This is a genomic window from Deltaproteobacteria bacterium (assembly GCA_029210625.1).
In the GTDB taxonomy this organism is placed as follows: domain Bacteria; phylum Myxococcota; class Myxococcia; order SLRQ01; family SLRQ01; genus JARGFU01.
Map to the genome: position 1 here is coordinate 57,113 of JARGFU010000009.1, position 115,343 is coordinate 172,455.

The 115,343-nt window shown below is 72.5% G+C and carries 93 protein-coding genes and 2 tRNA genes (2 of these 95 running past the window's edge); 58 read left to right on the plus strand and 37 right to left on the minus strand.

Translation table 11 applies throughout. The features are described 5' to 3' along the window. Together P1V51_10180 and P1V51_10185 are read left to right on the plus strand one after the other, a co-directional pair. Window positions 1-683, plus strand: the 3' portion of a protein-coding gene (locus P1V51_10180) for a hypothetical protein (protein MDF1563404.1). It extends 145 nt beyond the left edge of the window; the window shows 683 of its 828 coding nt (coding positions 146-828); its start codon lies beyond the left edge, outside the window; its stop codon occupies window positions 681-683. 19 nt (window positions 684-702) lie between these two features. Further along, window positions 703-1,140, plus strand: a complete 438-nt coding sequence (locus tag P1V51_10185) for a cyclic nucleotide-binding domain-containing protein (GenBank protein MDF1563405.1) — start codon at window positions 703-705, stop codon at window positions 1,138-1,140. Here P1V51_10185 and P1V51_10190 read toward each other — a convergent pair. Together P1V51_10190 and P1V51_10195 are read right to left on the minus strand one after the other, a co-directional pair. Next, window positions 1,085-3,967, minus strand: coding sequence for an Npt1/Npt2 family nucleotide transporter (locus P1V51_10190; GenBank protein MDF1563406.1), 2,883 nt, complete (start codon window positions 3,965-3,967; stop codon window positions 1,085-1,087). The two genes, P1V51_10185 and P1V51_10190, sit on opposite strands and share 56 nt — an antisense overlap. A gap of 31 nt (window positions 3,968-3,998) precedes the next feature. Then, complete coding sequence (locus P1V51_10195; protein ID MDF1563407.1) at window positions 3,999-7,055, minus strand: BamA/TamA family outer membrane protein; 3,057 nt, start codon at window positions 7,053-7,055, stop codon at window positions 3,999-4,001. A 94-nt stretch (window positions 7,056-7,149) separates the two neighbouring features. Between P1V51_10195 and mutS the strand changes: the two genes are divergently transcribed. The 8 genes from mutS to P1V51_10235 all read left to right on the plus strand — a co-directional run bounded on the left by mutS (window position 7,150) and on the right by P1V51_10235 (window position 19,216). Further along, window positions 7,150-9,897, plus strand: a complete 2,748-nt coding sequence (gene mutS / locus P1V51_10200) for a DNA mismatch repair protein MutS (protein ID MDF1563408.1) — start codon at window positions 7,150-7,152, stop codon at window positions 9,895-9,897. A gap of 95 nt (window positions 9,898-9,992) precedes the next feature. Next, a complete protein-coding gene (locus P1V51_10205) occupies window positions 9,993-10,595 on the plus strand; it encodes an L-threonylcarbamoyladenylate synthase (GenBank protein MDF1563409.1) in 603 nt (200 codons plus the stop codon). Further along, window positions 10,596-11,483: a site-specific tyrosine recombinase XerD gene (gene xerD, locus P1V51_10210; GenBank protein MDF1563410.1), complete on the plus strand. Its 888-nt coding sequence runs from the start codon at window positions 10,596-10,598 to the stop codon at window positions 11,481-11,483. A gap of 58 nt (window positions 11,484-11,541) precedes the next feature. After that, on the plus strand, window positions 11,542-12,420 hold the full coding sequence (locus P1V51_10215; GenBank protein MDF1563411.1) for a segregation/condensation protein A: 879 nt from the start codon (window positions 11,542-11,544) through the stop codon (window positions 12,418-12,420). Beyond that, on the plus strand, window positions 12,417-13,604 hold the full coding sequence (gene scpB, locus P1V51_10220) for an SMC-Scp complex subunit ScpB (GenBank protein ID MDF1563412.1): 1,188 nt from the start codon (window positions 12,417-12,419) through the stop codon (window positions 13,602-13,604). Before P1V51_10215 ends, scpB begins: the two co-directional genes overlap by 4 nt. Beyond that, window positions 13,605-16,877 carry a pseudouridine synthase gene (locus P1V51_10225; protein MDF1563413.1) on the plus strand — a complete coding sequence of 1,091 codons (3,273 nt, stop codon included), beginning with the start codon at window positions 13,605-13,607 and terminating at the stop codon, window positions 16,875-16,877. Beyond that, window positions 16,874-18,382 (plus strand): cyclic nucleotide-binding domain-containing protein, encoded by a 1,509-nt coding sequence (locus tag P1V51_10230; protein MDF1563414.1) that lies wholly within the window; start codon window positions 16,874-16,876, stop codon window positions 18,380-18,382. Before P1V51_10225 ends, P1V51_10230 begins: the two co-directional genes overlap by 4 nt. Before the next feature lie 78 nt (window positions 18,383-18,460). Then, window positions 18,461-19,216, plus strand: coding sequence for a general secretion pathway protein GspE (locus P1V51_10235; protein ID MDF1563415.1), 756 nt, complete (start codon window positions 18,461-18,463; stop codon window positions 19,214-19,216). 33 nt (window positions 19,217-19,249) lie between these two features. Here P1V51_10235 and P1V51_10240 read toward each other — a convergent pair whose 3' ends face one another. The 3 genes from P1V51_10240 to P1V51_10250 form a co-directional block, all read right to left on the minus strand. Next, the gene (locus P1V51_10240) at window positions 19,250-20,437 is read right to left on the minus strand and encodes a hypothetical protein (GenBank protein MDF1563416.1); all 1,188 of its coding nucleotides are present in this window, start codon (window positions 20,435-20,437) and stop codon (window positions 19,250-19,252) included. Window positions 20,438-20,568: 131 nt separating this feature from the next. Further along, window positions 20,569-22,194 (minus strand): ChaN family lipoprotein, encoded by a 1,626-nt coding sequence (locus P1V51_10245; GenBank protein MDF1563417.1) that lies wholly within the window; start codon window positions 22,192-22,194, stop codon window positions 20,569-20,571. After that, window positions 22,191-25,322 (minus strand): tetratricopeptide repeat protein, encoded by a 3,132-nt coding sequence (locus P1V51_10250; protein MDF1563418.1) that lies wholly within the window; start codon window positions 25,320-25,322, stop codon window positions 22,191-22,193. Before P1V51_10250 ends, P1V51_10245 begins: the two co-directional genes overlap by 4 nt. 144 nt (window positions 25,323-25,466) lie before the next feature. Here P1V51_10250 and P1V51_10255 point away from each other — a divergent pair, with 144 nt between their 5' ends. Together P1V51_10255 and P1V51_10260 are read left to right on the plus strand one after the other, a co-directional pair. After that, window positions 25,467-28,019, plus strand: coding sequence for a TonB-dependent receptor (locus tag P1V51_10255; protein MDF1563419.1), 2,553 nt, complete (start codon window positions 25,467-25,469; stop codon window positions 28,017-28,019). Continuing rightward, entirely contained in the window at window positions 28,019-28,945 is a 927-nt protein-coding gene (locus P1V51_10260; GenBank protein MDF1563420.1) for a 5'-nucleotidase, read from the plus strand. Before P1V51_10255 ends, P1V51_10260 begins: the two co-directional genes overlap by 1 nt. A gap of 92 nt (window positions 28,946-29,037) precedes the next feature. On the opposite strand, the gene P1V51_10265 is transcribed toward P1V51_10260, so the two are convergent. Next, the gene (locus P1V51_10265) at window positions 29,038-29,244 is read right to left on the minus strand and encodes a TIGR04563 family protein (GenBank protein MDF1563421.1); all 207 of its coding nucleotides are present in this window, start codon (window positions 29,242-29,244) and stop codon (window positions 29,038-29,040) included. A gap of 166 nt (window positions 29,245-29,410) precedes the next feature. Here P1V51_10265 and P1V51_10270 point away from each other — a divergent pair, with 166 nt between their 5' ends. Continuing rightward, a complete protein-coding gene (locus P1V51_10270; protein ID MDF1563422.1) occupies window positions 29,411-31,144 on the plus strand; it encodes a choice-of-anchor D domain-containing protein in 1,734 nt (577 codons plus the stop codon). Window positions 31,145-31,175: 31 nt separating this feature from the next. Here the strand turns inward: P1V51_10270 and P1V51_10275 are convergent, their stop codons facing one another. Continuing rightward, window positions 31,176-31,433 (minus strand): hypothetical protein, encoded by a 258-nt coding sequence (locus tag P1V51_10275; protein MDF1563423.1) that lies wholly within the window; start codon window positions 31,431-31,433, stop codon window positions 31,176-31,178. After that, window positions 31,433-31,615 (minus strand): TIGR04563 family protein, encoded by a 183-nt coding sequence (locus P1V51_10280; protein MDF1563424.1) that lies wholly within the window; start codon window positions 31,613-31,615, stop codon window positions 31,433-31,435. Before P1V51_10280 ends, P1V51_10275 begins: the two co-directional genes overlap by 1 nt. A gap of 201 nt (window positions 31,616-31,816) precedes the next feature. Between P1V51_10280 and P1V51_10285 the strand changes: the two genes are divergently transcribed. The 7 genes from P1V51_10285 to glmM all read left to right on the plus strand — a co-directional run bounded on the left by P1V51_10285 (window position 31,817) and on the right by glmM (window position 42,557). After that, window positions 31,817-34,015: a hypothetical protein gene (locus tag P1V51_10285; GenBank protein MDF1563425.1), complete on the plus strand. Its 2,199-nt coding sequence runs from the start codon at window positions 31,817-31,819 to the stop codon at window positions 34,013-34,015. Between the two features lie 34 nt (window positions 34,016-34,049). Then, entirely contained in the window at window positions 34,050-35,783 is a 1,734-nt protein-coding gene (locus P1V51_10290; GenBank protein ID MDF1563426.1) for a DNA polymerase, read from the plus strand. Further along, window positions 35,780-36,550 carry a hypothetical protein gene (locus P1V51_10295; protein MDF1563427.1) on the plus strand — a complete coding sequence of 257 codons (771 nt, stop codon included), beginning with the start codon at window positions 35,780-35,782 and terminating at the stop codon, window positions 36,548-36,550. Before P1V51_10290 ends, P1V51_10295 begins: the two co-directional genes overlap by 4 nt. Before the next feature lie 228 nt (window positions 36,551-36,778). Beyond that, complete coding sequence (tilS, locus tag P1V51_10300; protein ID MDF1563428.1) at window positions 36,779-37,819, plus strand: tRNA lysidine(34) synthetase TilS; 1,041 nt, start codon at window positions 36,779-36,781, stop codon at window positions 37,817-37,819. A 117-nt stretch (window positions 37,820-37,936) separates the two neighbouring features. After that, window positions 37,937-39,871, plus strand: coding sequence for an ATP-dependent zinc metalloprotease FtsH (ftsH, locus tag P1V51_10305; protein ID MDF1563429.1), 1,935 nt, complete (start codon window positions 37,937-37,939; stop codon window positions 39,869-39,871). 65 nt (window positions 39,872-39,936) lie between these two features. Then, window positions 39,937-41,184, plus strand: a complete 1,248-nt coding sequence (gene folP, locus P1V51_10310; protein ID MDF1563430.1) for a dihydropteroate synthase — start codon at window positions 39,937-39,939, stop codon at window positions 41,182-41,184. Continuing rightward, window positions 41,181-42,557 (plus strand): phosphoglucosamine mutase, encoded by a 1,377-nt coding sequence (gene glmM, locus P1V51_10315; GenBank protein ID MDF1563431.1) that lies wholly within the window; start codon window positions 41,181-41,183, stop codon window positions 42,555-42,557. The genes folP and glmM overlap by 4 nt, the downstream gene beginning before the upstream one ends. A 37-nt stretch (window positions 42,558-42,594) precedes the next feature. Here glmM and P1V51_10320 read toward each other — a convergent pair whose 3' ends face one another. Both P1V51_10320 and P1V51_10325 read right to left on the minus strand, forming a co-directional pair. Beyond that, complete coding sequence (locus tag P1V51_10320) at window positions 42,595-43,263, minus strand: zf-TFIIB domain-containing protein (GenBank protein MDF1563432.1); 669 nt, start codon at window positions 43,261-43,263, stop codon at window positions 42,595-42,597. Between the two features lie 3 nt (window positions 43,264-43,266). Then, window positions 43,267-43,749, minus strand: coding sequence for a hypothetical protein (locus P1V51_10325; GenBank protein MDF1563433.1), 483 nt, complete (start codon window positions 43,747-43,749; stop codon window positions 43,267-43,269). Between the two features lie 144 nt (window positions 43,750-43,893). On the opposite strand from P1V51_10325, the gene sppA reads away from it, so the two are divergent. Genes sppA through P1V51_10340 form a run of 3 tightly spaced genes read left to right on the plus strand, consistent with a single transcriptional unit; the run spans window position 43,894 to window position 47,449 of the window. Continuing rightward, window positions 43,894-45,621, plus strand: a complete 1,728-nt coding sequence (gene sppA, locus P1V51_10330) for a signal peptide peptidase SppA (GenBank protein ID MDF1563434.1) — start codon at window positions 43,894-43,896, stop codon at window positions 45,619-45,621. Continuing rightward, window positions 45,618-46,991, plus strand: coding sequence for an adenylate/guanylate cyclase domain-containing protein (locus tag P1V51_10335; protein MDF1563435.1), 1,374 nt, complete (start codon window positions 45,618-45,620; stop codon window positions 46,989-46,991). Before sppA ends, P1V51_10335 begins: the two co-directional genes overlap by 4 nt. 20 nt (window positions 46,992-47,011) lie before the next feature. Further along, window positions 47,012-47,449, plus strand: coding sequence for a hypothetical protein (locus P1V51_10340; protein ID MDF1563436.1), 438 nt, complete (start codon window positions 47,012-47,014; stop codon window positions 47,447-47,449). Here the strand turns inward: P1V51_10340 and P1V51_10345 are convergent, their stop codons facing one another. The 3 genes from P1V51_10345 to P1V51_10355 are packed head-to-tail and all read right to left on the minus strand — an operon-like array spanning window position 47,450 to window position 53,135. Beyond that, window positions 47,450-49,651, minus strand: coding sequence for an adenylate/guanylate cyclase domain-containing protein (locus P1V51_10345; GenBank protein ID MDF1563437.1), 2,202 nt, complete (start codon window positions 49,649-49,651; stop codon window positions 47,450-47,452). Beyond that, window positions 49,648-50,727 (minus strand): hypothetical protein, encoded by a 1,080-nt coding sequence (locus P1V51_10350; protein MDF1563438.1) that lies wholly within the window; start codon window positions 50,725-50,727, stop codon window positions 49,648-49,650. The genes P1V51_10345 and P1V51_10350 overlap by 4 nt, the downstream gene beginning before the upstream one ends. 50 nt (window positions 50,728-50,777) lie before the next feature. Beyond that, window positions 50,778-53,135, minus strand: coding sequence for a radical SAM protein (locus P1V51_10355; GenBank protein MDF1563439.1), 2,358 nt, complete (start codon window positions 53,133-53,135; stop codon window positions 50,778-50,780). 233 nt (window positions 53,136-53,368) lie between these two features. On the opposite strand from P1V51_10355, the gene apbC reads away from it, so the two are divergent. From apbC to P1V51_10425, 14 genes are all read left to right on the plus strand, one after another. Continuing rightward, the gene (apbC, locus tag P1V51_10360) at window positions 53,369-54,472 is read left to right on the plus strand and encodes an iron-sulfur cluster carrier protein ApbC (protein ID MDF1563440.1); all 1,104 of its coding nucleotides are present in this window, start codon (window positions 53,369-53,371) and stop codon (window positions 54,470-54,472) included. A 2-nt stretch (window positions 54,473-54,474) separates the two neighbouring features. Next, entirely contained in the window at window positions 54,475-54,915 is a 441-nt protein-coding gene (locus P1V51_10365; protein ID MDF1563441.1) for a hypothetical protein, read from the plus strand. 51 nt (window positions 54,916-54,966) lie between these two features. Beyond that, the gene (locus P1V51_10370) at window positions 54,967-55,401 is read left to right on the plus strand and encodes a hypothetical protein (protein ID MDF1563442.1); all 435 of its coding nucleotides are present in this window, start codon (window positions 54,967-54,969) and stop codon (window positions 55,399-55,401) included. A 262-nt stretch (window positions 55,402-55,663) separates the two neighbouring features. After that, a complete protein-coding gene (locus P1V51_10375) occupies window positions 55,664-56,518 on the plus strand; it encodes a 3-hydroxybutyryl-CoA dehydrogenase (GenBank protein ID MDF1563443.1) in 855 nt (284 codons plus the stop codon). Window positions 56,519-56,531: 13 nt separating this feature from the next. Further along, entirely contained in the window at window positions 56,532-57,314 is a 783-nt protein-coding gene (locus P1V51_10380) for an enoyl-CoA hydratase-related protein (GenBank protein MDF1563444.1), read from the plus strand. Between the two features lie 41 nt (window positions 57,315-57,355). Then, window positions 57,356-58,498: an acyl-CoA dehydrogenase gene (locus P1V51_10385; GenBank protein ID MDF1563445.1), complete on the plus strand. Its 1,143-nt coding sequence runs from the start codon at window positions 57,356-57,358 to the stop codon at window positions 58,496-58,498. Window positions 58,499-58,502: 4 nt separating this feature from the next. Then, complete coding sequence (locus P1V51_10390; GenBank protein ID MDF1563446.1) at window positions 58,503-59,639, plus strand: acyl-CoA dehydrogenase family protein; 1,137 nt, start codon at window positions 58,503-58,505, stop codon at window positions 59,637-59,639. A gap of 54 nt (window positions 59,640-59,693) precedes the next feature. Further along, window positions 59,694-61,370: a methylmalonyl-CoA mutase family protein gene (locus tag P1V51_10395; protein ID MDF1563447.1), complete on the plus strand. Its 1,677-nt coding sequence runs from the start codon at window positions 59,694-59,696 to the stop codon at window positions 61,368-61,370. 55 nt (window positions 61,371-61,425) lie between these two features. Further along, complete coding sequence (locus tag P1V51_10400) at window positions 61,426-62,112, plus strand: hypothetical protein (protein ID MDF1563448.1); 687 nt, start codon at window positions 61,426-61,428, stop codon at window positions 62,110-62,112. Then, window positions 62,109-63,365: an amidohydrolase family protein gene (locus P1V51_10405; GenBank protein MDF1563449.1), complete on the plus strand. Its 1,257-nt coding sequence runs from the start codon at window positions 62,109-62,111 to the stop codon at window positions 63,363-63,365. Before P1V51_10400 ends, P1V51_10405 begins: the two co-directional genes overlap by 4 nt. Further along, window positions 63,362-64,105 (plus strand): methyltransferase domain-containing protein, encoded by a 744-nt coding sequence (locus P1V51_10410; protein MDF1563450.1) that lies wholly within the window; start codon window positions 63,362-63,364, stop codon window positions 64,103-64,105. The genes P1V51_10405 and P1V51_10410 overlap by 4 nt, the downstream gene beginning before the upstream one ends. Before the next feature lie 30 nt (window positions 64,106-64,135). Beyond that, window positions 64,136-64,543, plus strand: coding sequence for a cobalamin B12-binding domain-containing protein (locus P1V51_10415; GenBank protein ID MDF1563451.1), 408 nt, complete (start codon window positions 64,136-64,138; stop codon window positions 64,541-64,543). A 37-nt stretch (window positions 64,544-64,580) separates the two neighbouring features. Continuing rightward, a complete protein-coding gene (locus tag P1V51_10420; protein ID MDF1563452.1) occupies window positions 64,581-65,486 on the plus strand; it encodes a hydroxymethylglutaryl-CoA lyase in 906 nt (301 codons plus the stop codon). A gap of 148 nt (window positions 65,487-65,634) precedes the next feature. Then, entirely contained in the window at window positions 65,635-72,828 is a 7,194-nt protein-coding gene (locus tag P1V51_10425) for a chitobiase/beta-hexosaminidase C-terminal domain-containing protein (protein ID MDF1563453.1), read from the plus strand. A gap of 3 nt (window positions 72,829-72,831) precedes the next feature. Here the strand turns inward: P1V51_10425 and P1V51_10430 are convergent, their stop codons facing one another. Together P1V51_10430 and P1V51_10435 are read right to left on the minus strand one after the other, a co-directional pair. After that, window positions 72,832-73,917 carry a radical SAM protein gene (locus tag P1V51_10430; protein MDF1563454.1) on the minus strand — a complete coding sequence of 362 codons (1,086 nt, stop codon included), beginning with the start codon at window positions 73,915-73,917 and terminating at the stop codon, window positions 72,832-72,834. Window positions 73,918-73,935: 18 nt separating this feature from the next. After that, window positions 73,936-74,688 carry a GntR family transcriptional regulator gene (locus P1V51_10435; GenBank protein ID MDF1563455.1) on the minus strand — a complete coding sequence of 251 codons (753 nt, stop codon included), beginning with the start codon at window positions 74,686-74,688 and terminating at the stop codon, window positions 73,936-73,938. Between the two features lie 136 nt (window positions 74,689-74,824). Here P1V51_10435 and P1V51_10440 point away from each other — a divergent pair, with 136 nt between their 5' ends. From P1V51_10440 to P1V51_10510, 15 genes are read left to right on the plus strand one after another with little or no spacing between them, the layout of a single operon-like run. Continuing rightward, entirely contained in the window at window positions 74,825-75,613 is a 789-nt protein-coding gene (locus P1V51_10440; protein MDF1563456.1) for an enoyl-CoA hydratase-related protein, read from the plus strand. Between the two features lie 15 nt (window positions 75,614-75,628). Continuing rightward, on the plus strand, window positions 75,629-77,167 hold the full coding sequence (locus P1V51_10445) for an acyl-CoA carboxylase subunit beta (protein ID MDF1563457.1): 1,539 nt from the start codon (window positions 75,629-75,631) through the stop codon (window positions 77,165-77,167). A 26-nt stretch (window positions 77,168-77,193) separates the two neighbouring features. Continuing rightward, a complete protein-coding gene (locus P1V51_10450) occupies window positions 77,194-78,336 on the plus strand; it encodes an acyl-CoA dehydrogenase family protein (GenBank protein MDF1563458.1) in 1,143 nt (380 codons plus the stop codon). 7 nt (window positions 78,337-78,343) lie between these two features. Continuing rightward, window positions 78,344-79,384, plus strand: coding sequence for a methylmalonyl Co-A mutase-associated GTPase MeaB (gene meaB, locus P1V51_10455; protein ID MDF1563459.1), 1,041 nt, complete (start codon window positions 78,344-78,346; stop codon window positions 79,382-79,384). Between the two features lie 29 nt (window positions 79,385-79,413). Further along, window positions 79,414-80,067, plus strand: coding sequence for a hypothetical protein (locus P1V51_10460; GenBank protein MDF1563460.1), 654 nt, complete (start codon window positions 79,414-79,416; stop codon window positions 80,065-80,067). A 9-nt stretch (window positions 80,068-80,076) separates the two neighbouring features. After that, on the plus strand, window positions 80,077-80,769 hold the full coding sequence (locus P1V51_10465; protein ID MDF1563461.1) for an HAD-IB family hydrolase: 693 nt from the start codon (window positions 80,077-80,079) through the stop codon (window positions 80,767-80,769). 46 nt (window positions 80,770-80,815) lie between these two features. Then, on the plus strand, window positions 80,816-81,445 hold the full coding sequence (locus tag P1V51_10470) for a hypothetical protein (protein MDF1563462.1): 630 nt from the start codon (window positions 80,816-80,818) through the stop codon (window positions 81,443-81,445). A gap of 18 nt (window positions 81,446-81,463) precedes the next feature. Further along, window positions 81,464-82,648: an acetyl-CoA C-acetyltransferase gene (locus P1V51_10475; protein MDF1563463.1), complete on the plus strand. Its 1,185-nt coding sequence runs from the start codon at window positions 81,464-81,466 to the stop codon at window positions 82,646-82,648. A gap of 11 nt (window positions 82,649-82,659) precedes the next feature. Next, window positions 82,660-83,193 (plus strand): hypothetical protein, encoded by a 534-nt coding sequence (locus P1V51_10480; GenBank protein MDF1563464.1) that lies wholly within the window; start codon window positions 82,660-82,662, stop codon window positions 83,191-83,193. Window positions 83,194-83,227: 34 nt separating this feature from the next. After that, window positions 83,228-83,722 carry a PilZ domain-containing protein gene (locus tag P1V51_10485; protein ID MDF1563465.1) on the plus strand — a complete coding sequence of 165 codons (495 nt, stop codon included), beginning with the start codon at window positions 83,228-83,230 and terminating at the stop codon, window positions 83,720-83,722. A gap of 11 nt (window positions 83,723-83,733) precedes the next feature. Then, entirely contained in the window at window positions 83,734-84,147 is a 414-nt protein-coding gene (locus P1V51_10490) for a TIGR02266 family protein (GenBank protein MDF1563466.1), read from the plus strand. After that, complete coding sequence (locus P1V51_10495) at window positions 84,144-85,532, plus strand: VWA domain-containing protein (GenBank protein MDF1563467.1); 1,389 nt, start codon at window positions 84,144-84,146, stop codon at window positions 85,530-85,532. Before P1V51_10490 ends, P1V51_10495 begins: the two co-directional genes overlap by 4 nt. A gap of 13 nt (window positions 85,533-85,545) precedes the next feature. Next, window positions 85,546-86,934 carry a tRNA (N6-isopentenyl adenosine(37)-C2)-methylthiotransferase MiaB gene (gene miaB / locus P1V51_10500; protein ID MDF1563468.1) on the plus strand — a complete coding sequence of 463 codons (1,389 nt, stop codon included), beginning with the start codon at window positions 85,546-85,548 and terminating at the stop codon, window positions 86,932-86,934. After that, on the plus strand, window positions 86,931-87,305 hold the full coding sequence (locus P1V51_10505) for a VanZ family protein (GenBank protein ID MDF1563469.1): 375 nt from the start codon (window positions 86,931-86,933) through the stop codon (window positions 87,303-87,305). The genes miaB and P1V51_10505 overlap by 4 nt, the downstream gene beginning before the upstream one ends. 8 nt (window positions 87,306-87,313) lie before the next feature. Beyond that, the gene (locus P1V51_10510; GenBank protein ID MDF1563470.1) at window positions 87,314-87,778 is read left to right on the plus strand and encodes a cyclic nucleotide-binding domain-containing protein; all 465 of its coding nucleotides are present in this window, start codon (window positions 87,314-87,316) and stop codon (window positions 87,776-87,778) included. Between the two features lie 26 nt (window positions 87,779-87,804). Here the strand turns inward: P1V51_10510 and P1V51_10515 are convergent, their stop codons facing one another. Then, window positions 87,805-90,183, minus strand: a complete 2,379-nt coding sequence (locus tag P1V51_10515; protein MDF1563471.1) for a TIGR02266 family protein — start codon at window positions 90,181-90,183, stop codon at window positions 87,805-87,807. Between the two features lie 95 nt (window positions 90,184-90,278). Between P1V51_10515 and P1V51_10520 the strand changes: the two genes are divergently transcribed. Continuing rightward, window positions 90,279-91,817 carry a hypothetical protein gene (locus P1V51_10520; protein ID MDF1563472.1) on the plus strand — a complete coding sequence of 513 codons (1,539 nt, stop codon included), beginning with the start codon at window positions 90,279-90,281 and terminating at the stop codon, window positions 91,815-91,817. Window positions 91,818-91,840: 23 nt separating this feature from the next. Next, window positions 91,841-93,307 carry an IMP dehydrogenase gene (gene guaB, locus P1V51_10525; protein MDF1563473.1) on the plus strand — a complete coding sequence of 489 codons (1,467 nt, stop codon included), beginning with the start codon at window positions 91,841-91,843 and terminating at the stop codon, window positions 93,305-93,307. On the opposite strand, the gene P1V51_10530 is transcribed toward guaB, so the two are convergent. Next, window positions 93,304-93,912, minus strand: a complete 609-nt coding sequence (locus P1V51_10530) for a hypothetical protein (protein ID MDF1563474.1) — start codon at window positions 93,910-93,912, stop codon at window positions 93,304-93,306. The two genes, guaB and P1V51_10530, sit on opposite strands and share 4 nt — an antisense overlap. Before the next feature lie 191 nt (window positions 93,913-94,103). Between P1V51_10530 and guaA the strand changes: the two genes are divergently transcribed. Both guaA and P1V51_10540 read left to right on the plus strand, forming a co-directional pair. After that, window positions 94,104-95,660 (plus strand): glutamine-hydrolyzing GMP synthase, encoded by a 1,557-nt coding sequence (guaA, locus tag P1V51_10535; protein ID MDF1563475.1) that lies wholly within the window; start codon window positions 94,104-94,106, stop codon window positions 95,658-95,660. Between the two features lie 122 nt (window positions 95,661-95,782). Continuing rightward, the gene (locus P1V51_10540) at window positions 95,783-96,544 is read left to right on the plus strand and encodes a hypothetical protein (protein ID MDF1563476.1); all 762 of its coding nucleotides are present in this window, start codon (window positions 95,783-95,785) and stop codon (window positions 96,542-96,544) included. A 28-nt stretch (window positions 96,545-96,572) separates the two neighbouring features. On the opposite strand, the gene P1V51_10545 is transcribed toward P1V51_10540, so the two are convergent. From P1V51_10545 to P1V51_10555, 3 genes are read right to left on the minus strand one after another with little or no spacing between them, the layout of a single operon-like run. Beyond that, entirely contained in the window at window positions 96,573-96,971 is a 399-nt protein-coding gene (locus tag P1V51_10545; GenBank protein ID MDF1563477.1) for a (deoxy)nucleoside triphosphate pyrophosphohydrolase, read from the minus strand. Window positions 96,972-96,978: 7 nt separating this feature from the next. Then, the gene (locus P1V51_10550; protein ID MDF1563478.1) at window positions 96,979-98,154 is read right to left on the minus strand and encodes a PQQ-binding-like beta-propeller repeat protein; all 1,176 of its coding nucleotides are present in this window, start codon (window positions 98,152-98,154) and stop codon (window positions 96,979-96,981) included. Between the two features lie 7 nt (window positions 98,155-98,161). Next, window positions 98,162-98,944: a tetratricopeptide repeat protein gene (locus tag P1V51_10555; GenBank protein ID MDF1563479.1), complete on the minus strand. Its 783-nt coding sequence runs from the start codon at window positions 98,942-98,944 to the stop codon at window positions 98,162-98,164. A gap of 178 nt (window positions 98,945-99,122) precedes the next feature. Between P1V51_10555 and P1V51_10560 the strand changes: the two genes are divergently transcribed. Then, entirely contained in the window at window positions 99,123-99,614 is a 492-nt protein-coding gene (locus P1V51_10560; GenBank protein ID MDF1563480.1) for a hypothetical protein, read from the plus strand. Here P1V51_10560 and der read toward each other — a convergent pair. The 6 genes from der to P1V51_10590 are packed head-to-tail and all read right to left on the minus strand — an operon-like array spanning window position 99,592 to window position 105,793. Beyond that, complete coding sequence (gene der / locus P1V51_10565; GenBank protein MDF1563481.1) at window positions 99,592-100,929, minus strand: ribosome biogenesis GTPase Der; 1,338 nt, start codon at window positions 100,927-100,929, stop codon at window positions 99,592-99,594. The two genes, P1V51_10560 and der, sit on opposite strands and share 23 nt — an antisense overlap. Continuing rightward, a complete protein-coding gene (gene era, locus P1V51_10570) occupies window positions 100,926-101,906 on the minus strand; it encodes a GTPase Era (GenBank protein ID MDF1563482.1) in 981 nt (326 codons plus the stop codon). The genes der and era overlap by 4 nt, the downstream gene beginning before the upstream one ends. Continuing rightward, window positions 101,903-102,703, minus strand: a complete 801-nt coding sequence (locus P1V51_10575; GenBank protein ID MDF1563483.1) for a peptidylprolyl isomerase — start codon at window positions 102,701-102,703, stop codon at window positions 101,903-101,905. Before P1V51_10575 ends, era begins: the two co-directional genes overlap by 4 nt. Continuing rightward, window positions 102,700-103,467, minus strand: a complete 768-nt coding sequence (gene rnc / locus P1V51_10580; protein ID MDF1563484.1) for a ribonuclease III — start codon at window positions 103,465-103,467, stop codon at window positions 102,700-102,702. Before rnc ends, P1V51_10575 begins: the two co-directional genes overlap by 4 nt. Continuing rightward, on the minus strand, window positions 103,464-104,537 hold the full coding sequence (gene mnmA / locus P1V51_10585) for a tRNA 2-thiouridine(34) synthase MnmA (GenBank protein ID MDF1563485.1): 1,074 nt from the start codon (window positions 104,535-104,537) through the stop codon (window positions 103,464-103,466). Before mnmA ends, rnc begins: the two co-directional genes overlap by 4 nt. A 35-nt stretch (window positions 104,538-104,572) precedes the next feature. Next, entirely contained in the window at window positions 104,573-105,793 is a 1,221-nt protein-coding gene (locus P1V51_10590; protein ID MDF1563486.1) for a hybrid sensor histidine kinase/response regulator, read from the minus strand. Between the two features lie 82 nt (window positions 105,794-105,875). On the opposite strand from P1V51_10590, the gene P1V51_10595 reads away from it, so the two are divergent. Then, window positions 105,876-107,447 carry a hypothetical protein gene (locus tag P1V51_10595; protein ID MDF1563487.1) on the plus strand — a complete coding sequence of 524 codons (1,572 nt, stop codon included), beginning with the start codon at window positions 105,876-105,878 and terminating at the stop codon, window positions 107,445-107,447. 93 nt (window positions 107,448-107,540) lie between these two features. Here the strand turns inward: P1V51_10595 and P1V51_10600 are convergent, their stop codons facing one another. The 11 genes from P1V51_10600 to pheS all read right to left on the minus strand — a co-directional run. After that, window positions 107,541-108,824, minus strand: coding sequence for a tRNA cytidylyltransferase (locus P1V51_10600; GenBank protein MDF1563488.1), 1,284 nt, complete (start codon window positions 108,822-108,824; stop codon window positions 107,541-107,543). 41 nt (window positions 108,825-108,865) lie between these two features. Next, a tRNA-Arg gene (locus P1V51_10605) sits at window positions 108,866-108,942 on the minus strand. Between the two features lie 47 nt (window positions 108,943-108,989). Then, the gene (locus P1V51_10610) at window positions 108,990-109,502 is read right to left on the minus strand and encodes an adenine phosphoribosyltransferase (protein ID MDF1563489.1); all 513 of its coding nucleotides are present in this window, start codon (window positions 109,500-109,502) and stop codon (window positions 108,990-108,992) included. Next, complete coding sequence (locus tag P1V51_10615) at window positions 109,499-110,215, minus strand: DedA family protein (GenBank protein MDF1563490.1); 717 nt, start codon at window positions 110,213-110,215, stop codon at window positions 109,499-109,501. Before P1V51_10615 ends, P1V51_10610 begins: the two co-directional genes overlap by 4 nt. A 68-nt stretch (window positions 110,216-110,283) precedes the next feature. Further along, window positions 110,284-110,360, minus strand: a tRNA-Pro gene (locus tag P1V51_10620). 49 nt (window positions 110,361-110,409) lie between these two features. After that, the gene (locus P1V51_10625; protein ID MDF1563491.1) at window positions 110,410-110,952 is read right to left on the minus strand and encodes a MerR family transcriptional regulator; all 543 of its coding nucleotides are present in this window, start codon (window positions 110,950-110,952) and stop codon (window positions 110,410-110,412) included. A 5-nt stretch (window positions 110,953-110,957) separates the two neighbouring features. After that, window positions 110,958-111,233, minus strand: coding sequence for an integration host factor subunit alpha (locus P1V51_10630; protein MDF1563492.1), 276 nt, complete (start codon window positions 111,231-111,233; stop codon window positions 110,958-110,960). Between the two features lie 87 nt (window positions 111,234-111,320). Continuing rightward, window positions 111,321-112,127, minus strand: coding sequence for a prolipoprotein diacylglyceryl transferase (locus P1V51_10635; protein ID MDF1563493.1), 807 nt, complete (start codon window positions 112,125-112,127; stop codon window positions 111,321-111,323). Between the two features lie 74 nt (window positions 112,128-112,201). Beyond that, window positions 112,202-112,690 carry a hypothetical protein gene (locus P1V51_10640; GenBank protein ID MDF1563494.1) on the minus strand — a complete coding sequence of 163 codons (489 nt, stop codon included), beginning with the start codon at window positions 112,688-112,690 and terminating at the stop codon, window positions 112,202-112,204. Window positions 112,691-112,900: 210 nt separating this feature from the next. After that, on the minus strand, window positions 112,901-115,330 hold the full coding sequence (gene pheT / locus P1V51_10645; protein MDF1563495.1) for a phenylalanine--tRNA ligase subunit beta: 2,430 nt from the start codon (window positions 115,328-115,330) through the stop codon (window positions 112,901-112,903). Then, window positions 115,327-115,343, minus strand: partial view of a phenylalanine--tRNA ligase subunit alpha gene (gene pheS / locus P1V51_10650; protein ID MDF1563496.1) — the 3' end only. 1,099 nt of this gene lie beyond the right edge of the window; 17 of the gene's 1,116 nt are visible here — the last part of the coding sequence; its start codon lies beyond the right edge, outside the window; it ends in the stop codon at window positions 115,327-115,329. Before pheS ends, pheT begins: the two co-directional genes overlap by 4 nt.

Here is a 115,343-nt window from a genome sequence, read left to right on the forward strand (position 1 = left end):
TCGAGCCCAAGCTGCGCGGCGTGCCCCAGGAGGTGCTGCCGGACGTCCTGCGGGTGCTCGAGGGCGTGGTGGCCCGCGAGGGCCAGCGCGCGGTCCGCGAGGGCGAGCACGAGGCGCTGCGGGACGTGGAGAGCCGGGCCGCCCTGCGGGGCGACGGCAGCCCCGCAGCCCTGGGCGAGATGGCCTCTCACCTGCGGATCGGGCGGATCATCGACGGCTGGGTCGGGCAGAACGCCGATCGCTTCGTCTGGGTGCTCTCGGTGGTGGATCACGAAGGCGTTCGCCAGGGCGTGATCGGCGGCTCGGCGGCCCTGGACGACGAGGGGCGCTGGGCCCTGATGGCCCGCAGCGCCCGGGAGGTGCTCTTCCCCGGCAAGGCCCCCCTCGAGCCGGGGGCGGCCTGGCTGACCGAGCGCCTCGAGCAGCGGCGCGACGCCTGGCTCTGCCTGGGCGAGCACCTCCTCACGGCGGTGGTGCCCAGCGGGCGGGCGACCCTCGAGATCCGGATCGAGGACGACGGCCGCGCCTCCCAGGTCTCGGTGCTGGAGAGCAGCCTGGGCGATCGCAGCCTGGAGATCTGCCTGGAGGAGGCGGGGCGGGCGATCCGCCTGACGGGCACCAGGCCGGCCAAGGCCGAGCGGGTGCGCATCCCCGTGGTGCTCTCGACGGGGACCGGTCCGTAGTAGGCTGCGGGCGAGCCCCATGCTGACCACCGTCGAGAAAGTCCTCTTCCTGAAGTCGATCGATCTCTTCGCCCGGATCCCGGGCGAGGATCTGGCGCAGATCAGCGTGATCACCGAGGAGGTCACCTTCGAGGACGGCGAGGCGATCTTCGAGGAGGGCGAGCTGGGCGACGCGCTCTTCCTGGTCGTCTCGGGGAAGGTGAAGGTGCACAAGGGCAGCCGGGAGGTCGCGCGCCTCGGGGCCGGCGAGTGCTTCGGCGAGATGGCCATCCTCGACAGCGCGCCGCGCTCGGCCTCGGTGAGCGCCATCGACGACGTCGACTGCCTGAAGATCGCCCGCGAGGACTTCTACGACATCCTCGGCGAGAAGCCGGAGATCGCCCAGGGCATCATCCGGGTCCTCACGGCCCGGCTGCGGCGAACCCTGGACGACGTGGCAGGCTCGCGAGCTTCCTGACCAGGGGGCTGGGATCCTCGGCCAGGCGGTCGAGGACCCGCCGCGCCTCGGGCTCCTCGAGGTGGTGGCCCGCGACCCAGCCGGCGGTCTCCCGCACCAGCGGATCCGCGGCGTCGAGGAAGGGGAGCGCGCGCTGGCCCACCGCGGGATCGGTGGTGGCGGCGCGGTCCGAGAGGTAGCGCAGGGCGCAGGCGCAGACCCAGGGGGAGGGGTCGGCCAGCAGCTGCTCCAGGGCGTCGCTGGCCGGCAGCACCTCGAGCTCGAAGAGCCCCCGGCCCACCTCCAGCGTCTCCTCGACGGGGGTGTCGTCCACCAGGGGCAGGACGATGCCCCGGTGCTCCTTGGTCAGGGTGTTGTCGAGGACCTCCAGGGCGTTGGCGCGGATGGCGGGCACCTCGGAGGAGAGGCCGGCGTGGACCACCTCGATGGTCTTGGTCGGGTAGATCACGCCCAGGAGCAGGAAGATCCGCTCCCGGGAGAGCCCCGCGGTCTCCTCCAGCGCGGCGGCGAGGAGGCCGCCCTCGGCGAGGGCCCGTCCCCGCAGCTCGAGATCCTCGAGGCGCTGGAGGGCCTCGAAGGCGACTCGCGCCTCGCGGGAGAGCGCGCGCTCGATGGCGCCGCGCGGGGTCGCGAGGCCGGGGTGGCGGTAGAGGATCCGGTTGAGCGCCCGGCAGACCCGCGAGCGCAGCAGGCCGTCCACCTCGTCGAGGTGCCGGGCCAGGAGGTTGGCGGCCTCGACGGTGGCCAGGCGCCCGAGCACCGGGGGGATGTTGCGGCGGATGGCGATCTCCTCGCCGGAGTTGGCCAGCACCTTGGAGAGGGTGCGCTCGACCCCCGCGCCGTAGAGGGCCAGCGCGGTGATGGCCGCCGGCGCGGTCTCCTTCGAGCCGAGCTTGTAGATCAGCGGCAGGACCAGCTCCGGGCTGCGCATCTGCCCCGCCGACTCGATGGCGGCCAGGCGCACCCGCAGATCGGGATCTCCCAGGAGGCGGAGCACCGGCTGGTAGAAGTTGCGCACCCGGATGGCGCCCAGCACCCGCGCGCCGTGCCGGCGCAGGACGGGGTCCTCGTTCTCCAGCATGGCCTTGAGGGACTCGGCGGCCGCCAGCACCCCGTCGAGGCCGCCGAAGCGGATCATCCCGACCATCGCGGCGGCGCGGATCTCCGGGCTCTCGTCCTCCAGGAAGGGCTGCACCGCCCGGATGGCCTTCTCCCGTCCGATGGCGCAGTAGGCGGTGATGGCCTCGGCTCGCACCGTCTGCTCCGGATCCTCGACCCGGCGGAAGACCTCGGCGCCGTACTCGAGGGAGCCCCGGTGGGCCAGGTGGGCCAGCGCCCGGGTGCGGACCTCGGGGCTCTCGTGATCGAGGAGGCCCACGACCACCGGATCCCAGTCGTGCCTCTCCACGTGGCGGATCAGCTCGAGGGCGTTCTTCACCTCGCTGACGTCGTCGCTGCCCAGGGAGCGCACCAGGGCCTGGATGGTGGCGTCGTCGCTGATCCGCAGGGGGCTCTGCTCGAGGTCCAGGCGCCGGCGGCGCAGGGTCTCCAGCAGGGTCTTCACGTACTCGGAGCGGGTGCCCAGCACCAGGCCGATCCAGGCCACGCAGAGCACCGCCGAGGGGAGGGCGAGCCAGTGCACGTTGGCCTTGAGGGTCTCGAAGCTGCCCATCAGGAGGGCCAGGGTCAGCCCGGTCCCTCCGTAGGCCACGGGCTTGAGGATGCCGTCGATGAAGGCCTTGGCCTTCAGCCGGCTCTGGGCGGGCACCGGCAGGTAGAGGAGCTGGGTGGTGGCGTCGTTGACCGTGTAGCGGAAGACCGCGTCGCCGCCCTTGGCCAGGGCCGCGACCATCGCGCTCGGGAAGAGGAAGACCGCGGCGCTGCCCAGGCCCAGGGAGAAGGGCAGCAGCGAGAGGGCCGCCACGATGCCGAAGCGCTCGAGGAGGCGGCCGGTGACGAAGAGCTGGATGAAGAAGGAGAGCAGCCCGGTGAAGCCGTAGAGCAGGGCGAAGAAGGCCGTCAGCTCGTTCTTGTCGTAGGTGGCCCGGGCCAGGATCTTGAACTGGTAGTCCACCAGGGTGGTGACCACGAAGGTGAGCATCACCATCCCGGCGATGATCCGCAGGTGCTTCGAGGCGAAGATCCGGGCGCTGCCGCCGGCGAGGGCCGACTTCTTCTTCGTCCCCCCGGCGCCCCGCACCTGCGCGGCGAGGAGCTGCTGCCGGCCGCTGCGGCCGAGGAGGACGACCATCGCCGCGACCATCACCAGCGCGAGGGCCATCACGAAGAGCAGGTTCTCGGTGCCGAGGGTGGCGACCAGGGCGGCGGAGCCGAAGCCGACGATGATGTTGGCCAGCACGCCGCCGGCGCCGATGACGCCGAAGAGGCGCTTCGCCTCGCGGGTGTTGTGGACCGTGTTGGCGAAGGACCAGAACTGGATGATGAGCAGGCTGCCCATCACCTCCACCAGCACGTAGAGGAGGGCGAGGACCCCCGGGAGCTCCACGCCGATCGCCACCCGGGCGCAGAGGATGGCGCCCAGGAGGATGAGGGTCGTGGCGAGGATCAGCCGGTCGAGGCGGGTGCCCGCGGTGAGGCGCGAGTAGATCCAGGAGGCGGCCGAGACCGCGGCCGCGCTGGCCACGTACATCCAGGGCAGGAGCGCGGGATCGTAGCGGGTGAGGAAGAGGGAGGACGCGACGGTCCGCCCGATGATGATCACCCCGACGACGTTCAGCAGGTAGAAGAAGTGGAGGGCGGTGGCGCGGAGCTCGTGCGAGCGGATCTTGAGAACCGCGTATAGGAATCCCGTTGCTGACGACGCCATCTGGAGGCCGAGCCTAGCGCAAGCGCCAGCCTCAGAACACGCCTCCGAGCCCGGCGAAGGGTTCGGTGACCCCCGCGCCGGTCAGGCCGCGGGCCAGCCCCAGGCGCAGCTGCAGGGGCAGGAGGTAGCCCACCGTCAGCTCCAGGCGCAGCTCGGCGCCCACCCCGACCCCCGGGGTGCCGCCCTGGAAGACCCCCGGGAGATCGTCGGCGGTGCCCACGTCGAGGAAGAGGGCGCCGGTGATCCGCCGCAGGAAGAGGGGGAGGAAGCCCTTGCCGCGATCGATCTCCCAGATCGGGAAGCGGTACTCGCTGCTGGTGGCCAGCAGGGCGTCGCCGGCGAAGGCCCCCGAGGGGTAGCCGCGCAGCACCGTCAGGGGCAGGGAGCCCCCGATCAGCGCGGCCTGGAAGGGGTCCTGGAGGCCCGGGCCGCCCAGGAGGTAGCGGCTGCGCCCGCTGCCGCCGCCGAGGGTGACGCTCGCCCGCCCCCGGAAGGCCAGGACGTGGCGGCGGGCGAAGGGCAGGGGCTGGAAGGCGAAGAGGTAGAGGGTCAGGTCGAGGGAGTCGCTGGCCGAGCCGAGCAGGCGGGAAGAGAGGCCCGCCTGCACGGTGAGGCGCACCCCCTCCTCGGCGGAGATGCTCTCGGCGAAGGCGTGGATCGTGGAGGCGGTCCAGCTGAAGGAGAGCTGGTTGAGCCAGATGCTCTCGGGCAGGAGGTAGGGGAGCTCGCCCGCCCAGGGGCCGGGGACCGCCTCCAGCACCGCGAGGCGGCGCAGGTCGAGGTTCAGGCCCAGGCCCTGGAAGCGATCGTAGTGGGCGTCCTCGAGGGAGAGGGAGAGGGAGAGCCCGCTGACCCGCTGCTGGAAGTAGAGGCGGCCGGCGGGGCGGGGCGTGCTCGCGGCGAGGCCGAGGTAGGAGTGGGAGGAGACCTCGAGGGAGGGCACCGAGCCGGCGTGGCGGTAGGCGAGGGAGTAGCCCGGCTCGAGGCTCGTGGTGCCCAGCCAGATCGAGGCGCCCCAGGCGTGCTTGCCGACGACGTCGGCGCCGCCGGTGACCACGCCGAGGGTGGCGCCGAGGGCGTCCCCGCCGAGGCTGGGGATCCAGTAGTGCGGGCGCAGGGTGGCCAGGGGCCGGTAGGGCCGCACGGGGTGGACCCGGGGCCGGGAGACGAAGCGGCTCGGCCGCGCCGGGGGGCCGGGGGCCGCCGGTGGCGCGTCCTCCTCGGGGGCGAGCGCGGCCAGGGCCTCGGCGTCGAGCGGGAGGCGGTAGATGTCGTAGCCCTCCCGGGTGTAGCCGATGTAGGCCAGGCTCTCGCCGTCCGGGAAGTAGCGGGGCTCGAAGGCGCCGGTGCGCACCCGGGTGAGGCGGCGGGGGACCGAGAGGGGCGCCTCGAGGGGGAGGGCGAAGAGGTCGAAGATGCCCTCCCGATCCGCGCTGTAGATCAGGAAGCGGTGGTCGGGGGAGAAGGCCGGGTGGATCTCGTCCTCGGGGCTCGCGGCGAGGAGCTGCAGGGCATCCTCGCCGACCGGCCCGGCGTCCGGCGCGGCGGACTCCCGGGCCTCGCCCTCGGCGTCGGGCGGGAGGGAGAGGAGGCCCACGTCCCAGCTGCCGCCGAGGGGGTGGAGGGCGAGGGCGAGGTGATCCCCCTCCGGACAGAAGACGATCCGGTCGAGGGGGGTCCCCGGGCGCGCGAAGATCCGGCGAGGGGGGCCGAGTCGAACCACCGGGGCGCTGCCCTCGGCCGCCGCCGGGGGCGGCAGGTGCAGGCTCGCCAGGTAGACCGCCATCTCGCCTCGCCGCTGGGCGATCCAGGCGACCCGGTCGCCCGCCGGCGAGACGGCCAGGTGCGTGGCCCTCATCCCGGCGGTGAGGCGGAGCCCCTCGGGCTGCAGCGCCGTGCCCTCCTCGCCGAGGGGGGCGACGAAGAGATCGGTGGTGAACTGGAAGGTCTGATGATCCTCCCGCGCCAGGTAGAGGAGGGTCTCGCCGTGGGGCGCGGGCGCGAGGTCCGAGAGCCCCGACTGCCGGCGCAGGCGGAGGGCCTCGCGGGTCCGGGGGCTCCAGCGGTAGACCCCCGGGAAGTCCTCGCCGTTCGAGGCCTGGAAGAGCACGCTGCCGTCCCCCATCGGGCGCGGCGAGCCCACGACCCGGCCCAGCCGGGTCAGGCGGCGGCCCTCCCGGCGCCCCCGGGCCTCGACCTCCGCGAGCCGCTCGAGGTGCCGCGCGGTCTCCTTGCGCCGCCAGGTCTCGTAGTGCTCCTCCATCCCGACCCCGGTGGTGGCCTCGGCCGAGAGGTTGTAGGCGAAGGGCAGCACCCGCCCGGCGTAGTCGGTGGTCATCCGTGCCGTGGCCGCCTCGCCGGACTCCTGGAGGATCGACTCCCAGACCCGGCCTCCGTAGATCCAGAGCAGGCCCGGCCCGGGCCACTCGGTGGGGCCGGCGTTCATCCGCCCGAGGGGCCAGAGCTCGCCTCGCCCGCGCTCCTCGTCGATGAGCTGGGTCCGCAGGAGCATGTCCACCCGGGCGCTGCGGTTGCGGCCCTTGCCCGAGAGCTGGCTCTCGTGGCGGGTGGCGACCCCCTCGACGATCCAGCCGGGCTGGTAGCCGTTGGGGGAGAAGAGGGGCCCGAAGATCCGGTTGCCCAGGGCCGGCAGCCCCTCGGTGTGATCGAGGTGGAGGACGTGCACGTACTCGTGCACCAGCAGCAGCCAGAGGTAGTCGTCGTAGTGGCCGAGGCTGCTGTCGGGGCCCGGCGGCGTGAGCCGGGCGTGGAGCTGGGGGAAGGGGAAGGAGGTCGCCATCCCGTTGGGGTCCTCGTGCTGATCGGTGAGGACCACCTCGGTGCGCCGCGCGGGGCGGTGGTTCAGGAGGGGGACCAGCTGGCGGTGCGCCTCCTCCAGCCGCTCGGCGGCCGCGACCGCCTGCGCGTAGGCGCCGTCGGGGAAGTGGATCAGGAAGTGCGGCGTCTCGAGGGTCCGCCAGACCAGCCGCGGATCCGGGGCGCCCTCGGCCGGGGTGCCCGGCAGCAGCAGCGCCGTGGCCAGCAGGAGGAGGAGGGCGCCGCGGCGCAGGTGGGCGAGGAGGGGCACGTCGATCTCGAAGACTACCAGCCACCGGGATCCCCCGGGGACCACCCGAAAGAGGTGCGCTGGCGGCGCGATTATGGGAATCTCCGCGGCTTCCATGGCCCGCAGCAGCACGCCCATCGAAGAGAAGCCCCGGGAGCCGGTGCCGGTCGATCGGACCCCCGAGGACCTGCAGCGGACGGGGAAGCTCACCCCGATGCTCCAGCAGTACCTGGAGCTGAAGGCGACCCACCAGGACTGCCTGCTCCTCTTCCGCCTGGGCGACTTCTACGAGTGCTTCTTCCAGGACGCGGTGCAGGCCTCCGAGATCCTGGACATCACCCTGACCGCCCGGGGCAAGGGGGAGGACCGCTTCCCCATGGCGGGCATCCCCCACCACGCCTCCCGGGGGTACATCGCCCGGCTGATCGAGGCCGGCCGCAAGGTCGCCATCGCCGACCAGGTCGAGGACGCCGCCGAGGCCAAGGGCCTGGTGAAGCGCGACGTGGTGCGGGTGATCACGCCGGGGGTGGTGCTCGACGAGGACGTCCTGGAGGGCAGCGACGAGCGGCTCCTGGGGACGGTCGTCCCGGCCGGCAGCGCCGGCGAGGGCTTCGCCCTGGCCCTGCTGGAGATCTCCACCGGCGCCCTGCGCGCCACCGAGCTGCCCGGCCGGCAGGCCCTCGCCGAGGAGCTCGCCCGCTGCGGCGCCCGCGAGCTCCTCCTGGCGCCGGAGCTCTGCGCCGGGTCCCGGGAGGAGGGGCCCTCGCCCCTCGAGCGCCTGGCCGCGGACGCCCTGCGGGAGGCCACCCTCGCCCCCGGCGCCGACGCCCACTTCGGTCCGAAGCGGGCCCGCAAGGAGCTCGAGGAGCACTTCGGGGTGGCCTCGCTGGAGGGCTTCGGCGTACCCGCGGGCAAGGCGGGGGAGCCCCTCTGCCGGGCGGTGGCCGCGGCCCTGCGCTACGTGGAGGCCACCCAGAAGCGAAAGGCCACCCACGTCGATCGCCTGACGGTCTACTCGCCCGAGGGCGGCCTCACCCTCGACGCCACCAGCCGGGCGAACCTGGAGGTGGTGCGCACCCTGCGGGACGGCAAGCGCAAGGGCTCCCTCCTGGGCCTGATCGATCGCACCGTGAGCGCGGTGGGGGGGCGGACCCTCACCGCCTGGCTGCTCCACCCCCTGGGAGAGATCCCGGCCATCGACGCCCGCCTCGACGCGGTCGCCCACCTCCACGCCTCCGGCGGGCTGCGGGAGGAGCTGCAGGCCCACCTCACCGGCCTGCCGGATCTCGAGCGGGTGCTCGCCCGCCTCTCCCTCGGCCAGGGCAGCGGGCGGGATCTGAAGGCCGTGGAGCGCGCCCTCGAGCGCCTGCCCGCCCTGGCGGCGGCCCTCGCCGGGGACGAGCTGCCCCTGGCCCTGCGGGAGTGCGGGGAAGAGCTGGGCGCCCTCGACGCGCTCCACGCCCACCTCGCCGCGGCGCTGGTGGACGAGATGCCGGCCACCCTCACCGAGGGCGGGATCTTCCGGAAGGGCTACAACCCCGATCTCGACGAGATCCTGGAGCTGGGCCGCAGCGGGAAGCAGTACCTCCTCGATCTGGAGACCCGCGAGCGGGAGCGCACCGGCATCGGCTCGCTGAAGGTCCGCTACAACCGGGTCTTCGGCTACTACATCGAGATCGGCCGGGCGAAGGCACAGGAGGTCCCCGCGGACTACGTGCGCCGCCAGACGATGAAGAACAACGAGCGCTTCATCACCGAGGAGCTGCAGCAGTACGAGGCGAAGGTCCTCTCGGCGGACGAGCGCCGCAAGGCCCTGGAGCGGGAGCTCTTCGAGGCGCTGCGCGAGGAGGTGGTGTCGCAGGGTGGGGTGATCGGCCGGATCGCCCGGCGCCTCGGCCGCCTCGACGCGCTCCTCTCCCTCGCCCGGGTCGCGGTCGAGCAGCGCTGGGTGCGCCCGGTGGTGGACACCTCCCGGGACCTGGTGGTCGAGGGGGGGCGGCACCCGGTCATCGAGGACGCCCTGCGGCAGATGGGGGGCGAGGCCTACGTCCCCGGCGATCTGCGCCTCGACGACGAGCACACCCTCCTGGTGATCACGGGCCCCAACATGGCGGGCAAGTCGACCGTCATGCGCAAGGCGGCCATCCTCACCCTCCTGGCGCAGGCGGGCTCCTTCGTCCCGGCGCGCTCCGCCCGGGTGGGGCTGACCGACCGGATCTTCACCCGGGTGGGGGCGAGCGACGATCTCTCCCGCGGGCAGTCGACCTTCATGGTCGAGATGAACCAGACCGCGGCCATCCTCCACCACGCGACGGATCGCTCCCTGGTGATCCTCGACGAGATCGGCCGGGGGACCTCGACCTTCGACGGCCTCTCCATCGCCTGGGCCGTGGCCGAGCACCTCCACGACGTCTCGGGGGCCCGGACCCTCTTCGCGACGCACTACCACGAGCTCGCCGACCTCGCGAAGGAGCGGCCGCGGGTGGCGAACTACACGATGGCCGTGCGGGAGTGGAACGAGAAGGTGATCTTCCTGCGCACCCTGATCCCGGGCGCGGCCAGCCGCTCCTACGGGATCCAGGTGGCCCGCCTGGCGGGGCTGCCCCGGGAGGTCCTCGAGCGGGCCGCCGCGATCCTCGCCGGCCTCGAGGCCTCGGAGCTCGACAGCCTGGGCCGCCCGGCCTTCGCCCACGGTGACCGGGAGCCGCAGGGCAGGGGACAGCTGGCCCTCTTTGGCGCGGCGCCGCGAGCCCCCTCCGAGGTCGAGAAGCTCCTGGCCGAGATCGACCCCGACGCGCTGACGCCGCGGGAGGCCCAGGGGCTGCTCTACCGCCTCGTCGAGCTCCTCTCGAAGGCGACGTAATCCCGCCTTCCGTCAACTCCGGGAGGGCGCGCCCGGAAAGTTGACCGGATCGGTTTCCCGGGTACTCTGCCGCCGTGTCAGGCCAGATCGCCAGGATGCTCGAGATCGATCGGGACCGCCCCAACCACCGCAGGATCGCCCAGGCGGTCGAGCTGCTCCGGGAGGGGAAGCTGGTGGCTTACCCCACCGACGTGAACTACGGCATCGGCTGCGACCTGCACTCGAAGCGAGCCGTCGAGCGCCTGCGGGGTCTGCGGGGCCTCGACGCCAAGAAGCGCCTGACCTTCCTCTGCGAGGACCTCTCGCAGGCCTCGCGCTACGCCCGCATCGACGACGTCGCCTTCAAGCTGATGCGGAGGCTCACCCCCGGCCCCTACACCTTCATCCTCGAGGCCACCCGCGAGGTGCCCAAGGTGGTCGCGACCAAGCAGAAGTCGGTCGGGGTGCGGATCGTCGAGTCCGCGGCCGTCCTGGCGATGGTGCAGCAGCTCGGCCACCCGGTGCTCAACACCACCGCGGCGGACGTCGACGGCGCGCCCCTCGGTGATCCCCGCCTGCTGCGCGACGAGCTCGGGCACGGGATCGATCTGATTCTGGACTGTGGCCTCAACCTCCTGGAGAGCACCACCGTGGTGGATCTCCAGGGGGAGCAGCCGGAGGTGATCCGGGTGGGGGCTGGCCCCGTGGAGGATCTCTAGATGGACCTGCTGTTGGACCGCTATCTCGCCTTCATCCGCATGGAGAAGGGCCTCTCGCAGAACACGATCGAGGCCTACGCCCGGGATCTCGGCCGCTACCTCGAGCGGCTCGCGGAGTCCGGCATCGAGGCCCCCGCGGCCGTCCGCCGGGAGCAGATCCTCGACCACCTGCGCTCCCTCCACCAGGCCGGGCTCTCGCCGCGCTCGCAGGCGCGGGCGCTGGCGGCCATCCGCACCTTTCACCGCTACCTGGTGCGGGAGCGGGTCTGCGAGAACGACCCCACCGCGGATCTGACCACCCCCCGGACGGTCAAGCGGCTGCCCAACTTCCTGACCCTCGAGGAGGTGGACCGGCTGCTCCAGGCCCCCCCGGTGACCACCCCGGCCGGCGCCCGGGACCGGGCGATGCTCGAGGTGCTCTACGCCGCGGGCCTGCGGGTGAGCGAGCTCTGTGGCCTCGAGGTCGAGGACGCGAACCTCGAGGTGGGCTTCGTCCTGGTCCGGGGCAAGGGCGACAAGGAGCGGGTCGTCCCGCTGGGGCGCTCGGCCATCTCCTGGCTGCACCGCTACCTCGACGGCCCCCGGGAGGAGATCCTGCGCGGCCGCACCTGCCGCAGCCTCTTCCCCTCCAACCGGGCGAGGGCGATGACCCGCCAGGCCTTCTGGAAGAACATCAAGAAGTACGCCCGGGTCGCCGGCATCGAGAAGGAGATCAGCCCGCACAAGCTGCGCCACTCCTTCGCCACCCACCTGCTGGAGGGTGGGGCGGACCTGCGCTCGGTGCAGTCCATGCTCGGCCACGCGGATCTGGCGACCACCGAGATCTACACCCACGTGGACAGCGAGCGGCTGCGCCGCCTCTACGAAGAGCACCACCCCCGGGCCTAGGGCAAGAGCCCTGTCCTGGCTGACCTTTGCGGTCCGCCCGTGGTAGACAGACGGCTTCATGCAAAGCCGAGAGATCGCTGACGAGAACGCCGTCGCCGCCCCGGAAGAGGGCGGCACGCCGGGGGCGCCGGGGGGACTGCAGGTGCCAAGTGACCTGCGCCTGAACGTCCAGCTCCCCATCTTCGAGGGTCCCCTGGACCTGCTCCTCCACCTGGTGCGGGAGCACAAGCTCGACATCCTCGACATCCCCATCTCCTTCATCACCGACCGCTACGTCGAGATGCTGGAGAAGATGCAGGAGCTGAACCTGGACGTGGCCGGCGAGTACCTGCTGATGGCCGCCACCCTGGCGCACATCAAGAGCCGGATGCTCCTGCCGCGGCCGGAGCCGGAGGCCGAAGACGAGGAGGAGGAGGGGGATCCCCGCAACGACCTCGTCCGGCGGCTGCTCGCCTACCAGAAGTACCGGGAGGCCGCGAACATGCTCTCCCGGCAGGACCTGCTGGGCCGGGACGTCTTCGCCCGCACCAGCACCCCGGGCCCGCTCCCGCTGGATCCCGGCGAGCTCGGGCTGCGCGAGGTGAGCGTCTTCAAGCTCATCGAGGGCCTCGACTCCGTCCTCAAGCGCGTGCGCCCCGAGGTGGCCCACGAGGTGATGCGGGAGGAGGTCTCGGTGGCCGACCGGATCTCCAGCCTCGTCGAGCGCCTGCGCGAGGAGCGGAACCTCAGTTTCCTGGCGCTCTTCGACGACGCCACCACCCAGACCCGGATCATCGCGACCTTCCTCGCCCTGCTGGAGATGGCCAAGCTGGGCCTCGCCCGCATCCAGCAGGCCGTCGAGGGGGAGGAGAACGCCGGCGAGATCTTCATCGCCGCAGCCGAGGGGCTCCTCGATCGCGACGACGTCACCCCCACCTCCGTGGACGAATACCGTTGAGCACGAAGTCAGAGAGCGCCACCGCCGTGGTGGAAGAGAAGCTCGAGGAGCAGCAGGACGCCGCCGCGCCCGAGGCGAAGAGCGAGGTCGAGGCTGCGCCCGAGGTCGAGGCGGAGGCCGTGCCGGCGGTCGAGGCGGAGGCGGAGCCCGAGGTCGAGGCGGAGGTCGCGGCTGAAGCTGAGGCTGAAGCTGAGGCTGAAGCTGAGGCTGAAGCTGAGGCGGAGCCGGAGGCTGACGCTGAGGCGGAGGCGGAAGACGGGTCCGAGGCGGACGAGCTGGATTCCTCCGACGAGGAGTCCGATGGGGAGTCCGATGAGCCCGGAAAGCCGGACGCCGCGGAGCGGCTGGCCGCGGCGGCGGAGCGGATGAGCGACGAGGAGGTGAAGAACACCCTCGAGTCGCTCCTCCTGGTCGCCGACAAGCCGCTGACCGCCCAGCGCATCCGCGAGGTCACCGGCCTGACGCCGACCCGGATCCGCGAGGGCTTCGAGACCCTCGGGGGCATCTACCGGGACGGGGTCTGCGGCATCGTCCTCCACGAGGTCGCCGGAGGGTGGCAGCTGCGGACCTGCGCCTCGACCGCCTCCGCGGTGAAGCGCCTCCTGCAGGTGAAGCCCCACCGGCTCACCCGGGCGGCCCTCGAGACCCTCTCCATCGTCGCCTACCGCCAGCCGGTGACCCGGCCCGAGGTCGAGGAGATCCGGGGCGTCGACTCCGGTGCGGTGATGCGGGCCCTCCTCGAGCGGGATCTGGTCCAGGTCATCGGCAAGAAGGAGGAGCCCGGCCGGCCCCTCCTCTATGGCACCACCCGGGCCTTCCTCGAGTTCTTCGACCTGAAGGACCTGGCCTCCCTGCCGACCCTGCGCGAGTTCCACGCCCTCGACGAGGAGCACGAGCGGATCGTCGAGGAGCGCTACCCGGAGGAGGAGCATCCCCAGGCGATCCTCGACGACCTCGGCGACGAGTCTCCCCTCGAGGAGCACCGCAGCGAGGACGAGGACGCCCTCGATGCGCTCGACGACGCCCTGCGCGACACCCGCCGGCGGGATCGGGCCCTGCGACGGGTCCTCACCCCGAACGATCCGGAGCCGGAGCTTCCCGAGGACGAGGAGGCGGGGGAGGGCGAGCTGGCCGAGGCCGAGGCCGCGCCGCCGCCCGAGAGCCCGCCGGAGGAGAGCGTGTAGATGAGCGGCCGGGACGACGAGCAGCGTGAGGGCGAGCGAGGGGAGCGCCTGCAGAAGGTGCTCGCCCGGGCCGGAGTAGCCTCTCGGCGCAGCTCCGAAAAGCTCATCATTTCCGGCAAGGTCACGGTGAACGGTGAGGTGGTTCGTGAGCTTGGGTCGCGGGTCGCGCCGGGCGACGAGGTCCGGGTCGAGGGGACGCGGATCTCGGCCGAGGGCCACCGCTACTACCTCCTGTACAAGCCCCGCGGGATGGTCACCACCCTCAGCGATCCCGAGGGCCGCCCCTGCGTGGGAGAGCTCTGCGCCGACCTCCCGGTGCGGGTCTTCCCCGTCGGCCGCCTCGACTTCGACGGCGAGGGGCTGCTGCTGCTGACCAACGACGGCGCGCTCGCCGAGAAGGCGATGCACCCGCGCTTCCACGTCCCTCGCATCTACGAGGTGAAGGTCCGCGGCGTCCCGGGCCCCGACGCCCTCGAGCGGATGGTGGCCGGCGTGCGCCTCGACGACGGCCGCGCGCGGGCGCTGGAGGCGAGCCTGCTCCGGCGCACGAAGACCAACACCTGGGTGAAGGTGGTGGTCGCCGAGGGGCGGCAGCACCTGGTCAAGCGCCTCTGCGCGGCGGTGGGCCACCCGGTGCAGCGCCTGAAGCGGGTGCAGGTCGGCGAGCTGGCCCTGGGCGAGCTGAAGCCCGGACAGGTCCGGGAGATCAGCGCCGCGCAGGCCGGGATGGCCACCCTCGAGGGGACCGTGGGCCCGGCGGGTCCGAGGCCCGGACCGCGGCCGGACTCCGGACCGGCCTCGAGAGCGGCGCCCAGGCCGGCCGGCAAGGAGAGCAGGCTGCCCACCTCGAGGGGCGGCCCGAAGCCGGCGCCCCGGCCGGCCGGCAAGGCGAGCAAGCGGCCCGCCGCGAAGGGCGGCTCGAAGCCGGCGCCCCGGCCGGCCGGCAAGGCGGGCCAGAAGCCCGCCTCGAAGAGCGGCGCGAAGCCGGCCTCGAAGCCCCGGCGACCGGGCGGAAAGGGGCGGGGGCTGCGGGGCCTGACCACGGTGCTCTTCCTGCTCCTGGCGAGCCAGCTCAGCGCCTGCGCCGACGACGTGGCGAGCGCCAGCAAGAAGCTCTCCGAGGACGGCTCGGCCCTGATCCGCGCCGCGGCCGCGGAGCGCCTCGGCGAGCTCGGCGGCGCGGAGGCCCTGCGGGTGCTGACCGCCGAGGGCCTGAAGGACGACGCGCCGCGGGTGCGCGCGGCCTCGATCCGCGCCCTGGAGAAGCAGAACAACGCCCGCCTGATCGACCTCTTCGGCGACCTCCTCTTCGATCCGGCGGCCGAGGTGCAGCTCGCCGCGGCCCAGGCCCTGGCGGCCCGGGGCGACGCGCGCTCGCGGCGGACCCTCGAGCTGGCCTACGGGCGGGCGCCCCTGGACAGCCGCCTGGCCATCGCCGCGGCCCTCACCGGGGCCGGGGTGGAGCCCGAGCGGGCGATCGCCGAGTGGTCCGAGCGGCAGCTCAACAGCCTGCTGGCCGCCGTGCGCTCCGACTCCGTGGCCGAGCGCATGGGCGCGGCCGAGCAGCTCGGGCGCTCGGGCACCCCCGAGGCCGTGGCCGCCCTGATGCCGATGCTCGCGGACCGCAGCGTGGGGGTCGCCGCCTCCGCCGCCCGCGGGCTGGGCTGGGCGGGTGATCCGCGGGCGGTGAGCCTCCTCGCCGCGCTGCTGGACGAGCCCTATCCGGTGCTGCGGCGGGACGCCGCCCAGGCCCTCCGGCGCATCGGGAGCCTCGAGGCCCTCCCGGCCCTGGCCGCCGCGGTGAAGGCCGTGGACGACCCCACGGCGGTGGTCTACGTGCAGGCCATCCGGGCGCTCTCGGGCGGCGCGGAGGGGGACGAGAGCGACGGCGCCGAGGCCCTCTGCCAGGCGCTCCTCGACGCTCCGGGGCCCCGCTCGGCGACCCTCGCCGCGCAGACCCTCGTCCAGCGAGGAGGGAGCTGCGACGCGGCGGCCGCGCTCCACGCCCGCCTCGGCGGCAGGGACGCCAACCTCCACGCGGCCCTGGCTGCCATCGAGTCGCTCCGCGGGGCGGGGATGGACGCCCGGCAGCTCGCGCGCGTCGCGGACCTCCTCGAGGACGACGATCCCCGGGTGGTGGGAGAGGCCCTCGCCGCCCTGGCCGCCACCGAGCCCGAGCAGCGGGCCGAGCAGGCGCGCCAGACCCTGGCCGAGCTGCTCGAGGGGCAGCGCCTGGCCCGGGAGGAGTGGGTCCCCGGGACCCTGCCGACCCGCAACGCCTGGGCGGTCTCCGAAGAGGAGCTCGAGGCTCACCGGGAGCAGGAGACCACCTTCGACGACGCCTACTCCCTGGTCGGGATGGAGACCGGCGCGAACTACCGCAAGCGCTTCGACGAGCTGATCGATCGGGTCGCCGTCCTGCGCGCCGAGCGAGAGGCCGACGAGGCCGCCCGCAAGGGGCTGGGCGTGGTCGACGTGGACAGCGTCGCGGCCCGGAACCGCGAGGCCCTCACCGGTGACGTGGTCGCCTCGCGGGTCGAGCTGGTCGACGATCGGCCGCCCGAGCTGGAGGCGCGGCTCGCGGCCGCCTGCCGGGCGGTGGGCTGGGCCGGCTCTCCCGCCGACGCCCCGGCCCTGGTCGAGGCCCTGCGGACGAACGGCCCGGAGGTCCAGCGCGCCGCCGCCGAGGCCCTGGAGCGGCTGGGCCCGGAGGTGGCGCCCGCCGTGATGCCGGTCCTGGAGGTGGTGGTCACCACCGAGGTGATGGCGCCCCTGGCGCGGCTCCTGGACGCCGCGAAGACCCCGGCGGCCGAGCTGGCGGCCCTCCTGCCCCGGGTGCAGGAGACCGGCCGCGCGCCGCTGCTGGAGACCCTCGGCAACCGGGGCGGCAACGAGGCGGAGGCCCTGCTGATCGAGGCCCTCGGCTCGACCGTCACCGCTGGCGCCGCCGCGACCGCGCTGGGCCACCTGGGGACCCCCGCCGGCCTGGCCGCGCTGGAGCAGCACGTGCGGGACGAGCACAGCCGGGGCCGGGTCCAGGCCTTCCGGGCGCTCGCCGCGAGGGGCTCGACCCCGGAGCGGGCCGAGACCCTGGGCCAGGGCCTGCACGATCGGGATCCGGAGGTCCGCGGCGTGGCGGCCGCCGCGCTGGCCGGCCGCCAGGGACCCACGCAGGTCTGGGTCGATGCACTGCGCAAGGACTATGACATCATGGTCCGGCGGGCTCTCGAGGAGGAGGGTGCGCGCCGGGACGAGGAGGGGAGCACCCCGTGACAGTCGACACCAACCGGGCGAGGAAGCTGAAGGACAAGGCCGTCCGCTTCTACGCCAAGGGCAAATACGACAAGGCCCTGATCGCCTACATGGAGGTGGTCAAGGCCGACCCGAGGGATCTCTCCAGCCGGCTGCGGCTGGGTGATCTCTACAAGCGGCTGGGGGAGAGCGAGAAGGCGATCCGGGTCTACGGGGAGGTCGCCGACTTCTACGCCAAGGACGGCTTCCTCCTGAAGGCCATCGCGGCCTGCAAGCTGATCCTGGAGGTGGACGCGGGCCACACCGACACCCAGTCGCTCCTCGCCGAGCTCTACGCCAGCAAGTACGGCAAGCCGATGCCCGCCGCCGCCGCGCCTGCCGCGCCGGCGCCCGCTGCTGCGCCCGCGCCTGCGCCTGCGCCTGCGCCGGCCGCCGCGGCGCCGGTGCCGGTCCCCGCGCCGGCCCCCGCCGCGTACGAGTCGCTCGATCCTCCAATGGAGGCCCTCGATCCCCCGATGGAGCTCGCCGACGAGGTCGCGCCCAGCTTCGGCGAGATCGAGCTGGAGGTCGGCGGCGAGGACGACGACGAGGACGAGATCCTCATCGATCTCGACGCCCTCGGCGACGAGGAGATCGATGTCTCCGAGGTCGAGCCGCCCCCGATGATCGCGGCGCCGGCCCCCAAGGAGCTGCCGACGATCCCGCTCTTCTCCGATCTGCCCCAGGACGCCTTCATCACCCTGATGGAGCGGATGACCCTGCGCCGGCTGATGCCCGGCGACGTGGTGATCCGGCAGGGAGAGACCGGCGACTCCTTCTTCGTGGTCGTCGGTGGCACCCTCAAGGTCTACCGGGAGGTGGACGGGCAGGCGATCGAGCTGGCCCGCCTCGGCGACGGCCACTTCTTCGGCGAGATGGCCCTGCTCTCCGAGGATCCGCGCTCGGCCACCGTCGAGGCGGTCGACGAGGCCGAGGTCTTCGAGCTCTCGGCCGGGCTCCTCACCGAGCTCACCGGCCGCTTCCCCTCGGTGGAGGAGGCCCTCCAGCGCTTCTACCGTCAGCGCCTGGTGACCAACACCCTGGCCTCCTCGCCGCTCTTCCGGCCCTTCGACAAGGAGCAGCGCCGGGAGCTCCTCGGCCGCTTCACGGCCCTCGAGGTCCCGCCGGGCGAGGTCGTGGTGGAGGAGGGGAAGCAGTCCGAGGGCATCTACCTGCTCGTCGTGGGGGAGGTCGCCGTGACCCGGGGCACGGGCTTCGAGGAGGTCACCCTGGCGCGCCTGACCCAGGGGCAGATCTTCGGCGAGATGAGCCTCATCAACGGCACCGCCGCCGGGGCCACCGTCCGGGCCATCCGGCCCTGCACCATCCTGCGCCTCCCCGAGACGGCCTTCCGGGAGCTGATGATGACCCACCCCCAGATCCTGGAGGTGGCGAGCGAGCTCACCGCCGAGCGCGAGCGGCAGAACGCCGCCCTCACCGGGGGCGGCGGCATGGAGATCGACGAGGACGGGCTCCTGCTCTTCTGATCCGGGGGGGAGGTCCTCTCCTCCCGGGAGGGTGGATTTCTTGCCGGGTGGGGTCTGGCAAGCCTAATCTCGCCGCAGATGAGCACCGGACAGCCAAAGCTGCGTCTGGGCGAGCTGCTGATCGCCGCAGGCGTCCTGGACGAGACCCACCTCAACGCCGCCCTCGCCGAGCAGCGCAAGTGGGGCGGCAAGCTCGGCCGCGTCCTGGTGGACATGAAGCTGGTCTCCGAGGACCTGATGGTGAAGGCCCTCTCCCGCCAGCTGGGGCTGCCGCGCATCGATCTCGACACCCAGCAGCTGCCCCAGGCGGTCACCCAGGTCCTGGGCGTCGACGTCTGCGAGCGCTACGGGGTCTTCCCGGTGGGCGTCGATCGTCAGCGCCGGGCCATCCAGATCGCCGCCGCGGATCCCACGAACTACGAGGCCCTCGACGAGGTCGCCTTCCGGACGAACCTGAAGGTGGAGCCGGTGGTGGCGACGGCCAGCTCGGTGGACCGGGCGATCCGCCGCTACTACTACGGCGAGAACCCCCGGATCGGGCCGAGCGCGACCCTGGACCCCTCCACCTACGGGCTGGAGGGGGGCCGGATGATCGACATGGACGACGAGTCCGAGACCGATCCCGGCTCGGCGTCCCCGCCGGCGCCTGCCGCCGTGCGCGGCGTCGCGGCCGACGCGATCCCCGCCGGGCTGGCGGAGCTCTCCAGCCGGATCGAGTCCCTCGAGCAGACCCTCACGGCCGAGGTCCGCGCGCTGCGCGCCCTGGTCGAGCTCCTGGTGGAGCAGGGGACGATCGACCGGGACACCTATCTGGCGAAGGTCCGCCGGGGCTGATCCGGCGGACCCTCCGGGACACGGCCCGGGCTGCTACTCGGCAGCCTCCTCGGCGGCGCCCTCCTCGGCCGGGGCCTCCTCCTCGGGGGCCGGGTCGAGCTTGGCGGCCTCGGCGGCCTCGGCCTCGGTGAGCGGGGCCAGGCGCTTCATCTGGTAGGCCGCGGTGCCGTCCTTCTTGAAGGTGACCACGCCGGCCATGCCCGTGGACTCGCTGCCGTCGTTCATCATCCAGCGGATGGCGTCGGCCGGACCCACGTTCAGGTAGAGGCTCTTCACGAAGCTCTTCTCGGCGATCTTCTCGGCGCCGGCGAGGTTGGTGGCCTGGCCGCCCGCCTCGTGGATGTTGCCGAAGAGGCCGAAGGCGATCTTGCCCTTCTCGATCAGGCCGTTGAGGTTGGCGTCGCCCACGTTGCCCGCGTCGGTGGCCACGTCGATGGCGGTCTTGGTGGTGCCGCGCGGCGGGCCGTGGGAGACGAGCACCCGGTTGCCCTCGGTCTCGGAGGCCAGCTTCTCGATCGCGGCCAGATCCTCGGTGTGGTAGAGGCAGCCGTCCTCGGCGTGGATGAAGCGGGCGTCGTGGTAGCCGGGGACGCTGAAGAAGGTCGCCTCGGGGAAGCTGACCTGCCGGCGCTTGTTCAGGCTGAAGATGTTGGGGTGCTTGGCCTGCGCGGCGGTGACGCCGTCGGCGAAGATGGTCTTGGCCTCGCGGTTGCCGACGATGGCGAAGACCGGCCAGCCCGGCGCCGCCAGGCGCTCGAGGACCCGCACGATCCCGGCCTCGGTCTCGGCGGTGTCGCCGGTCATCATCACGGCCTCGACCTTCTGCTCCTGGAACCACTTCACCAGGCGCTCGACGTTGAAGAGGTTCTCGCCGGTGTCCTCCTTCACGTCGCCGATGACGCCCACCACGAGCTGATCGTCACCCTCGGCCGCGGTGAAGGTCACCTTGTAGCCCTCGATCTTGGCGTCGAAGGCGCCCACCTTGCGGTTCTCGAGGGGCGCGAGGTCGACGGGGCCGACGCAGAGGGGGTCGCTCTTGCCGGAGGTCGCGGCGCTGGCGGTCGGAGCGCCCCCGAGGGCCTCCTTCATCTCCGGCGTGACCTCCTTCTCGGGCGCCTCGGCGACCGGCTTCTCCTCGGTGGCCGGCTTCGAGTCCGGGCAACCGGGAAGCACCAGGGCGCCGAGGAAAAGGACGAGAATCGAGCTGACGAGACCCCGCATCACACTGCCTCCTTGGGAAAGCTTCATTTGGCCCGGAGGGATCCTCCCGGCGGTGCGGCAGGACCCTATCCTGGCCTCCTACGGGCTTCAAGCGCTGCATCAGCCCACCTCACGGGGCCGGGCGCACTCGCCTAGGGCTGCTGCGGGATCCGGACCCGGCGCACCCGCGAGGAGAGATGGAAGTAGGCATGAAAGGTGTCACCCGCTTCCTCGAGGGGGTCGAGGAAGAGGGCGCGCATCTGCTCCTTGGTGACCTTGCCCTGCACCATCGCGTGGTAGAGGCGATCTCCGAGGATGTAGCCCAGCAGGTGGGTGACCGCGTTGAAGAGGTCGGCGTCCGCCTCGGCGTAGATCTTCCGCAGGCCCGGGACGCGCTCCCCCGCCTCGAGGCGCAGGTGGGCCAGGGTGACCTCGGCGGCCCGCACGTCGCCGTGGCGCAGGCCCTTGCGGTCCCCGCGCTGCCAGTCGTCCACCAGCGCCTTCAGGCGCGGGGGGTGGGCGCACTTGCGGCGGGGGTTGATCACCTTCGAGCCGAAGAAGGCGATCGCCTCGTTGAGGATCCGGGAGTAGAAGGCGTCCACCAGCCCGTCCCGGTCGCCGTCGTCCTCGGTGAGCACGTGGCGAAGGAAGTGGGCCGCCTCCTCCGCGGCGTGGTTCACCGAGAGGCTGGCGAGGTAGACCACGCCGGCCCGGGGCAGGAAGCAGCTCTCGCGCTCCAGGATCCGGCGCCGGATGTAGGCGACCTCCCGGCGGTTGAACTGCTTCTTGCGCTCCAGCTCCGAGAGGAAGGAGAGGTCGCCCAAAGTGTAGACGAGCACGTGGTCGAGGGCGTCGCCGAGCTCGACCTCCAGGAAGTCGGCCAGGTAGCGGCACATGCTCTTGAAGGTGCGCTCGGGGGCGGACTCCAGGCCGTCGTCCACCCCGACGTCGTCGTGCAGGTGAGCGAGGTAGCTCTGCTGGGCCACGATCGGCGAGGTGTTCACCAGGCAGATCTCCTCCTTGCTCACCTCCACCGCCTGCGCCTGGTGCTCCAGGCCCCGGGCCGTCAGCTTCCAGTAGATCTCCTCGGCGTTCTGGTAGACCGAGAGCTGGGAGGGGGCGTCCTGGCCGAGGCGGCGGCAGGCCCGGGCGAGGGCCCGGGGCAGGTGGCTCGGCGCGACGTGGAGCTGGCCGGTCAGCACCATCAGCTGGTGCTGGGGGTGCTTCTGCCGGAAGCGGGCGAGGCGCCCGGCGGCGTACTCGTCCCGCTTCACGAGGGAGGCGTTCTCCAGGTCCAGGGCGACCACCGGCAGCCCCAGCTCCCGGGCGAGCAGGAAGAGGGGGGCGAAGCCCGGCCAGATCCGGAAGACGTGGTGCTCGGGGTAGTCGATCCGCTTGAGGAAGTTGCGCTCGGTCAGCCGCCCCAGGAGGAACGAGTCCACGTGCCGCTGGTGCCGGCCGGCGACGAACTCCAGCCCGAGGGCGACCGGGCGGCCGTGGCCCAGCACCCGCTGCACCAGCTTGCCGAAGGCGCGCTGGGCGTGGGTGAGGGTGTGGTAGTCGCCCACGTGGACGACGTCCCGCGCGGCCGCCCGGGCGACGACCTCGTCGTACTCGAGGATGCCCCGGTAGCCGGTGACCCGCTGACGGTAGGCCTTCTCGTAGGCCCGGAACCCGCCGCTGTAGCCCTCGACCGAGGCGTCGATCTCGGCGCGCTGCCGCTGGTAGATCTCGCGGTGAAGGGCGACCAGCGCGGTGTTTCCGAGCGGTTGGCTCAAGGGAGGGCCGAGAGGAGCTGCCGGGCGCGGCTGGCCTGGGCGTGCCCGGGCTGGAGCTCGAGGAATCGCTCGAGGGCGGCCCGGGAGACCTCCGGGGAGGCGACCTCGTCCACGCCCATCATCCCCACCCGCAGCAGGGCCAGCTCACCGCCAGGGCGCTTGCCGAGCAGCTGGTAGAGGTGGAGGGCCTGGCGGGTGTCGCCGCCCGCCTCGGTGACCCGGGCCTCGGCGAAGCGGACCCGCGGGGCGTCCGGGGCCAGCGCCAGGGCGCGGCCGAGGGCCTGGCGGGCGCCCCCGGGATCGGTGAGCTCGGCGCGGGCGATCGCCAGGGCCGCGTGGGCCCGGGCAAGCTGGCGGTCGCTGGCGGCCAGGCGCTCGACCCAGGCCAGCGCCGCCGTCGCGCCGGCCAGGGCGTCGTCGGGGTTCGTGGCGCCGTCCACCAGGGCCTCGGCGCGCCCGACCCGGGCCTCGACCGAGGAGGGCTCCAGGGCGATGGCCGCCTCGTAGGCCGTGATGGCGTCGCCGAGCTTGCCGAGGCGGTGGCGGCCGGTGCCCAGCGAGGTCTGCGCCTCGGCGGAGTGCTTGTTGGCGAGCGAGAGCTCCTCCAGGGCCTGCAGCGCGGAGGCGTCGCCGCCGCCGATCTGCACGAGGGCCCGGCCGAGGGAGAGGCGGAGCGGCTCGTCCTTGGCGGGGGGGTGGGCCTCCAGGTGGGTCGCGGCCTTCTTCAGCTCGCCCTCCTCGAGGAGCACCCGCAGCTCGAGCCCGGCCGCCTGGGCCGAGCCGAGCTTCTCGGAGAGCTTCGCGATCCGGCGGGCCGGGGCGCGGCTGAGGTAGGTGCTCACGGCCCTGCCGGCGTCGGGGTTCATGGCGATGGCCCGCTCGAGCTCGGGGAGACCGGGGCCGGCCCGGCTGGCGGCCAGCAGGAGCGCCTCGCCCCGCAGCGCGAGCTGGGCGTGGGAGGGCACCTCGCCCCGGCGGGGCGCCGGCAGGAGGGAGACCGCCTGGCGCGCCTCGCCGGTGTCGAGGAGGAGGCGGGCGATCTCCAGGCGGTGGGCGGGATCCCGGTCCGGCCGGGCGGCGGCCCGGAGGGCGGCCTTGCGCGCCCCGTCGAGATCGGCGGCGAGGGTCGCGAGGTGGGCGGAGACCGCCCAGGCCATGCTGGAGACCTGGCGGGCCTTCACCAGCGGATCGAGCTTCGCCTGCGCCTCGGCGAGGCGGCCGTCCGCCGCCTCCAGGCGCACCTCGAGGAGCGACTTCTCCTGGCCCTCGGGCAGGGCGCCGATGAGGCTCGCCGCCCGGCTCGTGCGGCCGCAGCGCAGGGCCGCGCCGGCCGCGTCGCTGGTGAGGCTCCGGGCGCGCTCGGCGTCGTCGGCCCCCAGGCTCTCGGCCACCCCGGCCAGGACGTCGACCGCCGCGCAGGGCCGCTCGCGGGCCAGGAGCGCCTCGCCGAGCTGGGCCCGGCAAGCAGCGTCCGCGTCGGCGATCGAGGCGCCGTTCTCGAAGCGCCGGGCCCGGTCGGGATCCCCCGCGGCCATGGCCAGGCGGGCCGCCGCCAGGTTGAAGCGGCAGAGGTCGGTCGGCGTCGCGGCGGTCCGCAGGGACTGCTCGAGGCCCTCGGCGCGCTTCAGCAGGGCCTCCTGCCTCCCCTCGCTCCGGAGGCCGTGGGTGAGCAGGAGGATCACCGAGGGGAGGTGGTCGGGGTGCCCCTCCACCACGCGCTCGAGGAGCTCCACCGCCTCCTCGGCCCGGCCGGCCCGCACCAGCGCGCTGGCGAGGGTGGGGACCAGCGGCAGGAAGCCGGGATCGCTCGCGTGGGCCTGCTCGAGGGACTCGAGCGCCAGGGGCAGGCGCTCCAGGCCCTGCTCGGCCTGGGCGCGGGTCCAGAGCAGACCCGGGTGGCGGGGCGCGGCCGCGAGGGCGGGGGAGAGGGTCGTCACGACCTCCCCGTAGCGCTCCTGCTCCACCAGGATCATGGCCTTGGCCAGGGTCGCCTCGAGGGGCACCTGCTCGAGGACCTCGGTGCGGGCGATCCGCTCCTGGGCGGTGATGAGGGTGTCGGTCGGCGCCTCGAAGCCGGTGAAGCGCCGGGCGGCGACGTAGGCCCCGAGCCCGAGGGCCTCGGCGTTTCCGGCATCGAGCTCCAGCGCCTCCTGGACCGCCGCCTCGGCGGTGGCCAGGCTCAGCACGGTGTCCTGCGCCGCCGCGACCGCGGCGGTGGCGAGGGCCGAGCGCAGCTTCTCCTCCTTCTGGGTCTTCCAGAAGTAGAAGCCTCCCCCGGCGGCGGCGAGGAGGACGACGACGATCAGGACGGCCACCGAGCGCTGGCGCCGCTCCTTCGCCAGGTGGGGCGGGGCGTAGGGCTGGAACTCGGAGCTGCCGGCGCGGCGGCGGGCAGCCGGATCGCTCGCCGGGCGGGGCGCCGCCGGCGGCGGAGGCTCGTAGGAGGGGGTGGTCGCCGGATCCACGCCGGTCGAGGGCGCAGGCCCGCCCAGGTCGAGCTCCAGCGCGCCCTCGGGCTCCGGGCCGCCCCCGATCTGCAGAGGGGGGGCGTCGAACTCGAGCGCGTCGCCGCCGAAGGGATCGTCCTCCGTGTCCAGCTCGATCGCGCCGGAGCCGAAGAGGTCGGCTCCGCCCGCAGCCGATCCGACCGAGACGGGAGCGTCGTCCAGCTCGAGCACTCCACCCGGGCTCGCCGGAGCCGGGGCGGAAGGCGGCGGGCCCGCGGCGGCGGCGCCCAGGGAGGTCCAGAGCGACTGCGCCCGGGCGTCGGGGGGCATGCCCCTGGCGGCACGCTGGAGGAGGGGGCCGGCCAGATCCGGCCGCCCGCCCTGGAGATGGCACTCGCCCAGGATCCGCAGCGCTGCGGTGTGGTTCGGTGAGACGGCCAGGAAGCGCTCGATGGTCGCCCGGGCGTGCTCGACCCGGCCCAGCTGGAGGTTGGCGTCGGCCAGGGCGATCTGGGCCTGCGGCTGGGGCAGGACCGCCAGCCCCTGCTCGGCGACGGTGGCCGCGTCGGCGAAGCGCCCCGCGGCGATCAGGGCCATGGCGACCTCGGCGTAACGGGGGTGCCCCGGCCGGGCGACGACGGCCCGGTACGCAGCTTCCAGCTCGGCAGGCGAAATCGGCACGGGCCCTCCCTCATGGTTCCCGAAAGACTCTCGACCCTGCGATGACCTCGATCGCTCTTCGAAGGTAGCCCTGCCTCCGGGGGCGGGACAAGCATCCGGGCGCGCCTTGACAGGGATCGCGCCCGCCACGAGCATGACTCGGGAATGGGTCTCAACGACGAGCAGCTGGTGAGCCCGCCTCCGGGCGGGGGGCCGCGGGGCGCGGCGTGGATCGTCGGGCTGATCGTCCTGCTCTGGCCCGGCGTCGGGTTCGGGTCCGAGACGGCCTGGGTCGCCTTCCTCCACACCCCGCCGGTCGCCCAGCACGCCGAGGCCGATCTGGTGCTGGTGGGCAGCGTGATCGGCCGCCAGCCGGGGGAGGAGCTCGTCGTCCGCTACCGCGGCGAGGGCGAGGCCTGGCGCGAGGTCCCGGTGAAGGCCGGCTGGGCCGACGAGAGCCGGGCGGTCGTGCGGGCCAGCGAGCTGAAGGCGCCCTGGATCGAGTACTACGTGGTCTCCCGGCGCGGCAGCTCCGAGGTCGCGATCTTCGCCTCGGCCGAGGCACCCCGGCGGATCCCCGTGGTCACCGAGGCGCGGATCCAGGGCGGGGAGGGCCCCCAGGCGGGGCCGACCCTCGAGGAGCTGCGCGCGGCGGGCCGCAAGGAGCTCTCGGCGATCGCCCGCGAGGCCGTGGTGACCAGCGCGACCCTGCGGGCCCAGACGGTGACCCGGGCGCCCGCGATCGTCTCCTCCATCTCCCGGCGGGAGATCGAGGCGATGGGGGCCCGCACCCTGGTCGACGTCCTCGATCGCATCCCCGGCCTCACCGTCTCGCGCGACGTGCAGGGCTTCTACCGGGTCTCGGTGCGGGGCATCCGCAGCGATCCCGAGGTCCTCCTCCTCCTCGACGGGCACCGCCTGGGCAACCTCTACGACGGCCGCAACCTCTACGAGCTACCGGTCGCCGGCGTCGAGCGGGTGGAGGTCATCCGGGGGCCGGGCGCGGCCCTCTTCGGCGCCGGCGCCTTCCTGGCGGTCATCAACGTCGTGCCCTCCGAGGCCCTGGGGATCCAGGGGCTGGCCGGCTTCGACACCTTCGCCGTGGGGCGCAGCCACGTGGGGCTGGGCCTGCCGGTGGGCGAGAAGGGCAGGGTGCGCTTCGAGGCCGACGTGAAGAGCGGCCGGGGCTACCACTCCCCGATCATCGAGGACGCCTTCGGCGGAGACGAGGGCGATCCCGCCGGCGCCATCGACGACCACCACCGCCTCGTCCACGGCGGCGTGCACGGCCGCCACCCCTTCTCGGACGGCTCGGTCTTCGACTGGTCCCTGCGGGCCCTCTACCAGGATCGCGGAGCGCTCCTGGGGTCCTTCGACACCGCCGGACCCCGCTCGGAGCTCTCGTGGATGGTGGGGCTCTTCGACGTGGGCTACCAGCGGCCCCTGGGCGAGAAGATGCGGCTGCGCCTCTCACTGACGGGAGACCTTCAGTCGATCTCTCGCACCTTCGAGCTGGCCCCGGCGGGCTACGAGCTGGCCACCGCCACCTTCGAGGACGGGATCCTCGAGGAGCGCCACCACGTCTCGGACGGCATCTCCCTGCAGGCCGCGGCGGACGTCGAGCTCTTCGAGGGCAACTCCCTGACCTTCGGCCTCGGCGCTGCCCGGGAGGCCCTCGACGCCTGGGACTACCGGGTGAACTTCGACGCGGCGACGGGCGCGCCCCTCGAGAGCCCCGCGACCCCCGAGGGCGTCACCTTCCCGGCCGGCGACGCGGGCCTCACTCAGCGCATCGCGCTGGGCGTCTTCGCCCAGGATCTCTGGACCCTCGTGCCGAGCCTGGATCTCACCGCGGGCGTGCGCGGTGACGTCTTCCTCGGCGGCGTCGGGCGGGACGATCCCCTGGCGGAGGGCAAGGCGGGCAGCACCTTCGCCGTCACCCCCCGGGTGGGCCTGGTCTTCCAGCCGACCGATCCCTGGACCTTCAAGGCCCTCTTCGCCACCGCCTTCCGGGTGCCCACCTTCGAGGAGCTGACCTCCGTCCTCCTCGAGTCCAGCCTGACCCGCGGCCAGTTCGAGGGCGATCCCACCCTGGAGCCCGTCCGGATCCAGACCGCCGAGGTCTCGGCCGAGCACCGGCTCGCCAGCGGCAAGAACCAGATCCGGCTGCGGGCGAACGCCTTCTTCAACCGCTTCCTCGATCGGATCGAGGCGGTGGACGAGACGGGCGTGATCAACCAGCTCTCCAACCGCGCGCTGCCGATCAACGTCTTCGGCGCGGAGGGGGGAGGGCGGATCGACTTCTCGGCCCGCGACCGGGTGAAGGTCGAGGTCGCCTGGTTCCGGGCCTTCGACACCAACGCCCCCTCGGGCCTGAACCTGCTCACCGACACCCCGCAGCTCAAGATGGTGGTGCAGACCGAGCTGGGCCTGGGGCCGCTCCTCGATCTCCACCTGGCCGCCCGCTTCGGCTCCGAGCGCCGCAACAACGCCCGCTCCAAGCTCGAGGCCCTCCACCGCTTCCGGATCCAGCCCTACGCGCTGGTGGACGCCACCCTGCGGACCCGGCCCCTCGGGGGGCACCTGGTGCTCGAGTTCACCCTGCGCAACGCGCTGGACTCCCCCCGCCACGACGACGTCCCGCGTCCGGACCGGGTAACGGGCCTCCTCCCCGGCCCGGGCCTCTCGGGGGAGCTCACCCTGCGGGGGTCCTTCTGATGAGACGGCGCCTCTCGATCCTCCTCCCGGCGGCCCTGGCCGTGACCCTCCTGGCGGCGCCGGGCTGCATCGCCTTCAACGAGGAGTGCAGCTCACCGCCGGACCTCGTCGATCCGGACACCATCATCGGCTACCTCGCGGCGCCCATCCCGGTGACCGAGAACCGCGTCCGCACCGAGGAGATGGCCATCGGCAACCTGGTCGCGGACGCCTTCGCCGACGCCTTCAACAACCCGGCGAACCCGAACCACCGGGACACGGTCTCCCCCGTCGACGGCGCCATCGAGAACGCCGGCGGGATCCGCAACGAGGGCTTCTGCGCCGAGGTCGACTCCCTCCCGGGCGATCCCGACGATCCGCCGCCGCTGACGCGCGCCGATCTCCGGGAGGTGATGCCCTTCACCAACCGGGTGGTGGTGGTCGAGCTCAACGCCGCCGAGGTCATCGAGATCTTCGAGCACTCGGTCTCGGCCCTCGGCGATCCCGACGACCCCGACAAGGGCTTCTTCCTCCAGGTCTCCGAGGGCATGGAGGTGATCGTGGACTGCACGGGCACCCCCCAGGAGGTCGTCGAGGGCGCGATCACGGTCCCCGGCACCCGGGTGCAGGCGATCCGCTTCGGTGACCGGGTGCCCTGCGCCGTGCAGGCCGACTGCCCGGCCGGCAACGTCTGCGACACGGGCCGCTCGGCCTGCAAGATCGATCCCGCCGACACGACGACCCTCTACCGGGTCGCCACCAACGACTACCTGCTGCGCGCCGACGGCAACGACGGCTTCGCGACCCTCGCCGGGCGGCCGGGCTTCAACAGCCTCGGGCGGCTCGACGTGGAGGCGGTGGAGGACTACCTGGACCTGCACTCCAGTCCGGTGCTGCCCTACGAGCCGCGGGTCGAGGGGCGCCTGGTCCTCGACAACTGCGACTAGGGCAACCCGACCCTTCGGTTGGGTTGCTTGCTGCCCGTGCCGGGCAGCCGTACTCGAGAAGCAGCCTGATACCCCGAGGGGTATCTGCTAGGTCACTCGTCGCGGCCGCGGGGATCGTCGGATCCGCCGATGACATCGTTCACCGAGGGGAACTTCATGACGTCCTCGCGGGCGAGCTTCCAGGCCTGCTGCACGACCCAGGAGAGAGAGCGGTCCTGCCGGGCGGCCTCCTCCTGGATCTCCTTCAGCATGGACTCCGGGAAGTAGAGCGATTGCTTGCGCTTGTCGGTCGGCTTCATCTTCTTACCCGTGCTCTTTCCTTCGGATCGGGCGCCGGCTCGTCTCGCCCGGGCCTGGGGTCCGGGTTCCGGCGCGGTCATCTGTACCTCGGGGTATGACAGAGTGCGTAAAGGTGTCAAGCGAGCCCCTAGGTAGGACCTCCTGTTCCGGTGTAGGTAGTTCCGCGTGAAGATCCCCCAGACAGGCTGGACGGTCCCCGATCTCCTGCTGCTCGTGTTGGTGGCGGGGCTCGGCGGCTGCGGCGGCTGCGACGAGGACGTCAACCGCCTCACCTTCGTGCTCGAGGCCGCGCCCCGGACCCTCGACTTCGGGGCGGCCCCGATCCGCTTCCCCACGGTCGAGCCGGTGACGGTCACCTCCCTCGGCTCCGGGACGGTGAGGATCGAGTCCCTCTCGATCGTCGGTCCGGACGCCGGGCGCTTCTCGGTGCCCGCCCAGGCCGACCCGGCCTCCCTCCTGCCGGGGGCGTCGACCGACCTGCCGGTGACCTTCGACGCGCGGGAGGAGGGGACCTACGAGGCCAACCTGGTGGTGGTGAGCAACGCCGACGCCGGGGATCTGATCGTCCCCCTGCGGGCCATCGGGCGGGCGCCGGACATCGCTCTCTGCGAGCCCCTGGCGGCGGGCCAGACCGAGCCGACCTGCGTCCCCGACGGCGCCGTCTTCGAGCTGGATCTCGGCTCCGCCGGGCGGGGCCGGACCGTCTCCCGCAGCGTGCTGATCCGCAACGTCGGCGAGGCGCCGCTCAAGATCGACGCCAGCACGGCGCTCTTGCCGGCCAACGTCGGCATCGCCCTGGGCGAGCCGCTGGCGGGCGCCTCGGTCGTGGTGGGGGGCGGGATCGAGGTGCCGCTGACCTTCCTGGGCACCGAGCAGGGACCGGTGAGCGCCGACCTGACCATCGTCAGCAACGACCCCGACGAGGGCAGCGCCATCGTCCGGGTCAGCGCGACCGGCGCGGTGAACCAGGCGCCCACGGCCTGCCCGGCGGTCCTGGAGATCGAGCACCAGAACGGCTCGGTCGAGGTCCCCGCGGATCCCTTCGCGCCGGCGGCCCGTCCGGCGGACACCCTGCGCCTCACCGCCCATCCGGACGCCAGCTGCTCGGCCGATCCCGAGGACGGCGTGAGCGGGCTGACCTACGTCTGGACGCTGCTGGAGGCGCCGGCGATCTCCGGCGCGAGCATCGGCAACTCCAGCGCCGGGCCCGCCCCGGGGCTGGGCGAGCCGCCCCCCTGGCTGGAGATCGACGCCATCGGGACCTACCGGGTGGGGCTGACCGTCACCGACTCGGCGGGCCTCGCCTCGCCCGAGGGGGTGCTGGTGATCGACGCCGTCCCCCAGGACGATCTCACCGTCGAGCTCTCCTGGCACGTCGGCGCCGACCTCGATCTCCACCTCATCGCCCCCGGGGGCGTGCCCTTCTGCGATCCCCTCGACTGCTTCTGGGACACCTGCACCGACGTCACCGGCGCGGGCTCGGGGATCCCCATCCTCGACTGGGGCGACGACGCGGACGCCGACGGCAAGCTGGACGGAGACAGCAACCAGCTCACCGATCCAATCCTGGTCTTCGACAACGTCGGGAGCACCGTGGTCGGTACGGACACCCGGCTGGAGACGATCCGCCTGCCCACGGCGCCGCTGGCGGGCGGCGTGCCCTACACGGTGGCGGTCCATCACTTCGAGAACAAGGCCGCCGGTCCGGTCGACGCCACGGTTCGCGTGGTCTACCGGGGGAGCATCCTCTGGGAGGCGAACCACACCTTCACGGCCGGGAGCGCGAACGACGTCTGGACCGCGGGGGTGGCCGACGTGAGCACCGGGACGGGGAGCGCCTCGGCGGTGCCCGATCAGACTCACCCTCCCTACCTGCCGCCGCCGCCCGCCTGTCCCTAGGGGCCCGGAGCGCGGCGAAGAGGAGAGGGGGTCAGCGCCGGAGGAGCGCGCGAGAGGCCAGGAGGGTCGCGCTCGCCTTCTCCTCGGAGACGGTGGCCTCGGGGCCGTCCTCGAGGAGGGTCCGCCGGCGCTCGTGCGCCGCGAACGCCTCGCGCAGGTGCTGCTCCTTCGCCTCGGGGACGAAGTCCTCGAGCAGGACCGGATCTGCAGGGGTGTCCCCCCGGACCGGAGCGGCCGGGAGGACGAGCCCCATGCAGACCAGCGCTGCAGTCAGCAGGCGGTCCATCATCAGGCCACGTGCCGCTCGCCGAGGTCGTCCACTCCGGGGAAGGAGCGGATGGTCGGGCCGGCCAGGCGCCAGGCCTGCTGCACCAGCCAGGAGAGGGTGCGCTCCTGCCGGTTCATCTCTTCTTCGATCTCGTCGAGCATGGACTGGGGGAAGTAGATGCTTCGCTTCTTGGTGCCGGCCATCGGGTCTCCTTGGGTGGGGGTAGGCTCGGGTACGACGGGGGCGATGCCTGTCTCCACTGTAGGAGGGTGTAGGACATGAGCAAGAAAACACCGAATCCTGTTGCACTTCGTTGCAGTCTGCGTGCGTCTCCCGGCCTTCCCACGGGCGTGGCGGACAGGTAGCTTCGAACGAACACGCGATCCGTTCACGAGGAGGCCACCATGCGATTCCCCACCTTCATCGCCGCCCTGACGCTGCTGCTCTTCACCGCCGTCGGATGCGGCAACGACACAGTCGCCACCGATCCCTGTGAGACGAACGCCGACTGCACCACCGGCTTCTGCGTGGATGAGGCCTGCGCGGACTCGCTCGCCTGCACCGCGGACGCGGACTGCGGAGCAGACGCCTACTGTGGCAGCGCCGACCGGTGCATCCGGGCCTGCGCCGACGACTCGGCCTGCGCCGCGGGGTGGACCTGTGTCTCCGGGCGCTGCGAGCGGGAGCCGACCTGCACCACCGACGCCGACTGCGCGGCGCCCACCGCCCTCTGTGACACCACCGCCGGCACCTGCGTCGCCTGCCTGGCCGACGCCGACTGCGGCACCGGCGAGGTCTGCAACGCCGGCGTCTGCGAGGGGACGACCTCCTGCACCGACGACGCCGGCTGCGGCCTCGAGGAGATCTGCGAGAGCAACGTCTGCATCTCTGGCTGCCGGGACGACAGCGGCTGCGACACCGGCCGGGTCTGCCGCTCGGGCGCCTGCGTCGGCGCCGGCTGCACGGCCTCCACCGACTGCACCGACGCCGCCCTCCCGGTCTGCGACACGGCCACCGGCCAGTGCGTGGGCTGCCAGGTCGACGGCGACTGCACGGCCCCGGAGGTCTGCGTGTCCAGCCAGTGTGTGGCGGTGGGCACCGACTGCGACGTGAACACCCCCTGCAATCCGGGCAACGTCTGCGTCTCGGGCTACTGCGTGGCGGGCTGCGCGAGCATCCTCGACTGCCCGGCGGACACGGTCTGCGATCCCTCGCGCGGCGCGTACGGGGCCTGCCTCGCCTGCCTCGTCGACGGTGACTGCCCGGGCGGCCAGGCCTGCCAGAACGACCTCTGCGTGGAGTGCACCGACGACGCTGGTTGCGCCGCCGGCGAGATCTGCCTCACCTCCCAGTGCACCCCGGGTTGCCGGGACGACGCAGGCTGCGCCGCCGACGAGATCTGCGAGAACCTGGCCTGCCTGACCGGTTGTCGGGACGACGCCGCCTGCGCCGCCGACGAGATCTGCGAGAGCCAGCTCTGCCGCACCGGCTGCCGCGACGACGGGGACTGCCCGGCCGCCGGTGAGATCTGCCACACGGTGGATCTGCTCTGCGTGCCCGGCTGCACCACCGACGCCGAGTGCGGCCTCGGGACCATCTGCGAGAACCAGGGCTGCGTCGACGGCTGCCGCGACGGTCGGGACTGCGCCGACGGCACCTACTGCGACCTCGGCACCACCCCGGGCAGCTGCGTCGCCGGCTGCGACACCGACGCCGACTGCGGCTTCGGCAGCCCGCGCTGCAACACCACCACCCACGACTGCGTGCAGTGCCTCGACGGCGGCGACTGCCCGGGCGGCCTCCTCGACGCCTGCGATCCGGGCGGTGAGTGCACCCGCAGCTGCACCGTCGATGGTGACTGCGGCTTCACCAAGCCCAACTGCGACGCAACCCTCGGGGTCTGCGTGGGCTGCGTGGACGCCACCGACTGCAACGCCGGCGAGGTCTGCGACGCCAGCACCGGCCAGTGCGCCGAGTGCGTGGTCGACGGCGACTGCGCGGCCGGGGTCTGCGACGCCGGCTCCTGCATCGAGTGCCTGGTCGACGCCGACTGCACCGCGGATCCGGCCCTGCCGGCCTGCTCGAACGAGAGCTGCGTGGCCTGCACCAGCGACGCGCACTGCACCGGCGGCACCTGCGACCTCGCCCGCGAGGTCTGCGTGCCCGACACCGGCCGGGCCCTCTGCGAGACCTGCACCGACGACGCCCAGTGCGGCACGGCGGCCGATCTCTGCGTGATCTTCATGGAGGGCAACGGCGGGAACGCCACCGAGATCGACCGCGGCTGCGGCATCGACTGCGGCGGCGGCGGCAGCTGTCCGGCGGGCTACCAGTGCGTGACCCTCGGCAGCGGGCGGGGCGATCAGTGCGTGCCGGACTACGGCAACAGCGTGCAGACCTGCGCGGCCCACCGGGACCTCGGCTCCCAGTGCCAGCCCTTCTCCGGCGAGGTCTGCGGGGTGCCGGGGACCGACGACTCGGACTGCAACTTCCTGGGCATCGGCGACTCGCGCTGCGCGATCCGCTGCACCCCGGGGGCGGGCCAGTGCCCGGCGCCCTTCGTCTGCACCACGGACTTCGACGGCCAGTCCCGCTGCCGCTGAGGTGATCTCGGGCCGGAGGTGATAGAAACCCTCCGTGGCAGAGCTGATCCAGGATGGCGCCGCCCTCGCGAGGGCGGTGGAGCGGCTGGTCGGGCGACCGGTGCTGGCCTGCGACCTGGAGACGACCGGCCTCGACCCGCATCGGGACGAGGTCCTCCTGGTCCAGGTCGGGGACGACCGCTACCAGATCGCCGTGGACGCCCGGAAGGTCACCGACCTCTCCCCCCTCCAGGCGGTCCTCGAGCGCGACGGGATCACCGTCTTCCACAACGCCCAGTTCGACCTGAAGTTCCTCAAGAAGGTCGGGCTCACGGTCTCGCGCCCCCAGGACACGATGATGCTGGAGACCCTCCTGGCCGGCGGAAGGCGGGTGGGGGCGCGCACCCTGAAGGCCTGCAGCGAGCGGCGGGTGGGGCTCTCCCTCGACAAGGCGGTGCGCTCGAGCTTCGAGCGGATGGAGGGGGAGCTGACCGAGGCCCAGATCGACTACGCGATCGACGACGTCCTGGCGACCTACCACCTCTTCCTGGAGCAGAGCCGGGAGATCGAGAGGGAGGGGATGCAGCTGGCGGCGCAGATCGAGGGCGCCGCCACCCTGGCCTTCGCCGATCTCGAGTACCACGGCATCAACCTCGACCGGCCCGCCTGGGAGGCGATCCTGGAGCGGGCCCAGGTCGCCCGGGACGAGGCGCGGGGCAAGCTGGAGAAGGCGCTCCTGCCGGTGGTGGGCGGGGACCTCTTCGGCAACGTGAACGTGAACTACGAGTCGGAGAGCGAGCTGCGAGACGTCTTCGCCCGCCTCGGCTTCCCCGACCTCCCCGGGCTCGACAAGGAGACCCTCGGCGGCCTCGATCACCCGGTCGCCCGGGAGCTGCTGATCTACCGCAACCACCAGAAGACCCTCTCGTCCTACGGCGAGGGCTTCCTGGCCCACATCCACCCGGTCACCGGGCGCCTGCACCCCCGCTTCCGGCAGATCGGCGCCGCCACCGGCCGGGCGAGCTGCGACTCGCCGAACCTGCAGAACGTGAAGAAGGGGGAGGGCTTCCGGGAGGCCTTCTGCGCGCCGCCGGGGCGGAAGATGATCACCGCGGACTACGCCACCTGCGAGCTGCGGATCCTCGCGCAGCTCTCCCTCGACCCGGCCTTCCTCCGGAGCTTCGAGAAGGGCGAGGACCTCCACTCCGCCGTGGCCACCGAGCTCTTCGGCAAGACGGTGACGAAGGAGACCGAGCCCGAGCTGCGGAACCGGGCGAAGGCCATCAACTTCGGCCTGGTCTACGGCATGGGCGCCGGCGGCCTGGCCAGCTCCCTGGGCATCTCCCGCAACGAGGCGGAGAAGCTCCTCGAGGGCTACTTCGAGAAGTTCCCCCGGGTGAAGCGCTACCTGGAGGGCTCGGTGCGCGAGGCCCTGCAGCGCGGCCACTGCGAGACCCTCTCGGGGCGGCGCCTCTACCTCGACGGCGCCAGCGAGCCCGAGAAGCGGCCCCACCTCGAGCGGGTCGCCCGCAACATGCCCGTGCAGGGCGCCTCCGCGGACATCACCAAGCTGGCCATGGCGCGCCTCACCCGCCACTACCAGCGTGAAGGTATCGATGCCTTCCTCGTCAACACCATCCATGACGAGCTGCTGGTCGAGGTCGACGCCGACCGGGCCGAGGAGGCCGCGAGGGTGCTCGAGCAGGAGATGGTCGCCGCGGGCGATCGCTTCCTGCCGAAGGTGCCGACGGTGGTGGACGTGATGGTCTCGGACCACTGGAGCAAATGAGCCCTCGTCCTCACCTCTGGGCCTGGCGGACCGCCTCCCGGCTGCTGCTCGGCGTGCTCCTGCTGCCCCTCGCCGCGACGGCCGAGGCGCCGATGGACCGCCTCGCCGAGCTGCGGGAGGAGCGGAGCTCCGTGGGCAAGGAGTACGACTGGCGCTACGCCGAGGACCTGCAGGCCTTCGCCGAGCGGATCCAGGACTCGCTCGTCCGCCTCGAGCGCCACGCCGAGAAGGAGTCCGAGCTCGAGGCCGAGCGGGTGATCGACGGGGTCGGGCTGGTCGTGGGGCCGCGCCGGGTGGTGACGCCCTCGCGCTGGCTGGAGGGGGCGAGGTCCATCTGGGCGATCCAGGACGACCAGCGCCTCGGCGAGGCGGTGGTGGTCGCCCGGGAGGAGCGCCTCGGGCTCCTCCTCCTGGAGCTGAAGCTGCCCCGGGGGAAGATGCTGCAGCCGGTGGAGGGCTTCGCGCAGCTCGAGGACAAGCTGCCGACCGAGCTGGTGCTCCCGAACGCCCCGGGGCGGAGCACCGCCGGCGTGAACCGCGGCGTGGCCATCCGCGAGGGCGAGGTCGTCTACGTCGGCGGCGTGCTGCGCAACGGCGTGCCGGGCTTCGACTCGCGCGCCCGGGCGCTCGTCATCTGCTACGGACCCACCCCCGATCAGGGGCGCAGCGTCGCCTTCGATGGGGCCGCGGTGGGGGCCTTCGTGAGGGCGAACCTCGAGGCGGCGGTGCCGGAGCCTGCGCCAAAAAAAACCGACCCCGCGCCGTGAAGCGCGGGGCCGGGGGACCCTGAGGGGGAGGGGGGACCCCAAGGTCCGCAAACCACCGACTCCTTCCGTGCACTTTCCCGAGGTCAGAGGAGAGGAGGGGTTCCCTCCGAACATCCCGGCCGACTCGCGAGGAGCCGACGTACCCGGTCGTCACCGGTGGCTATTCTCTTTTCGCTTGTCTTCAGGATAGACATCTGAAACCGACCCCGCAATCCCCCCCCAGTCAAGTTGTCGAAATCACTGGCAGAAAACCGTGACGATCCGGTCGAGTCCGCCCTGCGCGCGGCCTTCGAGGAGGGCCTCTGGGCGCCCGCGGATCACCTCCTCGTCGCGGTGAGCGGCGGGGCGGACTCGGTCGCGCTCCTGCACGCGCTCGCCGGCGCGCGCGCGAGGCTCGGGGAGCCTCGGCTGAGCGTGGTCAGCGTCGATCACAGGCTGCGCGAAGGAAGCGAGGCGGAGGTGGAGACGGTCCGCGGCCACGCCGCCGCGCTGGGGCTCGACTTCCACCCGGCGCGGATCGACCTCGCCGGGGCGGGGCCGCCGGGCGCCGCGGGGGGGCTGCAGGCCCTGGCTCGCCGGCTGCGCCGCGAGGCCCTCGAGGCCCTGCGTGAGCGGGTCGGCGCGAACTGGATCGTCAGCGCCCACAGCGCGACCGACCAGGCCGAGACCCTCCTGATGCGCGCCCTGCACGGCACCTCGGTCGGCGGGCTCGCCTCGATCCGGCCGCGGCGGGGGGTGTGGCTCCGGCCGCTCCTCGCCTGCCGGAGGGAGGCCCTCCGGGCCTACTGCGAGGCGCACGCGCTGGCCTTCCACGACGATCCCGGCAACGAGGATCCTCGCTTCGATCGCAGCGCGCTGCGGCACACCCTGCTGCCCCTGCTCGAGGAGCGCTTCAACCCCCGCTCGGTGGAGGCCCTCGCGCGCCTCGCCGGCCTCGCGGCCGAGGACGACGCTCTCCTGGAGGCGATGGCCGGTGAGCTCGAGGCCGCGCTGCGCCGGGGCGAGGCGCTCGAGGCCGCCGGGCTCGCCGCCGCGCCGCGTCCCCTGGCCCGGCGGGTCCTGATCCGGGCCTGGCGGGAGGCCGCCCGCCGGGAGGGCCTGGTGGAGGAGGGCGAGAGCGTGCGCACCGAGGCCGCCTTCATCGACGAGATCCTCGCCCGCGTGGGCGGCGAGCGGCGCGATCCCTGGGAGCGCAGCCTGCCCGGGGGGCTCTGCGCCATCCTGCGCAAGGGGAGGCTCACTTTCGGGCGCACGCCCGCCAGGCCCTGAAAGCCCGGGGAATCTGGAGGGTTGCCCTGCGTCGAGGCGCCCTTATGCTAGGGTGGTCCGCTCGATTTTCCACATGAGGCGGGCCGTGAGTCCCCCAAGCCAGCGAGGCCCCGACCCTTGAAGCAGTCAACGAAGACCGTCCTCCTGTGGGCGCTGATCATCGTCGTCTTCGTCTCCTTCTACAACGTCTTCTCCCAGCCCGGTAAGGAGGAGCAGAAGGTCGACTACTCGACCTTCATGGTGCAGGTCGCCGAGAAGAAGGTCGAAGATCTCAAGATCAAGGGTACCGCCTACAACGGCACCTACAAGGACGGGCGGTCCTTCCGCACCGTCGGCCCCTGGCCGGTGGACGCCGAGCTGCGGGCCGCCCTGGCCGACGGCGAGGTGAAGCTCGAGTTCGAGAACCCCGAGCAGGGCTCCTTCCTCCTGACCCTCCTGGTCCAGTGGCTGCCGCTGCTGGTGCTGGTGCTCCTCTTCTTCTTCTTCATGCGGCAGATCCAGGGTAGCGGCGGCAAGGCGATGAGCTTCGGCAAGAGCCGGGCCCGCCTCCTCACCGAGAACGCCAACAAGGTGACCTTCGCCGACGTGGCGGGCATCGACGAGGCCCAGGAAGAGCTCGAGGAGATCGTCTCCTTCCTCAAGGACCCCAAGCGCTTCACCCGCCTCGGCGGTCGCATCCCCAAGGGTGTGCTGATGATGGGGCCGCCGGGGACCGGCAAGACCCTGCTGGCCCGCGCCATCGCCGGCGAGGCCGGCGTGCCCTTCTTCTCGATCTCCGGCTCGGACTTCGTCGAGATGTTCGTCGGCGTCGGCGCCTCCCGGGTGCGCGACCTCTTCGAGCAGGGCAAGAAGAACGCCCCCTGCATCATCTTCATCGACGAGATCGACGCCGTCGGCCGGCACCGCGGCGCGGGCCTCGGCGGCGGCCACGACGAGCGGGAGCAGACCCTCAACCAGCTCCTGGTGGAGATGGACGGCTTCGAGTCGAACGAGGGCGTGATCCTCATCGCCGCCACCAACCGCCCCGACGTCCTCGACCCGGCGCTGCTGCGCCCGGGCCGCTTCGACCGCCGGATCATCGTCCCGCGCCCCGACGTGCGGGGCCGCCTCGGCATCCTCAAGGTCCACACCCAGCGGGTGCCCATCGCCGACGACGTCGACCTCGACGTGATCGCCCGCGGGACGCCCGGCTTCTCGGGCGCCGATCTCGAGAACCTGGTGAACGAGTCCGCGCTCCTGGCCGCGCGCCGGGGGGTGGAGCAGGTCGACATGACCGCCTTCGAGGCCGCCAAGGACAAGGTGCTCATGGGCTCCGAGCGGCGCTCGATGGTCCTCTCCGAGGAGGAGAAGCGCACGACCGCGATCCACGAGGCCGGCCACACGCTGGTCGCCAAGCTGACCGGCGCCGATCCCGTCCACAAGGTGACCATCATCCCCCGGGGCCGCGCCCTCGGCGTGACGATGACCCTCCCCGAGGAGGACCGGCACAACTACACCAAGGAGTACCTCCTCGACATGATCGCCATGTTGATGGGCGGGCGGATCGCCGAGGAGCTGGTGGTCGACGAGATCAGCAGCGGCGCCGCGAACGACATCGAGCGGGCCACCGAGATGGCCCACCACATGGTCTGCGAGTGGGGGATGAGCGAGAAGCTCGGGCCCCTGGCCTTCGGCAAGGGCGAGGGGGAGATCTTCCTCGGCCGGGAGATGACCCAGCGCGCCACCTACTCCGAGGACACCGCCCGGGCCATCGACGACGAGGTCTCCCGGATCGTGAAGGAGCAGTACGCCCGCGCCCGGAAGATGATCGAGGAGAACCGCGAGGCGCTGGACCGCATCTCCACCGCCCTGGTCGAGTTCGAGACCCTCGACGGGGGTGAGGTCGACGAGCTGATCGCCGGCCGCCCCATCGAGCGCGCGGCGGCCACGGCGCGGGAGCCGGAGCCGGCGCCCGAGGAGAACGGGAAGGCCGAGGGCGGCAAGAAGAAGCTCCTCGACGCCCTCGACGGGCTCACCGGCGGCGGCCCCGAGCCCGAGCCCGAGAAGGCCTAGAACCAGGCCCTGCATCGGCGCCCGAAGCCTGCCCCGCTGGCGGGCTTTCGGGTATGCACGTCTCCATGCTGGTCCGGCGAGTCAAGATCGACGCAGTGGAGGAGGGCGAGCGCTTCGCGCGCCGCCTGGGGCTCGCCGAGAGCAGCCAGCGGCAGGCCGCCAAGGCGATGGCCCGGCCGATCCACCTGCTGCTGACGGAGCTCGAGGACGAGGACGCCCGGGCCCTGCGCGCCCTGGGGCGCCGGCCCGAGGAGGAGCGCGCCCGCCCCGCGGTCTTCACCGCCGAGCGCGGGGCCGCGATGATCTGCGGGACCCGCTGGGAGGTCTTCTCCCTGGCCACCCAGGCCGCCATGGGGGACGACCCCCGGCTGCAGGTGCTGGCCGACCGGATCAGCGCCTGCCTCTCGCACACCGAGAGGGGCCCCGCCCACTTCCGGGTGGGGGAGCAGCGGCTCCCCCTCGGGGAGCGCAGCTACCTGATGGGGGTGCTCAACGTCACCCCCGACTCCTTCTCCGACGGGGGCCGCTTCCTCGACCCCGCCGCCGCCGAGGCGCACGCGGCGGCGATGCTCGAGGCCGGCGCCGACCTCCTCGACGTCGGCGGCGAGTCGACCCGGCCCGGGGCGCCGCCGGTGGAGGCGAGCGAGGAGATCGACCGGGTCCTGCCGGTGCTGGAGCGGGTCGTGGCCCTCGGCGCGCCGGTCTCGATCGACACCACCAAGGTGGAGGTGGCCCGCGCGGCCCTCGACGCCGGGGCGCGCATCGTGAACGACATCTCGGGGCTGCGCGAGGCCGGGATGGCCGAGCTGGCCGCCGAGAAGGGGGCGAGCCTGGTGGTGATGCACCTCCGGGCGACGCCCGAGGCGATGCAGTCCCACACCCGCTACAGCGACCTCTGGGGCGAGATCGTCGGGAGCCTCGGCCAGGCGGTCGCGGCAGCGGTGGAGGCCGGCGTGAGCCCGGACCGGATCGCGGTCGATCCGGGGATCGGCTTCGCCAAGACCGCCGAGCAGAGCCTGGCCCTCATCGCCGGCCTCGGAGAGCTCGCCAGCCTGGGCCAGCCCATCCTCGTCGGCCCCTCCCGCAAGTCCTTCATCGGCGCCGTCACCGGCGCGCCGGTGGAGGCCCGCCTGCCGGGCACCCTCGCGGCCGCGGTCCTCGCCGCGCGAGAGGGCGCCCACATCCTTCGGATCCACGACGTCGCCGAGGCCCGCCAGGCCCTCGACATCGCCGACGCCATCCGCGCCGCCGGCCCCGCGGGCAGCGCCTACGAGGCGCCCGGCCCCGTCCCCGGTGAGGAGAGCCCAGCGTGAGCAAGAGGCCAGAGAACGCCAGCCGCACCCTCTTCGGCACCGACGGTGTCCGGGGCAAGGCCAACGTCCACCCCATGACCCCCGAGATCACCATGGCCCTCGGGGCGGCCATCGCCCGCCACGTCCGCGCGGGGCCCCGCCGCCACCGGATCGTCGTGGGCAAGGACACCCGCCTCTCGGGCTACATGTTCGAGCAGGCGCTGGCCGCGGGGATCTGCTCGATGGGGGTCGACGTGCTCCTCTGCGGGCCGCTGCCCACTCCGGGGATCGCCTTCCTCACCCACTCGATGCGCGCCGACGCCGGCGCGGTGATCTCGGCCTCCCACAACTACTTCCAGGACAACGGCATCAAGTTCTTCGCCGGGGACGGCTTCAAGCTCCCCGACGCGGTCGAGGCGGCGCTCGAGGCCGACGTGATGGGCCAGAGCGGCCAGCGCCGCCGGCCCACCGACAACCGGGTGGGCAAGGCCTTCCGGATCGACGACGCGATCGGCCGCTACGTGGTGCACCTGAAGAACTGCTTCCCGGCCGACCGCACCCTCGACGGAATCCGGATGGTGATCGACTGCGCCCACGGCGCCGCCTACAAGAGCGCCCCGGCGGTCTTCGAGGAGCTCGGCGCCCAGGTCGTCCGCATGGGCAACCGCCCCGACGGCCGGAACATCAACCGCAAGTCGGGCGCGCTCCACCCCGAGCAGCTCGCCCGCTCGGTCCTGCGCCACCAGGCCCACCTGGGCATCGCCCTCGACGGCGACGCCGACCGGGTGGTGCTGGTGGACGAGAAGGGGAAGGTGGTGGACGGCGACGCCCTGATGGCGGCGCTGGCGCGCTACCTGATCCGGGGGCGGGCCCTGAAGGGCCGCACCCTGGTCACCACGGTCATGAGCAACCTCGCCCTCGACCACGCCCTGGCCGAGGTGGGCGGGAAGGTCCTGCGCACCCAGGTCGGCGACCGCTACGTCGTGGAGCGGATGCGGCAGAAGGGGCTCACCTTCGGCGGCGAGCAGAGCGGCCACCTGATCTTCCTCCAGCACGCCACCACCGGCGACGGCACCCTCGCCGGCCTGATGGTGCTGGCGATGATGCTCCAGGAGGAGCGCCCGCTCTCGGAGATCGTCGGCAGCTTCGAGCCCTTCCCCCAGATCCTCCTGGGGATCGAGGTCCGCGAGAAGCCGGCCTTCCGGCGGGTGCCCGCGATCCACAAGGCCATCGAGAAGGCCGAGCAGGCGCTGGGCGACGAGGGCAGGGTGCTGGTGCGCTACTCGGGCACCGAGCCCAAGGCCCGGGTCCTGGTCGAGGGCCGGAAGCAGGCCAAGATCGAGGCGGAGGCCCAGCGCATCGCCGAGGCCATCCGCAAGGCCATCGGCGCCTGACCCGTCCTTCCCGGCCCCGGCGCGCTGCCGGGGCCCCTTAGCGGAACAGCTCGAAGAGGAAGCGGACGAAGACCCCCAGCGGGCTGTGCAGGTGCCCCTGGCGCTTGGCCTCCCAGCTCGAGAGCGGCCGGTCCAGCGGCGAGCCCAGCCCCGTGGAGGGGGAGGGCCGGGGGGCCTCGACCGCCGGGGGCGGCGGGCCGTCCGGCGTCGAGGCCGCCCAGGAGCGGACCTGGGCGATCTCCCCGGCGTCGAGCCAGATCCCGTGCGCCCGGCACCAGTCGACGATCACGCCGGAGCGCTTCTCCCAGTTGGTGCGGTTCATCAGGGTCTCGCACTTCGGGCAGCGGATGTAGGCGGCCTGGCTCCCGGGCGGCGTCGCCCCGAGGGGCGCGCCCGCGCCGTCGGCCTCGAAGACCCCGCCCCGGGCGTCCTGCCGGGCGCTCTGGAGGAGGCTCTCCAGCTCTCCGAGATCGAACCAGGTGCCCTGGCAGGCGATGCAGACGTCGAGGGCCAGGTGCCGGTAGTGGATCTCGTAGAGGGGCTCGCCCGGGCAGCGCGGGCACTGCATGGGGGTCGAGTGGAAGGAGAAGCCTCGCCCGTTGTAGCGGATGCCGGCGTGGCAGTAGGTGCAGAGGTTCTGCTCGGTGAAGACGCCGCCACACTTGGGGCAGCGAGCCTCACGACCCGGGAGGGGGGAGTGGCTCATGTCCTAGTCCGCGCGGTAGAGCACACGGCCTCGTTTGTCGCGGCCCGCCTTGATGCGGCCCTCCTGCACCAGCTGCTGCAGCATCGACTCGGCCGTGCCGGAGTCGACGCCCGAGGACATGCTGATCCGGCCCGAGGTCGCCCAGCCATCGACCCGCCTGAGGGCGGAGAAGATGGCCTCCTTCGGGGAGAGGCCGGAGCCGCCGCCCGCCTGGCCCTGGGAGGCCAGGGCCTGCTCGTCCTCGGGGATGTTGAGCTCGCGGGTCTGGGCCCGGAACCACACCAGGAGGCCGAGGAAGGTGAGGCAGCCGAGACCGGTGATGAGCAGGTAGGCCTGGGCGCTGAGCCCCTCCTTCTTCTTGGGGGCGTTCTCGTCGACGTAGCTGCGCAGCTTGGTCGAGGGAGGACGCCCCACGTCCTGCGCGAACGCAGGAGCGGCGAAGGAGAGGGCCATGCCGACGAGCAGGCTTGCGAGGAACGCGCGCATCGACGTGGATGATAGCGGTGGAGTTCTTTCAGGGTCAACGGCCGCACGACGCCGCCCCGCCGGAGGGTCTGACGCCAGCATCCTCTCGCCCCTCGCGAAGATCCTCGGGCTATAGTGGCTGCTCTCGCCCCCGGAAACGAAGCCGTGCGCATTCTCCTCGCCATCCTCTTCGACCTCGTGGAGATCCTCTTCCACGGCACCCAGAACCTGCTCAAGGGCTGGGGGCTCAAGGGAGAGGAGGTGGCCTGGGTCGCCTTCCGCCTCGGCGGTGATCCCCCCTACCGCCGTCAGGGGCTGGTGCGGCGCCGCCTCGGCGCCCGTCGCGGCAACCCGGAGTGGGAGCCCGACCTCGAGACCTTCGGCGAGCGCCTCGAGGCCGTCGCCGGGGCGCGAGGGACGCGGGGCGTGGTGCTGCGCCTCGAGTCCCTGGAGCTCGGCCGGGCCAAGGCCCACGCCCTGGCCGGGACCCTGCGGGCCTTCCGGGAGTCCTCGGGCAAGGAGGTCGTGGTCTGGGCCGCCGCCCTCGAGGGGCCCGCGCTGGCCCTCGGCCTCGCCGCCGACCGGATCCTGGTCGCGCCCGCCGGCCGGGTGGGGGTGAAGGGCGCGGCCCTGGAGGTCACGACCGCCCGCCGGGCCCTCGAGAAGCTCGGTGCCTCGGCGGTGGTGGTGCGCCGGGGCACCCACAAGGCCGCCGGGGAGGTCCTGACCGAGGACGGGATCTCCGAGGCCTACCGGGAGACCCTCGACGGGCTCCTCGACGACGGGCACGCCCACGCGCTGGCCCGCCTGCAGGAGGGCCGCGGCGTGGACGCCGAGGTCGCCGCCAGCTGGATCGATCGCGGGCCCTACACCGCCGCCGACGCCCTCGACGAGGGGCTGATCGACGGGATCTGCTACGGCGACGAGGTCGCCGATCACCTGGAGCGCGCGGGCGCGCCCCGGCCGAAGCTGCGGCCCTGGCCGGCCTTCGCCGCCAGCCAGACGCGGCCGCTGCGCCTCCGGCCGATCCTCACGGCCCGGCCCCACGTCGCCGTGCTCTCCCTGCGGGGGCTGATCGTCGAGGGCGAGAGCCGCCCCCTCCCCGGGGGCAGCCGCACCGTCGGCGATCGCACGGTGGCCGAGGCGCTGGCCGAGCTGCGCAAGGACGAGCGGGTGAAGGCGATCGTCCTGCGGATCGACTCCCGGGGGGGCTCGGCCCACGCCTCGGATCTGATCTGGCACGAGGTGAAGCGCACCGCGGAGAAGAAGCCGGTGATCGCCTGGATGGAGAACGTCGCGGCCTCGGGCGGCTACTACATCGCCGCCGCCGCCCACGAGATCCTCGCCGCGCCCCTCTGCCTCACCGGCTCCATCGGGGTCATCGCCAGCCTCTTCGATCTCTCCGGGGTCTACGAGCGCCTCGGGCTCCGGCGCGAGCTGCTGGCCCGCGGGGACCTCGCCGCCCTGGGCACCACCTCGCGGGCGCCGACCGAGGAGGAGCTGGCGCACCTGGATCACCAGGTCGGGCAGCTCTACCAGGTCTTCAAGGAGCGGGTCGCCGCCGGGCGCGGCCTCGAGCTCGAGGAGGTGGAGGCCGTGGCCCAGGGGCGGGTCTTCACCTCCGAGCGGGCGAAGGAGCACCGGCTGATCGATCGGGTGGGGGGCTTCGAGTCGGCGGTCGACGCCGCGCGCCGCCGGGCGGGGATCGCCGGCGAGTTCGAGCTGGACTTCCGGGAGCCCCTGCCGAGCGGGCTCATGGGCCTGCTGCCCGGGATGGAGCTCCGCGAGGCGTGGCTGCCGGGCGACGCCTTCCTCCTCGACTGGGCCCACCTCGCCGCGCGGGCGCCGGGGGCGCTCTGGGCGGTGGAGCTCCTCGAGCCTCCGGGGCGATGAGCGGGATCGTGGCGAGCCGGGCCTACCTGAGCAGGCTGGTCTCCTACGCGCCGGGCCACATGGCGCGGATCCGCCTGGAGGATCCCTCCCGGCGGGGCAGCTGGGCCGAGGTCGCCGAGGGCAGCCTCCTGGTCGCCGACTTCTCCGGCTTCACCCGCCTCTCGGAGGCCCTCGGGGAGATGGGCCGGCAGGGCGCGACCGTCCTCGCCGACATCCTCAACCGCTACTTCGAGATGCTCATCGACGACGTGGGGTTGCGGCGGGGGGGCGAGCTCATCGGCTTCGGCGGTGACGGCTTCACCTTGCTCTTCCTGGAGGGCGACCACGCCCGCAACGCCGTCGCCGCCGGGCTGGAGATCCAGGAGGCGATGGCGCTCTGCGCCGAGGCGGAGACCCCCCTGGGAACCTTCCCCCTGGCGCTGCGGGTGGGCATCGCCACCGGCCCGGTCTTCCAGGCCCTCCTGGGCACCGGCGGCGGCGCCGAGGTCGTCATCGGAGGGCCCACCGTCGAGGCCGCGGTGCGGCTGCAGCAGGCCTGCGCCCGCGGCTCGGTGCTGATCTCGGAGCGCACCCGGGAGCGGGCGGGAGAGGGGCTGGCGGCCCGGCCGTGCCCCGGCGGGGACGATCGCCGGCTGGGCTTCGACGCCCACGTCGTCGAGGAGCTCGAGCCTCTGCCCCCGCACGGGGAGCCCTTCGACTGGCGCGAGCTCCTGGAGCAGCACCTGGAGGAGGCGGGGCCGATCCTCGAGCCCTTCGTCGACCCCGGGGTGCTGCCGCTGATCCAGGCGGCGCCCGAGGCACCGCGGATCGAGGCCACCTACGCCCCGGCCACGGCCCTCTTCATGCGGGTGCAGGGCGTCCCCCTCCACGGCGGCGCCGAGGTCCTGCCCACCCTGGTGGAGCTCACCGAGGCCCTCTCGGCGGTGCTGGAGCCGGTGGGCGTCCCCCTGCGCAAGACCGACGTCTCGGAGGCCGGGATCAAGATGATCCTGATCTTCGGTCCCCCGGCGGGGGCCGAGACCCACGTCCTGGACGCGGCCCTGACCGCCAGCGTCATCCGCACCGGCCTGGCGCCCACCCGGCCGCGGACGGCCCCCTTCTCGGGGCTGGAGGTGCGCTTCGGCCTGGCCACCGGCAGCGTCTGGGCCGGGGAGGTGGGCTCGCGCCGGCGGCGGGAGTACAGCGCCATCGGCGACGCCGTGAACCTCGCCGCCCGCCTCGCGGATCGGGCCGAGCCCTGGGAGATCCTCTGCACCGAGGAGATCGCCCGGGCGGCCGATCCCTACCTGCAGAGCGAGGACCGGGGCCCGCTCGCCATCCGGGGCAAGGCCCGTGAGGTGCCCTGCCATCGCATCCTGCCTCCCCGCTAGCCCTGCTTCTGGAGAAGCCCGTGACCCGACGCCTCCTCGCCGCTCTCTGCCTGCTCCTGCCCCTCGCCGCGAGCCCCGCCTGCTGCCCGGACCCCCGGGTGGTGCCGGACGATCCGGTGAGGCCTCCGCCGGTGGTCGTGGCGGACCCCGACGCGGCCGGGGAGATCCGCGCGGTCCTCGAGGCCTTCGCCGCGGCCGCCGCCGAGGGCAGCTTCGAGGACGCCTACGCCCTGCTCTCCGGCCACCACCGGGCCCGCTACAGCGTCGAGACCCTCCGGCGGGATCACGAGGAGGCGGGCTCCGAGGCGCAGGCCCTGATCGACCGGCTGAAGGCGGCGCTGGCCTCCGGGGCCGAGCCCCTCGTCGAGGGCGAGGGCGCCACCTTCCCCCTCGGGGGCGGCCTCTCCATCGGGCTGGTCTACGAGGAAAAGTACTGGCGAATCGACCGTTTGCGGTGATTACTTCACGAGGAAGGTGAAGACGCCATCCCAGCCCTCGGGCGCCTCGTCCCCGAGGCTGGCGAGGCGCTCCAGGTAGAGGGCCGCCACCGCGTCGCCGGGGTTGTCGGCCGCGAAGGCCGTGAAGGCCTCCCGGGCGGCCGGGAAGCGGCCCTCCCGCCAGGCCGCGAGGGCGGCCTCGAAGCGCTCGAGCCCGGCGTAGCTCGCGATCTGGCGGTCGGGGCCGGCGAGGAGCTCGTGGATCGAGACCGGCTCCTCCTTGCCCTTCACCCGGACCCGGTCGACCTCCCGAAAGGCGAAGCCCCCGGGGGCGGCCGCCCGGGTCTGCTCCCCGCAGAGGCAGAAGACCCCGTAGTTCTTGGTGAGCCCCTCGAGGCGCGCGGCGAGGTTCACCGCGTCGCCCACCACCGTGTAGTCGAAGCGGGCCCGCGAGCCCATGTTGCCCACGACCATCTCGCCGGTGTTCAGCCCGATCCCGATGGCGAGGTCGGCGAAGGCGCCCTCTTCGGCCGCCCGCACCTCCTCGAGGGCGGCGTGCATGGCCAGGGCCGCCCGGAGGGCCATGGCCGGGTGATCGGGCGAGTGCACGGGCGCGCCGAAGACCGCCATGATCGCGTCGCCGATGTACTTGTCGAGGAGCCCCCCCTCGCCGAGGACCGCGCCGGTCATCGGGTCGAGATAGCGGCCCAGGAAGGCCACGACCTCCTCCGGTGAGTGCTTCTCCGAGAGCGTGGTGAAGCTGCGGATGTCCGAGAAGAGCACCGTCAGCTCCTGACGGGCGCCCCCGGGGGCCAGGGCCGCCGGGTCCCGGATGAGCTGCTCGATCACCGCCGGCGAGAGGTAGTGGGCGAAGGTGTGGCGCAGCTGGCGGCGCTGCTGGCCCTCCTGGAGCCAGCCCAGGAGGAGCCCGGCGCCCAGGGCCGAGACGAGGGCCAGCCCGGGCCCCACCGCGGCCAGCCAGAGGCCCTGGTGGCGGAAGAGGAGCCAGAGGGCGAGGGCGTGGCCCGCCGCCAGGAGGAGGGCCCCGCCGATGCGCCAGCCCGGACCGAAGCTCCAGGCCGGCAGGAAGAGGAGGACCACCCCGAGGCCCAGGAGGAGAGTGAGGAGGGCGTCGGTGAGGGGGGCGCTGCGCCGGTGGAAGTCGCCGGCCAGGAAGTTGTCGATGGCCTCGGCGTGGAGGAAGACGCCGGGCAGGACCTCGTCGAGGGGCGTGTGGAGGGCGTCGTGGCCGAGGTAGGTGACGCCGACCAGGACCATCTTCCCCTGCAGGGCGCCCTCCGGGAGCTTCCCCTCGACCACGTCGACGGCGGAGTGGAAGGGGAAGGCCTGGCGGCCCCGGAGGTTGAGCAGGGCCCGGAGCCCGGGCTCCAGGATCAGCTCTCCCCCCTCGCCCCAGGCGATGGTGGGCGGGCCCCCGGTGTAGGCGAGCCCCCCCCGGCCGTAGCCCGCGTGCCGCGCCAGGACCTGGAGGGAGAGGGGCGCGAAGGGGCGGTCCTGGTGGAAGCTCACCACCGGCAGGGTCCGGACGATCTTGTCGGGGTCCTCCTGCAGGTTGATGGTGCCCAGGGCGGCGGCCTCCCGGGCGAAGAGGGGCAGCGAGGCCAGCGCCCGCGGCGTGTTGCGGTAGGGCTCGGTCCCGGGGGCGAACTGGCCGTAGGTGCCGCGGCGCAGCGCCCGGCCGTCGACCTCCGGCCCGCCGCGGTTGCCGAGGTGGAGGGCGAGGACCACGTCCCGCCGCCGGGAGAGGGTCTCGGCGAGGATCCGGTCCCCGGCGAGAAGCTCGCTGATCTTCCGCAGGAGCTGCCAGGAGGGGAGGGCCTCACCCTCGGGGCTCCCGGGCGGCGGCTCCTCCCGCAGCAGCGCCTCGATCTCGGCGGCCAGCTCGGGCCCGAGGAGGGCCTCGGGCTCGGCGAGGAAGAGGTCGAGACCGATGACGCTGGCCCCGGCCCCGCGCAGGGCCTCGATCAGGCGGGCCAGCCCGGCCCGCCGGGTGAAGAGCTCGGGATCCCGGGCGGAGGTGGCGTCGTCCAGGCCGACCACCACCACCTCGCCGCGGGAGGGCTGGGGGCCGCGCAGGCGCGTCCGCAGGTCGTAGCTCCAGCGCTCGAGGCTCTCCAGCGGCGCCGGGCGCAGTCCGCTGGCGAGCGCCCAGAGGGCGACCAGCAGGGCGGCGACCCAGGCGGGCTGCTTCAGGAGCCTCACGGACGGGTCAGGCGCAGGGTGATCCAGCCCTTGCTGTCCTTCTTGCCCTTCCAGGCCTGGCCCAGCAGGTGCGGCCGCGCGCAGAGGGGCAGGGGGCGGGCGCCCTCGAGCCGGGCGCGGACGATCTTTCCGTCCTTCACCTTGAAGAGGAGGGTCATCACGTTACGCGGCGGCGGCAGCTCTTTGAAGAGACACTTGCGCAGGGCCTGGTTCCGCAGGAGCTGCCGCCGGTTGAGGGGGGCGGAGGTGCTGGCCTTCGCCTCCTCCTTCGCCTTGGCCTTCTCCAGCGCGGGCGCGGGCGCGGGCGCTCCGCCGCGGGCCTCCGTGGCCTGCAGCCGGGCGCCCTCGAGGGCGTCGTCGGCCTCGGAGAGGGAGAGGTCGGCGGAGCCGGTCTTCGGCGGGGCGGGCGGCGCCTCGAGGGCGGCCGGGGCCGCGCCGGCCAGGCCGTCGGCCGCGCCGACCATCGAGCGGGCCGAGTCCTCTTCCCGCTCGAGCGCGGCGGCCTCCCGGGGGGGCGGGGGCGGCGCCGGGGAGGCGCTCGGGGCGGGGCGCGCCGGGGGCTTCATCGGGACCGACCTCGCCGCCGAGAGGGACTTCTTGCTGGAGCGGGCCCCCTTCGAGGCCGGGGCCGCCGGGACGGTCTCCACGGCCGTGATCCGGGAGTGCCAGCCGGCCGTCCGCTCGGCGCTGGCGAGGGCCTCCGCGCGCAGGGGCTCCTCCTCGGGGTAGAGGAGGGCGGCGAGCTGCCTCGCCGCGGGCGCGGCCTCTCGCGTGGTGCCGAGGAGCGCGATCTTGTCCACCCGCAGGCGCAGCTCCTCGTCGATGCGGACCAGGTGACCGTTCTTCAGGTGGAGGATGGCGAAGGACTCGAAGTCGGTGACGATGACGTCCCGCCCGTCGAGCTGGGTCCCCACGGCGAGGGCCCGGGGCTCCTGCCCCGGGCGCTGCAGCTCCACCTCCCCCTGGACGAGGATCACCTGCGCGAGGGGCTCGCCGGCCTCGCTCGATCCCGAGACGAAGAGGAGGGTGAGGGCGAGGAAGAGGGGGAGCTTCGTGCGCAGGGTGGTCATGGTCACGGCGAGTCTCCTCTCGCGGACGCCTCCGGTCAAAGGGGGCTGGAGGACCATCAGTCCTTCTTCTTCCGCCGCTTCTTCTTCGGGGCCTCCAGCTCGAGCTTGAGGGTCGTGCGCTGGTCCCGGGCGATCCGGATCGTGCGCGTCTCGTCGATGCCCGCCGCCTCGTCGTGGAGACGGACGGTGTGCTCGCCGACCTTCAGGTCCTCCAGGTAGACCGGGGTTCGCCCTCGCTCCACCCCGTCCACGCTGATGTCCACCTCGGGCCGGGTCGAGAGGTAGAGCTGACCGGTGCCCAGGCGCTCCGGCGGCGGTGGCGGCGGCGGCGGCGGATCGAAGGGGGGCGGGGCAGCCTCGGCCACGCCGTCCTGGAGCCGGATGAGCTCGTCGTCGAAGGGGGGCGGCGCCGCCTCGGCCACCCCGTCCTGGCGGCGGAGCACCTCGATCTCGTCGAAGGGGGGCGGGGCGGCCTCGGCGACGCCGTCGACCCGGCGCACCCGCTCCTTCTGCTTCGCCGGCCGGGCGGGGGCGGGCGCCAGCGCCGGGGTCGAGGCGCCCGCGCTGCGGGCCTCGGCGTCGCTCGGCGGTCCGTAGGCGTTGCCGTCGTGGATCACCGAGGTGTCCTCGTGGGCCTGCGGCGGCGGGTCCTGCGGGGCCGGCGGCGGTCCGTCGTAGACCTCGTCGTAGGGGGGCGGCGCGGCCTCGGCCACCCCGTGGTCCACCTTCGAGCGCCCGCTGCAGGCCGTGGCGCTCGCCAGCCCCGCGGCCACCAGCACCGCGGCGGCGTGGCGGGGGAGGCGGGCCAGGCGGGAGGCCAGGCCCTCCGGGGGCAGGGCCTCGCCCACGGCCAGGTCGATCACCGGGGAGGTCAGGCCGTCGATCCGGGCCCGCAGCTCGCAGAGCCGCTCGAGCTGCACGCGCCGGCTGGAGAGCTCGCGCCGGGAGAGCTCGGCCAGGCCCCGGGCGAGGGCGGGATCGTCGTCGGAGGGAGCCTCGCCGCAGAGGAGCACCAGCTCCCGGAAGTAGGCGGCGGTCTCCAGGTTCAGGTCGATCTCGAAGCGGGCGAAGTCGCCGGCCGTGCGGCGGGCCTTCCGGCCCCCGTAGAAGTGGCGCAGGACGGCCGCCTGGTGGTCGAGGCGGATGACCTGCCCGAGCAGGTCGTCCTTGCCCCAGCAGCGCCCGGCGAAGAGGTCCTTGCCCTTCTCCCAGACCCGGGCCACCCGGGGGTCGGCGTAGCGGTAGGTGCGGGCGAGGTAGCTGCCCTGGGCGCGCCCCTCGGCGATCATCCGCGCCTCGAGGGGGGTCCCGGCGTAGAGCTCGGCCCGGCAGTAGTTCAGGGGGTGGGCCGGGTGGCGCTCCACGAAGGCGAGGTCCGAGAGCATGCTCTCGATCGTCGCGTCGGGGTGGAAGATGATCATCGTGTACTGGGAGGAGAGCTCCAGCGCCTCGCAGAGGGCGACGGCTCCTTCGGCCTCCTCGGGGGTCTGGCGCCGGCCGATGGAGTCCATCCCGCGCTGGCTGGAGGACTCGATCCCCAGGAAGATGCGCAGCAGGCCCATCTCCAGGAGCTGCTCCAGGGCCGGGCGGTCGACGTCCCGGGGCCCCGCCTTCATCACGATCCCGATCCCCTCGAGCCCGTGGCCGTCGATGGCGTCGGCCAGCCGGCCGAGGCGCTCGCGGTTGTTCTTCGGGTTGGGCACCAGGAAGTTGTCGTCGTGAAAGACGAACTGCCGGACGCCGCGGGCGTGGAGGAAGGCCATCTCCCGGGCGATGTCCTCGGGCTCCCGGCGGCGGAAGCGCGGCCCCTCGACCTGGCGGTGGAGGGTGGCGATGCAGCAGTAGTCGCAGGCCCTCACGCAGCCCCGGGCCCCCATCAGGTAGGCGGTCGGGACGCCGGCCAGGAGGCGGGCGGGGCCGGCGCGATCGGGGAAGGGGAGGGACTCGAGCTCGCGGCGGACGGGGCGGGGCGCGCTCCGGCGCAGGTGCTCGCCCTCCCGGTGGACCAGGCCCGGCACCTCCGGGGCGCGGCGCAGCAGCCCGGCGCCCAGGCCGGCCAGCTCGACCAGGCTGTCCTCGGCCTCGTGGAGGAGGATCAGATCGAGGGCCGGGACGTCCCGGAGGATCGCCTCGGCGGCGCAGGTGGCGAAGTGCCCGCCGGCGATCACCGGCCGCGCGGGATCCTCGGCCTTCAAGGCCTCGGCCAGGGCGAAGAACTGCGGGGCCCGGACCTGGAAGGAGAGGGAGAGGCCGACCAGATCGGCGCCCCGCGCCAGGCCCAGGACCCGGGCGGCGTCGGCGGGGCCGTTGAAGGCCGCCTGGAGGGCCTCGTGGCCCGCCTGCTGGAGGGAGGCCGCCAGGTAGCCCAGCGAGACGTTGGCCTCGAGGTCGGGACCGACCAGGAGCACGCGCATGAGGTCCCCCTTTCGTGGGCGCTACGGTTGGAGAGCACGGCCGGATGCGCCCGAAGGAGGGTCGAGCGTACCAGGCCCCGGTGGCTTGCTTCCATCCACTACGGCCGGGGCGCCCCCGGGATCTGCCGAGGGCCCCCTTCCGCGGGGTTTGACGGGGCCGATGCGCGGTCGCATGATGCGCGCCCGATTCGCGCCGGCCCCACGCGCCCGCACCGAAGGAAGAGGAGTTTCCAATGGCCACGCCGACCCCCGACCAGATCCTCGAGGCCCTCAAGAGCGTCGAGGACCCCGACCTCCACCGCGACATCGTCAGCCTCGGCTTCGTGCAGGACCTGAAGGTGGAGGGCGACAAGGTCGCCTTCACCCTCCAGCTGACGACCCCGGCCTGCCCGATCCGCGACCAGCTCAAGGCCTCGGCCGAGGGCGCCGTGGCGGCCCTGGAGGGCGTCGCCACCGTCGAGGTCGCGCTCTCGGCCACCGTGCCCAGCAGCGCCGGCCCCGGCACGGCGGGCGCCGAGCCGGTGGCCCCCGGGGTGAAGAACATCATCCTGGTCGGCTCCGGGAAGGGCGGCGTGGGCAAGTCCACCGTCGCCGTGAACCTGGCCGTGGCACTGAAGCAGCTCGGCGCCTCGGTGGGCCTGATGGACGCCGACGTCTACGGCCCCTCGGTCCCGATGATGCTCGGTGTCTCCGACGCCCAGCCCACCAGCAAGGACGGCAAGCACCTCGAGCCCATCGAGGTCGACGGCCTGAAGGTCATGTCCATCGGCTTCCTGGTGGAGTCCGACCAGGCCATGATCTGGCGCGGCCCGATGCTCAACCAGGCGGTCGTGCAGTTCCTCCGGGACGTGCGCTGGGGCGAGCTGGACTACCTGGTCGTCGACCTGCCCCCGGGCACCGGCGACGTGCAGCTGACCATCGCCCAGCAGGTCCGCGCGGCGGGCTCGGTGCTGGTCAGCACCCCCCAGGACGTGGCGCTCCTCGACGTGATCCGCGCCAAGGGGATGATGGACCGGGTCCAGATCCCGGTCCTGGGCCTGGTGGAGAACATGAGCTTCTTCCTCTGCAGCCACTGCAACGAGCGCACCGAGATCTTCGATCACGGCGGCGCCCGCGAGGCCGCCAAGAAGCTCTCCGTGCCCTTCCTGGGCGCCATCCCGATCCAGCCCGCGGTGCGGGAGGGCGGCGACCGGGGCAAGCCGGTGGTGATGGCCGATCCCGAGTCCGAGATCTCCCAGACCTTCCTGCAGGTGGCCCGCGAGGTCGCCCACCAGGTCAGCCTCGCGGCGGTGGGGGAGACCGAGACGGCCGCGCCCACCCTGCGCATGAGCCCCTGACGATGCGGAGGGTCGGGCTGCTCCCCCGGATCCTCCCGATCGGGCTCCTCCTCGCGGCGGGCGCCTGCGGGCCCGGTCCGCACGCGCCCGCGCTGGACGAGCTGCGCTGCCGGAACGGTGACGCGGCCTGCCAGTCCAGCTCGGACCCCTTCCTGCTGGAGCTGGAGGTCGACCTGGTCGACCCGGACGGGGACCTGATGGGCGGCGCCCTCCAGCGCTTCCTGGACGGCCAGCTCCTGGGCGACCGGGAGCCCCTCGACGCGCTGCTGCGGGCCGGGGGGATGACCGCGGGGACCACCGAGGGGACCCTCCCGGTGGATCTGGGGCTGGAGCTGAGCGAGCTGCGCGACGGAATGCGGATCGAGGTGGCGGTCCAGATCGAGGACGCGGCGGGCCACGCCAGCAACCGGCCGGCGCTGGTGCTGGAGCTCACGCTGCGCTGAAGAGGGTCCCGGTTCTCGACCGGCCCGCCGGGAAGGGCTATTCCTCGACCCATGGTCGATCCCATCCCCCCCCGCGACGACGACGACGAAGAGATCCTCGACGAGCCGCTCCGCCGGCGCCTCGAGGGCTACGTGCCCGAGGCCGTGAAGAAGCTGGCCCTGGCCGGCGTGGGGGCGCTCTTCCTCACCGAGGAGGGCATCCGCAGCGTCCTCTCGGAGATGAAGCTGCCCCGCGAGGCCGTCTCCGGCGTCCTCTCCCAGACCGAGAAGGCGCGCTCCGAGCTCTTCCGGATGATCGCCGAGGAGTTCCGCCGCTTCCTGGAGCACGCCAACATCTCGGGTGAGCTCTCGAAGGTCCTCACCAACGTCACCGTGGACGTGAACGCGACCATCGCGTTCCGACGGAACGAGGAGGGGAAGCTCGAGACCGACGTGAAGAGCGACGTGAAGCGGCGGCGTGGGGGCGACGAGGGCGGCGACGAGTAGGCTCGCGGGCTTCGAGCTACGAGCTGCGAGCTTCGAGCGAATAGGCTGACGGCTGTGAAGAGGGGCTCTCGGGCCTCCCTTTTCACCCCCGGCGACCCGGTTGCTCACAGCTCATAGCTCGTAGCTCATAGCCGTCGCCCCGACGCCCGACAGGGCATCAAACTCCCTTTCGGCCACCGTCCGAGGCGGTGGCTGACAGAGGACCCCAAGGGGGATATGTGTCCCCCTTCATCCCCGACGTAACCAACGAAGGAGGCGTGCGATGGAGGTCAAGAACCTCGGAGTCCTTGGTGCCGGTCAGATGGGAGCGGGCATCGCCCAGGTGGCCGCCCAGGCCGGTCTGACGGTGAAGCTGGTGGATCTGGAGGACGCCTTCGTCGAGAAGGGCCTGGCCACCATCGCGGGGAGCCTCGACCGCCTCATCAAGAAGGAGAAGATCGAGGCGGCCGAGAAGGACGCCATCCTCGGTCGGATCAGCGGGAGCACCGATCTGGGCGCCTTCGAGGGCTGCGACTTCGTCGTCGAGGCCATCGTCGAGAACGAGGCCGTGAAGAAGGAGGTCTTCGCCAAGCTCGACGGCATCCTCCCGGCCCACGCCATCCTGGCCTCGAACACCTCGTCCATCTCGATCACCCGCCTGGCGAACGCGACGAAGCGCCCGGAGCAGGTCATCGGGATGCACTTCATGAACCCCGTGCCCCTGATGAAGCTGGTCGAGGTCATCCGCGGCATCGCCACCTCGGACGCCACCTGGGAGGCGACCCGCCAGCTCGCCGAGAAGGTCGGCAAGACGGTCGTCCTCTCCAAGGACTACCCGGGCTTCATCGTGAACCGGGTCCTGATGCCGATGATCAACGAGGCCTTCTACGCCCTCTACGAGGGGGTCGCGACGGCCGAGGACATCGACGCTGGCATGAAGCTGGGCACCAACCAGCCCATGGGCCCGCTCACCCTGGCCGACTTCATCGGCCTGGACACCTGCCTGGCCATCATGGAGGTGCTCCACGGCGGCCTGGCCGACACCAAGTACCGCCCCTGCCCCCTGCTGCGTCAGTACGTGGACGCGGGCTGGATGGGCCGGAAGACCGGCCGCGGCGTCTACACCTACGAGAGCTAGAGAGGGTCCTGCGATGAGCTACGAGAACCTGAAGGTCGAGGTCGAGGGCGGCATCGCCACCGTCACCATCGATCGTCCCAAGGCCCTCAACGCCCTGAACCCCGAGACCATCACCGAGCTGGGCGAGGCCTTCGCGGCCTTGCGGGACTCGGGGGAGGTGCGGGTGGCCATCCTCACCGGCGGCGGCGAGAAGGCCTTCGTGGCCGGCGCCGACATCTCGGCGATGGCCGGCTACACCGTCGAGGAGGCCCGCCACTTCGCCACCCTCGGGCAGAAGGTCTTCGACAGCCTGGCCGAGATGCCCTTCCCGGTGATCGCCGCCGTGAACGGCTTCGCCCTGGGCGGCGGCTGCGAGCTGGCCCTGGCCTGCGACCTCGTCTACGCCTCCACCAACGCCAAGCTGGGCCAGCCCGAGGTGAACCTCGGCGTGATCCCCGGCTTCGGCGGGACCCAGCGCCTCGCGCGCCGGGTCGGCATCGCGCGCGCCAAGGAGCTGATCCTCACCGGCAACGTCATCAAGGCCGACGCCGCCCGCTCGATGGGCCTGGTCCTGGAGGTCTTCGAGCCGGGGGCGCTGCTGCCCAAGGTGAAGGAGATCGCCAAGACCATCGCCGCCAAGGGCCCCCTCGCGGTCGCCCAGGCCAAGCGCGCCATCGATCAGGGCCAGGACGTGGGGCTGCCTTCGGCCAACGCCCTCGAGGTCCACGCCTTCGCCCAGCTCTTCGGCAGCGAGGACCAGAAGGAGGGCATGGCCGCCTTCCTCGAGAAGCGCGACGCGAAGTTCCAGGGCCGCTAGCGGCGACACCGACCCGACCCGACACCATCAGGAGAGACACGATGATCTTCGAGCTGACCGAAGAACAGAAGATGCTGCAGGACACCTGCCGGAGCTTCGCCGAGTCCGAGCTCGCCCCGAACGCGGGCAAGTGGGACGAGGAGAAGACCTTCCCCGCCGAGGCGGTGAAGAAGGTCGCCGAGCTGGGCCTGATGGGCGTGGCCGTCCCCGACGGCGAGGGCGGCTCGGGGATGGACAACGTCTCCTACGCGGTGGCGATGGAGGAGATCAGCGCGGGCTGCGCCGCCACCGGCGTGATCATGTCGGTGAACAACTCGCTCTACTGCGACCCGGTGCTGCGCTACGGCACCGAGGCGCAGAAGGAAGAGTTCCTCCGGCCCTTCGCCTCCGGGCAGAAGCTCGGCTGCTTCTGCCTCACCGAGCCCCAGGCTGGCTCCGACGCCGCCAAGCAGAAGACGACGGCGGTGCTCGAGGGGGACCAGTGGGTGCTCAACGGCGCCAAGAACTGGATCACCAACGGCCCCACCGCCGACGCGGCCCTGGTCTTCGCCATGACCGCCCCGGAGAAGGGCGTGAAGGGCATCTCCGCCTTCCTGGTCGACACGAAGACCGAGGGCTTCGAGGCCGGCGAGCCCGAGAAGAAGATGGGCATCCGGGCGGCCCTCTCCTCGGGGATCTTCTTCGAGAACTGCCGCATCCCGAAGGAGAACCTCCTGGGCCAGGAGGGCGAGGGCTTCAAGATCGCCATGAGCACCCTCGACGGCGGCCGGATCGGCATCGCCGGCCAGGCCCTGGGCATCGCCGCCGCCGCCCTGAAGCTGGCCACCCAGTACTCCCTGGAGCGGGAGGCCTTCGGGGGCCCCATCGCCAACCTCCAGGCGATCCAGTTCATGCTGGCCGACATGGCCACCGAGCTGGACGCAGCAAGGATGCTGGTCTGGCGGGCCGCCTGGATGAAGGACCAGAAGCAGCGCCACTCCAAGGAGTCGGCGATGGCCAAGCTCTACGCCGCCGAGGCCGCCACCCGCATCACCCACAAGGCCCAGCAGATCCTGGGCGGCAACGGCTACTCCGCGGAGTACGCGGCCGAGCGCCACTACCGCGATGCCCGGATCACCGAGATCTACGAGGGCACCAGCGAGATCCAGCGCCTGGTCATCGCCTCCTCCATCCTCCGGGGCTGAAACGATGAACTTCGCCCTCGAAGAGCACGAGCTGATGGTGCAGGAGACCGCCCGGCGGGTGGCCGTGGATCACCTCGCGCCGGGGGCCAAGGCCCTCGACGAGAGCCACGCCTTCCCGAAGGAGAACATCGAGCGCCTGGGCGAGCTGGGCCTGCTGGGGGTGAACATCCCCGAGCAGTACGGCGGCGCCGAGGCCGGGCCGGTGGCCTACAGCCTGGCCATGATGGAGGTCGGCGCGGCCTGCGCGGCCACCGGCGTGACCATGGCGGTCACCAACATGGTGGGCGAGATCATCGCGGCCTTCGGCACCGAGGAGCAGAAGGCGAAGCACATCCCGAAGCTGACCTCGGCCGAGTACGGGGCGGGCGCCTTCGCGCTCTCCGAGGCCCACTGCGGCTCCGACGCGGCGGCCCTTCGCACGAAGGCCGTCCTCGACGGCGACGAGTGGGTCATCGACGGCGAGAAGATGTGGATCACCAGCGGCGACGTCGCCGGGGTGATCGTCGTCTGGGCCCGGACCAGCGGCACCGGTCCGAAGGGCATCACCTGCTTCCTGGTCGAGGGGGGCACCCCGGGCCTCTCCGCCGGGAGACCTGAGGAGAAGACCGGCCAGCGCGGCTCCTCGACGGTCAGCCTCACCCTGGAGGGGGTGCGGGTGCCGAAGAGCGCGATGCTCGGCGAGGAGGGGCAGGGCTTCAAGATCGCCATGATGGCCCTCGACGGCGGCCGCATCGGGGTCGCCTCCCTGGCCACCGGCATCGGCCGGGCCGCCCTGGAGGCCGCCCGGACCTACGCCAACGACCGCCAGGCCTTCGGCAAGCCCCTCGCCGACTTCCAGGCCATCCAGTGGAAGCTGGCCGACATGGCCACGGAGCTCGACGCCGCCCGCCTGCTGGCGCTGCGGGCCGCCTGGCTGAAGGGGCAGGGGAGGCGCTTCTCCATCGAGGCCAGCATGGCCAAGGTCTTCGCCTCCGAGAAGGCGCTGGCCGCCTGCAACGAGGCCGTGCAGATCCACGGCGGCTTCGGCTACGTGAACGAGTTCCCGGTCGAGCGCTACCTGCGGGACGTGCGGGTGACGACCATCTACGAGGGGACCTCCGAGATCCAGCGCCTCGTCATCGCGCGCTCCCTGCTCGCGTAGCTCGCAGCCGATAGGCACCCTCGTCCAGCTGGTCTAGATTGCTCTGCCATGAGCATGATCGACAAGGACGCCCTGCAGCAGCTGCTCGAGCAGAAGGACTCCTGGACCCGCGAGGAGCTCGCCCAGGCCCTCGAGCGCCTCCCGAGGCGCAAGCCGAGGTTCGAGACCGACTCCGGCATCCCCTACGAGGACATCATCGGCCCCGAGGCCATCGCGCAGATGGATCCGGCCGAGATCGGCCTGCCCGGGCAGTACCCCTACACCCGCGGCGTGCAGCCGACGATGTACCGGGGTCGCCTCTGGACGATGCGGCAGTTCGCGGGCTTCGGCTCCCCCGAGGACACCAACAAGCGCTTCAAGTACCTGCTGGAGCACGGGGTGATGGGCCTCTCGACGGCCTTCGACATGCCCACCCTCATGGGCTACGACCCCGACCACCCGATGAGCCTCGGTGAGGTGGGGAAGGAGGGCGTCTCGGTGGCCTCCCTGGAGGACATGGAGGTCCTCTTCGCGGACATCCCGCTGGACAAGGTCACCACCTCGATGACCATCAACGCCCCGGCGATCATCATGCTCGCCATGTACGTGGCGGTGGCCGAGAAGCAGGGCGTGGGTCCCGAGAAGCTCGGCGGCACCATCCAGGCGGACATCCTCAAGGAGTTCATCGCCCAGAAGGAGTGGATCTGCCCGCCCCGGCCCTCGATGCGGATCCTCATCGACATGATCGAGTGGTGCACCCACAACATGCCGCGCTGGAACAGCGTCTCGGTGAGCGGGTACCACATCCGCGAGGCCGGAGCGACGGCGGTCCAGGAGCTGGCCTTCACCCTCGCCGATGGATTGGGCTACGTGGAGTGGTCCATCGAGCGGGGCATGGACGTGGACGAGTTCGCGCCGCGCCTCTCCTTCTTCTGGGACGTGCACAACGACTTCCTGGAGGAGATCGCCAAGTTCCGCGCCGCGCGCCGGATGTGGGCGAAGCTGCTCAAGGAGCGCTACGGCGCCAAGGACGCCCGCTCCCTCCTGCTGCGGACCCACGCCCAGACCGCGGGCGTCTCGCTCACCGCCCAGCAGCCCCTGAACAACGTCGCCCGGGTGGCCCTCCAGGCCATGGCGGCGGTCCTCGGCGGCACCCAGTCCCTCCACACCAACTCCCTCGACGAGACCTACGCGCTCCCGACCGAGGAGGCGGTGACCGTGGCCCTCCGCACCCAGCAGATCATCGCCCACGAGTCGGGCGTCGACCGGGTGGTGGATCCCTTCGGCGGCTCCTACGTGATGGAGCACCTCACCAACGAGATGGAGCGCCGGGCCATGGAGATCATCGACAAGATCGACGCCATGGGCGGCATCGTTGCGGCGGTGGAGTCGGGCTATCCCCAGAAGGAGATCGCCGAGTCCGCCTACCAGCACCAGCGGGAGGTGGACCGCAAGGAGCGGATCATCGTCGGGGTGAACGACTTCGTCTCCGAGGGCGACAACCCGATCGAGCTGCTCCATATCGACGAGGCGGTGGCCCGTCACCAGAAGGAGCGGCTGGCGAAGGTGAAGGAGAAGCGGGACGCCGCGGCGGTCGAGAGGGCCCTGGCGGCGATCAAGCAGGCCGCGGACGAGGGGGAGAACCTCTTCCCGTCGATCCTCGATGCGGTGCGGGTCTACGCGACCGTCGGGGAGATCTCGGACGTGTTCCGGGAGGCGTTCGGGGTCTATCGCGAGACGGCGGTGTTCTGATCGGGCTGCGAGCTACGAGCTGCGAGCTAGGGCTCGTGATCGGGGGGTACTAGCGATGGCGCGGGAGCCGAGGCTTTCCGGGGAGCTGGTGATCCCGGAGGAGATCCGGGCGGCGCTGGCGGAGCTGCGGCTGATCCACGGGATCGACGCGGTGGCGGAGCTCTGCCTCGACGAGGTCCGGGCCCTGGAGCGGGCGATCCAGCACCGCTTCCCCGACGCGCTGCTGGCGCTGCTGGCGGCGCACCTGAAGCCCCTGGTGCACGCCTACGAGCTGGACCTCGACAAGGTGATGGCGCTCTCGGGGAGGGTCCACGCCCTGGGCGGGCGCGGCGATCTGGTGGCCTTCGCGAAGGATCCCGCCGACGGGCGCTACCTCTGCTGGGTGAAGGGCGAGCCCCGGGAGCCGCTGCCCCTCCTGCTTTTTGAGCCCGGCACCCGCGCGTCGTCCTCGACGACCCTGCCGGAGGTGCTGGCGGAGTGGATCGCCACCCACCGGCAGCTCCACCCCGACGCCCCCCGCTTCGAGGCGGGCCTGGCCGCCACCTTCCACCCCCGGACGGTGATGCCCCTGCCGGGCGGCAGCGACGGCCGCCGGGTGCGGCACGCGAAGTTCGGCGAGGGGAGGGTGCTCCTCGAGTCCGGCAGCGGCCCGACCCGCAAGGTGAAGGTCGACTTCCCCGGCCACGGGCTCAAGCACCTGCAGGCCCGCTTCCTGACCTACCTCGACGAGGAGGAGGCATGAAGCGAAGGGCGATGAAGCTGATGAAGATCACCGGGATCACCCTCGCCGCCTTCGCCGGCCTCACCCTGCTGGCGACCTCCTCCTGCGTGGTGCGCCAGCTCGGCGGCGCCTTCACCCGCCTGCCGGGGGAGGCCAAGCAGCAGCTCTCGGTGGGGGCGCGGAAGCTGGTGCTCGAGAGCCTGGAGGGCCTCGACACGAGCAAGGTCCGGGACTTCCACGTCCACATGCTGGCCCTGGGCAGCGAGGTGGAGGGCGCCTACATCAACGAGGCGATGACCTCCTGGGGCAGCCCGGTCCGCTACTTCAAGTACCTCATCTACCGCTCGGCGGCCGGCATCCAGGACGTGGAGAGCGCCGACGCGCAGTTCCGCGAGCGCCTCGTCGATCTCGGGAAGCACCTCCCGATGTCGATGAAGCTCCACATCCTCGCCTTCGACGAGCACTACAACGCCGACGGCACCGTGAACGCCGAGAAGACCGAGTTCCACACCCCGAACGCCTACGTCTTCGCCATGGCGAAGCAGCACCCCGGGCTCTTCGAGCCGGTGATGAGCGTCCACCCCTACCGGAAGGACGCCCTCGAGGCCCTGGATCGCTGGGCGAAGGAGGGCGGGCACTACGTGAAGTGGCTGCCCAACGCGATGGGGATGGATCCGGGGGACGAGCGCCTCGACCCCTACTACGAGAAGATGAGGGAGCACGGCCTGGTGCTCATCACCCACGCCGGCGAGGAGCAGGCCGTGGAGTCCGAGGAGGACCAGGCCCTGGGCAACCCCCTGCGCCTGCGGCGGGCCCTCGACCACGGGGTGAAGGTCATCGTCTCCCACTGCGCCAGTCTGGGCACGGACGTCGATCTCGACGACCCCGAGGGGAAGCGGGTGCCCAGCTTCGAGCTCTTCCTGCGCCTGATGGACGACCCGAGGTACGAGGGCCTGGTCTTCGGGGACATCTCGGCCCTCACCCAGTTCAACCGGCTGGGGGGGCCGCTGGACACGATCCTGAAGCGCCAGGATCTCCACCCGCGCCTGGTCTACGGCACCGACTACCCCCTGCCGGCCATCAACGCCCTGGTGCGCACCGAGGACCTCGTCGCGGGGGGCTACATCACCAAGAAGGAGCGGCGCTGGCTCAACGAGATCTACGAGTTCAACCCGATCCTCTTCGACTTCGTGACCAAGCGGCGCCTGAAGCACCCCGAGACCGGGGAGCGCTTCGCCGACGGCATCTTCGAGGCCCCGGCGGCGCTCCCGTGAGCCAGGCCGACCAGTTCTACGACCGGGTCTACCTCCCCAGCAGCGCCCACGCCTTCACCGAGGGCCTGGCCGACCGCGAGGTCGGGGTGATCCTCGGCCTCCTCGGGCTGCCCCCCTCGAGCCGCCTGCTGGATCTGGGCTGCGGCGACGGCCGCCACCTGCGCGCCCTGCGGCGCGCCGGCTACCCCCGGGGCGTGGGGCTGGACCGCTCGGCCTCCCTCCTGGCGGCGGCCCGGGAGGCCGACCCCCGCTCGATCCTGGTCCAGGGGGACTACCGGGGGCTGCCCTTCCGGGAGGCCAGCTTCGACGGGATCTACGTCTGGTACGCCGGCCTCTTCGTCCTCGAGACCCGGGCCGAGCACGAGGCCCTGCTGGCCGATCTCTTCCGGACCCTGCGGCCCGGCGGGCGCCTGGTCCACGACGGCGCCAACCCGGATCTGCTGCGGCGGGAGCCCGAGAGCCACTTCGAGAGCCGCCTCCCGGGGGGGATCTACGTCAGCGAGCACTGCGAGTGGCGGGAGGAGGAGGGCCGCGAGCACGGCTTCCGCCGGCTGCTCTACCCCGACGGGAGGGTGGAGGAGGGGGCCTGGGCCATCTGGCACCCCGACCCCGGCACCCTCACGCGGCTTCTGGAGGGCGCTGGTTTCGAGGTAGAGTCCCTGCGCGACGAGGGCGGCGCTCCCTTCGACCCCGACCGGGCCCACGACCTGGTGGTGGTGGCGCGCCGTCCCGAGATCTAGCTTGTTGGTTGAAACGCAAGGGACGACAGCATGAGTGATCGCAAGGCGAGAGTGTTGGTGGCGAAGCCGGGCCTGGACGGGCACGACCGGGGCGCCAAGGTGGTGGCCCGGGCCCTGCGCGACGCGGGCTTCGAGGTCATCTACACGGGCTTGCACCAGACCCCCGAGATGATCGTCAACGCCGCCATCCAGGAGGACGTGGACGCCATCGGCATCTCGATCATGTCGGGCGCCCACCTGACCCTCTTCCCGGCCATCATGGATCTGCTCGAGGAGAAGGAGGCCTCCGACATCGGGGTCTTCGGAGGGGGCATCATCCCCGACGCCGACGTGCAGACCCTGCTGGAGAAGGGCGTGATGAAGCTCTTCACGCCGGGCACGCCCACCCACGAGATCATCGCCTGGGCGGAGAGCTCCATCCAGCCTCGCCAGGGCTGATCGCCCGCCAGGAGAGGAGGCCGAGATCTTCGAGTCGCTGCCAGAGCGGGTGCGGATCTACGAGGTCGGCCCCCGGGACGGCCTGCAGAACGAGGCCGCCCTCCTGCCCACCGACAAGAAGGTCGAGCTGATCCTCGCGCTGGCCGACGCCGGGCTCGAGAAGGTCGAGGTGACCTCCTTCGTCTCGCCGAGGTGGATCCCGCCCCTGGCCGACGCCCCCGAGCTCTGCGCCCGCCTCCCGAAGCGGGAGCACACCACCTACAGCGCGCTGGTGCCAAACCAGAAGGGGCTCGAGAACCTGCTGAAGACCGATCTGCGCGAGTGCGCGATCTTCATCTCGGCGAGCGAGACCCACAACCGCAAGAACATCAACCGGGGCATCGACGAGGCCGCCGAGCTCTTCGAGTCGGTCGTCGCCGCGGCCCTGGAGGCGGGCCTGCGGGTGCGCGCCTACCTCTCCATGGTCTGGGGCTGCCCCTGGGAGGGGGACGTCCCGGTGGACCGGGTGGTCGAGCTCACCCGGCGCCTGCTGGGGATGGGCTGCTACGAGGTCTCCCTGGGTGACACCGTGGGCTACGGCACGCCCGCGCAGACCCTCCACATCCTCCGGCACCTCTTCGAGGCCGGCATCGAGCCCGGGCGGCTGGCGATGCACATGCACGACACCCGAGGCGCCGCGATGGCGAACTGCCTGGCGGGCCTGGAGGCGGGCATCACCACCTTCGACGCCGCGGTCGGCGGCCTCGGCGGCTGCCCCTACGCCCGGGGCGCCAGCGGCAACCTCGCCACCGAGGACCTCGTCTACCTCCTCCACGGGATGGGCGTCGCGACCGGGATCGATCTCGAGAAGCTCATCGACGCCGCCGAGCTGGCTCAGGCCCTCGTCGGGCGGCCCCTGCCCGGGCGCTACTTCCAGGCGCGGCTGGCCGAGCGCCGCGGCTAGCGCTCGCGCCCCACCGGGACCTCCCCGCCACCATCCCCGTCGGTGGCCCGGTCTGCTAGAACCGGGCCGGGTCAGCGGCACGAGAACCGGGGGTGTTCGGCTCCGGGGGTGGGGGTGCCGCGCAGGTCTGCAAGGGAGAGGTCCACTCATGCTCGTCCGTCGCGTCTCGTTCGCCGCCACGCTCGTCCTCTGCGTCACCGCGCTCGCCGCCTGCGGTCCCAGGTCCGCCGCCGTGGACGGCACCCCGCCACGCACCACCCCAGATCCGGTGGGGGGCATCTTCGATGCCGAGGTGACGGTCACCCTGAGCTGTGACGACGCGGACGGCGACGGCTGCGCGACGACCCACTACACCCTCGACGGCAGCGTCCCGACCACGAGCTCCAGCAGCTATTCCGAGCCGCTCGCCCTCACCGAGACCACCACCCTCAACTTCTTCTCGGTGGACGCCGCCGGGAACGCCGAGGGGGTGCAGAGCCACACCTACGTCATCGAGTACCCGCCACCGGCGGACACCGAGCCCCCGAGCACCCTGGCGCTCCCGGCCGGCGACATCTACGCCCACAGCGTGGCCGTCGCGCTGGCCTGCGACGACGGCGCCGGCAGCGGCTGCGCCAGCACCCACTACACCCTCGACGGCAGCGACCCCGACGCCAGCTCCCCGGTCTACGGCGTCCCCCTGAACCTGAACCGGGACACCGTCCTGAAGTTCCTCTCGGTGGACGAGGCGGGGAACACCGAGGCCGTGCAGACCGAGGAGTACGTCATCGACCTGCGGGCGCCGATCACCCACGTCGATCCGCCCGGCGGCGACTTCGCGTCCACCCGGACGGTGACCCTGACCTGCGACGACGACACGGGCTCGGGCTGCCTGGAGACCCGCTTCACCCTGGACGGCAGCCGGCCCGACCCGAGCTCCACCCTCTACACCGCGCCCTTCGACGTCTCCGCCGACACGACCCTGAGCTTCTACTCCGTGGACCAGGCCGGCAACGCCGAGGAGGTCCAGACCCTCGAGTTCCGGGTGGACGGCGACGCGCCGGTCACGACGGCCAGCCAGGGCGGCGGCTGGTTCCTCTCGACCCAGATCCTCACCCTCGCCTGCGACGACGGCGGTGGGGTGGGGTGCCTGGCGATCCACTACACCCTGGACGGCAGCGCCCCTGGCCTGGGCTCCCCGACCTACGTGACCCCCCTGGTGATCGCCACCGACACCGAGGTCCGCTTCTTCTCGGTGGACGCCGTCGGAAACGAGGAGGCGCCCCGGAGCGTGCTCTTCCGCTTCGACGCCCAGGCGCCGACCACCACGGCCACCCCCGCGGGTGGGCGCTTCGCCGGCACCCAGACCCTGACCCTCGCCTGCGACGACGGCGCCGGCTCGGGCTGCGCCGACACCTACTACACGGTGGACGGGAGCCCGGTGAGCAACGCCTCTCCGGTCTACACCGGCCCCCTCACCATCACCGCCGACACCACGGTCCAGTTCTTCTCCATGGATCAGGTGGGCAACGCCGCGGGCGTGCGCTTCCTCGACTTCCAGATCGACACCCAGGCCCCGGTGACCACCGCCAGCCTCTCTGGCGGCCTCTACACCGCCGACCAGACCCTGGAGCTCGCCTGCGACGACGGCAGCGGGGTGGGGTGCGCGGCGATCCACTTCACCCTCGACGGCAGCGCCCCGGATCTCGCCTCACCGATCTACACCGGCGCCCTGCTGATCACGGTGGACACGACGGTCCGCTTCTTCTCCGTCGACCTGGTGGGCAACGCCGAGGCGCCCCGCTCGGAGAGCTTCACCTTCGACCGGATCGCGCCGACGACCACCGCCAGCCCGGCGGGCGGCCTCTTCACCAGCGCCCCGAGCGTGAGCCTGGCCTGCGACGACGGAGGGGGCTCGGGCTGCGCCGCCATCCACTACACCCTGGACGGCAGCCTGCCGACGACCGCCTCGCCGGTCCACGCCGGCCCCATCTCCATCTCGGCGGACACCACCCTGCGCTTCTTCGCGCTCGATCAGGCGGGGAATGCCGAGGCCGTCCAGACCGAGACCTACACCGTGGACGGGGCGGCACCGACCGTCAGCGCCAGCCCCGTCGGCGGCCTCTTCAACAACGACGTGCTCGTGGTGCTCAGTTGCGACGACGGCGTGGGCTCGGGCTGCGCCACCATCCACTACACCCTCGACGGCAACCCGCCGACCACTGCCTCGCCGGTCTACACCGGCGCCTTCACGCTCACGAGCAGCGGGCGCGTCCGGGCGCTCGGCGTCGATCAGGCTGGCAACGTCGGCCCCGTCCTCACCGAGACCTACAACCTCGACACCACCCCGCCGGCCACCGTCGCCAGCCCCGCCGGTGGCGAGTACGCGGCGGCCCAGACGGTGAGCTTGAGCTGCACCGATCCCTTCGGCTGCGCGGCCATCCACTTCACCCTCGACGGCAGCCTGCCGACGACGGCGTCGCCGACCTACGGCGCCCCGCTGAACATCGCCTCGGACACCCTCCTGCGCTTCTTCGCGGTGGACACCGCCGGCAACGCCGAGGGCGCGGTCTCCGAGACCTACCTCATCGACACGACCGCTCCGAGCCTGAGCATGGCGCCGGCCGGCGGCCTCTTCGGCACCGAGGTCTGGGTCAGCGTGACCTGCGACGACGGCGGCGGCACCGGCTGCGCCGCCATCCACTACACCACCGACGGCACCCCCCCCACGACGGGCTCGCCCCTCTACGTGGGCCCGGTCTCCATCTCCACCGACACGACCCTCCGGGCCCTCGGCGTCGACCGCGTGGGCAACCAGAGCGTCCCGATGACGCAGCAGTTCACCATCGACAGGACGCCGCCGGTCACCGTCGTCGCGCCGGCGGGCGGCGCCTACGCGGCGGCGCAGAACGTCGCCTTGAGCTGCAGTGACGCTTCCGGCTGCCTCGCCATCTACTTCACCCTCGACGGCAGCCTGCCGACGACGGGCTCGACCCTCTACACCTCGCCCCTGAACATCAGCGCCGACACCACCCTGCGCTTCTTCGGGGTGGACCTGGCCGGCAACGCCGAGGGCGTGGTCAGCCACTCCTACCGCATCGACGCGACGGCCCCGACCCTCACCGTCGCGCCCGCGGGTGGGCTCTTCGCGAACGATCTCTGGGTCACCCTCGGCTGCGCCGACGGTGGTGGCACCGGCTGCGCCGCCATCCACTACACCACCGATGGCAACATCCCCACGGCCACCTCGCCGGTGGTGACGGGGCCGGTGGCGCTCACCGCCGACACCCGCCTGCGGGCGGTGGCCTTCGATGGGGTGCTCAACCAGAGCAACTTCATCGACGAGAGCTACACCTTCGATCGCAGCGCGCCGCAGACCGTCGCCACTCCGGCGGGAGGCATCTACGCCTCCGCCCAGTCCGTCGTCCTCGGCTGCAGTGACGCCAGCGGCTGCACGACCCACTACACCACCGACGGCAGCCTGCCGACGACCAGCTCGCCGGTCGCCACGGGCCCCATCGCGATCCCCTCGACCGCCACCCTGCGCTTCTTCTCGGTCGATCCGGTGGGCAACGCCGAGGGCGTGCACACCGAGCTCTACCGGATCGACGGCACCCCGCCGGTGCTCACGGCCACGCCCCTGGGCGGCGCCTTCCGGGCCACCCTCTGGGTGAGCCTCACCTGCGACGACGGCGCCGGGGAGGGCTGCGCGGCGATCCACTACACCCTCGACGGCAGCGCCCCCTCGCTCGCCTCGCCGGTCTACACGCTGCCCCTCCAGCTCGCCAGCGACACCCGCGTCCGGGCCCTGGCGGTCGATCTGGCCGGGAACCAGAGCGCCAGCCGCGTGGACGAGCTCTACACCTTCGACTACGCGCGCCCGGGCGCGTCTGCGGCGCCCGCCGGCGGTCTCTACAACGCCAGCCAGACCGTGGTGCTCAGCTGCACCGACGCCGGCAGCGGCTGCGCCGCCATCCACTACACCCTGGACGGCAGCCCGCCGAGCCTGGCCTCGCCGGCCTACACGGTGCCCCTGGGGCTGGTCGCCGACACCACGCTGCGCTTCTTCGCGGTGGACGTCGCCGGCAACCAGGGGCTGGAGGTCACCGAGGTCTACGACTTCGACCTCGTCGCGCCGACGGCCTCGGCGAGCCCGGCGGCCGGGCTCTACAACAGCCCGCAGGAGATCAGCCTGGCCTGCGACGACGGCGCCGGGAGCGGCTGCGCCGCCATCCACTACACCACCAACGGTTCGGCCGCGACGACCGCGTCGCCCCTCTACGTGGCGCCCTTCACCCGCTCCACGAACACCGTGGTCCGCTTCCTGGCGGTGGACGTCGCTGGGAACCAGAGCCCCGAGGGGAGCGCGCTCTACACCTTCGATCTGGTGAACCCGACCACCACCGCCAGCCCGGCCGGCGGGCTCTTCAACGCGGCCCAGAGCGTGACCCTCACCTGCAACGACGGCACCGGCAGCGGCTGCGCCACCACCTACTACACCACCGACGGCAGCGATCCGACGACGGCCTCTCCGACCTACTCGGCGCCGATCTCGGTCGCCGCGAGCGGCACCCTGAAGTTCCGCTCGACCGACGTGGCCGGGAACCTCGAGACGATCCGGACCGAGGACTACACCATCGACACCGTCGCCCCCTCGGTCGTCACCACCTTCCCGGCGGACGGCGCCACGAGCGTGACCCTCAACCCGGTCCTCACCGTCACCTGGGACGAGCCCCTCGAGCCCACGAGCGTGGGCGGCGCCACCTTCTCGGTGGACAACGGGGTCACCGGGACGGTGAGCTACGACGCCGGCACCAACACGATGCGCTTCACCCCGGACGCGCCCTTCGTCTACGGCGTTGTCTACACGGCCTCGTTCACGGCCGGGATCACGGATCCGGCCGGCAACCCGATCTCCCCGGGGAGCTTCTCCTTCACCACGATGGACCCGCCGGATCTCCTCTCCGGGATCTCGACCGCCAACTTCGCCACCCGGGGGCTGGCCCTCGACGCGTCCGGCAATGGCGTCCTGGTCTGGGTCTCGAAGTCGGGCTCGGGCTGGCGGCTGCTCGCCTCCTACTACGACAGCACCACCAGCGCCTTCCTCCCCGAGGTCGAGCTCTACGCGGTCCCCAACACGAGCACCGAGAGCTGGACCCTGAGCGGGGAGTACACCTCCTTCGTGGGGGCCTCCCTCGTCGCGAGCAACGGGACGACCTTCCAGGTCGTCTATCCGGACGGTCGGGATCTCGTCGCCCGGGAGATCGTCGGAGGGGTGGTCGGCGCGGAGCAGATCATCTCCACCGGCAACAGCGGCAACGCCGGGCAGGCCAACATCATCGCCTCGGGGGGCGAGTACCTCGCCACCTTCCAGGAGGCGCAGTTCGCCGACAACCGGGTCCACGCCATCATCCACGACGGCACCGGCTGGGGCACCGACACGGTGGTCGAGGGGCAGCCCAACAACGTCGACGTGCCGGTCTCGGCCGGCTACGGGGGCGGCTGGGCCGTGGCCTGGCGCAACTGGTACGGCAGCACCCACGAGATCTGGGTGAGCCGCCACGACGGCACGTCCTGGCAGGCCGAGGAGCTGATCGGCTCGGGGACGGTCCCGCAGCTGGCCTCGAACGGCAGCGGCTACGCCCTGAGCTACCGCTCCGGCTCGGACGCCTTCGGCTCGATCTTCGATGGGACGACCTGGAGCGTGGCGGCCGAGTTCGACGGGCTCTCGGAGAGCGTCCAGGGCACGGCCCACCTCGCCTCCGATGGCAGCGGGTACCTGGCGAGCTACCTCTCCGTGATCACGGTCTCGCCCTGGACCTACAAGGTCCGGGCGCAGCGCTACGTCGCGGGGGCCTGGACCCCGGCCGTGGAGGTGGTCACCGACACGGTCCCCCTCACCGTCCTCGACGCGTCACCCGGGCCGGTCGCCGGCGGCTACGTGGTCGCCTACCGGACCCGCGAGGTCGATCACCCCTACACCGACCTCTACGGCCTGCGCGCCGTGGACTTCGATGGGAGCACCTGGGGGACGCCCGTCGACGTGGAGACCGATCCGGCGAACGTGTCGCAGGCGCTCCTCGCCACCGCGGCCGGGACCACCGTGGTGACCTTCTCCCAGCCCTTCGGCGAGACGGCCCGGCAGCGCGCCCGGGCCTTCGACGGTGCGACCTGGCAGCCGTTGGAGGAGGCCGCCTCGAGCGTGCACCTCGGGGCCGCCTACGAGCCCACCCTCGTCGGGAACGGCAGCGGCCAGAGCGTGGCGGTCTGGCTGGCCCAGAACGTCAACGGGCTCCTCTCGGTCTTCACGGCGCACCACGACGGCGCCAGCTGGTCGGCGCCCGTGGTCCTCTCGGATCCCTCCTACTCGGGGCGCGCGCCCGCCCTCGCCACCGACGGCACCAATTTCATGGTCTGCTACGAGGAGTACCCCCGCGGCATCGCTGCCCGGGAGTTCGATGGCACCACCTGGCTGGCGAGGGAGCAGGTGAGCGGGGCGACCTCGGCGGCCTCCTTCTGTGACGTCGCCTCGGATGGCAGCCGCTATGCGGTCGTCTGGAAGCAGCTCCTGAGCGGCGCCGGCAGCACCTACGCCAGCGTCCGCACCGCCGGCACCTGGAGCGCACCCGCGGTCCTCGAGGCGGTGAGCGATCCCACCTACGACCCCGCCATCGCCTCCAACGGCACGGGCTTCATGGCGGTCTGGGTGCAGGAGCTCTTCACCATCGACAGCGTCTTCGCCGCCGAGTACGCCTTCGACGGCTCCGGCTGGAGCTGGGGTCCCGCGACCAGCATCGAGAACACCAACGCCTACGCCCGCCCGGTGGTCGACATCGTCTCCAACGGCACGGGCTACGCCGCCCTCTGGACCCAGTACGACACGGGCTTCTTCAACCTGCGCCCGCGGGTCGCGATCCACGACGGCACCGGTTGGACGCCCGGGGCGGCCATCTCGACCAGCCACATCGTCAGCTCCTCCTACGTGCCCCGGATCGCACCGATGGGCGGCGACTATCTGGCGGCCTGGAAGGATGGCGGCCGGCTCTACGGCGCCCGCTACTCCGCGGGCGCCTGGCAGGCGCCGATCGAGGTCGATAGCAGCACCTACGAGCCGACGGCCCTCCATGCGATCGCCGGTGAGGCCAGGGTCTCCTTCCCGGCCTGGGACGGCACCGGCGTCAGCCTCTATACCCGCACCTTCGATGGTGCCGCGTGGGGGCCCCGGAACCTGATCGAGGGAGACGACACCCGGACCTTCTCCTCCAGCGTGGGCCACGACGGCAGCGACTGGAGCATCGTCTGGTCGCAGGTGGACGGGATGGATCCCCTCGTCCGCGACATCCAGGGGCGGGTGGGCTTCTAGCGGCTAGGTGCGCAGCTCGGCGCGGCCGGCGAAGGCCCGGAGGTAGCGCCGGGCGTCCTCGAGGCCGAAGCGGCGGTTGCCGATCGCCGACAGATCGTAGATCCCCCAGTCGCGGCAGCCCTGGGCGCAGGCCGGGCCGCGGCGCGCGTTCTCCCGGAAGCCCTCGCTCGCGAGGATCTGGCCCACGCTGTGGGTGCGGAGGCTGGCGTAGGGGGCGCGCGAGGTGCAGGCGACCACGCTGCCGTCGGGCATGACGGGCCCGAGGGTGTAGGCGGGGTAGTGGCAGGGGTAGGTGCGCCGGTCGTCGATGATCTGCCCGAAGAAGGCGCGGGAGCCGACCACCGCCTCGCCGCTGCGGGCGGCGTCGCGGATCAGGCGGAAGGCGTCGCCCACCGCCTCGAAGTCGGGGGTGTGCTCCTTCGCCGCGGCGTTGGGGCGCTCCTCGAGGGCGAACTGCCCGTCGTAGGTGGGGGGCTGGAAGGCCACCGGCAGCCGCAGGTCGCGGGCCAGGCGCAGCATGTCCCCGACCCGGTGGAGGTTCTCCCGGGTGACGGTCATGTTCAGGGCGAGGTTCAGGCCCGGCAGGCGCCGGCGCACGGTCTCGATCCCCTCCAGGGCCGCCGCGAAGAGGCCCTCGTGGGCGCGCAGGCGGTCGTGCTCCTCGTCGGGGGCGTCGAGGGAGACGAAGAGGGTGCCCACGTCGCGCAGGCGCTCCCAGCGGGCGGAGAGCAGGAGGCCGTTGGTGAAGACGGTCGGATAGATCTCCTCGCGCACCTCGCGCAGGACCACCGGCAGGTGCTCCCAGAGCAGGGGCTCGCCGCCGACGATCACCGCCAGCCGGAAGCGGCGCGCGGCCAGCTGCCGGTAGAGGTCCAGGGACTCCTCGAGGGTCAGCTCGCCGCCGCCGGGGAAGCGCTCCTGGTTGAAGTCCTTCTGCTCGGGGCCGCTCACGTAGCAGAAGGGGCAGGCGAGGTTGCAGCGCACCGTGGGCAGGTGGTTGAGCACGAAGGGCCGGCGCTGCTGGCGCAGGTAGACCCCGAAGAGGGAGAGGGCCGAGAGGGCCGAGGGGACCGACTGGCGGATCTGCATGACGCGCTCCGTTGGGCTTCAGGGGACGGGGAGGAAGGGGGGACGCTCGAAGAGCTCGGTGAAGGCGGCCCGGGCGGCGGCGGCGTCGCCGGCCGCCAGGGCGTCGGTGGCCCGCCGGTAGAGGGCGGCCAGGGCCGCGGGGTCCTCGACCACCCAGGTGAAGAGGGGCAGGACCCGGCGGTAGACGTAGGTCAGGGAGTTGTAGAGGAGGGTGAAGGCGAGGTTTCCCCCGCCCTGGACGATCACCCGGTGCAGCTCGATCTCCAGCAGCTGCAGGCGGGAGACCTCGGGCGCCCCGGAGGTCGCCTCGGCCTCGAAGGCCCGGGTGGCGGCCTGGAGGGCGGGCAGGGCGCCTCGCTCGAAGCCGTCGATGCAGGCGTGGATCATCGCCTGCCCGAGGATCGCGCGGGCCCGGGCGATGTCGCCGAGGATCTTCGCGCCGTCCACCTCACCGGAGAGGGCGTCGTCCTCCAGGAAGGTGGCCAGCAGCTCCAGGCCCGCCTCCTGGCGGAAGTCCCGGGCGACGGCGCCGCTGCCGTGGCGGATGGCCACCAGCCGCAGCCCCTCGAGCTGGCGCAGGGCGTCGCGGACGGTGTTCCGGGTCACCTGGAACTGCTCGGCGAGGGTGCGCTCGGGGGGCAGGGTCTCCCCCGGGGCGAAGCGCCCCTCCAGGATGCTCCGGCGGATGGCGCGGGCCACGCGCTCGGAGGTCCGCAGGGCGCGGATGGGGGCGAACTCGGGGAAGGGGGGAGTGGCTCTGGTTTGGCTCATTGGTGGTACCACTAAGCCAAATGGAAGCGGAAGGGTCAACCCCCCGGTCGAGCGGCCGCGTCTGGACCGTCGCCCGGGCGGCAGCTATCTTGCCGCCTCCCCGCGGGAAACAAGCGGGCTCACCCCACGAGGCACCATGCTCGAGAACTGGCTCATCGAGGACCGGGGCACCACCCAGGAGTGGACCCTGAACCGCCCCGCGGCGCGCAACGCGCTCTCCCGGGACACGCGGCGGGAGCTGGAGTCCCTGGTCGAGGCGGTGGCCCACAAGCCGCTGGTGCGCTCGGTGATCATCACCGGCGCGGGGGACCAGGCCTTCTGCGCCGGCGCCGACCTCAAGGAGCGCCGGGGGATGTCCGAGGACGAGGTCCGCACCTGGCTCCACGACCTCCGCCGCACCCTCGGCGCGATCGAGGCCTCTCCCAAGGTCTTCATCGCCGCCCTCAACGGCGCCGCCTTCGGGGGCGGCCTCGAGCTGGCCCTGGCCTGTGACCTGCGGGTCGCCGCCCGCAAGGTGATGATGGGCCTGACGGAGACCCGCCTGGCCATCATCCCCGGGGGCGGGGGCACCCAGCGCCTGCCCCGGCTGGTGGGCCTGGGCGCGGCCCGGGACCTGATCCTCACCGGCCGCAAGGTCGACGCCGAGGAGGCCCTGCGCATGGGCCTGGTGGAGCGGGTGGCCAAGGGGGTGGGCCACGCGGGCGCCCTCGACGCGGCCCGCGCCCTCTCCAACGAGGTCGGCCAGTGCGGCCCCGTGGCCCTGGCCATGGCCAAGGCCGCCATGCTCCAGGGGGCGGACCTGCCCCTCGAGCAGGGCCTGACCTACGAGTACGACTGCTACCAGCAGACCATCCCCACCCGGGACCGCCTGGAGGCCCTCGCGGCCTTCGCCGAGAAGCGGCCCCCGGTCTTCAAGGGCGAGTAAGGAGCGCGAGACACCATGGAAGCCAAGCACACCGGAGCGCAGATCGAGGCCACCGAGAAGACCGTCAAGAAGGGCGGCGCCCAGAAGTACCACGCCGCCAACAGCGAGAAGGGGAAGCTCTTCTGCCGCGAGCGGATCCGCCTCCTGGTCGACGAGGGGAGCTTCGTCGAGGACGGCCTGCTGGCCAACGTCAAGGACGGCACCCTGCCGGCGGACGGGGTGGTCACCGGCCTGGCGACGATCGACGGCCGGACCGTGGCCATCATGGCCAACGACTCCACCGTGAAGGCCGGCTCCTGGGGCCGCCGGACGGTGGAGAAGATCCTGCGCATCCAGGAGACCGCCGAGCGGCAGCAGTGCCCGCTCTTCTACCTGGTCGACTCGGCCGGGGCGCGGATCACCGACCAGGTCGAGATGTTCCCCGGGCGGCGGGGCGCAGGAAGGATCTTCTACAACGAGGTCCAGCTCTCCGGGCAGATCCCGCAGATCTGCCTGCTCTTCGGCCCCTCGGCGGCCGGCGGCGCCTACATCCCGGCCTTCTGCGACGTGACCTTCATGGTCGACGGCAACGCCTCGATGTACCTGGGCTCGCCCCGCATGGCCGAGATGGTCATCGGCGAGAAGGTCACCCTCGAGGAGATGGGCGGCGCGAAGATGCACTGCAGCGTCTCCGGCTGCGGCGACTTCCTGTGCAAGACCGAGCAGGAGGCCATCGAGCTGGCCAGGAAGTACTTCGCCTTCTTCCCCCAGAACTGGATGGAGAAGCCCGACCTCATCGAGTCGCGGCCCCCGGGCGGCCCCGCCGAGTCCATCGACGAGATCATCCCGAAGGAGCAGAACAAGTTCTTCGACATCAAGATGCTCATCGACAAGATCGTCGACGAGGAGTCCTTCGTCGAGGTCAAGAAGCGCTTCGCCAAGGAGATCGTCACCGGCCTGGCCCGCATCGGCGGCATCCCGGTGGGCATCATCGCCAACCAGCCCAAGGTGAAGGGTGGGGTGCTCTTCGTCGACAGCGCCGACAAGGCCGCGCGCTTCATCTGGCTCTGCGACGCCTTCAACATCCCGCTGCTCTACCTGGCCGACGTGCCGGGCTTCATGATCGGCACCAAGGTCGAGCGGGAGGGCATCATCCGCGCCGGCGCGAAGATGATCGCGGCGGTGAGCGAGGCCACCGTGCCCCGGATCAGCGTCATCGTCCGCAAGGCCTACGGCGCCGGCCTCTACGCCATGTGCGGCCCGGGCTTCGAGCCCGACGTCACGATCGCGCTGCCCCAGGCGATGATCGCCGTGATGGGCCCCGAGGCCGCGGTGAACGCCGTCTTCGCCAACAAGATCGCCGAGAGGCCGGAGGAGGAGCGGGAGGCCTACGTCGCCAAGCTCCGGGAGGAGTACGCCGAGGACGTCGACATCGTGCACCTCGCCAGCGAGCAGGTGGTGGACGACATCGTCCCCGGCGAGCGCCTGCGCCAGAACCTCATCGATCGCTTCACCCACTACTTCCAGAAGGAAGACGTGCGCGCTCCCAAGAAGCACTGCGTCTATCCGGTCTGATCCGACCCGCCGAAGGAGGCGACGCCATGAACTTCGAGCTCCCCGAGGACCTCCAGATTCTCCAGAACTCCATCCGCTCCTTCTGCGAGGAGAAGGTCGCCCCGAAGGCCCGCGCGTGGGACCGGGACGAGACCTTCCCCCACGAGGTGGTCCGCGAGCTCGGCGAGCTCGGCGTGATGGGCGTGACCGTCGCCGAGGAGTACGGCGGCGCGGCGATGAACTACCTGGCCATGTCGGTGGTCATCGAGGAGATCGCCCGCTTCGACGGCTCCCTCGCCCTCACCGTGGCCAGCCACAACGGGCTCTGCAGCAACCACATCAAGATGTTCGGCAACGACGCCCAGAAGGAGCGCTTCCTGCCGGGGCTGGCCGCCGGCAAGCTCCTGGGCGCCTGGGGGCTCTCCGAGGCCCACTCCGGCTCGGACGCCGCGGGCCTGAAGACCACCGCCGTGAAGAAGGGCGACACCTGGATCCTCAACGGCTCCAAGATGTGGATCACCCAGGGGACGGTGGGCGACGTCTACGTCATCCTGGCCAACACCAGCCCCGAGAAGAAGCAGAAGGGCATCACGGCCTTCATCCTGGAGAAGGACACCCCCGGCTTCAGCCGCAACGCCATCCACGGGAAGCTGGGCATGCGCTCCTCCGACACCGCCGAGCTGGTGATGGAGGAGGTCGAGGTCTCCGACGAGATGCGGCTGGGCGAGATCGACCACGGCTTCATCGACACCCTGCAGATCCTCGACCGGGGCCGGATCACCATCGGCGCCCTGGCCACCGGCCTCGGCCGCGGGGCCGTCGAGGAGGCCAGCAAGTACGCCCTGGAGCGCGAGGCCTTCGGCGGCCCCATCGCCCAGTTCCAGGCCATCCAGTGGAAGATCGCCGACATGGCGACCGAGAACGACGCCGCCCGCCTCCTGGTGCGCCGCGCCGCCACCCTCCACGACGCCGGCAAGCCCTTCGGCATCGAGGCCTCGAAGGCCAAGCTCTTCGCCTCCGAGTCCGCGACCCGGGCCTGCTCCGAGGCCATCCAGATCCACGGCGGCTACGGCTACACCAACGAGTTCCCGGTCGAGCGCTACTGGCGCGACGCCAAGCTCTGCGAGATCGGCGAGGGCACCAGCGAGATCCAGCGAATGGTGATCTCCCGGGCCCTGCTGGCCGGCTAGCGCATCGATGGCTGACCCCGCGCAGAGCACGACCGAGCGCATCGAGCGCATCGTCCGCGGTGAGGTGCGGGCCGCCGCCCGCCTCATGCGCGATCTCGACGACGGCCTGCCCGCCGCCCGGGCGGCCCTCGCCGAGCTCCACCCCCACACCGGCCGGGCCTTCATCGTCGGCATCACCGGCAACCCGGGCTCGGGGAAGAGCACGCTCACCGACCAGCTGATCGAGCACTGGCGCAAGGCCGGCAAGCAGGTCGGCGTCGTGGCCATCGATCCGACCAGCCCCTTCACCGGCGGCGCCATCCTCGGCGACCGGGTGCGGATGCAGCGCCACGCCTCGGACGAGGGGGTCTTCATCCGCTCCCTGGCCACCCGGGGCCACCTCGGCGGCCTCTCCCGCTCCACCCTCGACGTGGTGCGCGTCCTCGACGCGATGGGAAAGGACCTGATCATCGTCGAGACCGTCGGCGTGGGTCAGGACGAGATCGAGATCACCCAGGCGGCCCACACCTCGGTGGTGGTGGTGGTGCCGGGCCTCGGCGACGAGATCCAGGCCATCAAGGCCGGCATCCTCGAGATCGCCGACGTCTTCGTGGTCAACAAGGCGGATCGCCCGGGCGCCGACCGGACGGTGCAGGAGCTGCGGATGATGCTGGAGCTCTTCTCCCCCGACCCCCACACCGTCGCCCACCACGGCGAGGAGATGGTCCTGCGGGGCGTGGCCCAGGCGCGCAGCCGGGGAGGGGAGTCCGGCTGGGAGATCCCCATCCAGGAGACCATCGCCGCTCAGGGGCAGGGCATCGACGCCCTCGCCGGGAAGATCGAGGCCCACCGGACCTGGCTCGAGCAGAGCGGCGGCCTCGCCGGCCGGGAGCGCGAGCGGGCCCGCTCCGAGCTCCTCTCGATGCTCCAGGCCCTGCTGGTCGAGCGGGCCCTCTCCCGGCTGCAGGACGACGGCGAGGCCCTCGACGGCCTCGTCGCCCGCATCGCCCGGCGGGAGGCCGACCCCTACACCCTGGCCCGGGAAGTCGCCGATCGCCTGGGGGGATGAGATACCCTCTTCTTCCGATGGTGCTCCCGATGTCACCCCGTCGCCACGTCTTCCTGCTCCTCGCCGCGCTCCCCCTGCTCCTCGCGGGGCCGGGCTGCGGCCAGCGCATCCGCTACGAGGACACCATCCAGATCCCGCTGCCCATCCCGGGCGACCGGGCCCTCGAGGTGCTCGAGGCGACGGTCTCGCCGGCGCTGCTGCGCGAGATGGGCGGGACCCTGCCGGATCCCTGGCCCCTCGACGCCCCCCGCCTCACCGAGGACCTCGTCTTCGGCGTCAGCGTGCCCCTGAGCCAGGCCGACCTGGACCGGGTGGGCGAGGACCTGGCCGCCGTCGGCGCCGGCGACGCGGAGGCCCGCCTCCTGCGGGTGGACTTCACCCACGATCGCGGAGACCTCACCCACCCGGTGGTCAGCGGCGAGGTCTGGGTGGTGCCCGAGGCCGGCGGCCCCCTCGACGTCCCGGGCGCCCACCGGATCGGCACCCTCGAGGGCCTCGAGAACGGCACGGGGAGCATGGTCTTCCAGCCGGGGGGGCGCCGGGCGCTCACCGACGCCCTGGCGCAGGCGCAGACCGCGCTCGATCTCCAGCTCCTGATGACCTTCGACACCGGCCGCCAGCGCTCCCTGCCCGGCGGCCGGGGTGAGATCGCGCTCACCGTGCACGTCGACGTCCTGAAGTAGGCGCAGGCCATGCTGCCGAAGCTCGAGCCCGCGGGCACCGGGGCGCCGGTCATCGCCTTCTTCGACATGGACCTCACCCTGCTCGAGGTGAACAGCGCGAAGCTCTGGCTGGCCTTCGCCCGGCGGGAGGGGCGCATCTCGCGCCTGACCCTGCTGCGGGGCCTCGTCTGGGTGCTGCGCTACCGCTTCGGCCTCATCGACCAGCAGAAGATCACCGAGTACGGCCTCTCCCTGGAGCAGGGCACCTCCGAGGCCGAGATGATCGAGCTCTGCGAGCGCTGGTACGCCGAGCTGGTGCGCCCCACCATCTCCCGGGCCGCGGTCGCGCGGGTGGAGGAGCACCGGGCGGCGGGCCACGAGGTGGTGATCCTCACCGCGGCGACCCGCTACGGCGCCATGCCCCTGGCCCGGGAGCTCGAGCTGCCCCTGGTCTGCAGCGAGATCGAGGTGGTCGACGGAATGCTCACCGGGCGCCACCACCCCCCCCTGTGCTACGGCGAGGGCAAGCTGGAGCGGGCCCGCGAGCACGCCCGGGGGAGGGGCGCGGCCCTGGAGGACTGCTGGTTCTACACCGACTCGGTGAGCGACCTGCCGGTGATGGAGGCGATGGGGCACCCCGTGGCGGTGAACGCCGATCGGCCCCTGACCCGGCGGGCCCGGGAGGCCGGCTGGCCCCGGGTGGAGTGGGCCGGCCGGGGCTGATCCCGGGCCCCGTGTCAGGCGGGGGATTTCGAGCTAGGTTCCCCCCATGCGAAAGAGCCTCGCCCGGTCCGCCCTCTTCCTCGCCTGCCTCCTGGCCGCCTCCGGCTGCTCGAAGAGCACCGAGGTCCTCGAGACCGAGCTGGAGACCGCGCTCACCCTGGGCAACGGCGGCGCCGCCCGGGCCGCCGCGGACCTGCTCCTCGAGCGCAAGCCGAACGACCCCGACGTCCTGGCCGATCGCGGCCGGGCCCTCGAGCTCATCGGCAGCATCGACGCCGCGATCGAGTCCTACAGCAAGGCGATGGCCCTCGCGCCCGGGCGCGCCGATCTGGCGCTGCTGCGGGGGGCCGCGAACCTGCGCAGCGGCAAGGTGAAGGACGCGATCCCCGATCTGCGCATCGCCAGCCAGGCCGATCCGCAGAACGGCTACGCCGCCGGCCTCCACGCCGTGGCCCTCTACAAGACCCGCACCGCCGCTGGACAGGTGGAGGCCGAGAAGATCGCCGCCGCCTGGCTCGAGAAGGATCCCCGGAACATCGGCGCCCTGGTCGCCATGGCCTTCATCGCGCACGCGCGAGGCCAGAGGACCGTCGCCCGCGAACTCACCGCCCGCGCCCGGGAGGTCGCACCCCAGGAGCCCCTGGTGTCCGAGCTCACCGCGCAGGTCGGCCTCTAGACGAAAAGGAGAAACATCATGGCCAGAGATGTCGTCATCGTCGCCGCAAAGCGGACCGCCCTCGGTGCCTTCCAGGGCGCCCTCTCTTCCATCCCCGCCCCGAAGCTGGGCGCCGCCGTGATCAAGGCGGCCCTCGAGCAGGCCAAGGTCGACCCCGCCGACGTGGGCGAGGTCTACATGGGCCAGGTGCTCCAGGCCGGCGTCGGCCAGGCCCCGGCCCGGCAGGCCGCCCTCGGCGCGGGCATCGACAAGCACACCCCCTGCACCACGGTGAACAAGGTCTGCGGCTCGGGCCTCAAGACCGTGATCCTCGCGGCTCAGGCCATCGCGCTCGGCGAGGTCGAGGTGGCCGTGGCCGGCGGCATGGAGAACATGTCCGACGTGCCCTACGCCCTGCCCAAGGCCCGGACCGGCTACCGGATGGGCAACGGCGAGGTGCGCGACCTGATGGTCAGCGACGGCCTCTGGGATCCCTACAACGACTTCCACATGGGCATGGCCGCCGAGCTCTGCGCCCGGGAGAAGGACATCGGCCGCGAGGCCCAGGACGCCTACGCCGTCGAGTCCACGAAGCGCTCGATCGCGGCGATGGAGGCCGGGGTCTTCAAGGACGAGATCGTCCCCATCGAGATCCCCCAGCGCAAGGGCGACCCCATCGTGGTCGACACCGACGAGGGCCCGAAGAACGCCAAGCCCGACAAGATCGGCTCGCTGCGCCCGGCCTTCCAGAAGGACGGGACGGTGACCGCCGGCAACGCCTCGTCGATCAACGACGGCGCCTCCGCCCTGGTGCTGATGAGCGCCGAGGAGGCGAAGAAGCGCGGCCTCGAGCCCCTCGCCACCATCCGGGGCTGGGGTGGGGCGGCCCGGGAGCCCGAGTGGTTCACCATGGCGCCCTCCGACGCGATCCGCGCGGCCCTGAAGAAGAGTGGCCACACCACCGACCAGATCGACCTCTGGGAGATCAACGAGGCCTTCGCGGTGGTGGCCGAGGCCAACAACCGCGAGCTCGGCCTCGACCCGGCCAAGGTGAACGTCCGCGGCGGCGCGGTCTGCCTGGGCCACCCCATCGGCGCCTCCGGCGCCCGCATCCTCACGACCCTGCTCTACACGATGCGGGACGAGGGCAAGAAGCTGGGCTGCGCGAGCCTCTGCATCGGCGGCGGTGAGGGCATCGCCCTGGTGGTGGAGCGCGCCGGGTAGTGGTCTGGGGGGTGGTCCTCCTCCAGGCGACGGCCTCGCTCACCCTCCTCGGGCCCTCGGCGGCCCGGGGCGGGGTGGAGGGCGCCGCGCGCGCGCAGCCGGCGCAGGTCCTCGCCTACCGGGCGCCGGCCTCGCTGCTGGTCTCCCCCCTGCGCGCCCCCCGGGGCGTCGCGCCGGAGGGCCTCGACCTCTCCGGCGGGGGCGCCGGGCTGATCGATCCGGGCCGCAGCAGCGGGGTGGACTCCGGCGTCGCCTGCGTCGTCGGGGCGCTGGTGCCGGGGCTGGGGCACGCCATCCTCGGGCAGTACCTTCCGCGGGGGCTGGCCTTCACCTCGGCCTTCACCGCGATGGTCATCGGGGCCGTCGCGGCGATGCAGCACGCCAACAGCAGCCCCGCCCTGCGGGGGCAGCTGCTCTTCGCCGGCCTGGTGCTCCTCCTGGCCGCCGACGTGGTCTACCTCTGGTCGGTGATCGACGCCCTGATGATCTCCTCCCGGCCCAGCCCCGATCGGCAGGGCCCCGGACACCTCCTGGGACGTGATTGACGGCCCGCAGGGGGGCGAGTAGGAACGAGGACGGATGGCAACCAAGAAGCGCAGGAAGAAGAGCAAGAAGAGCGAGGCCGCGGCACCCCCGGAGGCCGCGCGGGACGCCCTCGAGGCCCTCCTGGACGAGGTGGCCATCGGCGGGCTCGGGCCCGTCGCTCCCCGGCCCCCAGACGAGCCCCTGGCGGTCCTCGACACCGTCGAGGTCAGCCGGGCCGAGCGCGTCCCCTTCGAGGGCTACGTGCGGGTCGAGGCCGGGGACCGGGTGGTCCGCGCCCTCGGGCACGACCTCTCCGAGACCGGGATCTTCCTCGCCGCCATGGGTAGCCCCATCGCCGGGCAGGGTGAGGAGCTGAACCTCGAGATCCCCCTCCCGGACGGCGAGGAGCCGATCTGGATGACGGGGAGGGTGGTGCGCTGCGAGGAGCGGCAGGGCTTCTTCGCCGTCGCGGTCTCCTTCGGCCATCTCATCTCCGCCGATCGCACCCGCCTGAAGGCCTACGTCTCCGACCGCGCCCGCCTGCTCTAGAGCGGCTGCCCGTGCCTGGCCACGAGGACCCGGCCGGGTGTAGCATCGCCTTCGTGGTCAGCGAGCAGGACAAGGAAGGCCCGGAGAAGCGGGAAGGCGCTCGACTCGAGCATCCGGTGATGGTCGCCTACCGGACGGTCGATCGCTTCCTCTGCGACTTCGGCACGAACATCTCCCAGACGGGGATCTTCGTGAACACGCCCGATCCCCTCCCGGTGGGGACCCCGGTCCGCCTCCTCGTCTCGCTGCCCGAGGCCGACATCCCCGAGCTGCGCGGGCGCGTCACTCGCGTGCAGCCGGCGGCCGAGGGCGTCGATCCGGGCATGGGCGTCGAGTTCATCGAGCTCCCGGCCCCGGTTCGCAGCCGCCTCGACGCGCTGGTCCACGAGCTGCGCGAGAAGCTCGGCCAGGACGAGTCGGATTGAGCGCGCCCTCGGCGACCCTCGCCCGCTTCGGTCGCCTCCTGCGCCTGGCGGGCCTCCCGGTGGCCACCAGCGAGCTCCTCGACGCGGTCACCGCGCTCCTGGCCCTCGATCCCGGTGACCGCCCGGCGGTGGAGGCCGGGCTGGAGGCCGCGCTGGTCCGCAGCCGCCACGACCTGCCCATCTTCCGGGCGCTCTTCCAGCTCTCCTTCCTGGGGGCGGGCGAGACGCCCGGATCGGCCGCCGACGACCCCGAGGCCGATCCCACCGGCGAGCTCGCCGCCTTCCTGGCCCAGGCAGGCGGCGGCGCGGGGCTCTCGCCCTGGGGCCAGGCGCTCCTCTCCGGGCGCGACGATCTGCTGGGTCTGGAGGCCCGGCGGCTGGCCCTCCAGGACGGCCTCGCTGGCCTGGAGAGCCCCCTGCAGCGGGGCCTCTACGGGGTGCGGCTCTGGGACGAGGCGATGGCCTCGGGTCTGTCCGCCGATCTGGCGCACCTGGAGGCGGTCTGGGACGCGCTCCCCGAGGCGCGCCGGGCGGCCCTGGGGGAGGCCCTGGCCCGCCGCCTGGGCCGCCTGCGCCGCTTCCTGGGGGGCGAGGTCGAGGCCAACCTCGAGGCCCGCCGCCTGGCGCGCGGGCAGGGCGGGGGAGGGGCCCTGGACGACCGCCCCCTCACGGCGCTCTCCCCCTCGGAGATCGCCCGGATGACCCACCTCGTGCGCCGCCTGGCGCAGCTGATCCGGGACCGCATGAGCCGGCAGCAGCGGGTGCGGCGCCGCGGGCGCTTCGACGTCCAGCGCACCATGCGCGCCTCCCTGCGCTACGGGGGCACGCCGGCCGAGCCCATCTTCCGCCGCCGGCGGCCGCACCGGCCGCGGGTGGTGCTGCTGACCGACGTCTCCGACAGCGTGCGCAACGTCTCGCGCTTCTTTCTCCACTTCGTCACCACCCTGCAGCAGACGGTGCTCTCCGCCCGCTGCTTCCTCTTCGTCAGCGACGTGGGAGAGGCGACCTCGCTCTTCCAGGACGCCCGGGTCGAGGAGGCGGTCGACCGGGCCTTCGCGGGGCAGGTGGTGAACCTCCACGCCAACTCCAACTACGGCCGGGCCTTCGCCAGCTTCGTCGACCACCACCTGCCCTCGCTCCACCCCCGGAGCACGGTGATCGTGATCGGCGACGGCCGGAACAACTACAACCCCCACCGGGTGGACGCCCTCCAGCGCATCCGGCACCGGGTGCGGCGCCTGATCTGGCTCTGCCCCGAGCCGCGGATGGCCTGGGGCTTCGGGGACTCCGAGATGGGCCGCTACGCCCGGGTCTGCGACCAGGTGGAGGTGATCCGCTCCTTCGCCGATCTCCGACGCTTGGTCGAGTCGGTCCCGGCCTGGTAAGAGGCCCCCCGCGATGTCCGACACCACACGAGACCAGCCGGCCCGGGGGGTCTACCTCCACACCTTCGGCTGCCAGATGAACGTCTACGACGCCAACCGCATCCTCGAGCGGCTGGCCGAGGATGGCTACCACCGGGTCGAGACCCCCGAGGAGGCCGAGCTGGTGCTGCTGAACACCTGCTCGGTGCGGGAGAAGGCCGAGCAGAAGCTGCTCTCCTCCCTCGGGCGGCTGGCCCTGCTCAAGCAGGCCCGCCCCGAGCTGCTGGTGGCGGTCTCCGGCTGCGTCGCCCAGCAGGAGCGTGAGCGCCTGCTGAAGAAGGCGAAGGTGGTCGACCTCGTCTTCGGGCCCGACGCCGTCCCGCGGGTGCGGGAGCTGGTGCGGCGCAGCCGGGAGGAGAAGGGCAAGATCGTCGACGCGCGCTTCACCGAGCCGAGCAAGTACGCCTTCCCCCGGGCGATGCCCGCGGCCGGCGCCGAGCAGGGGGTGACCGCCTTCGTCACGATCCAGAAGGGCTGCGACAAGGTCTGCACCTACTGCATCGTGCCCTTCACCCGGGGCCGCGAGGTCTCCCGCCCCCGGGAGGAGATCCTCGAGGAGGCGCGGGCCTTCCTCGCCACCGGCGTGCGGGAGCTGACCCTCATCGGCCAGAACGTGAACTGCTACCACGGCGGCTCCACCTTCGCGGAGCTGCTGCGCGCGGTCGCCGAGCTGCCCGGGCTGGCCCGGCTGCGCTACACCACGAGCTACCCCGGGGAGATGGGCGACGACGTCTTCGCCGCGCACCGGGATCTGCCGGTCCTCTGCCGCCACCTCCACCTGCCGGTGCAGAGCGGCTCCGATCGCATCCTGGAGCTCATGCGCCGCGAGCACAGCGCCGCCGAGTACCGGGAGAAGGTCGCCCGGCTGAGGGCGCTGGTCCCGGGGATCGCCATCACCACCGACATCCTGGTGGGCTTCCCCGGGGAGAGCGACGAGGACTTCGAGGCGACGATGGCCCTGATCGAGGAGCTGCGCTTCGACAACCTCTACTCCTTCGTCTACTCGGAGCGCCCCGGCACCTGGACCGCCCGCAACGGCGCGAGCCTGGGTGAGGTCCCCCAGGCGGTGAAGGTCGAGCGCCTCGAGCGGGTGCAGGCCCGCCAGCGCGAGATCAGCCTGGAGAAGACCAGCGCCTTCGTGGGCCAGACCCTCGAGATCCTGGTGGAGGGACCCTCCCGCAAGGATCCGGCGGTGCGGGCCGGCCACGCCTCGGAGGGCTGGACGGTGCACTTCCCGGGCACGGAGGCCGAGGCGCCGGTGGGCAGCTTCGCCCGGGTCCGGATCGACTCCGCCAGCCACTTCGGCCTGCGGGGAGAGCTGGTCTCGGTCGCCTCCGAGCCCGACCGGGGGCCGGGCAGTTGAGGGGCCGGGGATGGCGCTGGCTGCCAGCCCTGGCCCACGCCGCGCTGATCTTCTACCTCTCCCACCAGCCGCAGTGGCCCTTCGCCCCGCCGCAGATCCTGGGGGTGGACAAGCTCCTCCACCTGGCGGCCTTCGCGGCCCTGGCCGCGCTGATCCTCTTCGCCCTGGGCGAGCAGGGCGCGACCCCGGGGGGCCGGGCGCTGGTGGCCGTCCTGGGCGTCGGCTGGGGCGTCCTGGACGAGCTGCACCAGGCCTTCGTCCCCGGGCGCTTCGCCGACCCCTGGGACGCGCTGGCGGACGCGCTGGGCGTGCTGCTGGTCCTGGCAGTTCACTTCGCCTGGTCGCGGGGGCGTGCTAGAACCACCGGCTAGAGGCCGGGATGGAAGCGATCCAGACACTACGCGGTTGCGGGCTGCTCAAGTCGTTCACGGACGTGGGCGTGAAGATCCTCGCGTCCATCGCCCAGCCCCGGACCTTCGGCCCCGGTGAGGCGATCTTCCGCCAGGGTGAAGACTCCGACGCCATGTGGGTGATCGGCGCGGGGCAGGCCTCGATCATCCTCGAGCGCGAGGAGGGGGAGCCCCAGGAGATCGGTCAGGTGGGCCCGGGCGACGTGATCGGTGAGCTCGCCCTGATCGCCGGCGGCAAGCGGATGGTCAGCGTGATCACCGACGGGCCCCTCCAGGCCGTGCGGATCACCCGCCTCGAGCTCAACGGGCTCCAGCGCAAGAAGCCGCAGGCCTGCCTCAAGCTGCTGATGGTGATCTCGAAGCAGCTGGGCAAGCGGGTCGCGGAGGACGGCGAGATCTTTCGCCGGATCATCACCGCCGCGCTGCCCGACTAGCGGAAGAGCCCGCGCGCGTGGGCGGCCTAGGCCTTGCCCACCATTCGCTTGAAGAAGGAGAGCAGCCTCCCACTCGTCGAGGGGAGGGCGTCGGTGGCGCGCTGCTCGGCCTCCCTCGAGGCGCCGACGTCCGCCTTGAGCCTGTTGCGGATCTCCTCGGGGGTGCCGCGGGTGGCCAGCTGGGTGGCGATCTCCTGACCGGTGGCGATGTTCCGGGCGCTCACCGAGAGGACGCAGTCGGGGCCCAGCTCGAAGGTCACCGCCACCCGGACCTGGCCGGCGGGCAGCTTGGGCAGGCCATCGAGGCGCGCCGTCCCCAGGAACTCGTTGCCCGCGATGTGCTCGTCCTCTCCCTGGAAGACCGAGATCTCGAGGCGGGTCTGGTCGTTGCGGGTGGTGGCGAGGCTGTAGGTCTTGCGCACCGGCAGCGGCGTGTTGCGCTCGATGATCCGGTGGAAGCGTCCCCCGGGGAGGCCCACGCCCAGGGTCATGGAGAGCACGTCGACCAGGACCACGCTGTCGACCTTCCCCAGCGAGGCCGCCAGGAGGGCGGCGCCCAGCCCCACCGCCTCGTCGGGATGCACGCCAGGGTGGGGCGGCTTGCCGAAGAAGAGGGCGAGCTTCTCCCGCACCAGCGGCGAGCGGCTCTGGCCGCCGACGAGGATCACGTCGTCGATGCCGTCGGGCCTCATCCCGGCGTCGAGGAGCACGTCCCGCACCACGTCCAGGGTGCGCTCGACGAGCCCCTCGTGCAGCTCGTCGAGGGTCTCCCGATCGAGGGTGGTCTTCAGGTCGTGGGGGACCCCGTCGGCGTCCACCACGAGGTAGGGCACGTGGATCTCGTGCGACCTGCTCTCGGAGAGGGCGACCTTGGCGGCCTCGGCGGCGTCGGCTACCCGGGAGAGGGCCACCCGATCTCCCTGGAAGGGCATGCCCTCGTTGTTCTCGAAGACCCCGAGGAGGTAGTCGACCACGCAGTTGTCGAAGTCGGCGCCGCCCAGGAAGGTGTCACCGCCGGTGGCCAGCACCTCGAAGACGTTGTCCGAGATCTTCATCACGGTGGCGTCGAAGGTGCCGCCGCCCAGATCGTAGATCAGCACCGTGCGGTTCAGCTCACGGTTGAGGCCGTAGGCGAGGGCCGCCGCAGTGGGCTCGTTGAGCATCCGCTCGACCTTCAGGCCGCAGAGCTGCCCCGCCATCCGCACCGCCTGGCGCTGCGCGTCGGAGTAGTAGGCGGGCACGGTCACCACGGCCCGGTGCACCTCCTGACTCAGGTGCTCCTGGGCCATCTGCTTGGCCTCGCGCAGGATCAGGCCCTGCACCTCCTCCAGGGAGAGGATGTGGTCACCGAGCTGGACGGCGGCCCGCCCGATCCGATCGGCGCAGATGGGGTAGTGGAAGTGGCTCGCCACCTCTCGCACCACCGGGCTCTCGAAGTTCCGGCCCACCAGCCGCTTCGCTCCGTAGACCGTGCGGATCGGGTTGATGAGCATCTGCCCCTTGGCGGGGTGGCCGACCAGGAGGCGGTCGTTCTTCGCCAGGGCGATCACCGAGGGGATGGTGTTGTAGCCCTGCTTGCTCTGGATCACCCGGGGGCGGCCCTCCTCGAAGACGGCCACGCAGGAGTTCGTGGTGCCCAGATCGATCCCGATGACCGGCCCGATCTCGGGGATGGTCTCGGGAGCCTCGAGGAAGACCACCGGCGGGGGCGCGTGGGGATCGACGACCTCGTCGACGTCGATGTCCAGCGCGTCGTCCTCGTCATCGGAGAGGTCCACGTCGATGTCGAGCTCGAGATCCGGCTCCGAGAGCGGCTGGGCCGGCGCAGGGGGCGGATCCATCGGCGCGGGGACCGGCGAGCGGGGCTCGGGAGGGGTGGCGTCGTGCACCTCGTCGTCGTCGAAGTCGAGGACGACCTCTTGCTCCTCCAGGGGCTGCGGCTCGGCGGGGGCGAGGTCACCGAGCTGCGCTGCGAGGGCCTCGGTGGTCGTGTCCACCATCGACCGGCTCGCGGGGGGAGGGGCCTCCTGGCCCGGGCCCGGCTCCACGGTGCCGGGCTCGCGCGCACCCCGGAGGGCGAGCATCCGCTCGACGAGGGTCTGGGAGTGGGGGTCGAGGACGGTGAAGGTGATACCCATTCCGGAGGGCCCTTCGACCCCCTCGGGGCGGACCCAGGCCACGGTGCCCGAGCCCCGCAGGACGGGGAGCCCACCGGCGATGTGCACCTCGAAGCGAACCTCGGTGCCCACCGGCTGCGGAGAGCGCGACTGCACGAACATCCCGCCGGGTGAGAGGTTCACCGCGAAGCGCTCGATGAACTCGTCGATATTGCCGTGTTTGAGTCGGACCACCAGCCCCACGGCGACCCGATCCCCCGATCTTCTCTCTCCGTTTCCGTCTGACATGGGTGGGCCCAGTATCGTCCAAACCCCTGCAAAAAGGCACGGAATTCCAGGCCCGCTGGGCAGGAGCGGTCGAGTCGGATAGATGGTTCGCGCACATGGCCGAGACCTTTGGACTCCTGCTGGTTCGAGAGGGCCTCATCGATCGCGAGGCCCTCTACGAAGCCCTGCGCCTGCAGAAGGAGGAGGGCGGCCTGCTCGGCACCTGCCTGCTCACGATGGGGCACCTCAAGCGGGGTCAGCTGCTCCAGGCGCTGGCGCGGCACCTCTCGATCCCGCCCGCCCCGCCCAGCCGGGTGATCCGGCCCGATCCCGATCTGCAGTACCGCTTCGACGCCGCGCCCCTCCTCCGCCTGCGCGCCGTGCCCTACGCCCGGGGCGCGCGGGGAGAGATCCAGCTGGCCTTCGCCGATCCGCGCTCCCTGCCCGCGCTGGAGGAGCTGCGCACCGACGCCCGCGGCGAGGAGATCCTCCTGCGGGTGGCCACCGAGCCCGACATCGAGGCGGGCCTCGCGGCCCTCGGGATCGATCGAGGGGCCCAGGCCGGGCTCCCTCCCGGGGACGAGGCAGCCTCCCCGCAGCCCGAGCCCCCCGCCGAGGACGCCGCGCCCGGCGTGGCGCCGGAGCCCGCCGAGCGCTTCGTCGTCCAGAGCGAGGTCGACTTCGCCCAGGCCACCGGCTTCGATCAGGCCAAGACCGCCGTCTTCCGCCTCGACGAGGTCGCGGCCGCCGCCCGGGAGATGAAGGCGGAGAAGGCCGCGGCGGCGCCCGCCGCAGGCCCGCCGCCCGACGCGCGCTTCACCGAGATCGTGGACGAGGAGGAGCCCGCCGGCAGCGTGGAGGTGCTCCCGGATCCGCCGCGGAGGGCACCGCCCCCGGCGATGGAGCTGCCGGCCGCCTCGCCGATGGAGCTGCCGGCCGCCTCGCCGATGGCCCTGGAGGCCAGCGAGGCCTGGGCCGCGGCCTCCGCCGCCGATCCCGTCTTCCGGGACGAGGCCGAGGTCGCCTTCTCCCAGGCGACGGGCTTCGATCGCGAGGCCACCGCCGTCTTCCGCCTCGACAGCCTGGCCTCCTCGGCGCGCCCGGAGCAGCAGTCCGCCGAGGAGGGGCTGCCCGCCCCGCCGGACGCGCCCCGCATCGCCGAGGCCGCCGAGAAGCTCTTCGAGGCGACCAACGAGGGTGGGGTGGCCCGGCAGCTGGTGAAGTTCTATTCGAAGTACTTCCCCCGGGTGATCGTCCTGACCCGTCACGGCGACGTCCTGCGCGGCCTGCTCTCCCGGGGCGTGGAGATCTCCGGCCCCCAGGTCGCCCAGCTCCGCTTCCCCCTGGGCCCCTTCGCGCGCCTCTTCGAGGAGGACGGCGGCTACTACGGCCCGCCGCCCGGCGGGCAGGAGCTCGAGCCCCTCTACCAGGCCCTCGGCGAGACCGCGGTCCACGCCCTGGTCGTGCCGATCCCCACCGCCGTCGAGCCGCCCTGGCTGCTCTTCGCCGACCACGGCAGCTCCCTCGAGCGCTACGACGACGTGCACGAGCTCGAGATGATGGCCAAGGAGGCCGCCGTGGCCCTGGATCTGCTCCGGGAGCGGAGCCAGAAGCGCGAGGCGGTCCTGCCTCCCCCCGATTCCACCTCCACCTGATCCACCTCGAGGTGCCTTCAGCCATGCTGCCCAAAGACGAACTGACCGAGGGGCTCACCTTCGACGATGTCCTCCTGGTGCCCGCCTACAGCGAGGTCCTGCCTCGCGAGGTGAAGCTCGGGACCCGCCTGGCCGGCGAGCTCCGCCTCAACATCCCCCTCGCCTCGGCCGCGATGGACACCGTCACCGAGGCCTCCGCGGCCATCGCGATGGCGGCCGAGGGTGGCATCGGCTTCATCCACAAGGCCCTCGACCCCGAGGCGCAGGCCGCCGAGGTGGCCAAGGTGAAGAAGTACGAGTCGGGGACGATCGTCGATCCCCACACCTGCCGGCCCGGCGACCACCTGGGGGAGACGGTCGAGATCATGCGCCGCCGGGGGATCAGCGGCGTCCCGGTGACCGAGAGCGAGGGTGGGGCGCTGGTCGGCATCCTCACCCGGCGGGACATCCGCTTCGAGCGCAACCTCGACCAGCCGGTGTCGGCGGTCATGACCCGGGAGGTCGTGACGGCCCCCCTGGGGACGAGCCGGGAGGAGGCCGAGGCGCTCCTGCAGAAGCACCGGATCGAGAAGCTGCCCCTGGTCGACGAGAACGGCGCCCTCGCGGGCCTCATCACGGTGAAGGACATCGAGAAGGCCACCCGCTTCCCCCAGGCCGCCCGGGACGCCCGGGGCCGGCTCCTGGCCGCCGCGGCCGTGGGCCCGGGCACGGATCGCGACGAGCGGGTCGAGGCGCTGGTGGCGGCCGGGGTGGATCTCATCTGCCTGGACACCGCCCACGGGCACAGCCGCTCGGTGATCGAGGCGGTGCGGCTGGTGAAGCAGCGCTACCCGGAGCTGCCGGTCGCCGCCGGGAACATCGCCACCGCCGAGGCCGCCGAGGCGCTCATCGAGGCGGGCGCCGACGCGGTGAAGGTCGGGATCGGGCCGGGCTCGATCTGCACGACCCGGATCGTGGCGGGGGTGGGCGTCCCGCAGATCACTGCCATCTCCGAGTGCGCCCGGATCACCCGCGCCGCCGGGGTGCCGCTCATCGCAGACGGCGGGATCAAGTTCTCGGGCGATCTGGTCAAGGCGCTCGCCGCCGGCGCCGACCTGGTGATGGTGGGCTCCCTCCTGGCCGGCACCGAGGAGGCGCCGGGCGAGGTCGTCCTGCTCCAGGGCCGCTCCTACAAGACCTACCGGGGCATGGGCTCCCTGGGCGCCATGCAGAAGGGCTCCAAGGATCGCTACTTCCAGGACGACGTCCGGGAGGCGGAGAAGCTGGTGCCGGAGGGGATCGAGGGGAGGGTGCCCTACAAGGGGCCCCTGAAGATGGTGCTCCACCAGCTGACCGGCGGCCTGCGCTCGGGCATGGGCTACCTCGGCTGCGAGGACATCCCGGCGCTCCAGGAGAAGGCCCGCTTCGTGCGGATCTCTCCGGCGGGGCTGCGGGAGAGCCACGTCCACGACGTGACCATCACCAAGGAGGCGCCGAACTACCGGGTTTAGCGGCGGCGCTTCTTGCCGCGCGGCTTCTCGGCCTCGACCAGCTTCGCCTTCGCCGCCTCGATCTCGCCCAGCAGGGTCGACAGATCCGCCGGGCTCAGGACGTTCACGGCCTTGGCGAGGAGGTCGAGGTCGACCCGCGCCTTGAGGACCTCTTGCTTGCGCTTCTTGCCGACGAAGTCGGTGACCACCGGCGCGAGGAGGATGTCGCGGATCCGCCGGTCGAGGGTCTGCTCGGTGTCGATCCGGGTGGCCTCGCAGGCCTGGACGTAGGCCGGGATGTCGTGCTCGGCGCCGTCGGTGGTCTTGCCGCTGAAGTAGGCCGATCCGGGCCGGTCGGCGACCGTCTGCTGGATGGTCTCGTTGGCGGCCTTCGCCTGGTCGAGGAGCCCGGTCAGGCCGGCGAGCTGCGCCTCCTCGTCGGAGGTGTCGCTCTTGAGGCCCGTGAGGACCGGGCCGAGCTTCTCGCAGCCGGTGGCCTCGATGGCCATCACTGCGTCCTCCAGGCCGCCCGAGGCCTGGACCGTACCGACATTCTCGGTGGCGGCCTCCAGGCGATCGTCGGCCGAGGGTCCGTAGGCTGCTGCCCCGGCGCAACCCGTTGCCACCAAGAGCGCGAGAGCGATGGCGAGCTTTGGCATCGCCCCAAGGGGTATTGCATGCCCGAGACGGTGTCAAATCGGCTGGCCTTGCCGGCGCGCGCGTTCGCGTGCTACCGCCAGCGCCGCGAGCCAGCCCGCAGGAGGGTGATCGTGGCTCGCGCTTCCTCCTGGCCACCGCCACGAACGCGAGAAGGACCGTGAAAGAGCGCATCCTCATCCTCGACTTCGGCTCGCAGTACACCCAGCTCATCGCCCGCAAGGTCCGGGAGGCCGGGATCTACGGGGAGATCCATCCCTTCCACCTGGACGCCGACGCGCTGCGCGCCTTCGACGCGAAGGGGATCATCCTCTCCGGGGGGCCCTCCTCGGTGACGGACGAGAAGGCGCCGATGCCGGATCCGGTGGTCTTCCAACTCGGGGTGCCGGTCCTCGGCATCTGCTACGGGCTCCAGGTGATGACCCACCTCCTCGGCGGGCAGGTCGCCCGCTCGGACCACCGAGAGTACGGCCCCGCGCGCATCACCATCGAGCGCAGCGAGGACCTCTTCGCCGCCTTCGCCGGCGACCCCTCGGCCGAGGTCTGGATGAGCCACGGCGACCGGGTGGAGGCGCTCCCCGAGGGCTTCGAGCCCGTCGCCCACAGCGAGGGCTCTCCCTTCGCCGCGATCGCCCACCGGGAGCGGCGCCTCTTCGGGGTGCAGTTCCACCCCGAGGTGCACCACACCCCCCGGGGCAAGGAGATCCTCTCGGCCTTCCTGAAGGAGACCTGCGGCTGCTCGGGGGAGTGGTCGATGGAGTCCTTCCTCGAGGAGGCCGTGGCCCGGGTGAAGGCCCAGGTCGGCGATCAGGGCCGGGTGGTCTGCGGGCTCTCCGGGGGGGTCGACTCCTCGGTGGTCGCGGCGCTCCTCGACCGGGCGATCGGCAAGCGCCTGACCTGCATCTTCGTGGACAACGGCCTGATGCGGCACGAGGAGGCCCGGGAGGTCGCCGAGGCCTTCGAGGGCCGCTTCTCCCGGCCCATCGTCCAGGTGGACGCCTCCGACCGCTTCCTCACGGCCCTGGCCGGGGTCGACGATCCCGAGCAGAAGCGGAAGATCATCGGCCGCACCTTCATCGAGGTCTTCGAGGAGGCCGCCGAGCTCGAGTCGCAGGTCCACGGGAAGGCCGACTTCCTGGCCCAGGGGACCCTCTATCCGGACGTCATCGAGTCCGTCTCGGTGCGGGGCCCCAGCGTCACCATCAAGACCCACCACAACGTGGGCGGGCTGCCCGAGGTCATGAAGCTCGGCCTGGTCGAGCCCCTCCGGGAGCTCTTCAAGGATGAGGTGAGGGTTCTTGGCAAAGTCCTTGGCCTGCCTGACTTTTTGCTGGGCCGCTGGCCCTTCCCGGGGCCGGGCCTGGCGGTGCGGATCCTCGGCGAGATCACCCGGGAGAGGCTCGAGGTCCTGCGCAAGGCCGACGTGATCTTCCAGGAGGAGATCCGGAAGGCGGACCTCTACGACGAGATCTGGCAGGGCTTCGCCGTGCTCCTGCCGGTGAAGTCGGTCGGCGTGATGGGAGACGAGCGCACCTACGAGAACACCTGCGCGCTGCGGGCGGTGACCTCGGTGGACGGGATGACCGCCGACTGGGCCCGGTTGCCGCACGAGGTCCTGGCCCGGATCTCCACCCGGATCATCAACGAGGTGCGGGGGATCAACCGGGTCGCCTACGACATCTCCTCCAAGCCGCCCTCGACCATCGAGTGGGAGTAGGGGCCGCCCGGAGCCCGGCCCGAGAGCAGGAAAGCCGCTCGTTCAGCGCCTCATAGCGACTCCCGGGCGAAGTTTACATAATGTATCTTATCAGACCCAAGGTTCGAAACGGCCCCCTGGGGGTGCTCCGGTCCCGGGGGCCCGAGGGGCTGCCGATCCGACCCCCTGATCGGCCCCGGGAGGTCGGCCCCCGCGGCCGGATCCGGGCTCCTTTCTGGGCCGGTCTGGGGCTGCTGCTCCTGGCGGGCTGTCCGGCCGGTGATCGCGGCGGGAGCACGGCGGCCACCGGCGCCGGGAGCCAGGCGCAAGCGATCCAGCCCGTGGTCGACGCCGGACCACCGGCGCCGCCGCCTTTGCCCTTCGAGATCGAGGACGATCGCCTGGACGTCGTGGCGGCCTGGGCCGTCCTGCCGGCGGAGCGCGGGAGCGTCGACGGCGGCAGCGGAGACGCCGGCGCCGAGGCGCCCACCGCGGGCCCGATCCTCGAGGAGCTTCCCCGGGAGACCCGGCCCTGGTCCGTGCCCCTGGACGGCGCCCTCCGGATCGAGCTCTGGCAGCGCCTCATCGACTTCAGGGTCCGGCTCCTGGACAGCCAGGGGCGCTCCCTGGGCAGCGAGGTCCTGGTCGGCGAGGTGCCCACTCGCCAGCGCGGCGGCGAGGCCGAGCCCGGAGGCACCTGGATCGAGGTGCGGCCGCGCGGGGGCTTCCCCCCGGCGACCCCCTGCCGGGTCGTCTTCGACGGTGAGAGCGGCCCCTACGTGCTGGATCTGAAGGGAAAGGCCTTCCAGGACCTCACCCTGGACGTCGTCGGAGACTCCCCGCCGGCCGAGCTCGAGGCCGGCGACGGCGGCGCCCTCCCCATCGGCAGCGAGGAGCTGCCCTGAGGGATCACGAAGTTGACATAACCTATGGTTACGTCAACTCGGACCGGAGCAGCTCGACCAGCGGCCGGTCCGCCGGTGGCAGCGGAAGCCGCCCGAGGGTCTCCCCGTCCGCCCAGCAGAGCTCGGCCACCTCGACGGCGCGGGGCTCCACCCCCTCGGGAAGCTCGGTCCGGAAGAAGGCCAGCGCGACCTCCTTCTCGGGATAGGCGTGCTCCACCCGGCAGAGGCACTCGCCGATCCGGGCCCCCGAGACCCCCAGCTCCTCCTCCAGCTCCCGGATCAGGGCCTCGGCCTCGCTCTCCTCCGGGTGGACCTTCCCGCCCGGAAACTCCCAGAGGCCGGCCAGGTGGACCCCTTCCGGCCGCCGGGAGAGCAGCACCCTCCCGTCGCGGATCACCACCGCGGCGACGACCTCGACCCGACGCATCCCGGCGCTAGCGCCCGAGGCGATAGAGGTAGCCGCCGTTGCTGAAGACCCAGAGCCCTCGCCCCGCAGGGCTGGCCGGCGCGCTCACACCCTTGCCCGGGGCGAAGAAGGCGATCGGGCGGCCGCTCTGCCGCGAGAGGCCGTAGAACGAGCCGTCGCTGGCGCCGATGTAGAGCTCGTCCCCGAGCAGGACCGCCTCGGTGGGATCGCCCTCCCCCAGCTTCGCCCGCCAGGCGACCTTGCCGTCGACGAGGCGCAGGGCGACGGCCTCTCCCGAGCCGAGGACCAGCAGCTTCTCGCCACCGCGATCCCCGGTGAGCGAGAGGTGGACGGCGCCCTCGTGGCGGCCGGGGGCCTCCCAGACGGTCTCGCCGTCGGCGAGGGCGAGGCCCCGCACCCGACCCGCGTAGGTGGCGTAGTAGGCGACGTCCCCGTGGATCACCGGCCCCGCGTCGACGTCGTCGAAAGGGGTGTTGGTGACGTGCCGGCGCTGCCAGAGCTGCTTCCCGTCCGCCACCGAAAAGGCGGCGACGGTCCCGTCGGCGAAGGCGGCCACCAGGCGATCGCCGGCGACGGCCGGCACGGAGGCGCCCCGGATGGCCAGCTTCGAGCCCGAGGGGTTGCGGTGCTGCCAGAGCAGCTCGCCGGTCTCGGCCTCCACCGCGGTGAGCGAGTCGCCGAGGCTGGGGACGATCAGGCGGCCGTCGGCGAGGACCATCCGGACCCCGAGCTCGAGGCCCAGATCCTTCTCCCAGAGCGTGCGGCCGGTGGCGGCGTCGAGGGCGAAGAGGAGCCCGCGCGCCGAGGCGGCGTAGAGGCGGTCCCCGTCGAGGAGGAGCGGCGCGTCGATCGCGCCCCCCAGATCACGCACCCAGCGCTCGGAGAGCCGGTCGCCGTCGAGGGCGAAGACCTTGCCTCCGCGGGTGCCCACGAAGAGCCAGTCGCGGCGCAGATCGTAGACGGGGCCGCTCCGCTGCCGGGTGCCGACCTCCAGGGGGGCCGGCTTCTCCAGCTGGATGCGGGCCTCCACCGGCAGCCGCCGGGGGGCCACCTTCTGCGGCTCGATCCCGTCGGGGTGCTCGGGGCGGTCGCGCCGGGCGACCTCGCCGAGGGTCTGGCAGCCCGCGAGCGCGAGCAGGAGTGGCAGCGCGAGCAGGCCGGCCCGGCGACGCAGGAGGCCCATGGAGTTCCTACTCACCGGCTGCTTCGGCGGAGCCCTCGGCGTCGGCCGCGGCCGGTGCCGGAGGAAGCTGGCCGAGCAGGGTGTCCGCCTCGGCGCGCACGGCGCTCTCGGAGAACTCGTCGACCACCTGCTGGGCCCGGCGGCGGGCGTCGTCGGGGCGCTTCAGCGCCACGAGCACCCGGGCCTCGTGCACCAGGGCGTAGGGCTTGTAGAAGTCGCCGCCCTCCTTGCCGAGGCGCTCGAAGGCCTTCAGCGCGCCCTCGAGATCGTCCTTGGCCTCGAGGGTGTAGCCCAGGCCCTCGAGGGCCGAGAAGCGCATCCGGTCGTCGCGGCTGGACTCCTTCAGGAAGCGCTCGTAGTCGGCCAGGGCGCTGTCGTACTCACCGGCCCGGTAGGCGCGGTCGGCGAGCTCGAGGGTGGCCACGGCCGCGGCGGCGGTCCCCGAGTGATCGATCCGCACCGCCTCGAGGGCGGCGTTGACCTTCTCCTTCTTCTCCTCCTCCGAGGTGAAGAAGGGATCGTCGGAGGTCGCGGCGGCGCCGCCGTCCTCGAGGACCGGGCGCTCGGCCATCTCGAGGGCGTCCCCGAGGGCCGCGCCGGCGCGGACGGCCGACTGCTCGAAGTACCAGGACCCCAGCGAGAGCAGGACGCCGACGACGACGATCCCCCCCAGGCTGGAGAGCACGAGCGTGCCGTGCTTCTGGAGGTAGTCGACGACCGCCGTGCCGGTCTGCACGAATTCGTCGGGGCGCTTGAGTTCCTTGCGGCTGAGCTTCTTGGCGTGGGCCACTTCTGCCTCTCGATCCCTGTGGAAAAACGGGTCCTTATCGAAGGCCGCGGTTATAGGAACGCCCCACCGGGCCTGTCAACGTCGGGGCGCGCCCTCGTGCTATCTTCCGACCACCTTGCACCCGCTCCGAGACCCTCCTCGATCCGCCTCCAGAGCCCTCCCGGGCCTGTTCCTCCTGGTGATCCTCCTCCTCCCGGGCTCCGCCCGGGCCCTGGGCTACGAGCTCTCGGCCGGCGCCAAGCTCGGGCGGGGTCAGGCCACCGCGCTGCAGACCGGCGCCGAGCTGGAGCTCGCCCTGGCGCTCGATCCGCAGATCCTGGTCGGGATGCGAGCGGAGTCCGGCACCCGCCGCGCCCTCCAGGGTTGGGAGCCCCTCCACCGGGCGGGCCTCGCCGCGGCCTGGCGCTTCGACCGCACCCGCTGGATGTTCCGCCTCGGCGCGGCCACGGGCGTGGAGGTGGGCCCGGCCGGGGGGCCGGGGCTCTGGGCCGGCGCCGCGCTGGGCCTGGACCACTGGCCCACGCCGCACCGGGGCATGGCCTACGGCCTCACCCTCGGCTACGAGCTGGATCTGCGCAGCGGCGCCGAGCGGATCGTCCTGGGGCTCCACCTGCGGGTCGGCGGCGAGGCCGAGCGCCGGCCGGAGCCTAGCGGCCGCTCCGCCCCTTGAAGGTGAGGCGCAGGGTGACCCCCTCGAGGGGATAGGTGTCGCGCAGGCGGTTCACCAGGTAGCGCTGGTAGTGATCGGGTACGTCCGCCGGCCGCGAGCAGGTCAGCACGAACTTCGGCGGCGCCCGCCCGACCTGCGTGGCGTAGAAGAAGCGGTTCGGCCGGCCCTTCACCAGCGGCGGCGGCCGCTCTCCGGTGACCTGCTCCAGCCAGCGGTTCAGCTCGGCGGTGGGGATCCGGGTGGTCTGCCGGACGTGCACCGCCCGCACCTCGTCGAGGAGCTTGAAGACCCGCTTCCCCTCGAGGGCCGAGGTCAGCACGATCGGCGCGTGGCGCACCTCGGGCAGGGTCTCCCGCACCCGGGCGCGCAGGGCGTCGGGCCCCTCCCCCTCGTCGCTCTCCAGGATCAGGTCCCACTTGTTCACCGCGATCACCAGGCCCTTGCCCCGGTCGACCACGAGCTTCGCCAGCCGGGCGTCCTGGCTCACCGCTACCTCGGTGGCGTCGAGGACGAGGACCGCGACGTCCGAGTTCTCCACGCTCTTCAGCGAGCGGATGACGGTGTAGCGCTCGAGGTCCTGGGAGATGGACTTGCGCCGCCGGATCCCCGCCGTGTCCGTGAGGATGAAGGTCTCCTTCTGGTAGCGCAGCGTGGCGTCGAGGCTGTCGCGGGTGGTGCCGGCGACCTCCGTGGCGAGGAAGCGCTCCTCACCCAGGAGCGCGTTGAGCAGGGTGGACTTGCCCACGTTGGGCCGACCGATCACCGCCAGGCGCAGCCCGGTCTCGGCTTCCGGCTCCTCTTCGCCGATCCTCGGCAGCACGACCGCCTCGAGGAGGGCGTCGAGGAGGTCCCCCACCCCGCGCCCGTGCTCGGCCGAGATCGGGTGGGCGTCGAAGCCCAGCCGGGCGATCTCGGCGATCACCCCGGTGGTCTCCTCGCCGTGCATCGAGTCGATCTTGTTGGCGGCGATCACGGTCGGGGTCCCCGACCGGCGCAGCTGACGGGCGATCTCCTCGTCGGCGGTGGTCAGGCCGTCGCGGGAGTCGACCACGAAGATGATCCCCGCGGCCTCCTCCACCGCCAGCTCGGCCTGGGCCCGCATGCCGGAGAGGAGCTCGTCCTCGGCGTCGGGCTCGAAGCCACCGGTGTCGATCAGGATGAAGCTGTGGCCACTCCACTCGGCGTCCCGGTAGTGACGATCCCGCGTGACGCCGGGGACGTCCCTGACGATGGCGTTCTTGCCTCCGCAGATGCGGTTGAAGAGGGTCGACTTCCCGACGTTCGGGCGACCGACGATGGCGATTAGACGGCTCACGTGTACCCCATTTTTCGCAGGCCCCCGGCCTTGCGGGACCAGCCCGGCTCCACGCGCACGTTGAGGCCCAGGTAGACCCGCGCGCCGAGCAGCTTCTCCAGGCGAAGGCGCGCGGCCTTGCCGATGCGCGAGATCATCGCGCCCTTCTTTCCGATGATGATGCCCTTCTGGGAGGCGCGATCGACCACGATGTTCGCCTCGATCCGTACCAGGCCCTTCCCCTCGCGCTCCTCCTCGTCGAAGAGGAGGATCTCCACCGCCGTCTCGTAGGGGATCTCCTGGTGGACGTGGCGCATCACCTGCTCGCGGACGTACTCGGCGGCGATGGTGCGCTCGGCCTGATCGGTGAGCATGTCCGGGGGGAAGAGGGGCGGCGACTCGGGCATCAGCCCGGCGAGGGAGGCCATCAGGTCGGCGAGGCCCTCGCCGGTGCGCGCCGAGATGGGGTGGATCCCCTTCCAGTCGTGGACGGCCTGGTAGCTCTCGATGAGGGGCAGCAGGTAGGGCTGGTGCACCGCGTCGACCTTGTTGACGCCGAGCACCACCGGCTTGCCCGAGCGCACGAGGCGCTCGAGGATCTTCGCGTCGCGCTCGTCGAAGGCGACCTTCTGCGCCAGGGCGCGATCGAGGGCCTCGCCGGTCTCGCTCAGCGCCTCCGCGGGCAGGCGGTGGCTGACGTCCACCAGGAAGAGGACGGCCTCGACCTCGTCGAGGGTCGAGAGCGCGACGTCCACCATGTAGCGGTTCAGGCCCCCCTTGGCCGGGTGTACGCCCGGCGTGTCGAGGAAGGCGATCTGCCAGCCCGGATCGTGCGCCACCCCCAGCACCCGGGTGCGGGTGGTCTGGGGCTTGTGGGTGACGATGGCGATCCGCTCGCCCAGGATCTGGTTGAGCAGGGTCGACTTGCCGACGTTCGGCTGGCCGATCAGCGCGACGAAGCCGGCGCGGTGGGCGCCGCTCGGGGGGGCCTCGCTCACCTCGCCCCCGGAGAGGCGCGCCGGATGCTGACCTTGTCGAGGGTCACCGCCTGCACCGGGCGGTTGCCCGGCCCCTGGGGGACCCGGGCGATCTTCCCGATCAGCTCCTCGCCGGCGACCACCCGGCCGAAGATCGTGTGGCGGCCGTTCAGGTGCGGCGTGGGCACCTCGGTGAGGAAGAACTGCGAGCCGTTGGTGTTCGGGCCGCTGTTGGCCATCGCCAGGAGGCCCGAACGATCGAAGCGCAGGTCCTGGGGCTCGTCGCGGAACTGGTAGCCGGGGCCGCCGATGCCCTTCCCCATCGGATCGCCGCCCTGGATCATGAAGCGCGGGATCACCCGGTGGAAGACCGTGCCGTCGTAGAAGGGCCTCTTCGCCGGCTTGCCGTCCAGGCCGCGGAACCAGTGCTTGCCCATCGCGAGGCCCACGAAGTTGGCGACGGTCAGGGGCGCCTCCTGCTCCAGGAGCTCGACCTCGATCTTGCCCATGTTGGTCTCGAAGGTGGCCAGCAGCTTGCCCTCGCCGGGCACCATCTCGCGGGCGGTCACCACCGGCGCCGTCAGGATCGGGGGCGGGCCGGCCTCGCCCGGCGCCGCGGCGGCCGGCGCTGGCGCGGCCTCGGCGGGCGCGGGCGCGGCGGCCTCGGGCTCGGCGGCCTCGGGCTCGGCGGCGGGCTTCGGCGCCTCGGCCGCCTCGCTCTCCTTCGCCGGGGCGGGCGCCTCCTCGCGGGTCTTCTGGTTGGCACAGGCCGAGAGGGCCAGGGAGAGGCCGATGATCAGGGGCAGGCGCAGCTTCATGTCTCTTCTCCTCTTGAGTCTCCGCCCGGCGTCTCGCGCTCGGGGGCGGCCTCGCCGCCCACTTCCTTCTCCAGGTGCTGGAGCGCCCGCCGGGCTGCGGCCTGCTGGGCCGCCTTCTTCGTCTTTCCCTCGCCCTCACAGGCGAGGACCTCGTCCACCACCACTTCTGCCACGAAGACCTTCTCGTGAGCGGGGCCGCTCTCCGAGACCAGACGGTAGCGGGGGGTGAGTGAATATCGCCCCTGGGCCAGCTCCTGCAACCGGGTCTTGTGGTCGCGGTCCCGCTGCTCCAGGTCCAGCTCGGCGCCCTCGAGGAGGTGGCGGGAGACCACGTCTCCGGCGGCCTCCAGGCCGTCCGCCAGGAAGACCGCGCCGAGCACCGCCTCCAGGCCGTCCGCCAGCAGGCTGGTCTTGTCCCGCCCGCCGGTTTGCTCCTCGCCTCGCCCGAGGAGGAGCAGCTCCCCCAGGCCGATCCGCCTCGCCACCGTCGCCAGGGCCGACGCGTTCACCAGCGAGGCGCGCAGGCGGGAGAGCTCTCCCTCCTGGGCGTCCGGGCACTCGCGCCAGAGGTGGGTGGAGACGCAGATCGCCACCACCGCGTCACCGAGGAACTCGAGGCGCTCGTTGTCGCCGTCGGCCTCCTCGCGGTTCTCGTTCGCCCACGACTTGTGGGTCAGGGCGCGCAGCGCCAGGCGGGCGTCGGGAAAGGCGTAGCCCAGCGCCGCCTCCAGGGCGCGCACGCGCTCCAGGGCCTCGGTCTTCATTCCTTCGCCTCCAGCAGCGTCCCACCGCCGAGCAGCTCGTCTCCGTCGTAGAACACCACGGCCTGGCCGGGGGCGGCGCCCTCGACGGCCTCCTCCAGCCTCGCGACGGCCTCGTCCCCTTCCACCCCCTCGAGCACCCCGGGGCGCCCGCGGTCGCGGTAGCGGACGTGGACCTCGAGGGGCGTCTCCAGGGCAGGCGGCTCCCCCGCGATCCAGGAGAGCTCACCCAGGCGCAGCTTGCGGCGCGCGAGCGCGGAGCGCGGCCCCACGACCACCCGCCCGCTCGCCGGCTCGATCCTCGTGACGTAGCGGCGGTCCCCTCCCCCGAGCCCCAGCCCCTTGCGCTGGCCGATGGTGAAGCGGTGGAGACCCTCGTGCTCACCGAGCACCCTCCCGGCCTCGTCCACCAGGGTGCCGCTGGCCTGCGGACCGAGGCGGGCCTCGACCAGCCGCGCGTAGCCCTCCCGGCCCACGAAGCAGATCTCCTGGCTGTCGAGCTTCTCGGCGGTGTTCAGGCCCCAGCCGCGGGCCAGCTCGCGGACCTCCTCCTTGCGAAGCTCGCCCAGGGGGAAGCGCAGGCGGGCGAGGGTCGGCTGGTCGAGGCGGTAGAGGAAGTAGCTCTGGTCCTTCCCCGGATCCCGGCCGCGGTGGAGGTGCAGGCGCCCCTGGGCGTCGCGCCGGATCCGGGCGTAGTGCCCGGTGGCCAGCTCCTCGGCGCCCAGGCGGCGGGCCTGCTCGAGGAGCGGGCCGAACTTGATCTCGGAGTTGCACTGCAGGCAGGGGTTGGGCGTGTGGCCGGCGGCGTAGGCCTCGACGAAGGGCTCGATCACCTCGGCCTCGAAGCGCTCGCGGTAGTCGAGGACGTAGTGGTCCAGGCCCAGGCGGGCCGCGACCTTGCGCACGTCGTGGGCGTCCTGCGGCGCGCAGCAGGCCCGGGGGGCGGCGTCCTCGGGGCGGTCGGGGGCGTCGGCGAGGCGCAGGTGGATCCCCACGACCTCGTGTCCCTCCCGGGAGAGGAGGCCCGCCGCCACGGAGGAATCTACACCTCCACTCATCGCCACAACGATCATCGCGTGCTCGCTCGCAGGTGAGAACCGCCCCGGCCTTAGCGAGCCGAGAGGCCTTCCGTCAACGTGGGCGGCAACGAGAACGCGATGCAGACGCCGGGATACTCGTGGCCGTCCCCGGGGTGGTGCTCGGGGGGGCTCTCGGCCCAGACCTCGAGCTCGAGGGCCGTGGCGATCTTGTGGGCCAGCGCCAACCCCAGGGAGAGCGCCGGGTGGCCGTCGCCGTCCCTGCGACCCGCACCGGAGAAGGGATCGAAGAGGCTCGCGCGCTCGCCGGGGTCGAGGGGCCGGCCCGAGTCGTAGATCCGCACCTGGGTGCCCACGGCCTGCGGCTCCACCGCCACCAGGACGAAGCCGCCCCGGGGCACGAAGGCCACCGCGTGATCCACGGCGTTCACGACGGCCTGCCGCAGGAGCTTGCCGTCGATCCGCGCCCGCACCGGCTTCGCCGGGAGGTGAAGGTCCAGGGAGACACGCCGGGAGCGGGCCTTGGACTCCAGGGTGCGCACCGCGGCCCGGCAGACCTCGTTGAGGTCCACCGGCGCGGGGTCCTCGGTGGGTCGGAAGTCGGTGAAGGAGGCGATGTCCAGCACCCGGGAGACCGTCGTGGCCAGGCGGGCGAGGTCCCGATCCACCGCGCCCAGCACCCGCCGCTGCCGGGGCACCATCGGGCCGAGCTGGCCGGAGAGGAGGCGGGAGAGGTTCGCGACCATCGGGGTCAGGGGCGCCGCGAGCTCCCGGGAGACGTTCTCCAGCACCCGCACCTTCACCTCGTCCGCCCGCCGCAGGCGGACGTTCGCGGCGGTGAGCTCGGCCACCTTCGCCTCCAGGCGGTCGACCAGCTCCCGGCTGAAGGCCTCGAGCTCGCGGCTGCGCACCGCCGGGCGCACCCGCTCGCGGTGGCCGCGCAGGTACTGGCCGATCGTCCGGGCGAAGGTGGTCGGGTTCAGGGGGGGCTCGATCACCCCGTCGCAGCCCAGGGAGAGCATCCGTTCGCGCACCTCGTGGCGCCCGAGCGCGATCACCGGCACCTGCATCAGCCCGGGGCTGGAGCGGATCCGGGAGGCCAGCGGCTCGGGGTCCTCGCCGCAGTCCTCGAGGTCGACCAGGATGAGGTCGGGGCTCATCTCCAGGGCGCGATCGGTCGCACCCCTGGCGCTCGTCTCGGTGAGGAAGTCATGACCGTCCTCGCGGAGCAGTCGCCGGGCCAGAGCATGGTGCTCGTTCTCGGCCCCGATGTAGAGAATCCTGGAGGGCACGTCGCGGCCAAGGCTATCCCATTGGCGCGAGCACTGGCCATTACTTGACAGGCCCCCCGGGCTGCCCGAACAAGATGTGCTCATGGCATCGCGGCGCCTCGGGGAGATCCTCATCTCGGCAGGCATCGTCACGTCTTCCGTCTGGGACGACGTCTCCCGCGTCGAGTCGTCCACCGGTCGCTCCGCGGTGCTCGCGCTCCTGGAGCGGGGCGCGAGCGGGGATCGGATCGCCCGGGCGATCCAGGCGGCCGGCGTCGCGCTGCACCCGCCCATGCAGCTGGTCGGCCTGCCCGAGGGCCTCGTGCAGCGCATCCCCGCCCCGGTGGCCGTCCGCTGGGTGGCCCTGCCCGTGGCGAGTCAGGGGGATCGCTTGACGGTGGTCCTGGCCGATCCCTTCGAGCCCCTCGCCCTGCAGGTCCTCTCGGAGATCTCCGGCGCTCGGGTCGAGGTCGGGGTGACCGATCCCCGCCGCCTGGCCGAGGCGCTGGACCGCTACCACGGCAGCCAGCTCGCGATCCGCCTCGGCGCGGCGGCCGCCGACTTCCCGGTGCCCCCGGCGCCGCCTCCCGGCCTGGACCCCGTGCCGGCCTCCCTGCGGGAGTCCTCCGCCAGCGGCAGCATGGTGGACCTGGAGGTCCTCGAGCCGGCGGGCGGAGAGCTGGCCGAGCTCTTCGGAGCCCCTCCGGTCGCCGAGCCGCCCTCCCCGGACGAAGCAGGGGCCATCCCGCTCACCCGGCGCCGGGACGAGATCGCGGTGACCTCGGTGGAGGCCTCGGAGGAGACCACGCCGCTGTTCATCCCGAAGAAGAAGGCGGTGCTGGTCGCCGAGGAGGCGCCCGCCCCCGCCCCGGCGCCGCCTCCTCCCCCCGGGGGGCTGCGCGCGCCCCCTCCGCCGCCGACCTGGAGCGCGGCCGGGCCCCTCTCCCCGCCGGTCCCCGAGACGCCGGCGCCGGAGCCGATCCCCGAGCCCGTGCCGGAGCCGATCCCCGAGCCCGTGCCGGAGCCGCCCCGCCTCGCTCCCCTCCCCCCGGCCCCGACCCCGGTGGCGCCCCAGGAGGTGGCGATGCCCCTCGCCCGGCTGGCTCCGGGCCTCCCCCCGGAGGCCACGGGCCCCGCCGTGGACGCCCCGGCCCCGCGGATCGAGCTTCCGCGGCCGGTGGAGGGCCCGGACCTGAAGGAGGACTTCGACTTCGCCATCACCCGCCTGCGCACCGGTGAGGACCGGGACGAGGTCGGCGAGGCGGCGATCCTCTTCCTCGCCCGCTGCTTCCCCCGGGCCGCCATCTTCACCCGCCGCGGCCGCACCCTCGCGGGCTGGCTGGCGGGCGGCGACCTGCAACCGGGGCAGCTCGAGGTCCTGAAGATCGAGGCCGCGCAGCCCTCCCTCCTCTGGGAGGTCATCGAGACCCGCCGTCCCTTCATCGGCCCGCCCCCCACCAAGACCCGGGAGACCCTCACCGAGCTGATGGTCACTCCGCCGAGGCACCTTGCGGTCTTCCCGGTCGACGTGGGGGAGAAGACCGTGGCGCTCCTCTACGGCGACACCATCGACGAGCGGCCGGTGCTCGTCCGGCGGGACCTGCTCGAGCGGCTGGCCGAGGAGCTCGGCGACGCCTTCGCGCGCCTCATCCTCCAGGCCAAGCTCGGCGTCTAGAGGTCCCCGGAGCCCGGGCACTTCTCCCCAAGGTTCCCGCCAACTTATCCACAGCTTTAACAACAGAGCTGTAAGTGCCCGTCCTACAATGGCTTATTGGAGCCCGCCTGTGGAGGACTCCTCCACCCTGGCCCTGAGGGCCTCGGGGGTGTTCCGGGCGGGATCCTCCAGGACCCAGGCCAGGAGCGCCCGCACCGTCTGGCCCACCACCGGGCCGCCGCGCACCCCCAGCAGCGCCATCACCTCCCGCCCGGAGAGGGCGAGATCCCCCGGCACGAGGGGCGGACGGCGCGCCAGCTCCGCCCGGAGGGCTCCGGCGGCCTCGCCTGCCCCCTCGCTCGCGAGGAGGGCCGCCAGGGCCTCACAGAGGGGCTCCAGCGCCCCTGGCTGCCCCGCCAGGACCGCGAGGCGCCGGCGCAGCGAGGGGCCGTCCTGGGGCCCCGGAGCGCCCAGCTGGTGCGCCTCGAGGACCGTCCCCACCTCCCGCTGCAGGGCCCGGGAGAGGCGCAGCCCCTCCAGGACCTCCCGGGCGCGGTCGGGGCCGGCCGGGGCCAGGAAGCCCGCCCAGCGGGCGAGCTCTTCGGCCGGAAGGGTCCCCAGGGAGGCCCGCTCCAGGAAGAGCGCCCTGCCCTCCGCCTCGTCCGCCGCCGCCTCCCCGGGGACGAGGCGGCGCCAGAGCCCGGTCTCGAAGAGGAGCGCGAGGCCGCGGGCGACCTCCGGGCCGAGGAGGAGCTTCTTCAGCTCCTGGGCCAGGCGCTCCACGGCGACCCGGTCGTAGACCGGGAGGCTCCCCGGGATCGCGGCGAGGGTCTCCTCCTCGACCGTGAAGCCGAGCACCGCGGCGAAGCGCACCGCTCGCAAGGGGCGCAGGCCGTCCTCACCGAAGCGGCGCACCGGATCGCCGACGGCGCGCAGGACCCCGGCCGCGAGATCCGCCTGGCCCCCGAAGGGGTCGCGCAGCTCGTCTCGCAGGGGGCTCCAGGCCAGGGCGTTCACTGTGAAGTCCCGGCGGGAGAGGTCGTCCTCGATCCGCTCGAGGAAGGCCACCGCGTCGGGGCGCCGGCCGTCGCTGTAGCCGGCCTCCCCCCGATAGGTGGTCACCTCGACGTGGAGCCTGGCCTCGCCGGCGAGGACGGTCACCGTCCCGTGCTCCAGCCCGGTGGGGATCACCCGGGAGCGGCGGCGGAAGGCCTCGATCACGGCCTCCGGGCGGGCAGAGGTGGCGACGTCCCAGTCGAACTGCGCCGCGCCCCGCCCCAGCAGCAGATCGCGGACCGCGCCGCCGACCAGGAAGGCCTCGTGGCCCACCTCCTCGAGGCGCTCGAGGACCCCGAGCACCGCGGCGGGGACCGCGCTCTTGCGAAGTGCCTTCGACATGGTCGCCCCGACAAGCCGCCGCGAAGGGCGAGAGAGGAAAATGGCGGCCCCGACAGGACTCGAACCTGTGGCCTACGGTTTAGGAAACCGCCGCTCTATCCGACTGAGCTACGGGGCCGTGGCTCTTCCTCTAGCGCGAGGTCGCGCCGAGCGCCAGAGGGTGCCTCAAACGTGGACGAGGGAGTGGACCTCGCCGCCCAGCTTCTTGCGGCCCTCGAGGAAGTCCAGCTCGATCACGAAGAGGTAGCTGTCGACCTTCCCGCCGGCCTTGGCGATCAGCTCGCCGGTCGCGGCGGCGGTGCCCCCGGTGGCGAGGAGATCGTCCACCACCAGGACGGTCTCGCCCTCGGCGAGGGCGTCCTCGTGCATCTCGAGGGTGTCGGTCCCGTACTCCAGATCGTAGGTGACGCTCACCGAGGCGGCCGGGAGCTTCCCCTTCTTGCGCACCGGGATGAAGCCCACGCCGAGGCGGAGGGCCAGCACCGAGCCGAAGATGAAGCCCCGGGCCTCCATGCCGGCGACCTTGTCGATCTTCCGGTCCTTCACCAGGTCGGCCAGCCGATCGATCACCTGCCCGAAGGCCTCGGGGTCGCCGAGGACCGGCGTGATGTCCTTGAAGAGGATGCCCGGCTTGGGGAAGTCGGGGACGTCGCGGATCAGGTCTTTGAAGTCGCTCATGGCGCGGGGGACGTTACCTCGATCCCGCCCGGCTGGGCAGGCCCGGGATCGGCGGCGGCGGCCTCCTCCCCCGCACCGCAGATGCGGGCGTAGGGCGACGCGGGGGCGGCCTCGCTCTCCTTCTCCTCGTGCTTGCCCAGGGTCCCCATCAGGACGAACCCACCGATGAGGAGCACCACGAAGACGGTGGCGACCAGGTTGAAGTACTTCTCCAGGAAGCGCCGGACCACGGGCCCGAAGAGGTAGATGAGCAGGGCCACCGCGAAGAAGCGCGCGGGGCGCCCCAGCGCGCTCGCGCCGACGAAGGTCCCGAGATCCATCTCCATCGCCCCGGCGGTGATGGTGAAGATCTTGTAGGGGATGGGCGTGACGGCGGCGACGAAGACCGCCCAGAAGTCGTACTTGGCGAAGGAGCCGGCCAGCCAGTCGAAGGTGGCCTGCCCCTTGTAGAGGGCCACCAGGCGGCAGCCGAGCACATCCATCAACCCCCGGCCGATGGCGTAGCCGCCGACGCCGCCGAGCACCGAGGCGACCGAGCAGACGCCCGCGTACCAGAAGGCGCGCCGCGGCAGGGCGAAGGCCATCGCGATCAGCAGGACGTCCGGCGGGATCGGGAAGAACGAGGCCTCGGCGACGGCCAGGATCGCCAGCGCCGGCACGGCGTAGCGGGTGCCCGACCACTTCAGGACCCAGTCGTAGAGACGTTTGACCATCTTGCGGTGCGCGATCTTCGGGGGAGAAAAGGCGAACGCCCCCGGGGTCGAAACCCCGGGGGCGCTCATGGTCGGGACGACTGGATTTGAACCAGCGACCACTTGCACCCCAAGCAAGTGCGCTACCAGGCTGCGCCACGTCCCGTTATGGAAGGACGCTTTCTAGCGGGGGCGGCACCCCGGTGTCAACGCACTCACTCGAGGGCGTCGAGATCGGCCTCCCGGCGGTCCAGGAGCGCCAGGAGATCGGAGAGGCCGTCGCGCAGGCCCTCGAGCCGATCGAGGTCCAGGCGGGCCAGCGGCACCTTGGGCGCCGAGAAGGTCTCGAGCTCCCCCTGGGAGAGGAGGCTCCTGAGCTGCTCGCGGGCCCCGGCGATCGTGAAGCGCTCCTCGTAGAGCAGCTTGCGGATCGCCACCAGGACCTCGACGTCCCGCCGCCGGTAGAGCCGCTGGTTGCGCTGGCTCTTCTGCGGCTTGATCTCCTTGAACTCGGTCTCCCAGTAGCGCAGCACGTGCGGGCGGACGCCCAGGAGATCGGCCACCTCGCCGATGCGGAAGTAGCGGCGGTCGGGGATCTGGATCGCCCGGTGGCCCTCCCTCGCCTCGGCCGCCTCCGGGCCGACGTCCGGCGCAGGGGCGGCGCTCTCCCGGCGAGCCTCCGCCCGGGAGGGGGTGCCCTCGGCCTCGTGGGCCTGGGCATCGGCTGCAACCGTCGCGCTCCTCGGTCGTAGTGCCACGGTCGTCAGGTGTTGAGCGCGCTCTTCAGGACCTGGCTCGGACGGAAGGTGAGCACCCGCCGCGCCGAGATCTCGATCACCTCACCGGTCTGCGGGTTGCGACCGATGCGCGCGTTCTTCTCGCGGACGATGAAGTTCCCGAAGCCGGAGATCTTGATCTTCTCTCCCGCCTCGAGGGTCTCCTTCATGGTCTGGAAGACGAGCTCGACGATCTCGGCGCTCTCCTTCTTGGAGAATCCAACCTTGTTGTAGACGCTCTCTACGATGTCGGCCTTCGTCATCCGCTTCACTCCTCCCCGGTAGGCGCCGGTTCATTGCGCCACAACCCAGGGTGCGTGTCAATCAGGCTTCCTTGTGGATCACATCGGTCACGCCTTGACAACCATGTCGTTATCGTCCGCACTTTTCCTCACCCAGATGAGGGCCGCCCCGAGCAGGACGAGCAGGACGATCGATGTCCACTGCGCCGGCGAGAGCCCGGCGAGGAAGCCGCCCCGGTCGTCGTCGCGCAGCATCTCGGTGAAGAAGCGCAGCACGGCGTAGCCTCCGAGGTAGAGCGCGAAGGTCGTGCCCTCCCGCCAACGCTCGCCGAGGCGAAGGTGCAGGACGAGGAGCGCGCCCGAGAGCAGCAGGAGCGCGCCCGCCTCGTAGAGCTGCACCGGGTGGAGCGGGATCCCCGGCGGGGCGAGCCCCCCGGGAGGGAAGACCACCGTGAGCGCCGCGTCGGGGGCGAAGGCGCCGTGACAGCAGCCGGCGGTGAAGCAGCCGAGGCGGCCGAAGGCGTGGCCGAGGGCCAGGCCCGGTCCGGCGATCTCGATCATCGGCAGCAGGGGGATGCGGTAACCCCGCAGGTAGAGCAGCGCCCCGAGCGCGCCGCCCGCGAAGCCCCCGTACCAGACCAGCCCGCCGCTGGTGGTGAGGAAGACCGACCAGGGCACGCCCTCCGGCTTGCCGTTCAGCAGCAGGAAGGCGAGGCGCGCGCCGAGGAAGCCCACCCCGAAGGCGATGGCCCCCGCGGCGAAGACGTCGAAGGCGGGGAGCCCGCGCCTGCGGGCGAGCCACGACGAGAGGCCGATCGACGCCGCCACGCCCAGGAACATCAGCGCGGCGTAGGTCGTAACCTGCAGCGACGCACCCGTGACCGGGTTGTCGAAGCTGAAGAGGACCGGGTGCAAGGTCCGAGGAGAGGGTGCGCCGCCCGGCGGCGGCGCACCATCACGAGGGACAGTCGAAGCGAGCAGCCGGGAGGCTACTCGACCTCTTCGTCTCCCTCGCCCTCGTCTCCGCCGACTTCGTCATCGCCGCCCTCGGCGGCCTCCATCTCGGCCTGCTGACGCTTCATCTCGGCTTCCATCTCGCGCTGCATCTCGCCGACGTCGACGCCCAGGGCCTCCATGCTGCCCAGGGCGGCCTCGGCGGCGGCGGCGCCCGCGGCCTCGGGCTCGGCCTGCTGCCACTCCTCGAAGGAGTTGTAGCCGGCCTCCTTGGCGGCGGACTCCATCTTGGCGGCCTGCCCGGCGGCGGCGGCGCCGCAGGCCACGGTGCAGGCGGTGGTGGCGCCACCGGCCAGGATGCCGAGGATGGCGATGACGATGCCGGCCACGGCGGCGCCCTTGCCGGCGCCCCCGACCTGCCCGGCCTTCTTCACCCCCATGATCGAGAGGATGAGCGCGACGACCGCGGCGCCCAGGCCCGCGAAGGGCATGAAGAAGAGGATCAGCCCGATGATCGCGATCACCAGGCCTGCGATGGCGATACCGTTGCCTCCACCCGACCCGCTGGGGGCGGCTTCCTGCGGCATTCCTTGATCCGGAGTGGTCATGCGTTCTCCTCCCGAAGGGATGTTCGGGAGCGATCACCACCCCCGAGTTTTCGACCAGGCTCTCTTCTCTAGCCCGGCTCGCGGGCTGGAGCCAAGAGACCCCGCAGGGCTCCGGTTCAGGCCGGATCAGCCCCGCAGGAGGGCGCCGGCCTCGGCCTGCAGCCGCTCGAGGAGGGCTGCCTGCAGGGCGTCGGCCTCCTCGTCCTTCAGGGTGCGATCGGGGGCGAGGAACTTGAGGGAGAAGGCCAGGGAGCGCTTCCCCTCCCCGACCTGCTCGCCGGCGTAGACGTCGAAGAGGCGCACGTCCTCGATCCGCACCCCGAGCTCCTCGGCCGCGGGCAGGGGCGCCCGCAGGAGCGCGAGGAGGGAGGCGGCCGGGAGGGCCTCGTCCACCACCACCGCGAGATCCCGCAGCAGCGGAGGGAAGCGCGGCAGGGAGGGTGCGCTGGCCAGGAGGTGCGCGGCCGCGGCGAGCGGCTTCACGTCGACCTCGAGCAGCATGACGCCCCGGGGCAGATCCAGCTCACCCGCGATGCGCGGATGGAGCTCTCCCATCCAGCCGATGGCCTCGCCCCCCAGCAGGACGCTGGCGGCGGTGCGGGGGTGGAGCCAGGGGTGGGCCTCGGCGGCGGCGACGACCTCGAGCCTGGCCACGGCGAGCAGCCGGGCGGCGGCCTCGAGGACGCCCTTGAGGTCGTAGAAGTCGCTGGCGGCCTCCTCCACCGACCAGCCGCGCTCGGATCGCGGCCCCCAGAAGAGGACGGCGAAGCGCTCGGGCTCGCGGGTGCTCTCGCCGGGGGCGCTCGCGGGCAGGTAGGCGCGGCCCAGCTCGAAGAGGCGGACCCGCTCGGCGAGGAAGCGCCGGTTGAGGAGCAGGTTGGTCAGCAGGCTCTGGCTCACCATGGTCCGCATCACCGACTGCTCGCTGGAGAGGGGGTTGGTGATCCGGATCGGCTGCCGGGCGCCGTCGAGGGCCGCGACCAGCTCGGGCGCGAGGAAGCTGTAGTTCACCACCTCGCTGGCGTCGGCGGCCAGGGCTGCCTCCCGCAGCCGCCGCAGCACGGCGGAGGTGGGATCGTGCGCCTCGATGGCCGCCATCGGCCGATCCTGCGGGGGCAGGAGCGAGGGGATGATGCCGTAGCCCTCGATGCGGGCGATCTCCTCGATCAGGTCGATCTCCCGCGACATCTCCGTGCGGAAGGAGGGCGCGAGCAGCTCGGTGCGGTCCTCCTTCGTCTCGGCGAACTCGAAGCCGAGGCGGCCGAGGATCTCGTGCTGCCGCTCGAGGCTCACGGGGGTCCCCAGCACCTGCTCCACGCGCCCGTGCCGCAGGGTGACCCGCTGCAGCTCGTAGGGCCGGGCCTGGGTGTCCACCAGCCCCGGAGCGACCTCGCCCCCGGCCAGCTCGGCGAAGAGGGCCGCGGCGCGGTCGGCGGCGACCGGCACCATGAGGGGATCGGCGCCCCGCTCGAAGCGGTGGGAGGCCTCGGTGTGAAGCCCGTGGCGGCGGGCCGTGCGGCGGATGACCGTCGCCTCGAAGTGGGCGCTCTCGAGGAGCACCCGGGTCGTGCTGTCCCGCACCTCGGAGAGCTCGCCGCCCATCACGCCGGCCAGGGCGACCCCCCGATCGGCGTCGCCGATGAGGAGGTCGGCCGGATCGAGCACCCGCTCGACTCCGTCGAGGGTGGTGAAGCGCTCCCCCTCCCCGGCCCAGCGCACCCGGATCCGCTCCTCGTGGAGGTGATCCAGATCGAAGGCGTGGAGCGGGTGGCCGAGCTCCATCAGGACGTAGTTCGTCACGTCGACGACGTTGGAGATCGGGCGCACGCCGCAGAGCTGCAGGCGGGCCTGCATCCAGGCCGGCGAGGGGCCCATCTTCAAGCCCTCGATGATCCGGGCGGCGTAGCGCCGGCAGCCCTCGGGGGCCTCGATCTCGATCCGGGTCAGCTCCGCGGCGCCCTGCCCCGCCTCGGGGACCACCGAGCTCGGCGAGAGCAGCGGGACGCCCAGCACCGCGGCCACGTCGCGCGCCACGCCCAGGTGGGAGAGCGCGTCGGGGCGGTTCGGCGTGATGCCCAGGGTGTAGACGACGTCGTCCATCCCCAGGGCGGCGGCCAGGGAGCCGCCGATCTTCGCGTCGGCGGCCAGATCCATGATGCCGCTGTGATCGTCGCCGAGGCCGAGCTCCTTCGCCGAGCAGAGCATGCCCGCCGAGGGCACGCCCCGCACCTTGCGGGCGCCGATCTCCAGGCCGCCGGGGAGGGTCACGCCGGGGGTCGCGAAGGCGACCCGCATCCCGGCCCGCACGTTGGGCGCGCCGCAGACGACGGTCTGGGTTCCGGAGCCGTCGCTCACCTGACAGACCGAGAGCTTGTCGGCGTCGGGGTGCCTCTCGACCGAGAGGACCTCGCCGACGATCATCCCGCGCAGGCCCTCGCCCGGGCGCTCGATCTCCTCGACCTCGAGCCCGACGTTGGTGAGGAGCTCGGCGAGCGCGTTGGCCTCCGGCAGCTCGCCGTCGACGAGCTGCTGCAACCAGCCGTGGACGATCTTCATCGGGCGAAGCTCC

Coding starts and splice junctions, on each gene's coding strand:
- P1V51_10445 (MDF1563457.1), top strand. CDS start 75,629: ATGGAAGCCAAGCACACCGGAGCGCAGATCGAGGCCACCGAGAAGACC.
- P1V51_10615 (MDF1563490.1), bottom strand. CDS start 110,215: ATGGTCAAACGTCTCTACGACTGGGTCCTGAAGTGGTCGGGCACCCGC.
- P1V51_10275 (MDF1563423.1), bottom strand. CDS start 31,433: ATGATGGACCGCCTGCTGACTGCAGCGCTGGTCTGCATGGGGCTCGTC.
- rnc (MDF1563484.1), bottom strand. CDS start 103,467: ATGAAGACCGAGGCCCTGGAGCGCGTGCGCGCCCTGGAGGCGGCGCTG.
- P1V51_10205 (MDF1563409.1), top strand. CDS start 9,993: ATGCTCGAGATCGATCGGGACCGCCCCAACCACCGCAGGATCGCCCAG.
- P1V51_10475 (MDF1563463.1), top strand. CDS start 81,464: ATGGCCAGAGATGTCGTCATCGTCGCCGCAAAGCGGACCGCCCTCGGT.
- guaB (MDF1563473.1), top strand. CDS start 91,841: ATGCTGCCCAAAGACGAACTGACCGAGGGGCTCACCTTCGACGATGTC.
- miaB (MDF1563468.1), top strand. CDS start 85,546: ATGTCCGACACCACACGAGACCAGCCGGCCCGGGGGGTCTACCTCCAC.
- P1V51_10600 (MDF1563488.1), bottom strand. CDS start 108,824: ATGTCGAAGGCACTTCGCAAGAGCGCGGTCCCCGCCGCGGTGCTCGGG.
- pheT (MDF1563495.1), bottom strand. CDS start 115,330: ATGAAGATCGTCCACGGCTGGTTGCAGCAGCTCGTCGACGGCGAGCTG.
- P1V51_10510 (MDF1563470.1), top strand. CDS start 87,314: ATGGAAGCGATCCAGACACTACGCGGTTGCGGGCTGCTCAAGTCGTTC.
- P1V51_10430 (MDF1563454.1), bottom strand. CDS start 73,917: ATGCAGATCCGCCAGTCGGTCCCCTCGGCCCTCTCGGCCCTCTCCCTC.
- P1V51_10320 (MDF1563432.1), bottom strand. CDS start 43,263: ATGAGCCACTCCCCCCTCCCGGGTCGTGAGGCTCGCTGCCCCAAGTGT.
- P1V51_10520 (MDF1563472.1), top strand. CDS start 90,279: ATGGCCGAGACCTTTGGACTCCTGCTGGTTCGAGAGGGCCTCATCGAT.
- P1V51_10265 (MDF1563421.1), bottom strand. CDS start 29,244: ATGAAGCCGACCGACAAGCGCAAGCAATCGCTCTACTTCCCGGAGTCC.
- P1V51_10185 (MDF1563405.1), top strand. CDS start 703: ATGCTGACCACCGTCGAGAAAGTCCTCTTCCTGAAGTCGATCGATCTC.
- P1V51_10380 (MDF1563444.1), top strand. CDS start 56,532: ATGAGCTACGAGAACCTGAAGGTCGAGGTCGAGGGCGGCATCGCCACC.
- P1V51_10485 (MDF1563465.1), top strand. CDS start 83,228: ATGGCAACCAAGAAGCGCAGGAAGAAGAGCAAGAAGAGCGAGGCCGCG.
- xerD (MDF1563410.1), top strand. CDS start 10,596: ATGGACCTGCTGTTGGACCGCTATCTCGCCTTCATCCGCATGGAGAAG.
- P1V51_10365 (MDF1563441.1), top strand. CDS start 54,475: ATGCGGAGGGTCGGGCTGCTCCCCCGGATCCTCCCGATCGGGCTCCTC.
- P1V51_10545 (MDF1563477.1), bottom strand. CDS start 96,971: ATGCGTCGGGTCGAGGTCGTCGCCGCGGTGGTGATCCGCGACGGGAGG.
- apbC (MDF1563440.1), top strand. CDS start 53,369: ATGGCCACGCCGACCCCCGACCAGATCCTCGAGGCCCTCAAGAGCGTC.
- P1V51_10415 (MDF1563451.1), top strand. CDS start 64,136: ATGAGTGATCGCAAGGCGAGAGTGTTGGTGGCGAAGCCGGGCCTGGAC.
- P1V51_10395 (MDF1563447.1), top strand. CDS start 59,694: ATGATCGACAAGGACGCCCTGCAGCAGCTGCTCGAGCAGAAGGACTCC.
- P1V51_10515 (MDF1563471.1), bottom strand. CDS start 90,183: ATGTCAGACGGAAACGGAGAGAGAAGATCGGGGGATCGGGTCGCCGTG.
- P1V51_10390 (MDF1563446.1), top strand. CDS start 58,503: ATGAACTTCGCCCTCGAAGAGCACGAGCTGATGGTGCAGGAGACCGCC.
- P1V51_10335 (MDF1563435.1), top strand. CDS start 45,618: ATGAGCGGGATCGTGGCGAGCCGGGCCTACCTGAGCAGGCTGGTCTCC.
- P1V51_10440 (MDF1563456.1), top strand. CDS start 74,825: ATGCTCGAGAACTGGCTCATCGAGGACCGGGGCACCACCCAGGAGTGG.
- P1V51_10215 (MDF1563411.1), top strand. CDS start 11,542: ATGCAAAGCCGAGAGATCGCTGACGAGAACGCCGTCGCCGCCCCGGAA.
- P1V51_10240 (MDF1563416.1), bottom strand. CDS start 20,437: ATGCGGGGTCTCGTCAGCTCGATTCTCGTCCTTTTCCTCGGCGCCCTG.
- P1V51_10260 (MDF1563420.1), top strand. CDS start 28,019: ATGAGACGGCGCCTCTCGATCCTCCTCCCGGCGGCCCTGGCCGTGACC.
- P1V51_10370 (MDF1563442.1), top strand. CDS start 54,967: ATGGTCGATCCCATCCCCCCCCGCGACGACGACGACGAAGAGATCCTC.
- P1V51_10575 (MDF1563483.1), bottom strand. CDS start 102,703: ATGAAGCTGCGCCTGCCCCTGATCATCGGCCTCTCCCTGGCCCTCTCG.
- P1V51_10460 (MDF1563460.1), top strand. CDS start 79,414: ATGTCACCCCGTCGCCACGTCTTCCTGCTCCTCGCCGCGCTCCCCCTG.
- P1V51_10550 (MDF1563478.1), bottom strand. CDS start 98,154: ATGGGCCTCCTGCGTCGCCGGGCCGGCCTGCTCGCGCTGCCACTCCTG.
- P1V51_10470 (MDF1563462.1), top strand. CDS start 80,816: ATGCGAAAGAGCCTCGCCCGGTCCGCCCTCTTCCTCGCCTGCCTCCTG.
- P1V51_10450 (MDF1563458.1), top strand. CDS start 77,194: ATGAACTTCGAGCTCCCCGAGGACCTCCAGATTCTCCAGAACTCCATC.
- P1V51_10255 (MDF1563419.1), top strand. CDS start 25,467: ATGGGTCTCAACGACGAGCAGCTGGTGAGCCCGCCTCCGGGCGGGGGG.
- P1V51_10400 (MDF1563448.1), top strand. CDS start 61,426: ATGGCGCGGGAGCCGAGGCTTTCCGGGGAGCTGGTGATCCCGGAGGAG.
- P1V51_10405 (MDF1563449.1), top strand. CDS start 62,109: ATGAAGCGAAGGGCGATGAAGCTGATGAAGATCACCGGGATCACCCTC.
- P1V51_10465 (MDF1563461.1), top strand. CDS start 80,077: ATGCTGCCGAAGCTCGAGCCCGCGGGCACCGGGGCGCCGGTCATCGCC.
- P1V51_10630 (MDF1563492.1), bottom strand. CDS start 111,233: ATGACGAAGGCCGACATCGTAGAGAGCGTCTACAACAAGGTTGGATTC.
- P1V51_10385 (MDF1563445.1), top strand. CDS start 57,356: ATGATCTTCGAGCTGACCGAAGAACAGAAGATGCTGCAGGACACCTGC.
- P1V51_10190 (MDF1563406.1), bottom strand. CDS start 3,967: ATGGCGTCGTCAGCAACGGGATTCCTATACGCGGTTCTCAAGATCCGC.
- P1V51_10225 (MDF1563413.1), top strand. CDS start 13,605: ATGAGCGGCCGGGACGACGAGCAGCGTGAGGGCGAGCGAGGGGAGCGC.
- P1V51_10435 (MDF1563455.1), bottom strand. CDS start 74,688: ATGAGCCAAACCAGAGCCACTCCCCCCTTCCCCGAGTTCGCCCCCATC.
- meaB (MDF1563459.1), top strand. CDS start 78,344: ATGGCTGACCCCGCGCAGAGCACGACCGAGCGCATCGAGCGCATCGTC.
- P1V51_10235 (MDF1563415.1), top strand. CDS start 18,461: ATGAGCACCGGACAGCCAAAGCTGCGTCTGGGCGAGCTGCTGATCGCC.
- P1V51_10610 (MDF1563489.1), bottom strand. CDS start 109,502: ATGAGCGACTTCAAAGACCTGATCCGCGACGTCCCCGACTTCCCCAAG.
- folP (MDF1563430.1), top strand. CDS start 39,937: ATGCTGGTCCGGCGAGTCAAGATCGACGCAGTGGAGGAGGGCGAGCGC.
- P1V51_10425 (MDF1563453.1), top strand. CDS start 65,635: ATGCTCGTCCGTCGCGTCTCGTTCGCCGCCACGCTCGTCCTCTGCGTC.
- mnmA (MDF1563485.1), bottom strand. CDS start 104,537: ATGATCGTTGTGGCGATGAGTGGAGGTGTAGATTCCTCCGTGGCGGCG.
- P1V51_10375 (MDF1563443.1), top strand. CDS start 55,664: ATGGAGGTCAAGAACCTCGGAGTCCTTGGTGCCGGTCAGATGGGAGCG.
- P1V51_10295 (MDF1563427.1), top strand. CDS start 35,780: ATGAGCCCTCGTCCTCACCTCTGGGCCTGGCGGACCGCCTCCCGGCTG.
- mutS (MDF1563408.1), top strand. CDS start 7,150: ATGGCCCGCAGCAGCACGCCCATCGAAGAGAAGCCCCGGGAGCCGGTG.
- P1V51_10280 (MDF1563424.1), bottom strand. CDS start 31,615: ATGGCCGGCACCAAGAAGCGAAGCATCTACTTCCCCCAGTCCATGCTC.
- P1V51_10325 (MDF1563433.1), bottom strand. CDS start 43,749: ATGCGCGCGTTCCTCGCAAGCCTGCTCGTCGGCATGGCCCTCTCCTTC.
- P1V51_10595 (MDF1563487.1), top strand. CDS start 105,876: ATGGCATCGCGGCGCCTCGGGGAGATCCTCATCTCGGCAGGCATCGTC.
- P1V51_10285 (MDF1563425.1), top strand. CDS start 31,817: ATGCGATTCCCCACCTTCATCGCCGCCCTGACGCTGCTGCTCTTCACC.
- P1V51_10355 (MDF1563439.1), bottom strand. CDS start 53,135: ATGCGCGTGCTCCTGGTCGGTCCCGACCTCGAGGCCAACGTCTCGCTG.